The sequence below is a fragment of the Bacillus sp. FJAT-50079 genome (assembly GCF_018343515.1).
Classification (GTDB): domain Bacteria; phylum Bacillota; class Bacilli; order Bacillales; family Bacillaceae_C; genus Lederbergia.
Genome location: NZ_JAGYPD010000002.1, coordinates 684,716 through 800,058 on the forward strand (window position 1 = coordinate 684,716; position 115,343 = coordinate 800,058).

Genomic DNA, 115,343 nt, shown 5'->3' on the forward strand with positions numbered 1-115,343 from the left:
CTAATCCCTTTATATGGTTTATAATCTTGGAAGGCAATAATCAGACCATACATCGGAACATATTTATAAATAAAGAAATAAAGTAGACCTGGTGTGATCATTAAATACAGCAATTTGTTTTTCTTAATTCGACGCATTAGCTCTGCACGCATCGACGATTTTTCTACGACTTCTTGTACAGGCTCGATCGCTGTTTCAGTATTCATGGCTGACGTCCTTTCTTTACGAATATTTTATTATCGATTTATCTAGTAAACTACCTTGTAAAACTCTACAAACTCCCCTGTCATAAAACGCTTTCATTGATTGTGATAATATACGATTATTTACTTTTTAATAGAAGAAAGATCCCCCTTTTATTTCTGTTTCATAACTTTACTTTAATCGACAAATTGTATTTCGTATATAATCACTTATTCATATATGTCTTAATAAATATGATTAAATCAACGTTTCTGCAAGCATACTAAGAAAATGATTATAGCAAAACCAATCATGAGTATATATACGATGAACAAATTTTTAGAGGCAAAGTTACTTTAAGGTAAGATTGTGAGAAGACTTTTTCTATGAAAAAGGAAAGGCTATATTGAGAGCCTTTCCCTTCATTAATAAGTGAATTACTTAGCTTGGCTATAAGCTTCGTTAAATTCTTCGATGATTTTTTCCCCGCCGCCTTTTTTCCACTCTTCAACAACTTTGTCAAATCCGGATTTATCCAATTTACCAAGGATATAGTTATATGTTGCATCCGTAATCAATTGGCTTAAGATTTCACCTTTTTCGATGTGAGTAGGAGAATCAAGTGCATTTGTTGGATCATGAATCAAATATTGTTCGTTTTCGATAACAAGCTCATCCGCTTTTGCCTTTACTTCATAAGTTGCTAAACCTTCATATCTACCATTCGTTTGTGGTTCTCCAATTTCTAATGCTTGATATGGTTTTACTTCACGATCAGTCAAATCACTATCTTCTGATGGTAATGCTTGCCCATCTTGAACTGTATAGTGTTCGCCTTCAACACCCCAGTAAAGAGTGTTAGAAACTTCAGGAGTAACTAACTTATCAAAGAATGCTAGAATACCCTTCAATTGTGCCTCATCTTTAACAGCAGATTTCGGGAACATAACAACCGTTCCATATCCAGGAAGTGACCAAACTCGGTATTCTCCATCTGGACCAACAATTTTATTTTGTACATCCAATTGAATATCAGGGTTAATTTTTACTGCATCATTATATAAGCTTTGTACATCATGCATAGAACCTACATACATTCCAGCAGTTCCATTTTTCAAAAATGCTTGTTGATCTTCTTTACTTGTTACAGGGAAATCTTGGTTAATGTAACCGTTGTCACGCAAATCTTTAAAAAAGTCCATTGTATCTACATACTCATCAAACATAAACTCCGGTAATAATTGACCATCCTTTTCTCCCCAGCCATTTGGCGTATTATGCCAAGATGCAACTGTTTTAAAAGCACCATAAATTAAATCGCTACGGTCTGTAAGTCCGAATGTATCATTTTTACCGTTTCCATCTGGATCATCTTCAGTAAAGGCTCTCGCCATTTCACGAAATTCCTCAACGTTTGTTGGTTCAGGTAATCCAAGCTTCTCCGCCCAGTCTTTACGATAGATAAGACCTTGACGAGATAATGGTCTTCCTTGGTATAACGTATAAAGTTTCCCGTCCACCTTCGTATTATCTAAAACGGTTTCATTTAATTTTTTCAAATTCGGGAATTCATCCAAATAAGGTCCAATTTCCCAAAACTGTCCGTCGCGAATCGCTTCTTTAAATTGAAGGAATGTTGTAATGTTCTTCATAAATACTGCTTCTGGGAATGTTCCAGTTGCAAAAGAAGTACTTAGCTTTTCTTCATAGTTACTATCAGGTGTCCATTGAATTGTAATATCAGCACCCGTCTTTTCTTCTATTATCTTTTCAATCTTGTCGGACGGCACTTCTGGAGTATGCAAGTTTGCCATAATCGTAAACTTTGCCGGCTCAACAACCACTTCTTCCTTTTCTTTGCTATCATTGCTGCCTTTCGAGCCTTCGTTATTATTAGAAGCGCTTTCATTTGAACATGCAGCAAGACCTCCTAATCCTAACATCAATGCAAGTGATAATCCTAAAACTTTCTTTTTCGGTTTGACCAATACTTTCTACCCCCTATTTATTTTTCTTTTGCCTTGCACCTTAAAATCTACTGGCTTGTCTCCGTTATGTAAATAATCACTTTGTTAGTTCCATGTTAAAAAAAGCCTATGTAAGCGCTTTTCAATCGCTAATCTAATAAAATGATTATCATCTTTACTAATTGTTCAGAAAATAGCAGCAACATCCGCTTTAACAAAAGAAAAAAAGCTACATATGTGTAGCTTTCTAAATGATCATCTAATGATATAACGAACTCATTTCATTAAAATATTTTCATTGCTATATAAATAACAAATGTTAGCGTGATAGAGCTAAATAATGTAGATGTAATCACTGTCTGAGCCGCAAATTCGGGTTCATTATTATATTCTTGAGCAATAATCGCGCTATTCACTGATGTCGGCATTGCCGTTGAGATAAGCAATGCTTGAGCAACCAAGCCATCGATCGAAAATAATTTTAATAGAATAAATGCAAGTAATGGAGCGGCTAGTAATCTTGTCCCCATGCTTATATAAAGTGGAAGATGCGTAAATTTCAATTTTAAATCAGCAATTTGTGCACCCAACGTTAATAGGGCGATTGCAATAAGTGAATTGGAAACGTAATTAATAGGCGTTAATAAAAAATCAGGTACATTTACATGAAATAAATTTAAACAAATCCCGAAAAACATCGCGTAAAATAACGGCATCCGAAAATAAGCTAATAATGCTTTCATTTTTCCAGTGTTCATTGAATTTAATGCAAATACACCGTACGAGAATAATAATGTGTTTTGAAACGCCATAACAGCAATTTGAATTGACATTGCCAATGGATCTTGCCTAAATACTAAATCATTCACGGGTATTCCATAATTTCCAGAATTATAAAACATAATACTGTGATTAAAGGTCATCTGCTTCCCTTTATTAAGGCCCATAATCCTACTTAATAGAATACCAATGACATAGAGAATGATAACGAATATAGACGAAAACGCAATTACTCCGAAAAATAACTTTAAAGAAAACGTACTGTTATACAATTTACTAAATATTAATGCCGGGCTTAAATAATAGATATTTAATTTCGCCAGTGTATACAGATCAAGCTTAAACTTTTTTTGTAATAATACGCCAAGCGCAATTAATATAAAAACAGGCAAAATAATATCCATAAATATAAACGGTAAATGTGTCATTGCTATTCCTCTTTTCAGAATTACAACGTTGTTATTACAAAACAAACTAGCCTTATTTAAATAATCGCATCCTTTTATTATTTTTACAAGACTTTGTTGCAAGTTCCATTGGATTATTCTAGTAAAAACACGTTCAACAGGTGAAATTCGTATTTATATGAGCCTCTAGCCTAGACTTTTCATGGCTATGGACTATTTACTATGGCTTGCCAACTATATATCATGTCTTACGAGCCGTACACTTTGATTTACAAGCTAGATACCCTGATCTACAAGCCAGATACCATAATTTACGAGCCAGATACCCTGATTTACAAGCCAGGTACCATGATTTACGAGCCAGATACTCTGATTTACATGCCAGATACCATGATTTACGAGCCAGACTCTGATTTACAAGCCAGGTACCATGATTTACGAGCCAGATACTCTGATTTACATGCCAGGTACCATGATTTACGAGCCAGGTACCATGATTTACGAGCCAGATACCATGATTTACAAGCCAGGTACCATGATTTATGAGCCAGATACTCTGATCTACAAGCCAGCTACCATAATTTACGAGCCAGATACCCTGATTTACAAGCCAGGTACCATGATTTACGAGCCAGATACTCTGATTTACATGCCAGGTACCATGATTTATGAGCCAGGTACCATGATTTACGAGCCAGATACTCTGATTTACAAGCCAGGTACCATAATTTACGAGCCAGATACTCTGATTTACATGCCAGGCACCATGATTTACATGCCAGATACCCTGATCTACAAGCCTGGTACCATAATTTACGAGCCAGATACTCTGATTTACAAGCCAGGTACCATGATTTACGAGCCGTTTAATAATTCTACGGTTCAGTGTTTCCATAAATATAGATAAGACGCCCTCAAGGAAGACGTCTTATCTATCAATTGCGTTTAAACTTTTTGAGAGGTTCTTTAATAATTTGGACGTAGTCATCAGCCGTTTACACTCCTTCTGATTTGAAAGGAAACATGGCATTCATCCCTCCACTTATAAAAGCGGGAGACCTCTGATTCAAGTTATAATACTTTGCTTAAAAAAGCTTTCGTTCGTTCATGTTGTGGATTAGAAAAAATCTCGTTTGGATCATTCTCTTCAACGACATAACCGTTATCCATGAAAATGACACGATCGCCAACTTCACGGGCAAAGCCCATTTCATGTGTAACTACGACCATCGTCATTCCTTCTTTTGCTAGTTGCTTAATAACTTCAAGCACTTCACCAACCATTTCTGGATCGAGTGCTGATGTTGGTTCATCAAAGAGCATCACTTTCGGTTCCATTGCTAATGCACGTGCAATCGCAACACGCTGTTTTTGCCCGCCTGATAATGAATCAGGGTAAGCAGATGCTTTATCACTCAGCCCAACTTTTGCAAGTAATTCCATTGCTTTCTTCTTAGCTTCTTCTTTAGAAACCTTCTTTACTTTCATTGGAGCAAGTGTAATATTATCTAAAATTGTTTTATGCGGGAATAAGTTAAAATGTTGAAAAACCATGCCAACATTTTTACGTATTTCATTTACATCTGTTTTCTTATTCGTTAAATCTTTACCCGTTACAATCACTTGTCCACCAGTTACAGATTCGAGCAGATTTAAACAACGAATGAAAGTAGATTTTCCCGAACCAGAAGGTCCGATAACAACAACGACCTCCTGTGGCTTTATTTCCACAGAAATATCTTTTAGCACTTCATTCGTGCCGAAAGATTTTTTTAAGTTTTTTACTGAAATCATTCGGTTTTCAATCTCCTTTCAATATAATCCATCAATGCTGTCAGTGATAATGTTAACACGAGATAGATGAGAGCAACCATGATGTACGGTTCCCATACACGTAAATACTGACCACCAGCTGCTCGTCCCCAATACATCAATTCAGGTGCGGCAATAATCGCTGCAAGTGATGTTTCTTTAATTAATACGATGAACTCATTGCCGAGCGGCGGGATCATCCGTTTACTCGCTTGCGGTAAAATGACATACCTCATTGCTTGAACATGATTCATTCCTAATGAGCGGGCTGCTTCCATTTGGCCTTTATCAATCGATTGAATACCGGCACGAAAAATTTCCGCAATATAAGCAGCGGAATTTAATGATAAAGCAATAATAGCTGAAACAATTGGATTTGCCGGCTTCATAAATAATGGGACAACCCCAAAATGAATAAGAAGTATTTGCACGAGAAACGGTGTTCCTCTAAAGAAATTAATATACCAAACAAATGGCAAGCGAACGAGCCTGCGAGCAGACATTTTACCTAACCCGAGCAATAAGCCTAATAAGAGTCCGATCGAAACACCTGCCAACGATAATCCTAATGTTAATAATGTCCCTTTTAGGAAGAGCGGCAAATAATCAATAATAATATCAAAGCGTATATCCACGGTACACCAACCTTCCTTCCTTAACTAAAAAAGGGCTCCCCACCTATAAATATATAGTATTTGAAAAAAATTTCCTACTATATACTCTATCTGTTGGAGGAGCCATCTATATTATTTGCTTGCCGCGTCTTTTAAAGCGTCAATATTCGGTTCTTCACCAAACCATTTTTTATAAACTTCCGCATACTTGCCGTTCTCAAAGATTGCTGTTAACGCTTGGTCAAACTCATCGCGATACTCGCTGCCCTTCGGAAAAGCAATTCCATAATACTCTAATTCAAATTGATCCTCGTCAATCACTGTTTTAATCCCGCTATTTGGATTATTTTTCTCATATTCAAGCGCAACAGCCACATCTGTTACGACTGCATCGACGTTACCGCTTTGCAAAGCTTGGAACATAAGCGCCGCTGTTTCATATTTAGATATATCAGGTGAGTTTTCACCAACTACGGCTTCAGCAGAGTACATACCCGTCGTTCCATTTTGTACGCCTATTTTTAGACCTTTGATATCTTCTGCTTTTTGAATATCAACATTATCTTTAAAAGCAATCATACTAATTGATTCAAAATACGGTGCTGTAAAGTCATAAGAAGCCTTTCTTTCATCATCGATCGTAATGCCGGCCATTCCAATATCAAGCTGTTTGCTTTGAAGACCAGCAAACATCGCATCCCAGCCCGTATTCTCAATCTTCACTTCATAGCCAGCTTCTTCTGCAACCACATTAAGCAAGTCCACATCAAAGCCTGTAATAACACCTTTATCCATATATTCAAATGGTGCAAATGTTGCCTCTGTACCAACATGTAATACTTTTTTACTTTCATTTTCTCCAGACTGATTGTCTGAGTCTTCTTTCGTCGTTCCACATGCTGCTAATAATAATGCGCTTGTTGCAATTAGCGCGAACATTGATTTTTTAAATGAACGTTTCATGTTAATTATCCCCTTTGTTGTATTCTAATGTATAATAACTTATTTCGATATAATAAACAACCCCTTTTTGTATATTTATTTAATTAAATCTATTATTTTTGCATATTTATTCAAAAATTATATGGTTCAATCATTCTATTAAACATACAAAACAGCTACCCAAGACAAAGTCCTGAGTAGCTGTTTTCTAATCATGGCTTCTCATACGTTACATATGTTCCTGCGATAAGATCATGTATCGATCTTTTATCCTCGCGGACGCCAACCATAATTGCACTGACAATGGCGGCTATCCCTATCGTCACGCCATAAATAATCCCACCGACGACAATACGGAGCAACATGGCGCCAATGCCAAGCTTGCTGCCGTCGACTTTCACGATCCGAATCCCACAAATCCTTTTTCCCACTGTATATCCATACCAAAGAATCGGTATAAGTATGGAATATAGAAAGCTTAACGTATTTGTAAAAAAATCACCATCCGAATCACCAGTAATTAGAAAGCTTAAAATGCCTAATGGAATACCAATAATTATTCCGTCTAAAATCACCGCACCTAATCTAACCCAAAATCCTGCTGGTTTTTCTACCATTTTACCACTCCTTTTCAACAATTATTTAACTTGCTCAGAGTTTTAATAATTGCCTCATTGTTTGCATAATGAATCGCATACTAGTCGCATTCGCCAATTAAAGTTCGTCGAATTCCATCATCCACATTCTGGAAATATACATCATCTTTAACACGTTTCTTCTATGTATATGAATTAACTCGTAGGCAATGACAAATGATATTTCAACTACTCCATTTTCTTCGTATCATTCATAAATATCAGGCAGATGCGAAAACCCTATTTTCGCTGACATTTTATATTACTGTTGGAAATTGATTTCCGCTTAACTTCACTTCATTACATGCCTCCACCAATGAACAATAAAACAAGGTCAACTTTGATGCTGCGTCCAATATTAGAAAAAAATAAGATTAAATAAATGACTAAAAGCCAATGTGATTCCGTTATATCCATTCTCAATTCAATGGACTATTCCCCCTAACGGAACATGGAAAACTTTTCCATAGGCGAAAAGACATATTTGTCATGAAAAAATGTAGTTTTTATTTTCGTATGTAGGGAATAATTCATTATATAGATTTGTAAAGGAGGCATATGATGGTAAATCATAATCGCAAAAGTAAAAATAACTCTGTTGAACAAGATATGAAGGTTGAGATGGGAATGGACATCGAACCACAAAGGGCTACCAATGAAAAAGATCCGAAAAAAACAATGAAAAAAGGGCTTTAAGAAATGGCTGGTGCGCACAATTAACTCCTTGTGTGCCCAGTGTTTCTTCTATAAATGTTGCAAATTAAGAATTGGCTCTAAATGATGGAAGTTCGCGCTTTGAATCAATTCAATTCCGTTTATTCCGTCTCTTCAGGTGAACTAAGAAGATCTTGCTCTTTATATTCGATAAATCGGTCAAGAAATTCAAAAATTGATCGCAATGCTTTATTCAATCGAATTCAGCTCTTATCTTTTATACTTTTGTTAGGGTCAAAGTTCTAACATCATCGTCTAAAATTTCTCGCTTCGTACAAGAAAAAAAGACATCAGCCGCAATCTTGACTGCGGCCGATGTCTTCTTCTATTTTTTCGGCAAATATAGTTTAACATCGTCAAACATAGCCGTGCCCTCATAATAATTTATATGCGGATCCCCAAAAAAGAAGTAGTCAGGGTATGCCGACCCTTCTGGCCAAGTTTCATATGTTTTACCGTTAAAGGTTTTACTCTCGTTGTAAAATGGGGCTTTATATTCTTCCGGAGTTTGGTTGTAATGCCATGTTAATGGATCTTCCCGGAATTTTCGTGATGCTTTATACGTTGTTTTTCCTCCATAATAAAATTTACCTGTGACAGACATCGTATAGCTTTCCCCGTCCCTTTCGATAGCAAAAACATAGGTTTCGTTATCAAGATATTTATCTGCGAATACGGGGCCATCTTTCCATCCACCAGGTGTCCAAGAGGAAAATTCGTTTCCTGTCCAATTGCTTCCAAAATCATCTCCTTGTAACCAAATCATACTAATATAATGTGAACCGTCTACTTCAGCTCTTCCTGTTTTTGGATTCCAAACTTCTGACCAAGAATATCCTCCGTAATCATTATTATCCGTATCCATCACAACTTTGCGATGATGATGGATGAAAACATTATTATGCGGGGCCGGATTAGGATAATCAGTTATTGATAAAAAATAAACACCATTTTCATTTATCGCTGGGCCGGGTGTGCCGCTTGTATCTGAGAAGCTCCACGGATCCGCCATCTCCTCTCCATCGTAGCCATTATATTTGCCACCATGCTCCCAACTTCCATTTTTCTTCCCGCCAAAGTTAATGTCAGATATCGTCACCTCAACTCTATATTTCTCGGGGAGTTCATTTGTTGAGCGAATAATAGCTCCGTCATAATGACGGGTTGAAATGAGTTTTGCCTTTCCGCTTTCGTTTACGAATGTACCGCCAGTCTCAGGAATTCCGTCTTTGTCGGAATCCCTACCGTACAACTCGACAGTTAACCAGCCATCTTTGCCATACGTATATGACTTACGAAAGGATCTAAATTTGTTAAGATTATCGAGGAATTCCTCTCCTCCCGTTTCCACAAAAAATTCACCATCTTCATCAAACGGTCCAACATGATATGGGCTATCTTCCCCGTACAAATCCTCTATCCATTCTGCTGGCTCATTAAAGGGCTTATCAAATTTCTCATGGTATACAAGATCCCATTTAATACTTTTTTTAGGGTTTGTTTCTTTCTTAGACTTCTTTTCCTTTTTTTCTTTCTTTTCAGATTCATTCTTTTTGATTTTATGATCATTCATCTTCCCATCACCATTGCGTGCAAGAACTTTATTGTCAGGAAAACCTTGATTTACAAATTGAAAACTTGAACCCATCAGTATTATTAATGCGAATATTAACAACGCTTTATATATCCACTTTTTATTCAAAACAAGCACTTCCTTTTATGATTTATACTAAAACATAGCGTCATTCTTGTTTTGCCAATTTAGCGATAATCATAATGAGGCAAAGCTTTGAACCTATAAAAAATAAACAACATTTATCCGGCTTTAGTCGTTGACGAGTTAATCGTTCCTTTTCGAGAATGTATGAATCCATATATTAACAACGCAATTAAAGGAACAAAGAAAAGTATTTTAAGTCCTGCTTTTACAATTAGACTAACAATGGTTAATATTATAATTCCATCTGGTACGAGGAACGCAATACCGGTTACGCCATATGTCTCTAATCCAAATAAAGGATAAAATAAGGCCACCGGGATTGTTAACACCAAACCATAAATAAATCCTGATAGCATTGCACCACGTCGTCCCCCAAGCGCATTTCCGAATATTCCAGCAACTCCACCTGTAAAAAATCCTCCAATAATCGAGGGCAAGGGAATAACTGTGTTAAACGTACTAGATACAAACATACCTACTACCATCCCTACAATTGAAAAAAGAAAACCTATCATTAATGCTGTCGGTGCATAGGGAAAAACAATGGGGCAATCTAAAGCAGGTCTAGCGCCCGGTACGATCTTCAAAGCAATGCCACGAAAAGCCGGAACAATTTCCCCTAGGAACATTCTTACCCCTTGAAGCAAAATCAACACACCAGTTGCGAATCCTAATCCTTGTATTATTGTAAAAGTAAACCATCCTTGATCACCACTCAATGTCTGGACAAAGGATGGTCCTGCAGCAACCGCTGCCGCGAAATAAATGACTAGCATGACAAGCGATATCGATATAGCTGTATCCCTAAAGAAATCTAAACCTTTCGGAAGTTTCACATCTTCACTCGATTTTTTCGGGTTGCCTATTGTTTTTCCTATCCATGCGCCAAGCACTACACCAGTAGTTGTTAAATGTCCATATGCCAAGTCATCAGTTCCTGTAAGCCTCTTCATAATTGGTTGTGCTAGTGCAGGAAGCAGAGTTAATGTCATTCCTTGAATAATAGATCCGTACATAATTGTTTCCCACTCAGTCAAACCTAAATCATAAAATGCCCAGCACAATGCTCCTGCCATAATCCACATCATATGACCAGTTAAGAATATATACTTAAATGGGGTAAAACGTGCAAGAATTACGTTTATTAAAAATCCAGTTGCTAACACGATCGATGTTGTCCGAGCAATTACCGCTACATTTTCAGAGAGTGCCCCAATTACCGCTTCATCAAATGGCACAACCCCCGTTAATCCGAATCCGTTTGTAAACATTTCACTAAACGGGGTCAAGTAAGTGACGATCACACCAGCCCCAGCGGTCAAAATAAGCAGTCCAAGTATTGTTTTTATTGTACCTTTTACCGTATCCGCAAACGACTTTTTTTGGACTAATAATCCAGCTAAGGCTACAAGGCCCAATGTAATAGCAGGTGTAGTTAATAATTCAATAACAACATTTAACATCGTATCCACCCCTAGTTATTATTGTTTAAAAACGTAATTAACTTCTCTTTTATCTCCTGTTTACTCGTCATATTTTTAAGATAGATGATTTTATCTTCCGAAACAGATATTTGATTTTCCATATCATTAGAAGTTACAATTAAATCAAATTCCCTACCCATTACAGATCCAATATCTGATGCTTCAACATCCGCCTTAAATCCTACCTCCTTTAAAATGTCATCAATCGTCATTTTCACCATAAGACTAGTACCAAATCCCATGCCGCAAACTGTTAAAATTTTCATTTAGTTTCTCCTCCTCTGATTTATAAACACGTTATTCGCTTTTTATATGCTTTTATATGCTCACGGTTAACAGCATCACCTTCATCAAGATTGGAGCTTACCCATATTGGTGGGGCTATACCTTCATGTACTAATTTGTCCACAACTTCAACAACGAGTGCTTGAATGAGAGTAAAGCCAACAACAGAAGATACTGGTCCAAATTTTGGTCCGAGTGCGGGAAGTTCCATTACCGCATCTCCTTTTGGTGCTTTTCCATCAAGTATAACGTCCGCAACATCTTGTAACTTCTTACCACTTGGATGACGGGACTCCACTCCTTCTGAAAAAAAGCTAGACGTAAGAGCGATTACAAACATCCCCCTTTTTTTTGCTTCAAATGCCATTTCAATAGGGACAGCATTTCGTCCTGATGTGGAAGCAATGAGGACAACCTCTCCTGGGCGCGTCTCTTCATTATCCCAAATTAAAGAAGCGTATCCTTCTAGCCGTTCAAACCAAGTACTTTTTGGAGCTGAAGGGCGCAACGATAGACTAGGTTCTAGTATTGGATTGACAGGTACTAAACCGCCGGCTCGATAGAAGATTTCTTCCGCGTACATTTGTGAATGCCCACACCCAAAAACATGAAATACACCATCATCCTTGATTGCATTAGAAATCAGCTTTGCTCCTTCAGTTATCGCCTCACTTTGACTCTTGCACTGTTCAATTAATTGCTGTACTTTTTCAATATATCGAATAGCTAACATACAATAACCTCCTTAAGATGCTTTTATACTTTCCTTCAATACGGATAATACCTCTTGTACTGTTACGGCCATTTTTAATTGTTTAATAGCTGGCTCATCGTTTAGTAATGTCATCATTTGTGAGAGTGCCCGTAAATGTTGATTGTTATCAATAGCCCCAAAAGCGAACACTAGATTAACTGGATCTTTCTCTGGATTGCCAAATGAAACACCTTTAGGACACACAAGTAAACTCATGCAAACCTCCTTTACTCCATCCTCTGGTCTAGCGTGTACAAGGGCAATGCCTGGAGCAACTACACTATAAGGCCCATGCTCCTTGATCGCTTGCACCATCGCATCTATATAACTTTTCTTTACATAATCTTTTTCCAACAGCATAGATCCAGCCTCTTTTACTGCATTTTCCCATTCAATACGTTGATCTATAATTTTAATCGTTTGTTCAGTTAATAAATCATCCAACATAGGTCTCGTATCCTCCTCCAAACTCTTTTTATCTTCAAGCGACGTTGTAAATATATGTTGATACAAAATGTCACGAAGCCCCCGACGAAAATCGGATGTATTTACCAACCCATTACTTCTAGCCTCCGAAACGATCTGGTCAATCACCTCTTCCCAATACATTGAAGATGGTTCACCTTTTTTTAATGCAAGTCGTATTATCTCAAAATCCGATGTATTAAGAATGGGACGAATACATATTACCGGAATTGTCGGATGTTTTATATCAATAGTGGAGATGATTATATCCACATCTTCAGTAGTTAAATCTTGAACTTCATAAGCATGCTCATGGCCAATAATTGCGATCTCTGGAAATTCCCTTGTTAATTGAATCTGTATAAGATTTGAAGTTCCTACGCCATTTCCACAAACAAGAACAGCGCGTTTGCGATAAATCTTCTTTGATTGCTTCATACGTTCAATCACCGCACCGACATGCAACACAATGTAACCGATCTCATCATCAGGAACTAAAGATGGCAAATGAGCCTCGACAGACAATACGGCAAGCTTTGTTGCGGCATAAATATCCGGGTATCTATCCTTAACTTCTTTTAATAACTCATTTCGAATTGGAATTCCAAATTTTAACCGTTCAAACATCGGTACAAGATGAGCATATAATCCAGAAATAAACTGATGATCCTTCCTTAACTCTAATTGAGTAAAACCCTCCAACATTCTAACCAAATGCTCCACTACATTAACTAGATCTGTATGGGAGCCATCACCGAATAATCTAACTGGGTGAACAAAGCGTGAACCCGCTAGGTGCATCGCAATATATGAAACTTCTTCATCTGGAAAATGAATATTTGCCATGGTCTGTTGAAACGTCTGTAAAAATAATTTTGTTGTATTATACGAAGGTAATTGTTTAATATAATGACATTGATCTTGTTCAATTGTGATGAGCTTTCCCCTCTTCACCCTATGGATGACTATTGCTATGTGAATAAGCAATGAGACGGCTGCATCATCAGTAAGTTGATATTTCTCAACCTGTAATGTGTTTTTTAAAAGCTCTACAAGATCATGGAAATCATCTTCTGGAAGTAAGGTTTGTAATACGACAGATTGATCATAAAGGGTTTTTTTAGACAAATTTTTTTCGTATTGAAGTTGCACAAATAAGTTTTGAAGACTTAAGCGATTAACAACTAATAAGTGTTCCTTAATTAAATCGAACTTTGCCATGCGCCAATTGAGTTCAGGACCAGTAAGCTGGATTCCATAGTTTGGCTTTCTAATTAGAATAAGGCCGCGTTGCTCTAACCACGCTTGTAAATGATTGAGATCTCGCAATATCGTCGATTCACTAACTTGAAAATCAAGCTCCAATTCTTTGACAATGATTGGTTCATCACGCTTAAATAACTCCAACAAAATAAAATATCTGCGTTCTTCTGGACCATATACTTTTAGAACAGGATTTCGTGCATAAATAAATTGATGGATGGCATCCTTTTCCTCTTCGTTGACTTGCAACATAATCTCCGTTCCCATTGACTTTAAGAGGTTAGCATCCCATTTCATCCTTTTTATCCAGTCATGTAACTCAACGATATCCTGCTGTACACTACGGATATTTACGTCAAAAAGGGTGGCTAATTGATAGGTTGATACACTTGTTTTCTGCTGGAGAAGAAATTGCAATAATCGAACGACACGCCCCCTAATTATTATCATCACATCCTTTATAACCCCTTGTTAATATAAGTCTAATGTGCGGTAACACCATTAACAACCATTAATTACCGTTATTCCCTTCATCCACTGCTTACTTGCGATGAAGGGAATTAATTGGCCTATAAATGCTTGTCCCAGCAAACTACCAATAAAAATAAGGCCCCAGTAATGGATGCCCTATACTCAAACTAAAATCCATAAACATTTAAGCAGCGTCTCTATTACTAAATTTAAAAAATAGCCATACAGACACTAGAAAGATAAAATATCCGTAAATTGAATAAGTATGCTTCCATTTATCACTATGGTAAAAAAATCCCCATTGTTCCGAGAGTTTTTCGATTGTCGGCAATGTTAAACTGATAAAAAGACTGGTGATTAACACCTTTGCGGGCTTCATTCTTTTAACAAGAATAAGAAAGATCAATAATAAAAATGGAATCACGAATAATGTAAAGCCAATATGAATCGGAAAAATCGAAGAAAACGGTCGGTTCGGAAATTCATACACCCCTCTTCCTACAAAATAAAGGTCTAAATAAGTACCTAATAAACTGCCTAGTAAAATAGCTGGTGCGTAATTATGAGAAGATCGCTTTTTTGGCAATACCGACGAGTTCGAGGTTTTCGAGTGTTTCACAATAATCACCTACAATCTCTCCATTAATTGATTCATTATCTTCTATTAAATAGTGAACGATCGGCCAATCTGTATACCAGTCCCCTACTTCTGCTGCTGGGTGGGCAACATTTGCCCATGCATATTCAAGGCGTGGGCTATATATTTTCGGTGCGCCCTTTTTTAATTGGCAATCCTTCAATCTCCGTTTTAAACTTACCCCTGGCACCCCTTCATTGACATCATTGAATAGATTCTTCCAATAATCTTTACGGGATCCGGTGTGGGGATGGGTAATTGCCCAGCGCAAAATTCTCTCCTTTTGCTCGGGATCCTGAAAAAGCAAGCGGTACAATCTTTTTCCAAGCATAATTCGTTCATGAAGAGAACCGAAACGATGAAGTGTAAGTCCGATACATGTAATCTCCTCGTCTAATTGGAATGGAAATAGAATATGGTTAAGCGAAAGCAAGTCCTGAAGCATAAATTCTAGCGTATGAAACACTTGTTCTTTAAATACATGATGCTGAACGACTCTTTCCTCTAAATAGCTTTGTTCGTTAATGACAAGTGCAATCGCAAGCATATAGTGATCGCGCTTTACCAAAAAATGATTCCATATTACTTCCATAAACAGCGATACATTTAAATGAGGCAATAAGTAAAATAAGTTTTCATGACGGCGCATACTTTCCGCATACAATAGAAATTGTGGGTACACATCTTGAAAAATAAGCCAGTTTCCTCGCTCTAAAAATGAAAAGAAGGATTGCTTCGTCTGCTCATTCATTAACCTCGAAAGTAAATCCCCCTTTAAGTCCGTCATATTCCACCCGCCATTTCTTGATACCATATGACCGAGAAATGCCCAATGGATTTCTGGAAAGCATCTGTAAAAATCAAGATAAGCTTTTGTTCTTGTAACGTTATTTATGTTTAACATCCTTGTATTTACACGGATTTGTTCAAGTAAATGACGATCCTTCCTCGCAATATGTCCTGTTTGAATCGGCGTCACGCTTCTCTTTTGCAATTGAGATTTAATTTCAAGCAAATCAGATGTTAGCTTACTTCCTTGCTTCTTTTTAAAAAAGATGATCATTCACCTCTATTTCGTATTCTTTATTTCGCCTAAGAATATGAATATAGGAATAACCTGATTGAAAGTTGGTGTAATGATGTACGAGCAGATTCAGAATGAAATGAGTCGGATCATTCGAAAATTACAAGATTCACAAGCATATGACGGTTCATGGAACGATCCTTTTGAAACAGGTATTTCAACAGATGCCTATATGATCATCTTATTAAGAACATTAAAAATAAATGATGAAGAGTTAATTCGGAAATTATCAGAGCGGATCATCAGTAGGCAAGAGAAAAATGGAGCGTGGAAGCTTTTTTATGATGAAGGAAACGGAAATGTGTCAGTAACCGTTGAGGCATATTACGCTCTCCTTTATTCCGGCTTTTATAAAAAAGAAGATATACGCGTAAAGAAAGCAAAGTCGTTTATTTTAGCAAATGGCGGGATTGAAAACACGCATATGTTCACCGCTATTATGCTTGCATTAACAGGACAGCTTCCTTGGCCAGCCCATTTCCCGCTTCCCGCAGAAACCGTGTTGCTTCCTCTTTCCTTCCCGATCAATTTTTACGACTTTTCTGTTTTTGGGCGGGCAAACCTAGCACCATTAATGATTGTCGCGGCAAAAAAATATCGTAAGCGCAGAAAAAGCAGTCCAGATTTATCCGATTTATTCGTTTCAAAAGCAAATCGGGTTTATCCATGGCAACAGCAGCGAGAATTCGGAGAAATTTTTTCAATGATTGAACAAGGATTGAAGCAATTAATTGGCGTCCCCGCTGCGATTCATCAATTAGCAATTGAGCGCGCGAAAAATTATATGCTTGACCATATTGAGCCTGATGGTACCCTTTATAGCTATTTTAGTTCGACGTTTCTCATGATTTTTGCATTGCTTTCTCTCGGTTACCGAAAAAATGATCCAGTGATCAAAAAGGCGATCACTGGATTAAAAGCAATGAAATGTACGATTGATGGTCTTCCGCATATGCAATATACGACAGCAGCAATTTGGAATACTTCTTTAATTAGTTATGCATTGCAAAAAGCGGGTGTCCCTCCGAATGAACCGATGATTACAAAAGCAAATCAATTTTTACTAGCGCATCAGCATTATAAATATGGAGATTGGGCGATTCATAATAATGGAGTTTTGCCTGGAGGCTGGGGCTTTTCACGAAGCAATACGATCAATCCCGATGTTGATGATACAACCGCTTCTCTGCGAGCGATTGCTCCACTTATACAAATCGAACCCCAATTTCATCAGGCTTGGGATCGCGGGATACAATGGATTTTTTCGATGCAAAATAAAGATGGTGGCTGGCCAGCTTTTGAAAAAAATATTGATAAAGCAATTCTAAACATGTTGCCGATTGAGGGAGGTAAATTCCTCTTAAACGATGCGAGCAGTGCGGATTTAACAGGAAGAACACTTGAATTTTTCGGAAACTACACCCATTTACCGAAAAATAACGATACGATCAAACGTGCTGTAAATTGGCTTTTGCACCATCAAGAGAAGGATGGGTCATGGTATGGACGCTGGGGAATTTGTTATATTTATGGAACGTGGGCAGCTTTAACTGGTTTAAAAGCAGTTGGGACGGATTCACAGCATCAGGCGATTACAAAAGCAGTAAAATGGCTCCATAGCATTCAAAACAATGACGGTGGCTGGGGCGAATCATGTAGAAGTGATACGAATAACGCATATACCCCATTAGGAGCGAGCCACTTAACCCAAACAGCCTGGGCAGTTGACGCACTGATTGCCATTTCAGATAAACCAACATCTGAAATCAATGCGGGCATATCATATCTTTTAACCAATTTTGACCGAAGTGATTGGACGAAATCATACCCGGTTGGCCAAGGGATGGGCGGCGGCTTTTACATTCATTACCATAGCTATCAAATGATTTTTCCGCTTCTTGCCTTAGCCCATTATAATGAAAAATATCGTATAAAAGCATTAATTTAGATTATACCCTCCCTCTTTGTTATACTTAATTTGGTAAATAGCTGATCGTTCGAACATTAGGAAGGAGCAAATGTATCATATGCAAAATTTACAAGGGAAAACTGCTTTAGTTACTGGAGCTGGAAGAGGGATTGGACGTGCAACTGCAATCGCTTTTGCAAAAGAAGGAATCAATGTTGGACTTATTGGAAAAACCTTCGAAAATCTTGAACAAGTAGCAAAAGAACTCGAAGAATACAATGTGAAAGTGACAGTCGCTGTCGCTGATGTAAAGGATAGCGAATCGGTTTCCGCTGCCGTAGATCATGTAATTTCAGAACTAGGTCCAATTGATATCCTTATTAATAATGCGGGCATTGGGAAATTCGGTAAATTCCTAGAGCTATCTCCCGAAGAATTTAAAAATATTATCGATGTCAACCTAATGGGCGTCTATTATGTTACAAGAGCTGTTCTACCTGGGATGATCGAAAGAAATTCAGGTGACATTATCAATATCTCGTCTACTGCCGGACAAAAAGGCGGAGCGATCACGAGTGCATATAGCGCATCGAAGTTTGCGGTTCTTGGACTGACTGAATCACTTATGTATGAAGTAAGAAAGCATAATATCCGCGTCAGTGCATTGACACCGAGCACAGTTGCAACAGATCTAGCTTATGCTGAAAATCTTACAGACGGCAATCCCGAAAAGGTGATGCAGCCTGAGGATCTTGCCGAAGTAATGATTGCACAATTAAAACTAAACCGTCGTGTCTTTATTAAATCGGCAGGGCTATGGTCGACGAATCCTTAAAATCCTTGGCACCGGAGTTACTTCGGTGCCTTTAATATTCCTTAAATTAAAGCAATGGGCTACGCTTGCGCAATTCCTCTACAAATTGTTCCTTATGTTCAGGTGAAATAATTACACTACCTAATAACCCCGTTTTATATTGAATTTCCAACGCATCCTTCGATGATAAAATGCGGTAGCCGACAAAAATTCCATTCGTTTCAATTACACGTGTTATTTGCTTATACGGAATTTTACTGCGAAAAGGACCGCCACGAACAAATAAATAATCATTATGAAACGTATATTCAATATCAAACCATGCCCACAAAATAAAGCCGACAGATAATATAAAAAGCCCGATCATGATCCAAACGGCTATCCAATCCGTTTGTGCGGCATAACCTACTTCATAAACGACCGGCCATAATGTGGCGACAGCAATAACCAACAAAGATATCATAATAGAAACCGTGAAAAAACGATCTCTTTTTGTATTAAACGTCATACATATCACCCCTAACCTTCTCTACGACTAGACGAATAGAAAGGTTTCACTTAAACATATTTTATTAACATTCTATAATATGATAGAAAGAAGGAGTATCCATGAATGAAAATTTAATGCGGCAAATTTAAATGAAGTAAAATGATGAAGAGTGAATTTTGGAATTTAAAACGTTAAGGCTGGACAAATAAAAAGCGAAACTTAGTAAAGAAATTCTCCATCTCCAAATTATAATAACAGTTTCCTTTATTTTCTGGGAGGGTATGACGAAAATGTTTCATCCGCTCATGCTAATCTTGATTCGAATGCATCAGTAATTTATATTCTTCTTGCAAGCGCTCGAGAGGTTCCTTCAACATCTCTAAAACAAGTAAGTATGTTGGTCTAGAGCCGATTGTACGTAATAATTTCTCCGATAAATAAAGATTCTCACCAAATAATTTAAACTCCATACTATCCGTTATCCAATTCTGATTTGGGGCATCCGCAGTAAATCGACGATCTAAATGATTTGGCCCAATTGTAACCACAGTACCTTTATAAGATTTATATTTTTTCATGCGTGCTAAACATTTTAAACCAAGTTCTTTCATGATACGTTGAACCTTTTTTGTGTTTCACTTTTTGCCCACGATACGTTAATTCATCACGGATACGACGGTAGCCATAACGACCTTTATGTTCGTCATAATTTGCCTTGATTATATCCTTTAAATTGGCATTTGGATGTAGACGATTTATTTGTTTTACTAAGTGATAATACTTGCTTCCTGGAATCCTGCGAACTTCACTAATTCCTTTATCCGAAATTCATGCCTTAGTTCATAGATTGCTTGCGCTTTATCTTGTTTGGTAATTTTTCCTTGTTTTAAACTAAGGCATTCAACTGTTTTATATATATGCATTTTTCATGTACAGACGTTCTAATTCAACTTATAATGCTTCGACTGAGCCTTCTGGATGGATTTGTATCTTTTGTTTTCCTTTTTTGCTTTTAAAGCATCTATCCCTACTGTGTTAAACAATTTAATGGGACTGGGACATATGCTCTTGTTCAAAAAGAGCGTCTTGAAGGGTTAGTTGTGTAATCGTACCTAGGCCCGTCATGCGTAATCCAGTGTTTCAAAGGAGAGAAAACTTTATACAAAAAATTATCTATACTCCCTGCGAATTTCATCTCCTAATTTTCCCCTCATAATAGTTGCGATCTCTAATTCACTAGTGGCTTCACAAATACTATTTAAAGTGGTGTCGTCTTGAATAATATCTACTAACCTTTGTAACATGGTTAATTGCTGTTCAGGTTCCTTAATTGCAAGCATAAAGACTATATTTATTGCTATATCTTCATCAGAAACCATCTGTTGAAAAACAACTGGCTTGCTCAACACACCTACAATTATACTAGCCTGATTGACATACTCTGTATCTGTATGAGGAATAGCAACACCTATACTTTGTGTTTTTATTCCCGTCGGAAAATCCCGTTCCCTTTTTATAATCGCATTTATGAAGTCCCCGTTTACATATCCACGGTCAATTAATATGCCGCCAATCTTCATCAAAACATCTTCCCTATCTGTCGCACGTAAATCTAAGATTACTAAGTCTTCATCGAAGATAATTCCTCTGGGCGAATTACAACTCTGCATTCTGTACACCCCCGTGAATGTTCCATATGTGACTTACCCCTGCCTGTTCTCATCAATGCCATAAGATAAGTAAAAAACTTTCCCTCTTGCAAATGATAATGATAGTCGGGTAACATCAGGAATTTGACCTTTATTCCCTCCTTATCGGTTTCGTAAATTTTTCGTATTCCGGCTACTAAGAGAAAGCAAATACTGCCCTCTACTATTATCACTCCCCAAAAGGAGCCCTAACTATTAAACATTCTTTGCACACTATCGGTCCCCGTTAATTTTACTACCTCACTAACAAATTGATCATCTAACACTCTTTTATACAATATTGGCAAATCTTCAATAATCTGTTCTACATTTTCTTCCTTGATAGCTAACATCATCACTAGATACACTAGATTAGCATCCCAAAGCACACCTTCTGGGAGTAATAAAATAGATAGAGCGCTCTCTCTCACGTTATCCGACATGGCGTGAGGAAAACTCACCCCGGAAGCTAAATAAGTACTCCCAAGCGCTTCTCGATCATAGATATTAGTTTTGAAATCTTCGTACACATAATTCGCTACGTAAAGACTGTCCACTAAATACTCTATACACTCTTCCTTAGTTTTGAGACCTGCCTGAATATGGATATGCTCTGGATTAATTAATCCAGATATAAATCCCATACGATTGCGTTTGCTGTGATTAAAGCGGACGATTTCACTTTTTGAATACTTTAAATAGTGATAATAGACCTCCTTTAGTTCTTCGTCGGTTACAACAGGACTCACTTTAATATATGGCTTCCCTAAGTTCTCCAGAGAAATGGCAGATATGATAAAATCGGCGGATTCCACATTTTCTTGGCTAATTTTGTTCAGAGGAATCACATTCAATTCCACTGAAGCAGGCAGGTTCTTCCTAATCCTGCTTACTAATAGCTCAGATGTTAATAAACCTGTTTCACACACTATAACCACATACCCCCTAGAAGATGCCCTCTCTATGGCTACCTGTAAATGTATAGTGATAAAAGATATTTCGTCTTCCGAAAAAGTAATATCAAATGTCTTTGCAAAATCATTCAAATAAAACCATGTTAGGTTAAATAAGACCGGGTAGTTGCTCTTAACTTCATTTAATATAGGGTTTTCAATAATAATATTAGATTTGATTCTATAGATCATGGGGATCATATGACAAATCAAAGCGTCATATAGATTTTGATCTATGGATAGATCCAAGCCAACAGATTTGCCGATTCTACTGGTAAAGTCTGTGACATGATCGCAAAGCATATTTTCGAGGTACTTATTGTTAATGCTCAATTCTATCTTGTGCATAAAGAATTGATAACTAATATAATCGATTTCATTTTTAGTAAACTGAATCCCTAACTTTTCTCCGAACCGCTCGCCGATTTCAACCGCCAAGTAATAGTTGCTTAATAGTTCGATGCTTTCCCGTCCTGACATTTCATAATCCACAACGAATTCTTTACCACTTTGCTTTCTAGTGGCAATAGTGGCTAAAAAAATAAATAGTGAATTTAAATAATAATCCTCCAACGTTCTTTTGAAAATAGCCTGAAAAGAGTCTATTGTGTCCTTAACAACCGCAATCACTGTTCTCGGATAATAATTCGATAAAGTGCTGGCGAGCTTTTCATTTGAAAAATTGGGGTAACAGTCATACATATAGCTATTAAAGAAATCTCTCAATAGTTTTTGCTTTCCGTATTCTGTCCCTTTAATTCCTGTACCATTTGCACCGGAAGCTATTTGACAATGGTCGTTCTCAAAGTTTCTAAGGTTCGCCATATCTTTGGAAACAATCGATGTGCTTGTGCAAAGAATGAATGCCAATTTTTCATAGGTGACTATCTCTTCACATAAAACAACTATTCTCAGAATCTCTGCTTGTCTAGCATATCTTTCGTAGATAGAATTCACATCGATATTTTGATCAAAATCCATTATCAAACGGCTTAAGTCGGTTTCTTTACCCATCAATACAACACCGTAATTAGGCCGTTTTTGTAGAACTACATGGTATTTTTGGAAGACTTCATTTAGTTCCTTTAGATCGTTAGCTATTGTTCTAGTTGAAACGCTCAAATTTTGAGCATAATAGGACATGGGCTTATACTCTTTAGTAAGGCAAAGCATTTTGGTTAATTGGTATTGGCGTCTTTTTATTTTCAACTCAAAAACCCCTTACTTACCTAATATTTGCACCTTACAACTCCTTTTCCTTTTTCTGTTCTGGTCCCAGTCAATAAAATAGATATAGCCAACTAGACCAATCTGCAACTCTGATCTTTCTATAATAAAAGTCTCGCTTGTACCCAGTAAAGTACTGCGCAGATGAGCATCGGTATTTAACATTGTATAAGCTTCAGGACTTATTTTCCCCTTAAATTCCTCCAGCCCCACTCGAACATGCTCAGGACCTGGGTGATGATATTGCCCCTCTACTTCACATTTTGGTATTAGTTTATCCATCAATTCATTTAGGTCTTGCTGTAGGTACTCGTAACCACGAAAAGTTTTGTCATATGAGAGTTCCTCAAAGATAACGGAACAAGTTGTATGGGGCGATACTACTGTACATATTCCTTCTTCGACTCCAGATTCTGCTACGATTTTGCGAACCTCTTCGGTTATATTGTGGTAGGTCACTTGATGTCCTTCAGATTCGAATTTTAGCGTTCTAGTTACCACGATCATTTAACTTTTCCTCCTCGTCGCAGCTAACATCGCTTCGATCATTTCCATTAACAATGCCCCCCGGTTTTCGGCTTGTACGAAGGCGGAAGTAGCGCCCGTCCCATCGGAGCCTGCTTTAATAATCCGATAGACGTCATCATAGCAATTTACTCCGGCACCCTGCTCCACTAAAATATTAGGATTGATACTTTTAATGATTCTATTAGTCTCTTTTACATAAGATAAATCGCTGGTTCGACCAGTACCGATCAATTCATTAGGTTCACACAAGATAACAGTGGGGTTCAGCAAGGCCAATGCTTGGGCTTCCAATACCGAATCACAACAGACGATGGAGCTCATCTTTAAGCGGTTACATTCTTTGACAATCTCAATAATCTCCGAAAAATAAAGCCTATTTTCAGCATGATTCAAGACAGCCACGTCAACCCCAATTTCCTTTAGGGTTCTAGCGGAAACTTTCCCCATGCCTACTCCTTCCGGGACATAATCCACGTGTTGGGCGGCAATCAAGAGATTTTTTGTTCGTTTTTTCAAATTGGGCAATTCCGTAAATGGCCCAGTAAGGATCAGAGTAACGCCATATTTCTCCACTAAAGGATCCGCAATGGCCGCCATTTCGTATAATTCTTTTTGATTGAAATAATTTTTAGGATTGATCACCAAGAATGGGCTTGTAATCATTTTATTTTCCCCCTTGGAATATGCCATAATTTCTCTAGTCATTTCCACACTAGCCCTAAAATCATAGCTAGGGCCATCAATTTATCACCGAAGAGAATCCCACATCATCGCCTGCTTTACAACCTCCATTATTTGCCCATGATCTAGGTGCAACATTACGAGGACATTGGTTTGCTTTGCATAGTATTAATAGATGTGTAATGTTTCTTTAAGTCCCATGTAATCGATATGAACTTCTGCCAGAGTAACAATTAGTGCTTGCAAAGCATCAGCCGCGGCAACATATTTTTTATCATAAGGGATTAATAGCGTCCATTGCTGGAACGGCATATTTGTTTGCTTTAGCTTTGTTTAATTCAAGTTTTATATTTCCGATCATAACCTATCGCTTCGTTACCCATATTGTTAAGTTAAGTGCAATGATATACCGTACCATAGCTAAGCGGATCATAACCGAAATCCCCTTCTATATACCATCGTGTTTTGCAGTCTTGCTCTTTAATTTTTCATCTAATTTTCGTAATCTCAAAAAACAGATGGATTCCCCTAATGAATACGAGTTAAATATAGGATAATCAGATTTATTGCCCTGAATATCCCAATCTCAGGAATACAATAGTACTGATTATTGCCTTACAACCTAGCAATCTTGTCAAAATTGTATAGCCATCATTGCGGAGCACTGCTCCCAAATCGATAATACACTAACGGGTGGCTTCAACCGCAGCACGAACCACCCCGACGTCAGCCTGAAAATAACTCGCCTTTTCCCCCGGACGGTTCGGACCACCAGTTATCGTACGCCTTGCTGACAGGTGGACTGCATCAACACCAATATCAAAAAGCCGAGGTATATCGGTAATGCGCACACCCCCTCCTGCCATTATCTCTACTCGACCATTTGCACGCTTCACCAATTCCTGAAGACGGCGAATACCTTCTCTCGTCACCGGGGCAGCCCCCGATGTAAGGATTCTTACAACTCCCATTTCGATAAGCTCCTCTAATGCGGAAAATTGGTCAGTAAGAACATCAAAAGCACGATGAAAAACAACAGGCGTTTCCCCCGCCGCCTCCTTCATCCTTGACATAGTAACGTGGTCAATACTCCCATCATTGTGGAGTGCCCCAACAACTACCCCGTCAACCCCTGCTGCAACGGCCCGGCGAATATCACAGATGGCAGTCTCTACCTCATCCTTATCATAGACGAAATCCCCTTCTCTAGGTCTTATCAAAACATCAACAAACCCTTTGAGTCCATTTTCAGAAGCTAACTTCACAGCCCCTTCAATAAGACCTATGGAAGGGGTAAGTCCAGCGACCCCGAGAGCGGTACACAACTCAACGCGATCAGCCCCCCCTTGGATAGCTGCTTTAACACTAAATAAATCTTGCGCAGTTATCTCAACAACACGAGTGTTACTCATTAGTGATCCCCTCCAATGAACTAAATGATCGGCAGCGGCCACAATTGATGTGTTGAATCGTCACACTCTCATCATTTTCTAGATAAGATGTGTTCTAAAACGATTGCTATACCATCTTCTGCTGCATCAGGGGCGACTAAATTCGCAACCTGTATTAGATCTGCATGGGAGTTCCCCATCGCTACTCCAGTCCCGGCCCATTGCAACATCTCAATATCGTTAGGCATATCACCAAATGCAATGACCTCTGAGGCACCGAACCCTAAGCCATCAGAGTAGTCCGCCAACGTTTCTGCCTTCGAAAGTCCTAATGGACCAAACTCGATGTAGGCGCGTCCCGCGACAGATCTTGTAACTGCCACTATCTCACCAACAGCCTCTCGTGCTTTTTCCAGGAATTCTTCGGCATCTAGAATAAAGGTCTCTGCTACGATTTTGTACACATCTGGCTTTAGCATTTCATCCAAAGAGTTCAGAGATAAAATTGTCTTATATCGGTCTTCAGGTACAAGTCCTTCGGCTTGACGCACCCCCGGCGGAAGATCTTGATAACCCGGCCCAGCCCTAAGAACATCCACTGCTTCGGCAGCAAAAACTACATCTGGCACAATTTTCTTCATCTCTTTCACAACGGTAGAGGCAACATCTTTAGCTATCGCCACCATGTTCAAAACCGAAAAATCCTTGGTATGAACAGTTATTGCACCATTTCCGCAAATAGCTACCGTTGGGAAACCAAGCGCTTCAACTACCGGTCCTAACCAACGGGGCGGTCGCGCGGTCACCAACACTACCTCAATACCTTTATTGCGAGCATACACTAGCATCTTTCGTGTGTACTCACTTACGGTTCCGCCGTGAGGTACCAAGGTGCCATCTACATCCATAGCGATGAGCTTTGGAGAATGTATGGTATCCAAAAATTCCAAAGACTTATTACTTAAAAGTTTCATAAAAACACCTCTTTTTGTCGGCAAATATTCCGTTCTAGAAAACTAGTAAAGTTATACCGTTCATCTATTAATCTCAATAAGCTCGATAATAGCACCATCGGGCAGTTCAAAAAATGCCACAGTCTTTCCATCATGGACTTTGAATGGGCCGAGTATACACTTAAGGCCCGAGCACACTTCATCAATGGATTCAACCTCATATCCAATGTGTGGCATTTCTTTTATAATATCTGAAACAGGGCTATCCTCCTCATAACGCAACCATTCTATTCGAAACCTGTGATCATCTGCGTTCGTCACCCATACTTTAGTTTCCGCAACATACACCTCACCAGGACGTTTAGTATTAGTTGTGATACCTACGTGACTAAACTTCATCAAAGTCACCACTCGTCAAAGGCAAACTGATAGGCTCGCCGCCGGCAGCTGCACTTCTATCGGCAGCTTCGATAATCTCGAAAGTCTTCATTGCTTCATCAATATCAATAATGCAAGGGATATCATTTAAGATCGAATCAATAAATTGATCCACTAGTTGTGGGAACGGATGGGTGACAACATCTCCCGAGTCCGGTGTGGTTGTCGGTATGCGTATCCAATCCTCTTGTCCCGGAAAAGTATTGGTAGACCAAAGTTTATCATTAACGATTGTGCCCTTGTCCCCAAAAAGCTTCATATTGAAAATATAAGGTGAGACGTTGTCGTAAGATCCACATACTTTAGCTATTGATCCGTCTTCATATTCCACTAAAAACACGATGGTCGTATCTTGTTCGAAGTCATCCCGATACCTACCGGAAAGCGCAACAACTTTCTTCGCTTCCTTTTGCATAAACCAGCGGAGACCGTCCACCGCATGACATCCCCCAACTTGGAGGATCGAACCACCCGTCTCAGAACGTCGAGACCAATCATAACAGTTATAGGATGGTGTAATAGCATGCATATAGTCAAACTCGGCATAAAACGGATTGCCCACAGTCCCATTACGAACTAGCTCTTTTGCTGTATCAAATAGAGGGTTAAACCGAAGGACAAAGCCCACCACCGTCTTCACGCCATTTTTATGAACAGCTTCCTGCATTCGTCTCATGTCCAACCAATTGGTAGCCAATGGTTTTTCAATCACGATATGTTTCTTTGCATTGGCTGCTTTAATCGCCTGCTCAGCGTGGAGATAATTCGGGGTCAGAATTGCGACAATGTCGACTCCGCTTTTCGTAAGAAACGTATTATAATCATCGAAGGATTGTACATCACTCAATCCGTATTCATCTGCTTTTGCCTGTGCTTTGTCATGTGATGTACCGCAGATAGCTATGATTTTTGCGTTTGGATTTTGACCAAATGCCTTAATATACTCTCCAGATACCCATCCAGTTCCAACGATACCAACTTTTAATTTATCCATTTTAATCTCCTTTCCTATATACAAACAATACGAACGCAATTGTGTTTCAACAATAAGCCAATGCAGCATAAAGGACCTGCCACAAAGGCCGTTATAAGAAACGATAAGGGGTAGTATGATCAGCAGTGCTGCTTGTTTATTCGCTAAAACTAAATAGAACTCTGGCACCATTTATTACAGGTGAAGATCCAGTAGGAAGCCATTTGTGGCAAAATTCTAACAGCCTCCTGGGATCTGTTTTTTTACGTCCGCTCAAATAGGAGAATCTCTATAACCAAATTGCAAATATATCTTGTTATACACTCGATTTCTCAACATTTCGTATCGTTAAGACATGATTCCCACACTTCTTAAGCCCCTATATTAGTTCCAGTTCCCTGACGTTCTTTAAGATTGCGCCTAATTCCAATAGTGGTGGCAACTGCAAAGGCAATCACAAAGAGGATACCTAGAGAAATGGTTGCACCAAGCTCGCCGACCCAGTAAAGAATTAACGCAACTGGATTTCCTGCGGACAGACCCGTGATATACTGAGCACCCGCTGCCTCTGCTGGAAGAACATAGCCTGCCTCTGCAGCAAACAAAGTAATGGCGGGTGCAAATATGGAAGAAATCAATAAAACCATAGAAATAATGACAGTACCTGTAATCAAGCCGCGGAAAAGATTACCTCTCATAAGTGGCGCACACATAGGAATAAAGAACGCAGTCGCAGAAAGATCGGCAAAGGGTAAAGTTGTATTTCCAGGTAATGCGGCGGCCAGGATGAGCGTGATTGGGATTAAGAGCACCCCTAATAGAATAGTTCCTGGGTAACCCAATAGTAGGGCGGAATCAAGACCAACATACGCTTCGCGGCCTTTGAGCCTTTTATTGAAGAACTTATGGGCTCCCTCGGTAAGAGGAAGAAGTCCCTCCATAAGAATCGCCACCATCCTGGGAAAAAGGAACATTGCCCCAGCAAGAGACATTGCCAATTTTAGAATTCCTGCAACGTCCTGCTTAGCAAAAATCCCCATAATTACTCCAATTATTAACCCCAAAATGATTGGCTCACCAAACACCCCAATACGTTCTTGCATCTTTTTCATATCAATGTCGATCTTGTTGATGCCAGGGATTCTGTCGAAAAGCCAATTCATTCCCCAAATTATAGGAATAGATGTTGTCGCCCATCCGTGCGGTACCGAAACACCAGGTAGATCGAAAAATTCCTGGATTTTTGGTGCTGCTGCATCAGCAATAAGTAGGGAGAAGATTGCGTGAATCATCGCCGCGAGAACCCCTGCCCAAAAGTTATTTCCAGTAATGAAATATACCATCGAACCACTTAATGCGTAATGCCAGTAGTTCCAAATATCTACGTTAAGAGTCTTTGTCATTCGCGTAAGTAACATTATAATGTTGAGCAAAAACACAAATGGCACGATGCCTGCTCCCACTAACGTTCCCAAAGCTATGGCTGCTGCTGGGGCAAAGCCCAAATCAATCGTATTAAGCTGAAGGCCAAGACGCTCAGTCATTGCAAAAGCTGCTGGTCCTAACGAGTCAAGCAGAAGATTGACTACGAGTCCTATTGCAATAAATCCAACCCCTACTACGACACCCGATCGTAAAGCCCGTGTCCAGCGCATACCCAAAATCAAACCCAAAACCGTGACCACTATAGGCAAGGTAACAGTATTTCCAAGGGTATCTCGCAAAAAAATAATAATTGCTTGCATCAGTTGATTCCCTCCTTGATATCCTATTTGTTTTCGAGCGTTTTCACGATCTGGTTTAAAAGTTGATCCGCACCTATTCCAGTAAGAAAGGGTATACCATTAAATAATGGAACTTCATAGGTTTCCGCAACTTTACTCGTTGTGACGATTAAATCGATACCCGTGAGATTAACTGCTACATCTTGAATACGACATTGGGTTGTAGTCACACCTAAACCACGACGAGCGAGCTCTTCTCTTAAACGTGTAGCGACATGTGTTGATGTAGCTGCTCCTGTACCACATGCGACTAGGATCCGGTATTTCACTGTCTAACCTCCCTTCATTCGTTTGTCTTAACACCAATCCAACTGTTTTGTACGGTCTTTGACTGGTCGGTCTAGGTTGGTTAAAATAAAGTACTGCCGCAAATACGCAAATGGTATTCAACAGTTTTCTTAGTTTACAGCATAACAAAATTTATGTTTTATCACATTTTTATTTTATTCAGCATATTGTTGAAATTCAAAATTATCAAACATATGAACAACCCCCTCCCCATTGAATGTGTTGGATAAGGCGGGTAGGCGCTCGTGACTACATTTGCATTCTAGTAAAAATCAGCCTTAGATTTGAGGCTAGCTTTCATCATCAATTCATCCTAACGGCTAATGAAATTCTTAAACTATAACATCTCGCATAGAAAAGTACCAAGGCTGTCTGTATTGTACAGTTCTAACGAAAAGGGCAATGGGGAAAAATCAGTTTTGGCTTGCTGAGGCAGTCTTAGATCAGATAACGGACTGTATTGACTGAAAGGGAAGTCCCTTTTTCTAGTAAATCCTTGTTCTATTTAATTGACCTTATTAAAAAAATTCAATGTAAGTAATAAAACCCCTTTATATTTATCTCAGATTTCCGTATTAATTTTTCGCAACATTCCCGTAGTTCAGATCATAAGATTCAATTAAAAATATACGAAAGTTGGAGTAGAAGTTGTTTGTAAAGAAAGGTTTACTTGAACACTTATATGAACCATCATAAGTTGATGAAATGTGCTTTGTTGAGATTGTGCATCGAACTTCTTTTTATTTGAAAGAAGAGCAAATTAGAAAAATCATTATAGTGTTGGAGAGATTAACTAGAGGCTGGGACAAAAGTTATATGATGGGGAAATCGTGAGAATGCAGTATTACTTCAAAGGAGTATGATTATATACGAACATGAATGAGAAGGGAGAGGTTTTAGGTTAAAGATAATAGCAAAAAAATAGCGACGATATTAATTATCGCCGTCTTTGTATTCTTGATTTATAAACGATTTTACTTTTTCGTGGTGGGAAGCGCCAAACGTTTTTCCTTAATTTAACATATTTGATTATCTCGCGTCCAAGTCTACAAAGTGATTCACTCACTTTATATATATATCCATTCTACTGAATATCTCTTCTAAATTAAAACAGGGAAGCATTTACACTTGTATTTATTACAAAAAAGTAATGAAATCTAATAAGATACACTGCTAATCACTATGATCAATGATTCAGAATAAAACCTATTTCCCCTGTATCAGTTGAATATTCATTGCCTTCGCCATTCGTTTTGGTAAGTCTGTATTATCAATCAATCCTTTAAATAATTCTGAGCCAGGCCCAAACGCATATACCGGGATGTCTACACCTGTATGTTGGTTCGTTGTCCAGCCGACCAGCGCCCGTTTAGAAACAACTTCATTAATAGCCATGCTCGGAACACTTGCTGCTTTAATCTTTTTTACTTCTTCATCTGCTAAGTCGATAGCTGTATATTTTTTTACAACTTCCTTAATGTTGCTTTTATCCTCGTTTAATTGAGTAGCCATATAATTTCCAGTTGCCTTCACTTGACGAAGCAAATCAATTTTAGCCGCATATTCACCATAGCCACCGACTGACATCCCCCCGTTATCATGATCACCCGCAATAACGACCAACGTATGTTTATCCTTTTTGGCAAAATCGACTGCTTTTTCGACCGCTTGTTCGAATGCCTCAATGTCCTTCATTGCCCACGCGGGATCATTTGCATGACCAGCCCAATCAATTTGGCTCCCTTCAATCATGACAAAGAAACCCTTTTTATTTTGACTTAAAATATTCAAAGCCATTTCGGTCATTTCTACTAAGCTTGGCTCCTTCGTCCTCTTGCGATCTAATTCTGCCGCCATTCCCTCTTCGGAAAACAAGCCAAGTAGCTTTTTTGATTTCCTTGCGTACGTTAAACCTTTGCGCTCGAATACAATCCGATAGCCATCTTCCTTCGCTTGGTTTAGCAATTGATCCGGAAAATACTTTTTCCCGCCACCGAGAAGAACGTCCACATCATTTTCCAAATATTGTGGTGCAATCTCCGCTTCATTCGCACGAGAGGTTACATGTGACGCAAACACAGCTGGAGTTGCGTATGTAATCGTCGATGTTGCAACAAGTCCGGCTGATTTCCCGGCTGATTTTGAAGCTTGTAAAATCGTCCGTAATTTTTTCCCATCTGGAGACATGCTAATCATTCCATTATTTGTCTTCACGCCTGTCGCCATCGCTGTCCCAGCAGCAGCAGAGTCAGTAACAGCCGAATTGGCTGAGTTTGTCCGATGCATACCGACTAACATTGAATCCATGATACTTTCTTTCCCTTTATAAAGGCGATAATTGGTTGCATATGCGCTAGAAAAACCGTCTGGAATCATAAATATAACGTTTCTAACTTGCTGTTCACTTGCCTTCACAATGGAAGCTGTTCCATTCCCACCGATTGCAAAAACGACTAGCAAAACGGCAAGAATGACGGTGATTTTACGACTAATTCTTTTTTCCATTTCACTCACACTCCAGTAAAAGATGAAAAAACCTAAATAATCCATATGGATAGTTTAGGTTTGATTTTCTGGATTATTCAGCCTTTCCTTAAATATCGGAAAGCCCTATCGGTGAATGGACATAGGCATTTGATTTCATTTAATGCATCGTGCTTGTGCGCTGTAAGCATTAAGCCTAGTTTATGAATTCCAAACATAAAAAAACCCGCAAACTGCTTATCTAGGATTGGATCAATCATAGGGGAAATTGTTATTGTTGATGGCAGGCAAAGCTGCATAGTGAGTGGGGTAAGGGCAGGATTGTTTCCAAAATAGGAGCTAAGAAAAAAGAATAAACAAGCTGGAGTGATCAACATTCCGTTTAATCCAATAAACAGCTTTCTTCTTCCTTCACAATATCGTTGCGTTAAGTCCGGGATGACAAGCGGCCACCAAATATGAAAAGATAAAATCATTAGCACGGATATATAGCCTTGATGAACGAGCGGATTTGCAACTAATAGGCGTAACATTTCATCTAGATGATACATAAAAAAGAAGATTGCAAATAGGTAAAGCGATATTATTGGGGAAATAAAGAGTTTTCTAAAGTGGAATCGATTTCTTATATGAATGAATAATGAGTCCGGAATCCCGAGTAAAAAAAGCGGCGGGATGATGAAAAAAAGTAAACTCATTTGAATCATATGCGTACTGTATGAAAGATGAACGAGCGTTGCTAACGGACTTCCAACAGCAAAATAAAATAAAAGCATGCTTACATAAAAAAAAAGTGATTTTTTCAGTGTTGCTTTCGTGATTGGTCTTATAAGCAATGCATATAAGATTGAAAGCGCGACGAGCACGGTGAACAGTGGGACATTCCAGACCATTTGACTTGCGAGAAATATTTTATAATCCATCTCCCTCCCCCTCCGTAGCTACTATCATATGATTTTTTTCTGTCTTACATGACAAAGGAGAAGGGATATTTACTTCCCTCCTCCTTTAAACATGTTAACTAATATCAGAAATGTTTACCCATGAATAAATTTCTTTTAATAAAACACGATTTGCTTTTACTTGCTGGATCGTATATGTTTTGTTCTTTACATAGGAAGGAATGTTTTCACCTGTTGCATATTTTTGTGCTGAAGATTTAAGCTTTACTTTTTGCCCAGTCTTGAATGATTGTGGTGCAGTTGTGGATTCCGTATTTTTCAATCTATTTAATAATTGAAGATTTTGAGCGGCCGTTCCAGAGTATGGAGTAATTCCATATTGTTCAGCTAACTTTTTCCGATTCGCAAAGCTGGAATCCATCCCATTGCTATTCATATAGTCGACAATACTCCCTGATGAAGTCGTTGATGTCGAAGTGCTTGGTGTACTTCCAGCTCGTAGCTTTGCCATTAACTCGATATTTTGCACTGCGGTCCCTGTGTAGTTTTGGATTCCATACGCTTTGGCCAGTCTCGCGCGGTTGCTGAAGCTCGAATCCATCTGATTGGCATTCATCCAATCGACAATGCTAAGATTTGCTCCCGTCTGCTGTACAGGAGTGCTCGGTGCAGAATCCTGTTTCTTTACTTCCCCTTGATTCGTATTTTGGACGAGCTGAATAAACTGAGCCCATGTCACACCTTTCGTACCACTACGTAAAAAATGCGGACAATCTTTCCCGCTCCAATGATTATGCTGGACAACATTGCCAATCGCAATTTGATGTTTCTCCATTAAATATCGAACGAGTTTGGCTGTATTTTCAATTGCTAACCTAAAATCGCTATCCGAATTGACACAAATTTCAATGCCAATCGATTCACCATTCCCTTTACCTTGCCCATCCCCCGCATGCCAACAACGAACCTCATCTGGAAAAGACTGTATCATTTCTTTATCATCTACTTGATAATGCCAGGACGCTGTATAACCATTCGATTGCAAATTAGCATGCATTTGCGCCCCTGCACCTACTCGTTGATTGGCTGTTTCATGTATTGTTATGAAATTGCAAGGATTGCCAGCACCGAAAGTTTTTGACCGACTTGAAACTAGTTGCTGTTTAATTTCCATAAAATACATCTCCTTGTTTATATTAAATGCACTTCATATGAAATTGGTACAGACATCTCCCCTAGTTCAAGAGTTTGTTTTTAATTTAACGACCAACAGTCATATATCTTTATTAATTAAAAATACTGGTTGACAGTTTTTCTGTTTCGTAGTATATTATTAATTGTCCACATCATACATATTGTGATTCCGTAGCTCAGCTGGGAGAGCGCTACCTTGACAGGGTAGAGGTCGCTGGTTCAAGCCCAGTCGGAATCATACCATGGCGTCAGACGTTGTTATTACAGCGTTTGGCGCCTTTTTCTATTCAGTGACATAGGCGAAGACTTAGGATCAGGGTAACAGCTCCATCCCAAACAAGGTTGCGGTGGCTGTCGTTGACGGACAATCGTACAGGCAAGCGCGTCAACACAACTCGGAGAAGCGCGCGAAGATCAATTCCTTTGATTACACGACCAAATTTCTGATTTGTTAGGTCTAGTTTTTTACCCAAAATCATCACCCCTATTGCCATATCTCGATTTTTTTGATCTTTTATTTTTTTCTGTATTCTAATACTGACTTACGATGCCCCACATTGATCACCTTTCTAACTCAAGTTAATAAACCATTTTTTCGCCTTGTCCGCTCATTACCAGCTCGTTTCATCACATTTCGAATAAACTGAATCAACCTTTCGAAAGGTGGTGAAGTTAATGGGATTCTGCGGCGGCTATGGCGGTGGCTATGAAGGCGGCGGTTATGGTAGGGGTAACTCTTTCGCTTTAATAGTTGTACTGTTCATACTGTTGATTATTGTTGGCGCCTCATTTATGCGCTATTAGTATCTTAGTCTTACCGTAAACAAAACCGATCCAATCATTATCTCACCTCATGAAGAGCGCTTTGCCAGGCGCTCTTTTAATATTCCTCCGTCAGCCTAGCGTGACTGACTTCATTTTTACTGATGTAAGCCTGTTCGATCTGTTCCCAAGTGAAGCCTAACTTTTCGCCCAACACTATAAATCCGTTAATCATGAATCCAGAAGTTTCTTGAGTGTCCTCTTTTGGGTCGCCACACATAATAGATTCTTGCACTATTGCCGCTGTGTGGGAATTGTAATTGAACTGCTTTGTGATAGAGCCTGCATTATGTTTAAAAACTCCAAACCAATCGACAAGATAAAGTACAGACAGTCTAGGTATTCTTCAAGGAGTGGGTTTCTGTCGTATTTGGCTATACTCGAAAAACCATTGCTTGTTTTTATGAGGGTTGATATTGGGCCTGTCCAATCTTGGATACGCCCCATTCTTGTCGTGGTATCTCCTTGAAATACTTATTCTAGCTCGCAAAGAAGAGCGTATGGCCTTTAAAAAAGAAGAGTTATTGGTTTAATCCAGATAGTATGAACAATTGGTGGAAAAAGTTTATTAAAAGACACAAATTAAGATACATTAACATACATGGTTTGCGCCACACAATGGTGAATCTCTTGATCGAGTTGAATATTCCTCTACCCAGCAATATCAAAACGAGCTGATCATTCGGGAATTGGGATCACTTACGATACTTATGGACATAGGATTCAATCGGCAGATGAATTGGCTACGAACACGATAGATGAGGTGCTCTCAAGCGTAAAATAGCCGCCGACATCTCGCCGATAAATCTAATATATTTCATTGTTTAGGGTTGTTTCATACTGTGTTAGGTGTGTTGTCAAATCAACGTTTATATGGCTCCCCCTCCCCTAATATCCCTTGCATTTCCATCTTGACAGGGTAGAGGTCGCTGGTTCAAACCCAGTCGGAATCATACCAAAAAGCACCTCCTTCAAAATTTGAAAGGGTTTCTCTTTACGGATATATTGTACATATACAGAATTTATTGATTTTTTGTCACTCCATCAGGATCCAAGTAGGATCTTTTCTAGTAGTTGTCTAAATATTCATAGTCAATATTACAATCTATGGAGGATTCAAAAATATGCCGCCAAACAAAAAAACAGATGAAAAAAAGATGTTATCTGACCCTGAACAGGTTGCAGAATTCATGAATAACATTGAACATCTTCTTAAAAAGAAATTGAAGAAGTTAGAAAAACCATTTTAGAGCGAACAGTAAAATTACTGAAAAAATCAAATGGAATGCGCCTAGTTTCTCCGTTGAAAATGAAGACAGGATAATGTTTAATCTTAATGGAAAAGGATTTTTTAGACTTATTTTTCATTGCGGGGCAAAGGTAAAAGATCATTTAAGCAAAGAACCATTGTTTGTGGATGCTAGCAACTTAGTAGAGTGGGTAACCATTGACAGAGGTATAGTGAAATTTACCGATATGGATGATGTGAAAGCCAAGGAAATTGCCCTTAAAGATGTGGTAAACAAATGGATTATCGTAACGATTTAATAAAATATAAATAAGCCAAGTTCAACTCGGGCTTTTTTTCAATATGAGCATAAGTTACCAGTTTTCCTTTACATTAAGAAAAGAACCATCTTTTAATATGAAGACGAAAGCCAGCGAAAACAAAAAACATCTCTAATTGAGATGTATGTTTTCAAATATTATTTAGCTTTCATACGATATAAAAATGAGCCATTAAAAGGAGAAAGATTACACTTGCCCTGATAGGCATACCGTCACCATCCTCATATATTATCTTATGCATTTATTTTAGCTCTAGCTTGTTAAAGTAAGGTGAATTAAATGTAAAGTTTAGGTTTAGGCAAGGTATTATTAATAGCACTGAAAAAAGTACGATATTTAGCATTTAACGGTTCCTCATAGTAACGATCGGAATATAAAATCCTATTCCGATCTTTTTTTATTAAAATACAAAAATCGACTACGTGTTTTCGCAATCGATCATTTTTAATATTATTTATTGGGCTATGGCATACGGATTCTTGATCGAGCGAGCCTTCCTAATGATGATATTAAATCCTTAAATGCCAACAGGTATCGTATATAAGCCTGTTTTTTCATCTTCTTTTATGAGCACATCAACACCGTACACTTCTTTCATTAATTTATCCGTGATGATCTGCTCTGGTTTACCTTTTGTTACAATTTTTCCGTCTTTCATCGCAATAATGGTATCACTATAACGAATCGCCTGATTAATATCATGCAGAACCATAACGATTGTCAAACCAAGCTCCACATTTAGTCGTTTAATCAGTTCCAAAATTTCATATTGATAGTAAATATCTAAATATGTAGTCGGTTCATCTAAGAACAGATATGGTGTGCTCTGCGCTAACGTCATCGCAATCCAAACTCGTTGTCTTTCCCCACCAGATAATGCCTCAATCATTACGTTGCGTTTCGAACCTAAATTAGTTTGATTTAATGCCCACTCAATAGCTTCTGTATCCTTCGAGGAAGTCGATGAAAACATTGATTTATAAGGTAATCTTCCATAGCTTATTAATCTCTCAACCGTCATATCCGCCGGTGCACTATTTTGTTGGTGAACAACAGCAACTTTTTTAGCCAGTTCTTTTGATTTATATTTGGCCAGTTTTTTCCCTTGTAAAATCACTTGTCCTTGATGCGGAATATAATTGTTTGATATGACACCTAGTAACGTTGATTTTCCACAACCATTTGGACCGATAATCGTCGTTATTTTACCAAGTTCAATTTCCGCATTCACTCCATCTAAATGGTTTTTCTTATGATCATATGAATACGTAACATTGTTAATTTCCATAAACTCGATCACTCTTTCTTAGTAAAAATATGAGGAATGGTCCACCGATTAACGCCATGATTATGGAAGCTGGAATTTCATTTGGCGCAATAATCGTTCTTCCTAGCGTATCAGATAACAAAATGATTAAGGCGCCCAACACTCCCGAAAAAGGGAGTAAGACTTTATGATCTGTACCGACAAGGATTCGGCCGATATGCGGAACGAGCAATCCGACAAACACGAACATCCCCGCTGTTGCTGTTGCAACAGACGCTAATAAGATAGCAATTGCCGAAATTACAAACCGGGCTACATTCACATTCAAGCCTAGATTTTTCGCTGTTTTATCTTCAAGCGCTAAATAATTGCACCATGAAAAGACGAATAGCGCTAAAATTAATCCGATCGATCCGTAGATGACCATGATTTCAACGTCGCTCCATTTTTTCATTGATAGAGTCGATGTTGTTACTTCAGTTACGATGCTTGATGTGTAGCTGCCTCGATACTGGAATGTTTGACTTAAGCTCGTGAAAATCGCATTAATCGCTACACCAATTAAAATCATTCGTAACGGATTTAAGCCTGATTTCCATGAAAAGGAATAGACAAGGAAAAAGGCTAAAGCACCGCCTAAAAAAGAAAAGAATGGCATGTAAAAGAACAATGTTGGAAAAATAGATACCATTAATAATGACATAAAACCTGCACCTGATGAAACACCGATAATTCCAGGTTCAGCTAATGGATTTCTCATAACAGCTTGAAGAAGCACACCCGAGACGGATAGAGCCGCTCCTGCAAAAACCGCAATAATAATTCTCGGAAAACGTAAATCTTTAATAACAGTTACGTCATGATTCGTTCCCGAAACTAACCCTTTCACGAGTTCGATTATTGATACCTCAATACTTCCCGTCGTTGCAGAGTAAATAACTGCCAGTATTAGTAAACTAATGACTGCTATAAAGCTAATGATTTTTTTTCTCATCTGTGACATCCTTTTCTAAACAAATGAATCCTATTTATTCTTCTGGATAAAGCATCTTAAATAATTCATCCAATGCTTTACTGGCCGCTAAGTTACCTGTTGTTCCGAACAACGTTTCTTCTAAATCATATACACGATTATTTTTAACCGCATCAAAATGCTTCCAAATATCATTTTCTTTAAATTCTTGGTCAAACATTTCTACAACTTCGTCCGGCATTCCATGTGCTGCTCTTAATATAATATCTGGATTAGATTGTTGTAAATACTCTGTATTAGAGGCGAGATATTCTACTTTTTCTCCAGAAAAGACATTGACTCCTCCACTTTTTGTTACTAAATCACCTATATAAGAGCGATCAGTCGCAACTAAATAGCTACCTGGTACTCCCATTAATATAAGTACTTTTGGAGCGTCTTTTCCTTTTGTCTTATCGTCGATTTCCGCTAGTTTATTTGTAAATTCTTGAACAATTTTTTCTGCTTGTTCTTCTCGTCCATATTGTTCTCCTAAGCTGACAATTTCGCGATGCATATCATCAATGCTCTCTAGATTGACATATCTTGTTTGGATTCCCGCATCTTCAAATACAGATTCCAAATCATATTGTAACGTTGTAACAGACATGACTTCTTTCGGTTGCAACGACATAATCAATTCCATATCAGGGCTCATTGGATTCCCAACTTCTGTAATGCCATCATATCTTTTCGGTAACACTTTATAACTTGTCGGAACGCCAATTAAATCGATTTCAAGCGCATCCATAATTTCAGTCACTGCTACGGTTGTAGCCACAATTCGATTTCCTTCTGGGTCATTGTTTTTCTTTGGTTTAACGGTCGCATTTTGATTCGCCGAGCAGCCAAACATGAAACAAATGATGCTTAACATAACGAATAAAACTGACTTATTTTTCAATTAAACTACCTCCCCTAAAAGGTAGGAAGCCTTGCCGCTAGCAAAGCTAGACGACAAGACTTAATCCACACTTTTACGCCCTTAATTCGATACAAACTTCTTACGCATTCTCATCGCTAACGGGATCAATGATCCGACTAACAATAAAGTGAATAAGAAAATCTTTCCTGTATCTGCTGTTTTTGGATTTGTATTACCTTTATTTTCTGAGTTCTTGTTATTTTGATCTGTTGTAACATTCCCATCTTTATTTCGATCAAAGTTTGGCAGTTGATCATCATCGTTGTTGTTTCCACCATTTTGACCATTGTTATTTCCATTTTCTGATTTGCCGTTATTATTTTCTCCTTTGCTGCCATCGGATAATGGAAGCGCGCTCGTGTCAAACTTAAAGCGAATGTCATATTTATTGTCGTACGTAAAGCCTGGTATGCCTGTAACAATCACATGAATTTTCGCTTGTAAAATTTCATCAAGATCTTGCACTGTAAATCGAACGACACTCGTATCAGTCGCTGCGTCCTTACTTACTTCTGTTACATCGATGAAACCTTCACCAGATGCTACTTTAAAATATTGCCACCAAGAGCTATTTTTTAATGTTGTTTCAATCGTATAAACTCCATTTTCAATAATTAACTTCGCTGGTTTTTCTAGGTATGAATCGGCTACGGAAACTTCATCTTTATCTGCTTGCCAAACGACAAATGGTAATTCATACACTCCAGCTTTATACTTAGCAAGTTCTTTTTCTTCTTCTTTACCCTGTGGATCTTCTGTTCCTGGTTTTTCCTCTTCAAGCTCAGTCGGATCTTCTGTACCCGGTGTTTCCTCTTTTGGATCTGTTGGGTCTTCTGTTCCTGGTGTTTCTTCTGTTGGATCTTCTGCAGTTAACGGAAGCCCACTTGTATCAAACTTAAGGCGAATGTCGTATTTATTATCATACGTAAAGCCAGGTATGCCTGTAACGATCACGTGAATTTTTGCTTGTAAAATTTGATCTAGCTCGTTCACTTTAAATTGAACGACACTTGTATCAGTCGCACCGTCTCTACTTACTTCTGTTACATCGATGAAGTCTTCACCAGATGCAACTTTAAAATATTGCCACCATGAAGCATTTTTCAATGTTGCTTCGACCGTGTATTCACCGTTTTCAATAACTAGCTTCGCTGGACTTACTAAATAATCAGCCGCTACTGATTTATCATCTTTATCGGCTTGCCAAACGGCAAATGGTAATTCATATTCCCCGTCTTTGTATTTACCAAGCGTTTTTTCGTCTTCATCCTGTGGATCTTCGTTTCCTGGAGTTTCCTCTGCTGGATCCGTTTCTTTCATCGTTTCTACGTCAAACGAAAGATTAAATTCATACTCATTTGTATCATTACTTAATAGATTAAATGCTAATAAACTAAATAATTGTGGTGCTGCATTGTTGGCAATACGAAGTTTCACTTTCACATTGGAAGTTAATTTATCTACTGTTAATGAAACTGTTCTTGTATTTAATTCTTCGTTCGTATCAACAACTTTTGCTTCTACAAATTCACCGTCTACTTCATATTGGATTGACTCAATTTTATCTTGATTTTCTAGCGTTAATGTTACATTTCTTACTCCATCTTTTAATGATACGAGTACATCTTTATTGAGGTGGTTTTCAATGATTTCTCTTGTTTCTTCATCGATCCCCTCAATTTTTAGATTTACCGAGTAAAGTTTGCCTTCTTCTAGTTCTGGCTCTTCTTGTGGCTCTTCCTTAACAACTTCTGTTAAGCTTCCTTCATTAAATGAAAGACGTAATGGTTGATCTCCTGCATGGGCCCCTACTGTATATTGAACTCTCGCATTGATGATCGAAGCCAGTTCATCTAACTCAAATTCAATCTCTCTCGTATTCGTTTCTTCATTGATCACTTCTTTTATTGGCTGTATTAATTCACCATTGTTTTCAACTTGGAAACCAGTTATTGTTGCCTGTTTGTTCAATGTAAGCGTCAGGAATGTTTTGCCTTCTTTTACTGATAGGAAGGCTGATTCTTTTAAGTAACTTGCCATCCCTGAAGGTTTATCCTCTGTCGCATGTAAAGCTGAAAGTTCAATTGTATAATCACCATTAGCTAGTTCTATAACTGGGATTACTTTCGTTAAGCTTGCCTCATCAAATGAAAGACGTAATGGTTGATCTCCCACATGGGCCCCTACTGTATATTGAACTCTCGCATTGATGATCGAAGCCAGTTCATCTAACTCAAATTCAATCTCTCTCGTATTCGTTTCTTCATTGATCACTTCTTTTATTGGCTGTATTAATTCACCATTGTTTTCAACTTGGAAACCAGTTATTGTTGCCTGTTTGTTCAATGTAAGCGTCAGGAATGTTTTGCCTTCTTTTACTGATAGGAAGGCTGATTCTTTTAAGTAACTTGCCATCCCTGAAGGTTTATCCTCTGTCGCATGTAAAGCTGAAAGTTCAATTGTATAATCACCATCTGCAATGTCTAATACTGGGATTTCAGGATCTGTTGGGTCTTCAGTTCCTGGAGTTTCCTCTTCTGGCTCTTCCTTAACTACTTCTGTTAAGCTTTCATCATTAAAGGAAAGACGTAATGGCTGATCTCCTGAATGGGCACCTGCTGTGTATTGAACTCTTGCATTGACGATAGAAGCTAGTTCTTCTAAATCAAATATGATCTCTCTCGTATTGGCTGCTTCATCGATAATTTGATCAATTGGTTCAACAAGTTCACCGTTGTTCTCTACTTGGAAACCAGTTACCGTTTTATGATCTTTTACGGTAAGTGTCAGTAATGTTTTGCCTTCTTTTACTGATAGCTGAGCTACTTTTTCTAAATATCTTGCCATCGCTGAAGCTTTGTCTTCTGTTGCATGTAAAGCATCAAATTCAATTGTATAATCACCATCGGTTATGTCTAATACCGGGATTTCTGGATCTTCTGGATCTTCGGTTCCAGGAGTTTCCTCTTCTGATGCAAACGGAATTCCGCTTGGATCAAATTTAAAGCGAATATCGTATTTATTGTCATACGTAAAGCCTGGAATGCCCGTTACAATGACATGAATTTTTGCATCTAGTACGCTCGTTAAGTCTTCCACATTAAAACGAACAACGCTCGTATCTTTCTCTGCATCTGTGCTTACTTTCTCTACATCTACAAAATCGTCACCTGATGCGACTTTAAAATATTGCCACCATGAGTCATTTTTCAGCGTTGCTTCTACTGTATATACTCCGTTTTTAACGATGAGTTTTCCAGGCTGCTCTAAATATGAATTGGCAACAGAAACAACATCTTGATCTGCTTTCAAAACATCAAACGGGAGCTCATATTCTCCGTCTTTATATTTGGCAATTTCTTCATCATCTTTATCTTGTGGATCTTCTGAACCCGGATTTTCTTCAGCTGGATCTGTCGGTTCTTCGGTTCCAGGAGTTTCTCCTTCTGGTTCTTCTTCCGATGCAAACGGAATTTCACTCGGATCAAACTTAAAGCGAATATCGTATTTATTGTCATACGTAAAGCCTGGAATGCCCGTTACGATGACATGAATTTTTGCATCTAATACGCTTGTTAAGTCTTCCACATTAAAACGAACAACGCTCGTATCTTTCCCTGCATCTGTGCTTACTTTCTCTACATCTACAAAATCGTCACCTGATGCGACTTTAAAATATTGCCACCATGAGTCATTTTTCAGCGTCGCTTCGACTGTATATACTCCGTTTTCAACGATTAGCTTCGCTGGTTTTTCTAAATATCCATCGGCAACAGAGGCACCATCTTGATCTGCCTTCCAAACGACAAATGGTAATACATATTCCCCGTCTGCATATTTAGCAGCCGTCTCGTCTTGAGGTTCTTCTGTTGCTGGCTGTTCTGAATCAACAGGATCTTCTGTTTCTGTCGGTTCTTCATTGGGATTTCCAGGTTCTTCTACTGGTCCCGCTGGATCATCTTCCGTTCCCCCTGGTTCAGTCGGAGTTGCCGGTTCTTGTTCAGGCTCGGTCGGCTCCTCAGGAGTCGGTTCTGGAGCGAACGGAATTCCACTCGGATCAAATTTAAAGCGAATATCGTATTTATTGTCATACGTAAAGCCTGGAATGCCTGTTACAATCACATGGATTTTCGCATCTAAAATCGTCGTAAGATCTTCCACATTAAAGCGAACAACACTCGTATCTGCCTCTTCATTCGTGCTTACTTTCTGTACATCTACAAAATCGGATCCTGATGCGACTTTAAAATATTGCCACCAAGAGTCATTTTTCAACGTTGCTTCGACCGTGTAAACACCATTTTCAACGATCAGCTTCGCTGGAGTTACTAAATAATCAGCGGCTACTGATTTACTATCCTGATCTGCTTTCCAAACTTCAAATGGTAAAGTATATTCCCCATCTGCATATACTGGATCATCGACTGATTCAGCTGATGCAAAGGGCACACTTGAAAAAATCGATGTAAATGTTAATAGGAATATTAACATTATTGAAAAAAATCTTTTCATTCTCTTTCCTCCCCCGATAAGGCTCTAACGACTTATTCTGTTCTCATTCTACGAACTAAAAAGACGGTTGCACCGATTAGCATCAATGATAGTAATAAAATCTGTGCTTGATCCCCTGTTTGTGGATTTTCTTCAACTTTTTTACTATCGCTTGCCTTTTCACCGCTCGCGCTTTCTTCATTTGTTGATGTTTGCTTATCTCCCGTGTTGGTGTTAGCTAAAGCTAAGCCGGATGGATCAAACTTAAAGCGAACATCATATTTATTGTCATAATTAATATCTGGAACAATTACATGAATTTTCGCTGCAACAATTTGCTCTAAATCTTTCACTTCAAATTGTACGACACGCGTATCATTGCTATCGCTTAACACGGAGATTGAACTAGATGGAATCGAAAAATCTTCCCACCATGAACTATTTTTCAACGTGACTTGAACGAGATTTTTTCCATCTTTTACAACTAACTTAGCAGGTGACACTAAGTAGTCATTTGTCATTGATCGTTCATCGCTATCCCCTTTTAAGACAGTAAACGGAAGGCTATGTTCCCCGTCAGCATATTTAGATGCTGCATTAACAAATTGCGACTGAGTAAGATTGAAAAAAACGACAATTATGAATAATAGTGAAGCCACATTCCTTAGCAAACTTTTCATCTAACATTCTCCTCATATATTTTTCTATTTACTTGATCTTTTTACTTGAGCAAAAATAAATACACCTAACGCAAGTAATAAAACGACAACCATTGTAATCGAGATCCCGCTTGATTTCTCTGATTGTTTATTTTCATCCTGCGTGGCTAGATTTTCAGTTTGGTTCTCTGTTTGGTCCTCAGTTTTCTCGGCTGCAACAGACTCAACTCTTACTTGCTCGCTTCTAAGCTCAGCATTTTCCAACCGTTCGATACTTGTCGGATCAAAATCGAATCGAACAGTATAACGGTGATCATATACAGGTTCCATTGATTCGATTAACACATGCATTTTAAATTCAAGTGGTTCGGATAAATCACGGTCAAGCTCAAATTCAACGACTCGAGTATTCGCCTCTTTATCTTCACTAATCACGACAACATCTACAAAAGTGTCACCGAATGGCGATTGAAGCTCTTTTGTCCACTCACTATGATTAAGTGGAAATTGAATATACCTCTTTCCATCTTCTACATATAATGTGGCAGGCTTTTCGAAATAATCATTAGCAATTGATACAGATTCCGTCTGAGCGTGTAAAATTACATAGTCAATTGAATAGGCTCCCTCTTCTAAGCTATCCAAGTCTGACTGTGCCAACACTTTCCCTTGCGGCATAAAAAACAGGGTAAACATATACAAACATATAATCGCAATTCTCATTGCTCGGATATTTTTCTGCTGCACTCACTTCCCTCCTAACAGCTATATAGTTGACATTGAAATTCATTCTCAGTAAGGTGCAAAAAAAATAAGCTATTCCCCCCGATCTATACTCAAACCCCTTTGTTTGTCTACTTCTATGTAATTTCCTCGTGATTGGCTTTCACCTCCAAACAACCACTGCTATATTTCAACACAAGTAATAATGAGAATCATTATCAGTGGTGTTTAACTACTATATTATCTTAAAAAAACGGCTTGTCAACTTTAATTTCGCTACTTTTTTCTTATAGACTTCTATCTTATTTATTTAAACTCTCTTTCATTGACATTGATAATGATTTTCATTATCATAATAATAATTGAGATAAATTCTCAATTATATATTTCAGGAGGATTAAATGATGAAACGAGTTGTCTTTCTATTATTAGTTATTTCAATGTTCGGAATGGTTGGTTGTAGTCAACCTTCTAACGAAATGAATGCTGAAAATTCATTAGATGAGAATGCTATTTCAATTACTGATTTCTCAGATCGTACGATTATTTTCAAACAAATACCGAAGAAAATCGTTACGCTCGGAAATGGTGAAACAGATATTATTTATGCCTTAGGTCGAGAAGTTGTCGGCCGCCCTACTGGAGATACGCTGATAAAAGAAGTGGAAGGGGCATTAGAAGTCGGTTCAACACATCAAGTCGACCTCGAAAAAATTACGTCACTTGAACCAGATGTTGTATTAGGCAATCATCCAATGAACGCAAATGATGTACGAGCGATCGAAAGCATCGGATCGGAAATGGTACTAACGAGTGCTAATTCTGTCGATGATATAAAAAAACAAATTGCCCTTTTCGGTGAGTTACTAAACGAAGATAAAAAAGCCGAAGAACTGATACATACAATCGATGAGAAAATTGCTAACATTCAATCTGAACAACAAATGCAAAAAACACGAGTATTGTTAGTTTACGGTGCACCAGGGACAAATATGGCAGCCCTCCCTAATTCACTAAGTGGAAATTTATTAGAAATGGCTGGTGGGGAAAATATTGCGAGTGATTATCCAGGATTAGAAATGTATCCTCAATATGCCCAATTAAATACGGAAAGAATCATTGAAGCAAATCCGCAATTGATTTTATTAATGAGTCACGGAAATCCAGAAGAAGTAAAAAATAGTTTTATAAAGGATATGTCCAAAACAGCAGGATGGAAAGAGCTTGATGCCGTAAAAAATAATCGTTTTATTATTTTACCATCGAATTTATTCGGTACGAATCCAGGGACAAAAGTCGTAGACGCAATTGATTATCTTCATGAATTGCTTCAAGATGTGAAGGAATAAATATGACGACCAAAACTAGAAGCTTACGACGAAAATATCTTTCAATAATTGTACCTTTTTTACTTCTAATCGTTACATTTTACGGATTAACATATGGACCGATCTCTATTTCACTATCCGAAATATGGGATGTTATTTTTCAAAAAGGAACAACCGTTCATCAAAAAATTATTATTGATGTCCGACTCCCACGAGTGATGATTGGACTTTTAGTCGGGGGATGTTTAGCAGCATCTGGAGCACTTTTACAAGGGGTAATGAAAAACCCGTTAGCTGACCCGGGAATCATCGGTGTTTCTTCTGGGGCAGGGCTAGCTGCCATTATTACAATGGTCATGTTGCCACAATATAGTTACTTATTACCGATTGCAGCTTTTTTAGGAGCACTGCTTACATCACTAGCGATTTATTTACTCGCTTGGGATAAAGGTACATCACCTGTTAAAATCATTTTAGCTGGTGTCGCGATTAACGCTTTGCTAGGCGCCGTTATGAATGGAATTATGGTCGTTTATAGTGAGCGTGTTCAAGCTGTTTTACCTTGGCTTGCTGGGGGACTAACTGGAAAAGGCTGGTATCATCTTGAATTTATGGCGCCTTATGCTATCGTAAGTCTTTTGCTCTCCTTTCTGGCGATTAGACCGGCAAATGTTCTGTTGTTAGGAGATGATTCAGCTAAACTATTAGGTCAAAAAGTTGAATTCCAGCGATTTATGCTTATTATTCTCGCTTCATTATTAGCAGGTGTGGCCGTTAGTGTCGCTGGTCTTGTTGGGTTCGTCGGATTAGTTGTACCTCATTTCATTCGATTACTCATTGGGGAAGACTATACATTTTTACTACCTCTTAGTATTTTAGGAGGGGCAACATTGGTCGTACTCGCTGACACCATTGCCCGATCTTGGTTTGATCCGATTGAATTGCCAGTAGGGATACTACTCGCTTGTATAGGTGCACCATTCTTTTTAATTTTATTAAGACGAAGGAGAATATTATAATGACAGCGATTCAGACGGAACGCATTTCATTAAAGGTAGCGACGTTTCAATTAGATCAGATTTCCCTTTCCATTCCGAATGAGAAAATCACTTCTATTGTCGGTCCGAATGGCTCAGGAAAATCAACTTTATTAAAAGTGATAAGTCGATTAATCGCTGCAGACGACGGCACTGTTTACGTTCATGGCAAGCACACTAGAGATTACAAAACAAAAGAATTTGCTAAATCGCTGGCCATGCTGCCTCAGTCAAAAGGAATGTTGCCGAATTTATCAGTTAGAGAGCTTATTTCGTTTGGAAGATCTCCCCATAAACATTTTTTATCAAATCGGTTAAATGAAGAAGATGAAAAGATTATTGATGAAGTCATGAAAATGACGAATACAGAAAAACATGTAGACCGTCTATTTTATAGTCTTTCAGGGGGCGAGCAACAAAAGGTTCGGATCGCAATGGCTTTAGCACAAAAGACAAATATCCTACTTTTAGATGAACCAACCACTTATTTAGACATCGCTCATCAATACGAGCTAATGGAATTGCTTCTCCAAATAAATGAACAATATAAAATGACGATTATTATGGTATTGCATGATTTACAGCAGGCTGCTTCATATAGCGATTATATGATTGCAATGAAACGAGGTAAAGTTGTCGATCATGGGCTCCCAGAGCAATTGTTAACAGAGAATTTCTTGCATAAAGTATATGAAATCAATGCACAAATTTTATTTAAAGAGGGGTTTCCAATCATTATCCCACAAACAACAAGGAAAAAAGCAAGAAACAATGTGCCATCAACACTCTAGACATGCACGGAAATGGAATACAATGTCCTTATTGCCTCCCTCTAATGGTATACACAAAAAATGAACCTCCCTTGCATCTAAGGGAGGTTCATCTTTATGTTATAATTCTTCTTTATCGAAAGAGAGAATGAGCAGCAGTTTATTCACTAACCTTATATCCAAACTGCCTTTTAAATTTAAATTGGAAATAACCTATCGTTAATCCGATAAACACTATTAAATAAGCACTTAAAATACTAATATTTTTCCACATATAACTAAAGTCACCACTTGAAATCACCGCTTTATACGCCTGCACAGAGTAAGTCATCGGCAACATCGCATTAAATGGCTGCAAGCCAGCTGGAATGAGTTCAAGCGGGAAAGTTCCTGCGCTTGTCGTTAATTGCAAGATTAATATAATAATCGCAATAAAACGTCCCGGATCTGCAAACAATGTAACTAGAAATTGAATAAGCGCAATGAACGATAAACTCGTTGCAATGGTTGTAATAATAAATAGTGGAATACTCTCAACTTCCATCTGGAGTCCAAATAGCATAATTGCAACGGACAATAATGATTGGATAATGCCTACAATCGCAATTACACCAAACTTCCCAAAAAACCAGGCAAATCCATTTTTCGGTTGACTTGCAGGCTCACGGAGCGGAAATACGATTGTAATTAAAAGCGCCCCAACAAATAATCCGAGTGAGAGAAAATAAGGTGCAAATCCGGTTCCATAGTTTGGTACATGATTAATTCCTTTATTCTCAACCTTTACTGGTTCACCAATCATATCATACGTCTGCTCATCGGCATGAACGGAACTTGATTGGTTCGCTGCCTCACTCAGTTTTTCATCTATTTCATTTGTGCCATCTACCAGCTTCTTCGTTCCTTTTGCTAGCTCACTTGATCCATCTGCAAGCTGGCGGCTACCGTCACTCAATTGATTTGAGCCATCCGCAAGCGTATCAATGCCTCCTGCAAGTTGTGATGCGCCAGTTGTAAGCTTTCCTGCGCCAGCATTGGCTTCACGCAATTTTTGATCGAAGACTAATATCCCTTCTGTTAGCTGTGATTGACCATCCTCAAGCTTTGAAACGCCAGCGACTAATTCATTGGAGCCAACGGTTAATTGACTTAATCCAGATGTTAGCTGCTTTTGCCCGGCATTTACTTCCGCAAGCTTATTTGCAATCGTACCCGCTCCGGCTTGAAGCTCACCAGCAGATGCTTCAAGTTGTTTTGTACCATCAGCAACACTTGCACTTCCAGCGGCCAATTTTTCAATACCTGCTTCAAGCTCCGCCTTCAATTGATTTCCTAGCGCGAGTTTCATTTCATCTGGAATAGGCAATGCTGAAAGCTTCTCATCGATCCCCGCAAGCTGTGATTTCATTTGTAAGATGCCATCATGCAAAGCATTTGCCCCTTCGGCTACCTGCCCTGCTCCACTTTGGAACTCGCCTAATTTGCTCGTTAATTGATCAGCGCCAGCTTTGATTTGTCCCGTTCCCGTAACTAGTTTCTCCGTTGAACCTTCCGTTTGCTGCAATCCTTCGGCTAAACTTTTGGCCCCACTTGTTAATTGCGTGGCTCCATCATTAGCTGCTTGCGCGCCTTGAACAATTTGCTCATGCCCGTTAACAAGCTGCCCTAAACCGTTCGCAAGCTCATTCGTTCCTTTTGCTAGCTCCTCTATCCCAGCTTGCACCTGTGACATGCCTTGATTAAATTCAAGTGACTTCGAGGCAAGTTGATTTAGATTTTCATATAAACGGTCAGAACCCGATGATAGCTCCAGAGCGCCTTCATTTAACGCATGAGCACCATCGCTTGCCTGTTCAAATCCATCTGCCATTTCTTTTACTTTATCAAACATCGTCTCTGCGTATGTCGCGGATACTTCCTTCGCTACCGCTGATTTAATTTTCTCAACTGCTGTTTCACCTATTTGCGCTGAAAGAAAATTAAAGCTCTCATTCGGAATATAGTTTAATTCAAGCTTTTGAGGTTTTTCATCTAATAATGTTGTCGCATTTTTAGAAAATTGATTCGGTATTTCAATTAATAAATAATACTTTTGTTTCTCCAAATCTCGATAACCTTGCTTCTCATCAACAATATCGAACGTAAATTGATCATTCTCCAATAATTTGTCAACTAAATCATCGCCAAGCTGTAACTGTTCACCTTCGAATTCCGCTCCTTCATCCATATTTATCACCGCAACTGGTAAATCAGCGAGCCGATCATATGGATCCCAAAATGCCCATAAAAACATTCCACTATATAAAACAGGAATGAACATAATAGCGATAAGTGGGATAAGTAGTTTTTTATTTTTGAATATCGCCTTCCACTCGGCTGAAAATAACGTATTTTTCATCTTCGTCCCTTTCCTTCCTTAATTACACCGTGTGACCACTTTGTTCAATTGGTCATTTTTGTTAAAAAATAATGGATCATCATTTTGATAATCCCCTAAACAAATAAAATTCAAATAGAGAAGTGATTTCTTCTTTCGATAATGGTTGGTGATTTTTTTCCCAGTCATTAACGAAAGTAATATACAGTTTTAGCATAATAAAGGCTGTCATTTCAGGATCACAATCTTTAATTTCATCTTTATCAATCGCTTCCTGCACTTTTTCTTTAATATAATGAATGATCGCATTTTCCACCTTTGCCATCACTTCGATTACTTCTGGTGTTCCAATTTCCTTTTCTTCATGGAATAACTTAATTGTAAGCTGATGCTCATTTTTAAAGGCTAATAATCGATAGATCGCCCGATTCACATTGGTATAAAAAGATTGGTCATCTCGAATCGTTTCTTCGGCTGCTGCTTTCATTTCTTTAATTAAAGAAGTTACAATCTCATCAAGCAGTTCCACTTTATTACTAAAAAATGTGTATATCGTTCCCTTTCCAACATTCGCTAATTTAGCCACTTGATCCATCGTCGTTGCTTTATAACCAAATAATGAAAAAGATTTTGTTGCCGCATCAATAATAAGCTGTCTTCGATCAACAGACATGTTTTTATCCCCCCAATCAAGCGAATGACCAAAATACTAATTCAGTCACTTTATTTACATTCGTATATTAACATAATTAAAATAAATTAACAAGAAGTTCTTCGAGGAGATTCACATTTATAGTTTTTTTCTTTATAGCTGTTGATCATCTATGCGCTTTGCTTTAGAGTAGTTTTATGCTTAACGTATCAATTGATTACTAAACAAGGAGTTTACTATATGAAAAAACAGCCAAATGACCTTAAACCTTTTATCACTCTTATTTTATCAGCAAAAATTCCAAAGCTAAGCTTAACGATTGGCTTGATCGCTAGTCTCATTACAACACTTGCTGGTTTAGTTGTTCCTATTCTTACAAAAAACTTAGTAGATGGCTTTTCTTTATCAACATTAAGTATTCCACTCATCATCGCTATTGGTGTTGCCTTTATCATCCAAGCGATCATTAGCGGACTGGCCCTTTACTTACTAACCGTAGTCGGACAAAAGATTGTTGCTCGACTGCGTGAGCGTATGTGGTTAAAGCTCGTTCGATTACCTGTTAATTATTATGATCAAACATCGAGTGGCGAAACCGTTAGTCGTGTCGTGAATGATACAAGTATTGTAAGAGAATTAATTTCTCAACATTTTCCTCAGTTCATCACAGGGATCATTTCTATTATAGGAGCGATTGTCATTTTATTTATTATGGATTGGAAAATGACTTTATTAATGTTAATTGCCGTACCATTAACATTGCTCGTTATGTTTCCGCTTGGCCGTCAAATGGCGAAAATATCACGTGGACTACAAGATGAAACAGCTGTGTTTACAGGAAATATCCAACAAACTCTAGGTGAAATCCGTTTAATGAAAGCATCAACTGCCGAAGAAACGGAAGAAAAAAGAGGATTATCTGGGATTAATAAACTACTCACTTTCGGTCTAAAGGAAGCGAGAATCTTCGCCTTAATCGCACCAATTATGCAACTGGTTATTATGCTTGTCATCGTATTAATCATTGGCTATGGAGGGATGCGTGTAGCAAGCGGAGCGATGTCGACCGGTTCACTCATTGCCTTTCTCCTTTATCTTTTCCAAATTATTATGCCGATTACATCTTTTGCCATGTTTTTTACCCAATTACAAAAAGCAAAAGGCGCAACAGAGCGAATCATTGACATTCTGGAACTGCAATTGGAAGAAGGGCAAGACGGACTTAGCCTTGACATCGCAAATAAATCGATACATGTTTCTAATGTATCATTCGCTTATAGTGAGGAAGAGCCTGTATTAGGGCAGATTTCTTTCACCGCCCAATCTGGAGAAATGATCGCATTTGCCGGACCAAGCGGTGGAGGTAAAACGACGTTATTCGGATTGTTGGAACGATTTTACGAACCAACTGCTGGTGAAATTTTGATCGGCGACACTCCGATCCGCCAATTATCAGTCAAAGCTTGGCGCAATCAAATTGGTTATGTTTCCCAAGATAGTGCAATGATGGCCGGAACAATTCGTGAAAATTTATGTTACGGGTTGGAAAATGAAAATGACATCGACGACGAACGTTTATGGGAAGTAGCAAAAATGGCCTATGCCGATCAATTTATCAAAACATTTCCTCATGGACTGGATACAGAAGTAGGAGAACGTGGCGTTAAATTATCTGGTGGACAAAGACAAAGAATCGCCATTGCCCGTGCCTTTTTACGTAATCCGAAAATATTGATGATGGATGAAGCAACAGCAAGTCTTGACAGCCAATCAGAAAGTGTCGTTCAACAAGCATTATCGAGGCTGATGGAAGGGCGGACAACGTTTGTAATTGCCCATCGATTATCAACGATCGTTGACGCAAATAAAATTATTTTCATCGAAAATGGCCAAGTGACTGGAAGTGGCACCCATCAAGAATTAATCGCTACACATCCATTATATCGCCAATTTGCTGAGCAGCAGTTGACATAAGCATTCTAGATTAAGACAGCCTTTACGAATATAGTAAAGGCTGTTTATTTACCATGCAATCTTTCCCATAACAACCTTTTTAGTCGCACCAGTAGCTGCTGGTAAATTATTTTGTTGCTTTTTATAACATTGGTAACCGAGCAGGGCAAATGCAATTGCTTCCTTTGCATCCGCGTTAATGCCAGATTGTTCCACACCCCTCACTTCTATCTCCGTACCTAATAAATGATGGGACATTCTTTGCATCAATGTTTGATTATTTCTGCCCCCTCCACTGACTAACACTTCTTTTAAATGAACGATTCTTGCCTGCTTTCTTATTTCCATCACAACACTTTTCGCCGTCAATTCCGTAACGGTAGCTATTTTATCAGCATCCTTTATTCCTAAGTTTTCCGCTTGTTGCCACAAATCCTTGGCATAATCAAGACCAAACAATTCCCTCCCAGTGCTTTTCGGTGCCGAGAGATCATAATATGGATGCTTTAATAACTGCTCAAGCCAATTTTTATGTATCGATCCGCTCGCTGCTATTGCCCCATCTCGGTCATATGACTGCTTGCCATCCGTTGCCCACTTTGTAAAAGCATCAATAATCATATTTCCTGGCCCAGTGTCATAGGCCACTACATCAGCTTCCCTACTGCCTTTCGGTAAAACAGTGATATTGGAAATTCCACCAATATTCACAAGCACTCTACCTATCTCTTGATCGGCAAACAATACAAAATCAGTATATGGAACTAATGGAGCGCCTTGTCCACCTACGGCCATATCACGTGTGCGAAAATCACCGATGGTCATAATACCCGTTTTTTCAGCAATAACGCTAATGTCACCGATTTGAAGTGTGGATATGATGGGACGACCATCGATTTCAATCGGATCAGGTTGGTGAAAAATGGTCTGACCATGGGAACAAATACATAAAATATCATTCCGTTCAAGACCCGACGCTTTAATTACTTCGATTGCTGCCTCTGCAAACAACTCACCTAAAAACATATTCATCAAAGAAATATCATTCACACGTACCCGATTTGGATCGCATAACTTCATTAATTCTTCTTTAAGCGCTTCAGAATATGGCAAAGATAAAAAATGAACTTGTTTTATGTCTATCTGATCATTTTCATCGATTATTTCAACTACCACTGCATCAATTCCATCCAATGACGTACCTGACATTAACCCAACGACATACTCTTGCTGCATTCCAACCTCTCCCCCCAAGCTTAAAAATAGGAACGGATCAAATTATGTAATCTTGGTCTAAGCCTCATAATATAATTAGGTTCCCTACCAAAATGCACTCGATTCGTTAATAAAATCATATGTAACTGTATCGTCGGATCAAACCAAATGCTTGTACCGGTAAAACCCGTATGTCCATAGGATTGATCGGAAAATATATCTCCGCAAGAAGATAAGGTTGGGCTTTTTAAAATCCACCCCAAACCGCGATGTTCTTGATCAAATCTGCTATAATTTCTTTTAGACAACTCGGTCACTGCTTCTGATAGAACCCGTTTCCCTTTAAATATACCGTTGTTTTCTATCATTGTTGCATAGTTTTGTAAATCACGTATTGTCGAAAATAATCCTGCATGTCCACTTATCCCGCCCATCAATTCCGTATTATCGTCATGAACAGTCCCTTGCTTATAACTTGCTAACTTTTCGCTATATTCAGTCGCGGCATATCGTTCCTTTGGAAAAGATGGGTTAAACCCTGTTTCAAACATTTCTAGTGGTGTAAAAAGCTCTGATTGAACAAATTGCTCAAATTTTTGTTTGGTCACCACTTCGATTACTTTATATAACGTAATGAAGCCTAAATCACTGTAAACGACTTTACTTCCAGTTTCGTACAATAGTGGCTGATTATAAATTCTTTGCATGACTTCATCTGTTGACAAGTCTTCTAAATAGTATTGAATATGCGCAGGCAGCCCAGATGTATGTGTCAAAAGATCACGTAACCGTACTGCTTCTTTGCCTTGTTGGGCAAACTCAGGTATAAAATAAGAAACGGGATCATCGAGCCAAATGTCTCCATGATCAATTAGTTTTAATAGCATCGGTAAAGTGGCAACGACTTTTGTCAATGAAGCTAGATCAAATATCGTATCCATTTTCATTGCCGATTTTTTCGGATAAACAGCAGAATGTCCAATTGCTTCTTCTAAGATGATTTTCCCTTGATAACTAACAGTAATAACCGCTCCTGGAATATGGTTTAAATCAATCTCCTTTTGAATAATAGAAAGCACTTTGTTCCGCAATCTCTACTCCCCTTTACACTCGACATGTTTTTGATACGAATCATAACGTTTACATACTTGGTAGCCTAATTTATTATAAAATGAAACCAGCCCCGTCCAATCGATAATAATCCGTTGTATATTACGTTTTCTTAAATAGGCAACCGCTGCTTGTACAATAAAAAGGCCATATCCATATTGCCGTTCATTTGCATCGATCCCGAGTGGACCAATGCCGCCAACGGCTTCTTCATATAACGGAGCCCAATAAGTATTCTGCGCAATAACAGGTGAATAAGAGTCGTTTATTCGGCAAAAACCAATGATTCTCCCCTTCTTTTTGAGGATGACAAACTCCCTCCCATCTCCACCATGCTCAAAATATTTTATCGCTTCATACTCCCATCTTCCCGGAAAACTTCGGTTTAAAAATGTTATAAACAGTTGTTTTTCATTCCTATCTAACAAGGAAACTTCTACTCCTTCTTTTGCAGGAATTACAACTTGACGGTCGATTTCATAAAAGCAATCCAAATCGTATTCCTCGCCACTTTTCACATACCCCCTTTTTTCAAACCATTTTGCAGCATAAGTAAATTCTGATGGAATACCCGGAAAATAATGGGATGTGTCTTTGCCAAGCAAAATGCGATTGACACCGCTTTCAATTAAACTCGCTTCAGCATGCTCCAATAATGTTGTTCCAATTCCTCGATTACGATATTTCTGATCAACAAGCATGGCTTGAATCCACCCTGTCTTTTTTCCAATCCCAACATCAATCGCATCTTGCCATTTTTTTACGATTACAAATCCAATGACTTCATTACGATCTGGGTCGACTACCATTTGCGAACATTGATGACAAATGTTCGTATCTTGAAAACTATTCTGTTCGAATAATTCTTTCCTCATTGGGAAGGAAGCTCCTAATTCCCGATTCCATAAATCAACTAACTCTTTCAATCTATTATAGTTCCATTTTAAATATCGCATCAATTACTCCTTTATACACGACTCTTCGCTATTCAGTTCCAATCTTTAATTCTATTCACCCCTTTATATGCATCCTAAATAACGAAAATCCGTAATTTAACTTTATATAGGTTTACTGTAACGTAATCAACCTTAATTGTAAAATGATATTTTATCAAAAACTAAATTTATTCGTTAAAATATTTTATTGAAATAATAATTTATTTATTCAAAATATTATTGAAATAAAAATTCATCAATGGTACACTTTATTTGAAATCGTGGCACACTACTTCGGAATCAATCTAGCAAATTAAAATATCTTCGTTGTAGATAGTAAGGAGGGAAGTCTTTCTGTTTGCCACAGATTTGATAGAAATGAAAAAGGAGTCGGATGAATGTGTCTAAGCTGTTCCAAATACTACTCGTCTTAATTTTTATTTTTGGTAGCGCTTTCCAAACTACTCACTTATCGATGGCTGCTGAAAACGATTCTGAGGCACGAATTGATGTTACGACAATTGATGAAGGGGGAAATTCTGTAAAAGGAAGCCCGATCATTACCGCTGTCCCACCTGCGGACAAACCAGTTAATAAAATTACGTTTTTGGCAAAAGCAGTGAACGAACCTGATGAGAATTATTATCCTTACGCACCAATATCAAAAGAACCTTTTTCATGGACTTGGGGAACCGGTGATCCTTGGGTACCTGACGGAGAATATACATTACGGATGGATATTGAATATAGTTCAAAAGAGGTAGAAACGATTACACGTAATGTATTCGTTGCAAATTATTCCGCTCCTACTTACCCAGAATCACCTAAAATGCTTTCAGTTGTTTCAAAAACCGACGAACAAGTGGAATTAGCATGGAATCCATCTAGCTCAACAAAGACGTTTAATTATGAAATTTTCCAAGATGGCGAGAAAATAGCCGAAACAACAGAAACCTCATATACAGTGAACGGCTTATTAGCAGACTCACAATATTTGTTTAGGGTAAAAACAAAGGATATTTATAATAATGTTTCCATTGATGATAATACGATCAACGTATTAACCGCTGGCGAGCAAACGCCAACGACTTTCCCAAAGATAAGTGAAATTCAAGCTCCTGAACCAAATGGGGTTAGCCCAAGAAGCCAAGGTTATTCTGGGACGATTCAACTATCAGTAGTTGCTGAAGATCCGAGCGTTGAAGATGTTATGTTTGCCGTCAAAACATATGCTGCACCAGAATCTGATTATTGGCAGTTTACACAAGTGAGCAAAGATGGGGATACATATACCATTTCATATGATACAACTTCGGCTCCCGAGGGCAATGTAATTATCAAGGCTACGGCTGTTGATCAATATGGGCAAACAGCAACAGTGACAAAGGTCTTACTCATTGATAATGTCATTGAAGGTGTGATACCGCCAACATGGGAAGATGCCGATACACCACCGGCAAATTATGTGATCGCTTATCTTGCTGGTTGGTCCACTTTAAGCGGATACGACTTAATGCATGATATAGACGCTTCAAGATTAACACATATTAATTACGCCTTTGGGTTAATCGGAAGTGATTTAAAAATAAAAATGAGTGATCCTGTAAATGATCCGATAAATTTTGCAGAGTTAGCTAAGTTAAAGGAAAAATACCCTCACTTAAAAACAACGATTGCAATAGGCGGCTGGGGTGGATCTGCGAATTTCTCTGAAGCATCGGCGAATGAAGAAGCAAGAACCACTTTTGCAGACAGTGTTGTCGAATTTATTGTCACTCACGGTTTTAATGGTGTTGATCTAGATTGGGAATACCCTGTTACTGGCGGTGGTCCGGGCACATATCCGAATCCGGATGACTATGATCATTTTCCATTATTGCTAAAAACATTGCGTGAAAAGTTAGATGAACAAGGCGAAAAAGATGGAGTCCGTTATTCCCTTTCAATCGCTGGAGCTGCAAATACCGGCTATGTAGCGAATACCCAACTTGGTCTTACTGAAAAATATTTGGATTACATTCAAGTGATGACGTATGACATACACGGTCCTTGGGAAGAATTAGCTGATTTGAACGCACCTTTATATGATGATAACGGAAAAACATGGAGCGTTGATAAAGCTGTTCAAGCTTATTTGGATGCCGGCGTGCCTAAAGAGAAACTCATCATGGGCGTACCTTTCTATGGCTACACATATGACGTACAATCTAACGAGAACAATGGATTACGTCAAAAATATATTGGCAGTGGTTCTGTTACTTATAACCGGATCATCTTAAATGATTATTTAAACAATGGCTATGTTCGGTATTGGGATGAAGGAACAAAGACACCATATTTATTTAACCCAGATATATCCAAATTCATTAGCTATGATGATGAAAAGTCAATTGCCATTAAAGCACAATACATTCGGGAAAAAGGGCTCGGCGGGGCAATGATTTGGGAGATTAGTCAAGATCATGGAAATGATTTACTAGATTCATTGTATACGATTCTAAAAGATCCAATTGTTCGTACGGATGAGCCTAATACGGATGGTGATTCGGATAATGATCCCGATGGTGACCAAGACGAATCCGAAGAACCTGTTACAGATGATAATAACAATGACTCAGATTCGGACGATGATTCTGAGAAGCCTTCCGAAGGTTTAGAAGACGATAAAGACAATCAATCAGGTCAAGGAAATGATCCATCTAAAAATACAAATGAGGAAACAACTCATTCAGATCATACTAAACAGGAACAAGGGAAAAAATTACCGAATACAGCGAGCTCCATCTATAATTGGATGCTGATCGGCTTCCTGACATTGCTTATTGCATCTGCAATAGCTATTTGGAATTATAGACGTATGAAACGAGCTTAAAATATGCATTAAATATCACAATTTAAAAATATAAAAAGATTTCCAGTCATTATTTATACAAAATCGGGTGTCAAAGGAGTCTGAATAATCGACTTTTTGACACCTTTCTTCTATCGGTAGTTTCAAGCTTTAAAATTTTGTTTAATCTGGCTAATCCCAATTCCTTCCTCTATAAGTCCCGCCACAACTGCTCCGATAACTGGTTCCACTTTAGGAATAATCAGCTCTGCTTGAATATGATTCTTTTGGAAAACCTCTCTCATCGTATGTTGCAATAGATCAAGTCTATTAAAGAGACCACCCGTTAATACTACTTGTATCTGCTCCTCGTTCCATTTGTCCGTAAATAACTTTTTAATTAGACATGAAATGGACTCACCAAGATACAGCGCATTTTGCCGAATAATCGCCAAGGAAACAGGATCTCCCTGATCAGCTGCTGCTACTACAAGCTTACTTATTGATGCAATGATTTCCTTTTGATTCTTCGCTTGATAAACGGGCTGAATAATATTAGGCAAGGCTCGAACTTGGAAATGATCGATAATCTGATTCACTAGCATCGTTTCCTCACCAAGCTTGTCATAAGCTGAAAAAGCGGCATCTAATCCTTGGCTTCCAAGGGCATACCCACTTCCTTTTTCGCCTAGCAAATATCCCCAACCACCGACTCGATCTAGCTCTCCTTTTTTATTGATCCCATACGTAATCGATCCAGTTCCGGCAATTTGAACGATTCCTGGTTCTCCGAATGTTCCGGAATACAATGCAGTAATCGCATCATTGTTTACCGTAATCGGAATCCTGTCGGCGATGATTGAAGAGAGTAATATTTGCATTTCTTTTCTCGCTGTTGGATGTTCCACACCAGACATACCCGCAAATACCCGGCTAATCTGAAAAATCGACATATTGCTCTGTTCTTTCAGCTTACTGAATAGTGTCGTTAACTCATTCCGCAAATCATCTTTTCCAACACTGTTGGGATTGCTGGCACCTACCGTTACTTCTGCAATAATGTCACCATTCTCATTTGCGATCACACCTTTTGTTTTTGTTCCGCCACCATCAATTGCTAACACATACATAAATAATCCCCCCAATTGCCCCATAGGAAAGAAGCCAACTCTAAAAATGAGTTAGCCCAATCGTGAATATTTATTTTCCGCCATTGCCCGTTAAAAATTGTACTGCTTCCTTTGTCGCATTCAAGTGCTTAACCGTTTCATCATATTGTCGTGATGCTACACTCATAAATAAAATATCAATTACTTGTAACTGAGCAATTCTTGATGATGTAGCACCACTTCGAAACGTCGGTTCCTTTGTTGCCGATGTGTATAATTTAATATCCGCCTGATCAGCAATACGGTGTTTCCCATACTTCGTAAGGCTAATTGTCTTTACATTTCGTTGTTTCGCTAATTCCAATACATTGGCAACCTCAATCGTTTCCCCTGAAAAAGAAATGCCGATTACAACATCATCAGGTTCAGCATTTGCAACCTGTGTCGCTGCGAGATGCATATCAGCAAATGCAAATGCAGTCTTATTAATGCGCAGAAACTTTTGCTGTGCATCTTGAGCAATAATGCTTGAAGCACCGACACCAACTAAATGGATTCTTCTCGCATGGCGAATAGTCTCCACCGCTTTTTCCAATTCTTCAATATCCAGTAGCTCCGCTGTTTCACGAATCGTTTGAATACTATTATTCGTCATTTTATCAATGACCGCCAATAATGATTCATTCGGCTCAATATCGCGAAAGCCATCATTGGTCGTCTTTTGAAGATCCCCAGCAATTCGTAACTTCAAATCTTGAAAGCCCTTTAGTTTTAATGATTTACATAAGCGAATAACTGCTGCACCACTTGTAGAACTTCTTTTCCCCAACTCCATTGCCGTAAGCAATATTGCCTCATTCGGATGTTCAATAATATACGTAGCTATTTTTTTTTCAGAAGGGGGTAACTGTGGCAGCATCTCCGTTAATATGACTAATCCCCCGTTTGTTGACATAAATCGCATCACTCATTTCTTTTTATTCAATTCCTTTTTCATAACATGGAATGATCGCGTTATTTCAAACCCTGTTTTTTTATACAAATAGCCTGCCGATGTTTTTTCTCCGGTCCAAAGGAACCATGCACCATGTAAGCTTTCCGCTTTCATTTGTTGTAAACATAAATTTAATAAAATTTTACCTAGCCCTTTACCTTGCTGGTTCGGATCAACACCAAATGGCCCAAATCGATCTGGCACACCTTCATATCCACCGTATATACAAAACCCAACTACGTTCTCTTTCTCCCTTGCCACTAAAATCCGTTCTAGCGGCAAACCTTGGAGCACCCCCTCACGAATCGCCCTCCCCCAGTCTGGATTAAATGTATGATTAGCAAATTGAATGACATCATATAAGTCTTTATCTTCGGCTAATGTAAATGAATATCCTTCTATTTCCCTTTGTTTTATTAAATCTTTAATCTCATCAGCAAGTTTAAAAGTTACTAAGTTTCGATCCATTGCTATTGGTGAATAAAGTTTATCAAAACCTTGACTTAATAGAAATTGATATGCTTCTGGGTAGGCTTCCTCATCGATTCCCGGCATAATGTAATTGGGGGCATAGGAAGCGAAAAACACATATTTCCTCCCATTTATTTTCAGAAAATCAATTGCTTCCTGCAAAAGCTTGCCGCCAATTCCATCTCCTTGATATGTTTCATCGACGAAAAAGAATGGTATCCAGCCATTGTCAGGCTCTAAATCTGCTCCCATCATCGGCAATAGCCTGCGGACAGCATAGAAACAACCAACTAAGCGTTCTTCACTAAATGCTAGCCGCAATCCTTTCGGATCAAAATTAGCATCTAATAATACTAAATTACGGAATCGCTTTGACGTAATTGGGTCTTTCCATAAGGAACGATTCCACAAATCGACAATTTGCTGTTCATCTCCCGATTGATAATATCTATATGTAATCATATCTACCATTCTCCTTTAACGGCTATTTCGATTGCTTTTCGTACGAACCCATTAGCTTGATGAATGGCCGCTTTAGCTTCCTGTAAAGAGATTCCTGTCTCGATAATTACGATTGCGGGTTTTACTTCATAATTCGTTTGTTCCAATACCTCTTGTGCCCGGTTATACGGTACATTCGTAATCGTGGAAAGAATGTTCTTTGCACGTTCCTTTAATTTATGATTACTTACCTTTAAATCAACCATTAAATTTTCATATACTTTTCCGATTTTTATCATTGATGCCGTTGTGATCATATTTAAGATTAATTTATGAGCCGTTGCCGCCTTCATCCTTGTTGATCCCGTTAATATTTCAGGCCCAGTATCTACTTCTATCTTAATATCTGCAAACTTACTAATGATAGAATTATCATTACTTGATAAGCTAATGGTTTTGGCTCCAATTGATTGAGCATATTTTAGTGCGCCGACAACATATGGTGTCCTCCCGCTTGCCGCAATTCCAATTACAACATCAAGCTCTGTTAATTGACGCTCAGTCAAATCCTCTTTACCAAGGTTTTCATCATCCTCAGCACCTTCAACTGCCTTCATAATTGCCTTTGGGCCACCTGCCATTAATGCTTGCACAAGTTCCGGTGAAGTACTGAACGTTGGTGGGCATTCTACTGCATCCATGATGCCAATCCGACCACTTGTCCCAGCACCAACATAGAAAAGTCTACCGCCAAGTTTAAATGCTTTATATACAATCTCCACCGTTTTTTCGATTTCTGGTAAAACTTTTTGCACACTGTGAGCTACGGTCATATCTTCATTGTTAATCGTCGTTAAAATCTCAATTGTTGACATATTGTCGATCGAATATGTGTTTTTATTTCTCTTTTCTGTCGTTAAAGTTAATAAATTATTCATCGTTTATCCATCCTATTTGTATAAAAGATATGGTTTTTTTTGTTGATTAAAGTATTCCAATTGTTCCGAACATGAAAGCAAGAATTCATTAGATGTCTTCGCAAAAATATGCTCTTTTAATGTTTTCGTTCCAGCTAAAAGATCAAAGAAATACTTATTCGCATCATTCGCTATAAATTGAAAATCATTCGGATACATCTCAGCAATTGTTTCTAACAACTTAACTCCAACTTCAAAAGAATGTAAATGATCACGATTAACTACATGCAGTTGCAGACCACTACAAATCTCATCCTTATATTTTTGATACGTAGGAATAAAGGACGTAGGATGAGCGATTACACCGGGTATCTGTTTCTGATTGAACACCCTCGTCAATTCGTAGCCATTAATAAATGGTGCTCCTACAACTTCAAATGGTCTAGTCGTTCCTCTGCCTTCCGATAAATTCGTTCCTTCTATTAAGCATGTACCAGTATATAAAATATTCATCGTAATCGTCGTTGTGTTCGGAGAAGGTGGTACCCAGAATAATCCCGTCTCATCAAAATACATTGCCCTCTTCCAGCCTTGCATCGGCACAACAGTCAATTCACATTGATAACCAAATTCATGCTTGTACATTAATGCTAGCTCTGCCACGGTCATCCCGTGTCGGTTCGGGATCGGCAATAAGCCAACAAATGATCGTACATCCTCCTCAACGAGATTCCCTTCCATTTTCTCCCCTGAAACTGGATTGGGGCGATCTAATACGATAAAATGCTTCCCATATTCAGCACATGCTTCCATCACATAAGCCATTGTATAAATAAATGTATAATACCTAGACCCGATATCTTGCAAATCGAAAACTATTGCATCAACATCATCCAACATCTCTTTACTCGGTTTTCTTGTTTCACCGTATAAGCTATACACAGGTAATCCCGTATATGGATCTGTTGTCGATTCAACTTTTTCCCCTTCCTTAGCATCACCACGAATCCCATGCTCCGGTGCGTATAAAGCGGTGAGCATAATTTCTTTATGCTCATAAAATAAATCAATCGAAGGAACCAGCTTACCATTTACCCCGGTTAAATTTGTTACAAGCCCGATTCGCTTTCCTTTAAATTGCTTATATTCTTCTTCAATGAAAAGATCAAGACCAAGCTTCAATCGACTTCACCTACTTTCACATCGTATCTCGCAAATGCTTTCATGGCGATCCACATTAAAAGCAAGCTTGCTAGACTTCCACTAATAAAAATGAATAACACTGGAACCATGCTTATTACGATATAAACAATATAACTCCCGACAACCATCATAATCGAATGCAATGGTTTCCCTAACACAATAATGATCGAACGCTTTATATATTCCATTGTTCTGCATTTAAAGTGGACATAAATCGGGAAAATGTACAATACAACTGCAAAATATATAATAAAAGCAAAAATGATAAAGAAGTTTAATAAGGATAAGATAATATGTTCAGACGATTGAAAAAAACGTAAGTCAACATATAAAACAAGGCCGAGCAACAATAATAAAGAGCCAAGAATATTACTTTGTAAAAAGCTTGATCTATACGTATTCCAAAACGTTTTAAATATAGGTATATCCGTATCCCCTAAAATCCATTTTCTCGTTACGGCGAACATGGCAGAAGTTGCTGGAAAAAATCCGAAAATAACGATACCGAGCAGTGAAAATAGGAGCCATAAACTATTTAATAATATGAGTTTCATCAGCCAGTTTGATATTTCGTATAATTTCCAAACAATTCCTTCCAATGACATCTTTATCGCCTCTTATTCGTAAACTAGTATTTCACCATTTGTAAAAGAACAGCCCAGAATATCCAGGCTGTTATGTACTTACAATTTACTGTGCTTCAGCCCAACGATCGTATGCTGCTTGATGAATCTCTACTAACTCTTCGATGCCTAATCCTTTTAATGTATTAACATATTCATCCCAAGAAGCATCAATCGGTTGAGCGCCTGTAATAAACTTCGCTTCCATTTGTTCAAAATACGTATCAATATCTGGTTTCAACGCACTTACTCTTTTCTGCTCATCTTCTGTAAAGTAAACTAAAGGATATGGTGACTTTGCATACGGAACTAACTCCTCAGAAATCCACTCATAGATTTTAAGAATGGTCGGGTTTCCGCCCTCTTTTGCAAAAAACTCCTCGGTAAGTACCATAGGTACATTTGTTCCAACTCCTGGCGCATGTTTGGCATTCGTTTCTGTCGTGCTTAGCCCCTCTTCTTGCAACAATTCCCATTGATTGGCGTCATTCCATTTAAATGTTTTTCCTTCAATTCCAAGACGAGATAAAATCGTTCCTTCTTCCGAATATGCGTGGTCAATCCAACGCATTGTCGCTTCAGGATATTTATTATCTTTCGTAATCGCTGCTCTTCCTCTGCGGATATCGCTCATTAAAATCGTTAATTTTTCATTATTCGTTACACTCGTCATTGGAGGCAATACTGGATAGTTCAATGCTTCAGTAACATCTTCAAACCCTACTTGAACAATTGGCCATGTTGAGAAGATTCCAACGCGGTCACCTTTAGCAACAAACTGTTCCCAAGTATGCGAGAACATTTCATTATCAAGTAATTGTTCTTCATAAAGACGATTTAAATATTTCAGGTATTCTTTAAACTCATCTTGAACCCACGCGTATTCAACTTTTCCATTGTCTTCATAAATCCCATCATCTTGTACAATTCCGAAGTTAGGTAATAAGCCAACTCTTAAATCGGCCGGACTATTGGCTGTAATCGGAATTACATTGCCAACATTGCCTGGATCTTCTTCTTTAAATCGTTTTAACAATGTATAAAACTCATCCATTGTTTGTGGCTTATCCACTCCAAGCTTCTCAAGCCATTTTCCATTCAGCCACATAATGGGTGTTTTTGATGTTTGTGAACTATCGATTCCTGGCAATGCATAAATATGTCCGTCTGGTGTAGTAATCGAAGGTGCGATATCTGGATTTTCTTCCATTAACTTTTTAAAATTTGGTGCGTATTTATCAATTAAATCTTCTAAAGGAATCAAAAGACCTTGTGAACCATAATCTGATTCTTCACTAGGTGTTAGTTCGGCCCCATAGAGTAAATCTGGCAAGTCTAAACTCGCAAAAGCAAGTTGTTTATTTTGAGTATAATCATCTGCTGCCGCCGTGCGGAAATCGAACTTAATATTCGTTTTATCCTCCATCACTTGGAAAAAGCCCATCTCTTTCCATTCAGGTTGAATCGGAGAGCTTTTCCCCATCATTTGCAAAGTAATCGATTCATTTACAATCGGATAGTCAGTTTCGTTAAAATTATCCGATGTTTTTTCTGATGTATCCACTTTCTCTTTATCTTTGGAACATCCGACAAACAGTACAGCTGAGATTAATAGGACAAACATAGCGAATAACTTTTTTTTCACGTTAACTACTCCCCTTTTTTTATTTGATTGATGAAAAAACGCCATTGTGTTTCGATTTTAATGACCACCTCCTTTGATCATCAATATCTCACTCTTTTAGTGATCCAATCATCACTCCTTTAAGGAAGAAGCGTTGTAAGAATGGATAGACAATTAAGAGCGGTGCGGCTGATACAATCATGACTGCGTATTTAATAATGTCGGCGATTCGTGCATGTTGACTAAGTGCCTCAGCTGTTCCGCTTTGCTGCATTAATTCAGCTGTGATTTGTTGCTGTACAAGAATCTCCCTGAGGAATAATTGCAACGGAAACAGCTCTCTATCTTGCAAATAAATCAGCGCTCCGAAATATTGGTTCCAATGCCCAACTCCATAAAATAACGCCATTACTGCAATGATCGGTGCGGACAGTGGCAACACAATTTGGAAAAAGGTTCGTATTTGTGATGCACCATCAATCTCCGCTGCTTCTTCCAAACCTCTCGGAATCGTCACCCTAAAAAATGACATTGTCACTATAATATTCCACATAGCAGCAGCACTTGGAATCACCATTGACCAAATCGTGTTAATCATTCCTAGGTCACGTATTAATAAATAGGTAGGAATTAAACCGCCATCGAAAAACATTGTAAAAACTAGCATCGCCATAATTACTTTTTTTCCGATTAAATCTTGCCTCGATAATGCGTATGCACACGGTAATGTTACGGCTAAATTGATCAATGTCCCTAATAGCGTATAAAAAATTGTGTTTCGATATCCGAGCCATATTTCACTACTTTGTAAAACACGCCCAAACCCTTCAAATGTTATGCCTTTTGGAAATAACCACATTTGCCCCGAGTTCACGTAATGCGGATCACTAATCGATGCACTTAAAATATAAACAAGGGGATAGGAGATAATTAGGATAAAAAACCAAACTAGGATTTTATTGCAGATGTCAAATATTTTGTCAGACTTCGTTTCTTGTATACTCATATTGAATACTCCTTTACCATAAGCTTGTACCCGTTCTTCTAGCCACTCGGTTAAAGAATATTAGAATGATGAAATTAATAACTGAGTTAAATAGACCAACTGCCGTTGAATAACTATATTGTCCATGTAATAAACCCGCATCGTACACATATGTTTGGATGACTCTAGAAGAATCCAAATTCAATGGGTTTTGCATTAATAAGATCTTTTCAAAACCAATCGACATCATGCTTCCCATGTTTAAAATAAGAAGGATGATAATCGTCGGCAAAATACTTGGCAAATTAACATGGAAGATCCGTTGTAACCGCGTTGCCCCATCTACTTTCGCCGCTTCATGTAATTGCGGATCTACGCCAGCTAATGCAGCTAAATAAATGATGGCTCCCCAACCGAGATTTTGCCATTCATTCGACCAAACGAAGATCGATTTAAACCAAGCTGGTTCGGTCATAAAGCTAATTGGTTTAAATCCTATGGTTTGAATAAAGTTATTAATAATTCCTGTTGCAGGGTCTAAAAAGGCAATAATCATCCCGACAAAAACGACAACAGAAATGAAGTGAGGTGCATATGTAATCGTTTGAGCGATCTTCTTAAATTTCCCATCCCTTAATTCATTAAGTGAAAGGGCAACAATAATCGAAATTGGGAACAATGCTAGTGCATATAAATTTATTCCCAATGTATTTTTGATTAACTCCCAGAAGTAATGCGATTTAAAAAATCGGACAAAATGTTCAAAACCAACCCATTCACTTCCTAAAATACCATCTATCGCCCGAAAATCTTTAAAAGCAATTTGAACTCCATACATTGGGTAGTACTTAAACACGAGAAAGTAAATGATCGCCGGAGTTAATAGTAAGTAGAGCTGCCAATTGATTTTCATTCTTCTCCAGTTAAAGCGTTTTTTCCTAGCTAAACTGCGGGGTGTTGCTTTATCTGCCATTTGTGTAACAGTCCTTTCAGCCATCTGTGTGACAACTCCTTTCTATACAAAGGTTTTTGCATAACTTGCTCTGAATGAATAGGACTAGCCCTTACTCAGTTTCTCGTTTTACCGTAATTGGCAGCTTCCCGCTCACCTTCTCTTTACCAAAAATTGCAGATGCAGCAACTTTTAATGCAGGATAAGTAAATTCATACGTATTTATATAAGCTGGAACTTCAGGTAAGTATTTAAAGTCATACGGACCCCGCATTGCTATCACAACAAAGTCTATATTATGATTTGACAACTTATTAACTAAATCAATTTGTTTACTTCCTGGTGTAACTGACAGTGTACCTACGATTACAAAATCATAGCTGAGTGCTTTATCGATCATTGTGTCGATTTCTTGATCTGTTAAAAGATTCGGAAATTGGTATACATCGACATTTAAATGATGTAAACGAACCGCATCACCTAAAGATAAATGCGCATATCGTTTATCCTCAACTTGCATCGTTGTACCGTTATCAGGATGGATCACTAATATTCGGTTATGCTCTTTAACAGGCAATGGCAATATTCCATTGTTTTGAACAATTGTTACACTTTCTTTATAGACGTCATACGCTAATTTTTCATGTTTTTCACTACCAACAAAAGCCGGTACAACAAGTTCTTCCTTAAAAATGATGTCTTCCCAACTTGTATACTTTTCTTTTAATCTCTTAATTCGTTCAACCGCTTTGTCTATGATCCCTTCACCGATTTCCCCATTGGCAATCGATTTTGAGATTTCCATGATAGCGCCAACTTGTTTTTCATATGTGTGCGAGATCATTACAAAATCTACCCCGGCTTTAATTGCTGCTACGCTACCTTTTTCCGTACCAATCCCATTTGCAATCGCATTCATTTCCATACAATCGGTAGTCACCACTCCAGTAAAACCTAATTCTTCTCGAAGCAATCCAGTTATGATTTTCGAAGAGAGTGTAGCCGGTACATTCGTTTCTGTTTCAATTGCAGGAAAATATACATGCGCGGTCATAACTGTATCCGCACTGGCAGCAATTGCCGTTTGAAAAGGATATAGCTCAATTTTTTCTAATCGGGTTTTATCATGTGGAATGACTGGTAAATCTAAATGTGAGTCAACATTCGTATCGCCATGACCCGGAAAATGCTTTAACGTCGTAACGACCCCGGCAGCCTGCATTCCTTGCATTGCCGCTTTACCAAATTGGGCAACACTTTCTGCTGATTCTCCAAATGAGCGAACACCGATAACTGGGTTATCCGGGTTATTATTCACATCTAATACTGGGGCTAGATTCCAATTGATTCCTAACGCTTTTAATTCTTTGCCGGAAGCTTGTCCGATTACATAGGCATAATCTGGATTATGCGTTGCCCCTAATGCCATTGCCCCTGGAAAAATTGTTGTTCCTTCTCCTAAGCGACGTACAATACCATTTTCTTGATCGACGCAAATAAGTAATGGATGTTCGTAGCCAGCATTCTTTGCCTCATATTGAAGATCTGTCGTTAATTTCAATAATTCCCTAGGTGTACCGATATTACGACCAAATAATATAATTCCTCCAACATGATAGTTATGAATTAAGTCTTTTACTTGTTTTGTCACTTTTTTACCTGAAAATCCGATAACAAGTAGTTGTCCTACTTTTTTTGCCAGATTACTAGTTTCCATCTATTTTTCCTCCATCGGAACTTAGTTAAATTTCATATCCCGGGATAAATCCACCTTTTCTAACGTTTCCACCCGTAGGGTATTTTAATGTTTGAGCGTATTTTGAGCGATTCAGACATCCTCTTACCGTTCCAAGTGCTTTGTAATAATCATAGTAACGGAAGGAAGTTGAGTTCATAATAAACCAATAATTAGATAGTGCTTCCAAATATGTATCAAATTCGTCGGAGACATCAATATAAATATCCGGCTCGTACCCTTCCATATCCTCCCAATTTTCACTATGGTAAAACGGATAGTAATGTGGAGCTAGTCCCTCCAAATCAAATCCTGGTAAACCAGCTTTCATTTGTGCGGCTTGTAATAGTCTAGGACAAAGCGCATGATCCGGATGAATACTATTTTCCCAATGTGTAATAACAACCGTCGGTCTCAACTTACGCATCCATGTAGCAATATGTGTAATAATCTCGTCATTAATTGTTAATTCGGCATCTTTATAATCTAATGTAATGCTTTTTCCACCTAATATTTTAGCTACTTTTTCAGCTTCTTTCATTTTTTGCTTTTTATATTTTTCTTCAGAAATATGTGGAGGGTTTCCTTTTTCTCCTGGAGTTAAATGTAAAAAGGTCACTTCCCAGCCTGCTTTTGCATATTTATGTGCAATCGCTCCCGCTTGAATTTCTGCATCTCCACAATGCGCGCCAACAACGACTAAATGTTTTTTATTTGACATCTCTTACACCTCTATTTTGTTTTTAATTGATACCGCTTACACTCAAAAACTAATTTTTCAAAAACCTTTTTCTTGCTTCCAATATACCATAAAAAAAATAAAAGTGAAATAAAAATTTAATAAATATTAAAAATTATTGTATTATAGTTTCAGTTATTAATAATTATCTTATCAATTGTGCGCGGTGTAATTGAATCAGCAGAGACTTTAACTCCTTCTGATTGCCAATACAGCATTCACTCTATCACTTATAGGAGCTGAGAATTTCCGATGATTCGAATTAAATTAGGCTGCCTGCCGTTACAATACGATGATAAAGATTTCTCCCAATCGTTCCTTTTGGCATTACGTACGGACCTTCAAAATATAATCGTTTTTCCTCCAATTCTTCAATTTTATCGATCAATCCATCTATCCATTGACTTAATCGATGTTGAGTCGTTTCAATTCTCGCCAATATGCCACCATAGCGAATATCGATCACTTCCCAACCAAACGGCTTATTCATCATAAACCATAATTTCCGATGCGATACGCGCAACTTACTTACACTTTTCTTTACCTCCGCTAGTTCACTCCATAAAATCTGCATTTTTTCCTTATCTTTCGCCTCATATGCTTTTTGTAAATGTATTCCCATTTCTGCTTTCAGACTAAGCACATCAGCAAGTTGTTTATAAAAATCAAACATACATTGTAATTCAACTTGTTCATATTTCGTTATGGCTAATTCATAACTAAGTTGTTTATAATGTTCTTGCATATTTAAGCCGCGAATATTTTTGTCATATAAGCCAATTAAAGGATCTTGCCAAAGTAATAATTTTGATGGATTCGATTCATGTAAATTATTTTTTTCCACACCAGGCGTCTCATCAAATTGATTTAACATCATAAAATCAGTGAAATTCCCCCCAGTGCAAAAACGAAAGCGTTGCTCCAAATGGTCCGGGCTCACTTGTTCATAGTAGGAATGTTCAGCGTAAAGCTGTAAAATCGGCAATGATGTCATTAATGGTGTTTCCGCTCCATTGTCTCCCCACATCGTGGCAAATATTTCTTTAATCCCTGTTTTTTTACAAGCATTCAATGCTGCTTCAGTTGTTACCATTGCCTTTCCGTAATTTGGTGAAATCCCATTCCAGGTCCAAGCACCTCCCGCGAATATAGGATCGGATCCAAGTTCTTTATGCTTTTGAATAAAGGTATGATAAAAATCCTCTTCAGTATGATAATAATCCCAGTAAACGAGCTGAACATTTGGGATCGAATCTACTACTTCTGCTGGTATTTCCACATTAAGGTCGTAATAATCACGCTCTTTAGATCCCAGTCGAAAATACATATCACTCCAAATCATTGGCTTAAGACTCAATTTTTCTGTGATCTCAATGACGGAATTAAGATGCCTATTCATCAATTGAAATCGTTCTACATATCCATTTTTATCTAGATACTTACCTAAACCTAGCTGATGAGCCTCGTCCATCCCAATATGAATCCGTCTTGTTTGAAAGGGCCTTGATGCTGCTTCTATGATTTTTTCTAGAAAACGGTATGTTTCGGGTTCGTCTACTAGTAAAATATCTGCTGTATCACGAATGGGCGCGGCATAATTCCATTTTAAAGCCTCGGTTAAATGTGCCAATGTTTGGATACACGGAATCATTTCAATTCCTAATGCGGCGGCATAAAGATCACATATTTTTAGCTCACTTTCCGTATATTTTCCACGCATATATCCAAAATATGGGTATTCCTTCACTTCGTATGTATCTTCTGTGTAAACCATTAAAACATTTAACCCCATTACTGCCATTTTGCGCAGAAGGCCTTGAATATTCTCTACGGTTAACACAGCATTTCTTGAAGCATCAAGCATTGCTCCATTCGTATGAAATTGTGGTTTTTCAATTCGTTCAAAATCACCATGTCGAATGTAGTTTTCAATCCATAAACCTAATCCGCGAAAAAAATGAATTTTTTCCTGAAAGTATATTTCACCTTTTCCATTTTCATTTTTCACACGGATTGGACCTTCTCTTTCAATGAGTTGAATGATGTAACCATCCTCACTTTGCTCAAAATGAAGCTCTTTTGCTAGAATGGATAATCCGTCCGAAATGTTTGCCGTATGCCCTGTAAAATTAATTCGCAAATATAGCCCTCCTTAACAGCTTAAAATTGATTGCGCTTACAAAACAATATAACACAGAATGGATTAATCCGAAATAATAAATCAATATTTATTAGTTTATAATAAAATTTATTTTCAATCAAAAGTTTTTAGAGGTGCAACTTATTTATTGATCTCTCACTAAAATGACAAAAAACACTCCCCCATCCACTATAAGAAAATAGATTAACGGAGAGTGCTGTTATTTTTTAGGGGAAAGTTAGTATACTTTCCCCATCTCTTTATTCATTTGTTATGATGATGAAAAATTAGCTTCTAAACAGGAATCGTTATTACAAAAGTCGTTCCCTTTCCTTTTTCACTCTCTACTTCAATTTCTCCCTTCATTTCATTAATCGTGCCATAAACCATCAGCATACCTAAGCCTGTTCCCTCTATTTTATTTGAAAAATATGGTTTTCCTAAATATGCCACCTCTTTACTTGTCATGCCAATCCCAGTATCTGTAATTTTAAAGAATATTTTCTTATTTTCGTCCCAAATATCGATGTTGAGCGTACCGCCACTTTCTTTCATTGCCTCAATTCCATTTTTAAATAAATTAATGAAACATTGACGGATCTGATATTTATCGTAATTTTTATTTAATGAATTTTGGAAACGTGATTGAATATTGACTTGATTCATATTTGCATAAGGAATGAGTATATTCTTTGCGTATTCTATTTCATCTTTAAAATTTGAATAAATCATATTTGCTGATTGAGGCTTCGCGAAAGCTAGATAATCGCTTACAATTTTTTCTGCTCGTTCTAATTCTTTTAATGAGAAGTCAATATACATTCTCTCCTCACTAGTGATTGTGCTTGATTCGTTTAGCAGTTGTAGAAATCCGTTGGTGACAGTAAGTGGATTCCGGATTTCATGAGCAACACTTGCCGATAATTCCCCAATTACATTCAAACGTTCTGAATGTAAAAAACGCTCCCGGCTTTTCACATTAGAAATGATCCTTTCAATTAAGATCATAATCATAAAAATAACAATTGCATGAGTAGTTAAAGTATAGAATGATAATAGCCAATATTCTGTCGTTAATTCATGAAAAAATGAGCTTAGTGTAGACAGATAAAATATCGAGGTGCAAATTGAAACGAGTACCGCACATGAAATTCTCTTTTGTGTATTCAGTTGAAGAAATTTTCTACTAATTAAAGGGACAATCATAAAAATAACTGTGGAGAATACAAACGATTCAATAGTCCCTGCGCCACCGATAAAAAAACGCCATATATTTAAAATGATATAAAGCGGAAATACCATTTTATAGCCACCAAACAGAGCAATAAGAATGAAAGGGATGTACCTTAAATCAACAATAAATCCGCTTTCTAATTTAATAGGAAAAGTCATGCACAGTACCATCGAAATCGATGAAAAGATAATAGGAATTACTTTATTATCATGATATATTCCATTTTCGAAAAAAACGACATATAGTAAAACAGGAAATAGTAAGAATAAGAAATTTAATAGTAAGGCTTCAATCAAGGAGGAACCCTCTTTCTTGACAATCTTATACAAGTACAATTGTATTAGTTATATCTTACCGAAAATGATTATTTTTGTACAATGGATTTACAATTTACTAGTTTTTAAAAACGGGGAAAAATTAAGAGAAAAAAAGCGTCCACGCTCTTATATATCAAGAGTTTGAACGCTTGTGCAGAATAGTTTCTTCACTAATTACTAAAAGCAAATGGAAGATTATGGGCCTTCGCGACTTCTTTAAATGCAATTTCTCCGTTAATAACGTTTAGCCCTTTATAAAGGGATGGATTATCATTTAAAGCTTTCGTATAGCCTTTATTCGCAATTTGTAAAATATACGGGACCGTTGTATTCGTAAGTGCAAGCGTTGAAGTTCGAGGAACGGCTCCAGGCATATTACCAACGGCATAATGAACGACCCCATGTTTTACATACGTTGGATTTGCATGGGTTGTTACCTGAGTTGCCGTTTCGAAAATGCCCCCTTGATCGATGGCTACATCAACGATCACTGAACCGTTTTCCATATAACTAACCATTTCCTCGGTTACAAGCTTTGGTGCTTTGGCGCCAGGGATTAATACCGCTCCAATAACGAGATCGGCCTCAGCGACCGCTTGGCTAATATTAAAGGAATTTGACATTAATGTGCTAATCGAATGTCCAAATAAATCATCCAATTCACGAAGACGTGCTGGATTTACATCAATTATCGATACTTGAGCCCCAAGGCCTACGGCGATTTTAGCGGCATTTGTGCCAACGACTCCGCCGCCGATAATCGTCACTTTTCCTCTTTTAACCCCCGGTACCCCTCCGAGTAATATTCCTTTTCCTCCCCTTGTTTTTTCCAGAAAAGACGCACCGATTTGCGTCGCCATTCTTCCGGCAACTTCACTCATTGGTGTAAGCAGTGGTAAGGATTTATCGGGTAATTGTACCGTTTCATAGGCAATTGCCACTACATTTTTTTCCATTAATGCTTCCGTTAATGGTTGATCGGCGGCTAAATGCAAATAGGCGAATAAAATTAAACCATCATAGAAATATTGATACTCCTCTTGGATCGGCTCTTTCACTTTTATGACCATTTCACATGCCCATGCATCGGCAGCTGTTTCGACAACCGTCGCACCTGCTGCTGTATATTGTTCATCAAGAAAGCCTGATTTCGCTCCTGCTCCCTTTTCAATAAACACTTGATGATTATGAGCGACTAGCTCCATGACACCCGAAGGCGTTAGAGCTACTCGATTTTCATTGTTTTTCACTTCTTTTGGAACACCAATTTTCATGGTTTATCAGCCCTTCTTCCATGAATTTATTTTGGCATGTCTTCATGAATTAATTATATACTCAGTATTACCTCGATTACTGTTTTTATGATAAAATCTAAATCCTCTTCTTCGATCGATAAAGGTGGGGCTAATGTTAAAACATTATTAAATCCGGCAACGGTTGCTCCATTTTTGCCAATGATCAATCCTTTTTGTTTACAGTCTGCAATGATTTGATTGACTACATTTGCTTCAAGCGGCACCTTTGTTGCTTTATCTTTCACAAGCTCAATCCCTATAAGCAAACCCTTTCCTCTTACATCTCCAACAAACGGATGATCTTCAAGCGATGTAGCCAAGCTTTGCTTTACATATTCACCTAACTGTTTTGATCTTGCGAATAAGTTCTCGTTTTCCAAAATCTCAATATTTTTTAACGCAAGGGCACATGCGGCTGGGTTTCCTCCAAATGTATTAATATGCCGGAAATAATCATATTCGCCGGCTCCTTTAAAAACCTCATATATTTCTTTTTTAACGGCTGTTGCTGATAGGGGCAAATAAGCACTCGTAATCCCTTTTGCCATTGTAATAATATCTGGTTTCACCCCATAATTCATGAATCCGAACGGCTCTCCCGTCCGTCCAAACCCACAAATTACTTCATCAGCAATGAGCAAGGCACCATGTTTTTCACAAACTTCCTTTACTCCCTTCATGTATTCATCGTGAGGGACGATCACCCCACCACCGGTAATTATTGGTTCCATAATAACGCCGGCGATCGTTTCACTTAACTCCCAGGTCATTACCCGATCCATTTCTTTAACGGATTCCAATTCGGTTGCAGCACAATCGACTTTATCAGTAGAGCGATAGACATCAGGTGGGGCGACATGAATAAATCCAGGTGCCAATGGCTCGAATTTATACTTTCGCTGCGCCTGCCCAGTTGCAGCTAGAGCTCCCATTGAATTTCCGTGATATGCTCGATATCTAGAAATAAATTTATAACGGCTATGCTCGCCTTTTTGCTGATGGTATTGTCTTACTAATTTAAATGCCGTTTCATTTGCTTCTGAACCGCTATTTGAAAAAAAGATCACATATTCATCACCGAGCATTTCATTTAACTTTTCTCCGAGCTTAATCGCCGGTGTATGGCTTTGAGTTAATGGAAAATATGCCATTTCTTTTAATTGTTCAAAGGCTGCTTCAGCTAACTCTGTTCTTCCATAGCCAACATTGACACACCATAGCCCTGACATTGCATCTAAATATCGCTTGCCCTGATGATCAGTAATCCATGATCCTTGTGCTTTTTCTGCAATCATCGTAGAATCAGGGCTGTAAGGTTTCATTGAATGCCAAACGTATTCTTCGTCCTTCGTTAATAAATCTTCACTTTGTTGAATATTAGTCATCCCTTTCACCTCATTTATGATTAATAGTCAAAACGGGATGTGATCATTTTTTTGCGAGTAAAAAAATTTACCCCATCTTTTCCATTCACATGAAGATCTCCATAGAAAGAATCTTTCCAACCGGAGAATGGGAAAAAGGCCATCGTAGCTGGTACTCCGACATTGATTCCTAACATGCCTGCATCAGCCTCTTCTCTAAATTGCCTAACTGCCTTGGCATCTTTCGTATAAATCGTTGCCCCATTTCCGAAGCGTGATTGGCGAATATAATCAAGTCCCTCATCTAAATCATCCGCTCGCAGCAAGCTGAGAACGGGAGCAAAAATTTCGTCCTTCGCAATCGTCATACTTGGTGTTACATGATCAAAGATCGTCGGTCCAAGAAATGTGCCTTCTTCAAATTCATCGATTTCTTTTCGTCCGTCCCTAATTAATGACGCACCTTCTTCAAGTCCGAGCTGAATATAATCCAATACTTTTTTACGATGTGACTCTCTAATAACCGGAGTTAATAATACATCTTCATCCAACCCATTTCCGATTGTCAGCTCATTTGCTTTTTGCCTCAACGCCTGAACGAATGCATCACCTTCTCCGACAACGACAACTGCACTACACGCCATACAACGCTGACCCGCGCTGCCAAATGCGGAACTAATAATTTGCGTAACCGCCGTTTCAACGTCAGCGTCTGGCATGACGATATGATGATTTTTTGCACCTGATAATGCTTGAACTCTCTTTCCTTGTGCTGCAGCACGTTCATATACATATTTTGCAACCGGCTGGGAACCGACAAATGAGATTGCCTTAATATCTTGATGTTCCAGTAATCCATTTACAACGTCATGTGCGCCATGAACGATGTTTAAAACTCCTTTTGGCGCTCCAGCTTCAGTAAAAAGCTTTACTAATTCATTTGCGAGAATGGGCGTCCGTTCAGACGGCTTTAGTACAAACGTATTCCCACATGCGATCGCTAATGGAAACATCCATAACGGAACCATCATTGGAAAATTAAATGGTGTAATCCCTCCGACAACTCCTAATGGATAGCGAAACATTTCTGAATCAATATTATCGGCAATATTAGATAATGTCTCCCCCATCATTAATGTTGGTGCACCTGCGGCAAATTCTACGCACTCAATGCCTCTTTGTACTTCTCCATATGCTTCTTTATACGCTTTACCATTCTCCTGTACGATCAATTTTGCTAGCTTTTCATGATTTTCTGTTAATAAGTAATGATATTTATATAAAATTCTTGCTCTTTTTGGGACGGGGGTGTTTTTCCATGTTTTGAATGCTTCCTTCGCTGCCTGAACGGCGAGGTTTACATCCTCCTTTGAAGAAATCGGTACATTAGCTAATGTTTCTCCTGTCGCAGGATTGGGCACATCTACTGTTTCTGTCCCGAGCGCATTTACCCATTCCCCGTTAATATAATTTTTTAATAATGCTGTTTCTTCTTTAATGACTGTCATGATTCCGCTCCTCCTCCTTTGTTTGCTTATATATAAATTATCACTTATCGAGAAAAGGCTTTCATTAGACATTTTGTAAAATACCAACTTCATTTTCCGCTACAATATGCAAACATCAGGCTTTTAATCGGTACTTATGTCTAATATGCTTCACGATTTGCATTTTTTTCCTGCTTTAATGCTGATAAAAATTCATTGGATAAAATCATCATCTCAATTGCTACTCTTTTCTCCTGATCCATAAAATCATTTCCAAGTAATTTTTCCAATCTTTCTAAACGGTGATACAGTGTTTGTCTTACAATAAATAATTGCTTCGCTGTTTCTTGTTTTGAGCCATTACAAGCCAAATAGGCTTTTAATGTTTCCATTAATTTCCCATTATTTTTTTGATCATACGTAATCACAGGCTCTAAATATTCAAGTACCGTTTCTCGTAAATCAGAATGACGATGTAACAAATGAATAAAGCGAAAAATATGAAGATCATCATAAAAATGCTGTTCTGAGTGGTCCGGTCGTCTCTCCTGAATGCGAATCGTTTCCAATGCTGTTTCATAGCTTTTATGTATTCTCGTTAACTCCACTTCATATTTTCCAACGCCGATCATTTGCTTCAACTTTATTTGCGCTTGCGACTTCTTTAAACGACGAATTCCTTCCTTCATTCTTTTTTTCCACGTCGCACTGCTTCTTTCATTGATCATGATGCATACAAGCGTATTTCTTTCTTCAATCGAAAAAAAAGAAAAACCTTGCTGCTCAAAAATCGTTCTGAAATAAAGCTTAAAATAGGTTAAATCGATTTTCGAATAATAATCGAGTGCCTCAAGCTTACAAATACAAACTAACGCTCCTTTCGATTTGACTGCTGGCATATGATAAGCTAGATAATCATAAATTGATTCCTCACTTTCATCTCCCTTTAGCCACCTTTTTAACCATTCTGTCTCTTCTACTCTCCGTTTTTCTTCTACATAAAGTTCACGTAAAAAAAATTGAGCAAGCGCCGTTGCTGTTCGATCTAAAATCAATTGATCATATTCACTTAATGATCTTTCATTGGACGTAATCATAAGCTCAGCAAAATGATCTCCCATTAAATGGATTGGTGTTCTAATCGTTGAAAACGATCCTATCCCTTCTTTATTTTCAACCATCTCAAGAAGAGCCCGCCGTTTTAATTCAATCACCTCAGGTATAAACTGGATCTCTTTATTGCTAAATTCAAGAATGACTTGAACATGTAAATATTTCTGAATAAATTTTAAAATTTCCGAGTAGTGCTCGATTGTTAGAAGCTTTTTATTTAAAACTTGTGAATACTTCTCTAAATCCGCTGTCATTTGATATTGACGATTAATGAGAAGTGAATGAATATCTTGGGTAATTTCTACAAATGGAACTTCTTTCTGAAATATAATAAGAGGAAAATGGAATCGATTGGCTATGTCGATAATTTCCTGGGGAATCAAGGATGTATATGTCACCATTTCTAAACAAAGTCCCGCTGCTTCTATTTCAATTAATTGCTCGATTAATGAAATGAATTGCTCACGATCCCCTTTCCAAACGATTCCAGTTGAAAGGATCAATTCGTTGCCATTCAATAGATTGCGAATGTTCGTCACCTCAACGACATGGACCCATTTTACAATTCGATTAAGTCCTTCACTACCAGCAATCACATCAATATTTTCAAAATGCTTCCTTTGGAGAATATCTTCAACCGTAATATAAGATTTCAATTTGAAGCACCCTTTTTATAAGATTTTTAAAAGAACAAAAGCGAAAGCGCCCGTTTAGCGACGTACAAACTGCGCCAACAGGATGTTGGTGCGTCGACGTTCCCACAGGACGTGGCGGTCTAAGTCGACGATCCTTAAAGGAAACACAGCCGATGTTGACTTATCATACAGCTAGTCGCTGGCCGCCTGGAGCTAGACATAGATTGCTCCAAGATAAGCTGTCCACAAGCAAGCATTCTATACTTTCCTAGACAATGAGAAGAAACTGGTAAACAATTAACTTGTTCACCAGCTTCCAACAATTTCATCCCGTTTTTCTTTGTTGCTCAAGTAAAACGACAGAAAAATATTTCCGGCCATTTGCCGTTAAAATATGCAATGTTTCATTTTCAACTTGGGATTCCGTATATTTTTCAAAATCAACGAAAGCGCCACTTAAATTTTCCGTAATGCTCTTTATCTTATACCCTTGCGCTACTAAATAATCAATTTGATCTCTCTCCTGTAAAAATTCCTGATATTCTGTCATATAATAAATTCACTCCTTAGAGAAGTAGATTTTCTATACGTTTCTAGTTACCGTATCGTGGACAACGATCTCCTCCCTGATAGGAATTTCCCAATCACGGCCGACCGTAATTCCTAAATATTTTTCATCATTTGGATCTTCAATTTCCGCTTGCTTATATTTTTTAAACCACCAATACTTTGCAAGGAAATAATAAACGATTCCTCCGACAGCAAAGCCAATGATAAACGAATATGCCTGCAAAAAGTATGATGCGATGCCACCGACTGCCCAAGCAATCATACCAGCCATATTAAATCCGTTCATAAAGGCAAACTGCCCATCACCTTCATATAAATCACGTACATTTACCCGACGTTTTCGAAGAAGATAATAGTCAGTAAATAATATCCCAACAATTGCTGATAAAATCCCGCCAATAATAAGCAGTGCCGGGATAATAACATCGAATAAACTCCATGGTTGAACGACGATGCCGATTATACCGGCGATCATGACGGCCACCCAAAACGGTACTTTCGGGCCTCCTACATTCGAGAAGATCGTTGCCGCTGGAATGACATTAGCCGATGTATTCGTGGACCATTGCGCAAATACAATCATTAACAATAAAATTCCTAGAACAAAGCCGTTTGCCGCTTCACTTAGTGCTGCTATCGGGTCAAATGTAGTGACCGCAATGTAGGCGACTGCTCCGATAATGATCATAAATGTATTGACAATTGGCATCACGATAATGCTTCCTACAATTTGTGATTTATTTCGCTTAAACCAGTTTCTTTCATTTCTTGGGGCTTTAAAAAATCTTGATAACGAGGGCATATCAGCAGCCAACGTGGCCCAAAAACCCATATTGCTCATAACAATTACCATAAATGCTGTAATCGCTGCTCCACCCGTCACCGGACTTTCCACCCAGCTCCAAACGGCTCTACCTTGTGAGGCTGCTTGATCAGAGAGTGATGTGTACATCCAGGCTGATATGAGAATGATCGTCGGTGCCGCCAAATCTGCAAATCTTTCAATTGCCTTTATTCCTAGCGCGGTATTAACGAGTTGAAGCACCGCAAATATTAAAAAGCAAACGAACCAATTATCAAATCCAACAAGTAAAGCTAAAATCCCATTCATTGCGGTAGCACCGAAATACGTATTTAACCCAAACCAACAAGAAGCAGTAATACCCCGTACCAATGATGGTAAATGTGTACCAATCGTTCCGAATGGCGCCCGCATATACACAGGGAATGATAGACCATGTTCGATGCCAATATCACCAATAATCGTCATAAAAATCCCAATCGCTACCGATCCAATTAATGTGGCAACAATCACCCATCCGAGTGATAAGCTCTGTACTCCGGCCCCACCAATCGCAAATGCAGCTAAAACGACCGCCATACCTACCCAAATAACCGCGAAACCTTTCGTGCCGATGTTTCGATCATGGTGGGCAATGGGAAGTAAGTCAGCTGATTTCAAATAATCTCCACTCTGCTTCATGAGTGCACCTCTCTTTGACTCGTCATCATGCCATTGTGATTTGCAGTGAAATTCACTTAAGCAATATCTTCGTCATCTAACCCCACTTCGTATATATCCACGTCTTCTGGAACCTCACCGCCTGGAAGAACAAGATTTAATAGCACACCAACGATTGCAGCTAAAGCCATCGCATGGATCTCAAAATTTTCAGCAAACTTTAATGTCGCACCACCTATTCCGATGACGAGAATGACAGATGAAATAATGAGGTTTCGCTTATCTCCAAAATCAACTTTTGTATCAACAAGCATACGTAAACCAGAAGCAGCAATGATCCCAAATAAAAGAATCGAAATACCTCCCATGACTGGTGTTGGGATCGAACTGATAAGCGCGGTGATTTTACCGATAAATCCAAAGCAAATCGCCAACACTGCCGCGCCACCAATAACGAAAACACTAAAAACACGTGTAATCGCTAATACTCCAATGTTTTCTCCATATGTTGTATTTGGTGGACCACCAATAAGGGCAGCAAGCATGGTCGCCACACCATCCCCCATAATGGAACGATGCAATCCAGGTCTTAGGAGTAAATCCTTTTGCACTACTTTACTTAATACCATCTGATGCCCGATATGTTCAGATAGTGTAACGATTGAAACTGGAACCATTAAAGAAACGATCGTCCATGAGAAACTTGGTGTGTACGTCACATACGGGATAAGAAACGCTGGAGCTTCAAAAAAACTCGCTGCTTTTACTCCAGATAGATCAACAATTCCAGCAGCTGCCGCGTAGGCATATCCACCGATAATTCCAATTAAAACAGGAATTAAATTAAGGAATCCTTTTAAAAAGATAGAGCTTAACACAACAATTAAAAGCGTGACTAATGCGACGGAAAAATAAAGCAAACTATAATCACCATCAGGGTTATTCATTGCCATATCAACCGCGACGGGAGCCAAACTTAAACCTATGACAACAATTACAGGCCCGACAACGACAGGAGGTAATATTTTAACGATCCATTTATGGCCAGCCGCTTTAATTAACAGCGCAACGATCCCGTAGACAAGGCCCGCTAAAAAGCTTCCGATCATTGCTGCACCAGGTCCTCCAACTGCTGTTGCCGCAATGATCGGTACGATAAAAGCAAAGGAAGAACCAACATATGCAGGAACTTGCCCTTTCGTAATCAGAAGAAAAGCAATTGTGCCTAAACCACTTGAAATAAGCGCAACCCCTGGACTTAAATCCACTAAGTATGGTACAAGAATCGTTGCCCCAAACATCGCAAATAGATGTTGTAAACTTAGTACGATAAATTGTGCAGGTGGTGGAGATTCTTGAATCCCAACGACAATTTTTGAGTTTTCATTTGTCATTTCAATTCATCCTCACGAATTTTATTTTTCAATTACCCCTTGGCAAAATGCGTCCAGATTTTTTTCGAGATTGCTTGATAGCCTTCTCTAATAATCTGTAACATCCGCCAAAGGCTTAACTTGAATCAGCAGCGAGTTTGAATCTAATTTGAAAGACAATACGGTGTTCATCGCACCATTTAAAGGAGTGAGGGGCTTCTGCTGATTCGGGTTAATTCTTCTGAATTGAATAGATGCAAAGAGAGCGCAAGCGCCCGTTTAACGACAGGCAAACTAGTTAAAAGAATGATTATCGACGAAGGGTTATTTTTAATAGATAAAGAAACACGATGTAAACAGTAGTTTGCTTGTCGCTGGGCGTCTGAAGTTAGACACTTAATACCCTATTTTAATTCTTACTGCTAAGAAACTTCCTTAAGCTCGGTTCATTTTTGGCTTTAACGATTAAATACTTTATTCTTTTCAACTTGCTTCATCTCACCATACTTTGCCCGTTTCAAATATTGGCCAGCACCGACCTTTCCAACAAATTGTTTATCGCGAATGACAAACTTTCCTCGTGATAGTACCGAGATTGGTTCGCCTGTTACTTTCATTCCTTCAAACGCGTTGTAATCCACCGCCATATGATGAGTTCCCGCAGAAATGGTTCTCTCAATCGTCGGATCAAAAATGACAATATCTGCATCAACACCCACAGCGATCGTTCCTTTTTTAGGATATAATCCGAATAACTTTGCACTTCTCGTTGAAATGATATCAACAAATTGATTCAATGAAATTTTTCCTTTCTTCACACCTTCTGAGAAAAGAATGCTAAAACGATCTTCAATCATCGGCCCGCCATTTGGAATTTTTGAAAAATCGCCCTTCCCAAGCTCTTTTTGTCCTTTGAAATCAAATGAACATTGATCAGAACCGATCGTTTGTAACTCGCCATTTCTTAATGCCGTCCATAATGCATCCTGATTCCATTTTTCACGCAGCGGCGGTGACCATACATATTTAGCACCTTCAAAATTCGGCTTTTCTAGATAAGTTTGATCAAGGACTAAATATTGAGGACATGTTTCACCCCATATATCAATCCCATTTTTTCTTGCTTCAGCAATTTTATTTACAGCATCCGCACAAGTTACGTGAACGACGTAAAGCTGCGAATTTGCCAATCCTGCAAAGGCTGCTGCCCTCCCAGTCGCCTCACCCTCCATCTCCGGTGGTCTCGTTAAAGCATGATAAATCGGATCAGTCTTTCCTTGTTGTAATGCCTTTTTGGTTAAATGGTCAATGACATCACCGTTTTCTGCGTGTACCATCACAAGTGCTCCAAGTTCTTTCGCAGCAATGAGTGTTTTAAACAATGTTTCATCATCCGCTTGAAGGACATTTTTATACGCCATAAATACTTTAAACGATGTAATTCCATCATCTTTAATGACGGTTGGAAGTTCTTGTAAAACTGCATCATTCACTTCGCCGATCATTAAGTGAAAGCCGTAATCAATGACTGCTTTATTTTCAGACTTTGCATGCCATGTGGCAATCGCCTCTTTAAGTGGCTCCCCTTTATTCGTCAAACAAAAATCAATAATTGTCGTCGTTCCTCCAAAGGCAGCAGCCATCGTCCCCGTTTCAAAATCATCCTTCGTTACCGTTCCACCAAAAGGCATTTCAAGATGTGTATGGGGGTCGACTCCACCTGGAAACAAATAACAATTTTGCGCATCAATTACTTCCGCATCTTCTGTTGGTATATTGTCTCCAATTGCACTAATGACTTCATTTTCAATGAGTACATCCGCTTTATAAATATCCGCAGCCGTTACGATCGTTCCATTTTTAATTACTTTTCTCATACTTCCTCCCTAAATGATTTTGACGTATATAAGTTGAAATAAATAACATACAATGCGAAAGCTACACACCGTTGATTTTCGCTTTCCGGGGGCGTTGAGCCCCCTGAACAATTGAAGAAGCTTCCCCGAACGTACACCGCACGAAGGAAATGCGTAGTATTTTCGAGGAGTCGCCACCTTTCACTCATATCAACTAGGTATGCATTTATTGTTCAAAAACATTTAAATGGAAAATTTTATTTTTAGCTTATACAGATTATTTATTTACGACATCAACACCACACCCCACAGCACCAAGAGCGGTTTGACGTTCGTTCCATGTTAATGGAGGAAGCCCATTTGTGATTTCAACCATATCAATCGCTCCATCTACTGGACAGACAATCGAACATAAGTTACAGCCGACACAATCTTCTTCTCTCACTTTCAATATATTGTATCCGTTTTCATCTTGAAGCATATCGATGCATTGATGTGCTGTATCCTCACAAGCGATATGACATTTATTACAGTTGATACAAATATCATTATTAATTCTTGCAACAATTTGATAATTAAGATCAAGATTGCCCCAGTCAGAATATTTGTGGACTGCCCTGCCAACAATATCCTGAATACTTTCGATCCCTTTCTCATCTAAATAATAATTTAGACCTTCAATCATATCTTCAACAATTCGAAAACCGTGATGCATTGCCGCTGTACATACTTGGACACCAGTCGCGCCCATTAGCATAAATTCAACTGCATCTTGCCAATTTGACACGCCACCAATTCCTGAGATTGGGAGATTGATCCTTGAGCTTCTTGCACATTCAGCAACCATATTCAGGGCAATTGGCTTCACAGCTGGACCGCAATAACCACCATGTGCTCCCTTTCCTGCTACATTCGGAATTGTATTCCATGTATCAATATCAACACCGGCCAAACTGTTGATTGTATTAATCATACTGATTGCATCAGCACCGCCATTTGTTGCAGCTTCGGCCGTTACCGTAATATCTGTAATATTCGGTGTCAGCTTAACAATGACAGGGGTTTGGGCTACTTCCTTCACCCAATATGTTTGTTTTCTTACTAACTCAGGCACTTGACCAGATGCTGATCCCATTCCCCTTTCAGCCATTCCATGTGGACAGCCAAAATTAAGTTCAAGCCCATCAACACCAACATCTTCTACTCTTTTTACAATTTCATGCCATTTTTCCTGCTTTGGCTCAACCATTAATGAAGCGATAATCGCATGGTTAGGAAATCGCTTTTTTGTTTCATAAATTTCCTTTAAGTTGACTTCTAACGGTCTGTCCGTAATTAATTCAATATTATTAAAGCCTGCGACTTTTTTACCGTTAAAACTAACCGCAGCAAATCGTGATGACGTATTTATAATTGGCTCCCCTAATGTTTTCCAAACAGCTCCTCCCCATCCCGCTTCAAACGCACGTTGGACTTGATAACCTGAGTTTGTCGGAGGTGCAGAAGCTAACCAAAATGGGTTAGGCGATTCAATTCCCGCTAAATTTATTCGTAAATCAGCCATCTTAATCCCTCCCTAAAAATACGACTCTTATTTAATTAAGCAATTTCTGTTAACGTGCCAAACATCTGTTTATGGAGCGAATAAGCGGTCTCTTTCCCTTGTTGCGCTGCCGTCACAACCATAGCCTCGCCTTGCCCTTTTCCGAAAATAACGTCACCGCACGCAAACACCTTTTTGTTGGATGTTTGGAATGTATTCGGGTCAATCGTAACAACACCGCCATTATGCACTAAGCCAAACTGTTCAATCAGATCAATAAATCGTGATTGCCCAATCGCTTTAATGACTGCATCTACTTTTAATGTAAATTCAGATCCTTCAATTGGAACGGGACGGCGACGCCCATCCGCACCTGGCTCACCGAGCTTCATTTTGATGCATTCGATTCCAACTACTTGACCTTGCTCATTCCCAATAATTTTTTTCGGAGCGGTAAGCCATCTAAATTCGACACCATCTTGCTTAGCAAATTCGTATTCGAAATCATATGCGGTCATTTCTTCAAGTGTTCGTCTATATAATATTTTTACATTTTCCGCGCCTAGACGGACGGAACATGTAGCACCATCAATGGCCGTATTTCCAGCACCAATGACAACGACATGCTTACCGAGCATTCGATCTGTAATTGGATTTGTTTTTGTCTCTTTCACAAATTCAATCGCATCGTATACACCGTCAAGGTCTTCGCCACTAATTCCAAGATTCGGTACGCTTGACATACCGATGGCTAACACGACTGCGTCATAATTTTGCAAAATATCTTCGGCTAATATATCTTTACCAACTCGTGTGCTTGTTCGGATTTCAACATCCAAACTTTCGACCTGGCTCACTTCCCAATACGAAATCGCTTGAGGAAGTCTAAATGAAACGATTCCATATGTGTTTAGTCCGCCAGCCTTTTCCTCGGCTTCAAAAACAGTTACGTTATAGCCTAATAAACCTAGTTCTCTCGCGGCTGATAATCCCGCTGGGCCAGCACCGATAATTGCTACCTTTTTACCATTTTTCTTTCCAGGCTTGAATAATGTCTGCTCATTTTTAATCGCCCAATCTGTCGCATATCTCTGTAAGTGACCGATCATAATCGGTTTTGTAGAATGATTAAGGACACAGGCACCTTCACATAGTTCCTCTGTTGGACATACTCGGGCACAGCTTGCCCCAATCGGGTTAGCGCTCATGATCGTTTTACTTGAACCTTTCAAATTTCCTGATGCGATTTTTTTAATAAATGTGGGGATATCAATTCCTGTTGGACATGCTGTAATACAAGGAGCATCATAGCAATAAAGACAACGATTTGATTCTTCGATTGCTTCCTGATCTGTTAAACCGGGGTGAACTTCTTGAAAATTTTTCGTCAATTCTTCGTATGAGATTCTCATTTGATTATTCACGTAGACAACCTCCTTATAGGGAAGATACGTAATTACCATCTTTCATATGACACAATACCCAATTTTCACAAAAGTTTGAAGTTTACATCCATTCTACTTACTAGATTTTCTGTTTGCACTATACACAATGTTAAAAGCTGTCCATCTTTTGTCTTTCATTATGTAACATTGACGTTATTGCTTCCTCCTCTCCTTCATTTTTTAAAAATTTGTCAATATGTCCTTTGAAATAGTTTGTCTTTTGATGTTTTTTCTACATTATCACATAAACATTAAGAAAAATGTTGAAATTTCTGATAATAGTAAAACTATATACGTTGAAATAAATAACATACATAAAATGCTGAAAGTAAACACCGTTGATTTCCATTCAGATGGGCGCTTCGCGTCCTGCGGGGTCTCCTCACCTGTCCCGCTAATCCCCTAGGAGACGTTGCCTTTCACTCCAATCAACTAGGTATGCTTCTGTTTAAAACCATTTAAATGAACATCTTAACTTCAACTTATATAGTAAAAATCGTTTAGATGATTATAAAAGCTGCTTCATGTTAAAATAATGATCATGAACGATTCATCGAGGAGGAGTTACCATATGTCAGTTTCTCAAGGGACGATAAACGAAAGGTCATTTTATAGCAAGGAGCTTGATGAAACATTATCATTGCTCATTTATGTACCAGCGGCTTTTTCACCTTTATTTAAATATTCTTTATTAATCGCAAATGATGGTAAAGATTATTTTCAAATGGGAAAACTGGCAAGATTTGCTGATGATTTGCTTGATCAGCACGAAATTGACAACATGATCATCGTTGGCGTCCATTATAAAAGCATCGACGATCGCCGCAATAAATATCATCCTGATGGGACGGAACATCGGGCATACATCCGATTTTTAGCCCATGAACTAGTTCCTTGGTTGGATCAGGAATATCCGACAAACGCAATGGGGAAAAACCGTACATTAATGGGAGACAGCTTAGCCGGAACGGTCTCATTGCTCGCGGCAATGAAATATCCAAATGTTTTTGGACAAGTCATTTTACATTCTCCTTATGTAAATCAAACCGTGTTAGATGCCGTAACAAATCAGCCAAATCCTGAATTAGTAGAAGTTTATCAAGTCATTGGCAAAGAAGAGTACGATGTCAAAGTTTCCGATTTAAAAGACTTTTTAACACCGAATAGAAAACTCCATCAATTATTTAGAGAGAAAGGCTTCGATCATTTTTATGATGAATTTGCTGGCGGACATTCATGGAAGTATTGGCAAACGGACGTAAGGCGTGCATTGCAAATGATGCTGTCATAGATTTGTCCCATTCCGTAGGACTTTCATATATTTGTTATCGTTAGCGTAAGTGATATAATAAGGAAAAGATTAGAAAGATAACAGGGAGGCTATGTAAATGAAATATGGAATCGTCATTTTCCCATCAAAAAAATTGCAAGATTTGGCAAACTCCTATCGGAAGCGGTATGATCCACATTATGCCTTAATTCCTCCACATTTAACGTTAAAATCAGCGTTTGATACAGAGGAAGAACCTGAGACATTTACTGAAATTCTTGAAAAAATCGCAGAAAGATTTGAACCGTTTACGTTAACGATTCGGAAAGTCAGTTCATTTGCGCCGATTAATAATACGATTCATTTTAAGGCGGCGAAAACGGATGAACTCCAAGGTCTTTACGATGAATTTTATCAACAACTCCCTGGAGTAGAGCCTGAACATCCATTTGTTCCACATGTGACGATCGCTCAGAAATTATCTGATGATGAACATTCTGATGTGTATGGCTCATTAAAAATGCTGGGGATTGCCCACGAAGAAGTCGTAGATCGTTTTCATTTTGTTTATCAATTGGAAAACGGTTCATGGACTGTCTATGAAACATATCGACTTGGAAAGGATCCTGAATAATGGAAGTAAAGAAAGTAACAACAAAAGAAGAACTTCAAGATGCATTTAAGATTCGAATGATTGTGTTTGTCGAGGAGCAAAAAGTTCCAGCTGACATAGAAATTGATGAGCATGAGGATGAAGCTGTTCATTTTGTTTTATACGATGGTGCTCAACCAGCGGGGACAGGTAGATTTCGTGTCCTTGATGAACAAGGTAAGGTAGAACGAATTTGTGTGCTTCCGCAATATAGGCGGTCCGGAGCAGGCTTGAAAATTATGAATGCGATCGAAGATTACGCCAAAGGTCTTGCTATCGATACGTTAAAATTGAACGCTCAAACATCGGCGATCCCTTTTTATGAAAAGCTTGGGTATGAAACAAAATCTGATGTGTTTATGGATGCCGGTATTCCACATAAATCAATGATCAAAAAATTGGAACTTCATATAAAAAGCTAAAATAAGCCCCGACACTCTTTAAGGTTAGGGGCTTATTCTTTTTCATACATATTCATGAAAATTTTGTCCCTTGCCAGTTAGTTCAGCTAAAAGAGATAAAGGAATTTCACGTTGTTGGGATTCGATTGATTTCGACTTTTTTCGTGGTCTTGTATTGAGCTCAACCATTCTATCCTCTAAGTTTCTCTCTAGCTTTGAATGTAGATCTAATTTTCGCGTACTCATTACGGGGACGGGATGCCTCCTCTTCGCGTAAGTCGTGCCTCTTAATTTATATTGTTCATATTCGTATTGCGGAACCATCGAAATATATCCCAATTTTCTCACCTCCGCTTTTCATTATATATTACACTTTTTCTCCTAATATCCTTCTTTCAAACATGAAAATATATAATAAAGAAAGACTTGCTCAATGCAAGTCGTGTGTAACAATCATTTTTTATTCATCATTTTTGTAATTGCATTCATATCAAGCTTATTTCCATCATTTATAATCGATTTGACCATTTTATCTTCCATCTCTTTCGAAACCGGCTTATTCGCGATTTGCGAAACCCTTTTAATAATTCCACGTACTGTTTTTTCATCTTTGAAGTTTGCATTTTGTAATGAATTTGCCAATTCGAATACATCGTTCATGTTTACACCTGTTTTTTTCTCGATGTTCTTAAAAAAATTATTTTCCATTATGTGCAATCCTCCCTTTCATCTTTATATCGTATGAGGATTGCTAAAAATAGTGAAAGAAAAAAGATGGAATAGCCGTAATTAGCTTTTCCATCTCCGTATTTTAGCAGAAGCTTGCACCAACGATGATCAATAATATGAAGAGAACAACGATTAATACAAAAGTACTTCCGCCGCCGTAACCGCCACCGTATCCACCATAGCCACAGCCGCCATATCCAAACATATACACTATCACCTCACTTGTACTTTACTAATAAAATATGTGAAATGAATGGATTCTGTATGGGCTGACTGCACAATTCATATAAAAACTTCATTATCCTTTTGGTTTAAACAATAAAGCACCGATAAAACCAAAGACAATCGCAGCTGAAATTCCCGACGATGTCACCTCAAACATTCCTGTCATAACACCAACTAATCCGTGTTTTTCAGCTTCCAGTAATGCCCCTTGCACAAGGGAATTTCCGAAGCTTACAATTGGAATCGTTGCACCGGCACCGGCAAAATCAATGAGGGGATCATATAGTTCAAATCCTGCCAATACAGCGCCAATTGAAACTAATGTACATAAAGTATGCGCTGGTGTTAACTTAGCGACATCGAGCATTAATTGGCCAATTACGCAAATTAGACCACCAATAATAAAAGCCCAAAAAAACATGGCGAGCATTATATTTTCTCCCTTCTATACATATTCAATTGCCACAGCATGTGCAATACAAGGGATCGTTTCTTTTTGCTGAAAAGATAATGGTGATAGCAATGCCCCCGTTGCAACGAGTAGTATTCGTTTATACACTCCAGCTTCCATTTGCTTCATTAAATGCCCATAAAACACCACAGCGGAGCAACCGGGCCCACTGGCCCCGGCAAATACTTCCTGCTCGTCCTTATAAATCCAAAGTCCACAGTCATGGAATTTGTTTTCGCTCATTGGTATCCTCTTATCCGCAAAAAGGGCTAATGATGCATTTCTACCTACCTCAGCTAAATCACCTGTTATTATTAAATCATAATGATCCGCAGCAATATTTAAATCCGATAAATGCCGCAGTATTGTATCAACTGCCGCCGGCGCCATCGCTGCCCCCATATTAAAGGGGTCACTTACTCCCATATCGACTACCTTACCGATCGTCGCGGAAGTAATTCTTGGATACGATCCATTAACAATTGCCCCTTGTCCTAATAAACCTACTCCTGCCCCAGTAACCGTCCATTGCGCAGTCGGCGGTTTCTGTCCGCCATATTCTGTCGGATAACGAAACTGCTTCTCTGCCGATGCATTATGACTTGCCGCTCCCGTTATAATATAATTGGCTCCCCCTTGATTTAAAATCATTGCAGCAAGAGCAAGCCCTTCAGCTGATACGGCGCAAGCGCTAAACAATCCGACATGCGGAATTTGATTCGTCCTTGCCGCAAATGTTGTTGGAGTAAGCTGATTAATTAAATCCCCTGAAAGAAAAAATTGAACATCCTCTTCTTTGAATGCTTTCTTTGTTAACGCAATTTGAATCGCATCTTCTAGAAGGATCCTTTGCGCTTTTTCATAAGAGTCTTGCCCCATCCATAGATCATCGTGAAATTTATCAAAATCTAACGCTAGACGACAATCTTTTTCAAATGGCCCGCCTACAACACCTGTCGACAAAATAACTGGAGGATTGTTAAACACCCATGTTTGAGCACCTTGCAGCATTAAAATCCCCCCCATTGAATAATGATTGTTTTGATTAAGGCAACAACAAATGCAGAAAACACACCGAACATAATAACGGACCCAGCTAGTTTAAACATATTTCCACCTACACCGAGCACATACCCTTCCGTACGATGCTCAATCGCGGCAGAAATCATCGCATTACCAAAGCCCGTAACTGGGACAGCACTTCCAGCGCCAGCAAATTGTCCAATTCGATCATAAACACCAAATCCGGTAAGCAGCATCGCGATGAAAACCATCGTTGAGACGGTTGGATTCCCTGCTGTTTGCTCAGTAAAATCGAAAAAGTAAATGTATAAATATGTGATTGCTTGACCAATTAAGCAAATAAAGCCACCTACAAAAAAAGCTCTAATGCAATTTTTAAAAACGGGCCTTTTTAGTTCATGCTTTTTTTGCAATTGGTCGTATTGAAGCTGCTCTGGGGTTTTTGTTTTATTTTTTTTAGACATATTACGTCATTTCCTTCTTCAATTTAATGATTTCATTAAAGCGTTTTTCCGCATCTGCTTGGGAAATTTTATGATGATCAAGCTTCTCCCCAAGTCTAATCACTTCTAGAAAGATTTTATAATCGCTTGAAACGTAAATTTTTTCCTTTGGATACTTTTTCTTTAATGTTTTCTTTATGTTTTTCTCGATTTTTTTCATCTGAAAACGATATAAATGTTTTACTTTATAAGCGACGAGAATTCCTTTCTTCCCTTCAATAATTGCGGCATCGTAAATTTCATCGATTTCATTCACATCTTCCCGAACTTGATCGCCAATCGAAGGGGCTGCTGCACGGCTGTTTATTTCAATAGGAGCCGGATTCACCATTGTAAAAAGCGCATAGCTGCTTCTTCGTTGTTCAGATTGATTCGAGCATCCAACGACCACTATCAATAAAAGGATGACGAGAAAAGGCATGATTTTTTTACACATAAAGTCCTCCCGAAACGATACGTAATGTAAGTATATTTTTTACTAAAGTCATGAAATTATGAATAAAAAAGAGTTTCATTTCAAAAAAAAAGAATAGGCGAACAATCGCCTATCTTTTTTTTATCCATTTATTATCTTTTTTTCTTTGGTTTTCCACATCCACATCCACTTTTTGGTTTTCGTATTCCAGTTGGATTTGGTCTTCTTGGAGGTCTATTCATCATTTTTCACTTCCCAATTTTTAAATGATGTTCTCTACTTTTAGTTTATGAATGAGAATGTAAAAATGTTTTCCCAATTCCTTGCTTATTCTTTGATCATTGCTTGAATGGCCGTTTCGATCACTGCTGCAAGTCCAGCCACAGCTAAAATAATGGTGATTGGTTGAGCAATTTGTGGATATATAAGATGAAGCGAGATAAGTCCAATTGCTGCCCATACACCTGTACACCAATAACAACTTAATAATGCGCCGATCCATCCACGCAATCCACTTTCCCTGGGCAATTGATAAATGACCATATCTCCATGCTCATCCATTTCTTCATAGTCAATCATAAATGGAGCCCTTATAAAAGCTGTAATTTGATCGTATACGATTAATCTTGTTAATCGAAAAACCGCAATACTGAATAAGGTAAATTGAAACCAGTCCATATTCATTATTTTTTCCTCCAAAACTGCCTATTTTCCCAAAATGAGGCATATGTCTGTAACTCATTTGTCCCCCATTTAATATGTTATTAGTGTAAATAGATGATAAAAAGAAAAGGAGGAATCTTGTATGGGGTTTGAAGATATCGATACATGCGATCATCACAAAGAATCTAGTCATAACAATACAGGCTGCGGCTGCAATCTAAGCTGTGTTTGTAATGTAGTCAGAGCAATTAAAGATATTCAAGATGAAGCCGTCAACGAAGAATGCCTACCATGCACATCCAATTGCTTCACTGAACCACTTGGGGAACTTACTAGCCCTTCCCGTGAAAGAGCGGATACACGCGTTTTCACTTTAACAAATAAAAATGGAGATTTATTTAAAGCCTTATTTAAAGGACATGGCGGTAAGTGTGTATCTGTGTTTTTCCGAGTTGAAGATGTGTTTGATAATTGCTGTGCAACATTACGCGTGCTAATACCTTTAGATAAAGATCATCATGTAGTTAAATTATTCGATCATGGGAAACTTGATTTCGAAGAGCTTTGTTCCGTCAGACGCTGGGCTCGCAGCAATAGCTGTATTACCGTTGATTTACATTGCTTCTGCGCAATTCAATGTATCGCGGACGTAGATTTAGAAATTTGTGATTAAGCGGACATGATGGGAAATAGGATTATCCTATTTCCCTTTTACTTGTTTACAGTAAACTTAGCGAATAATTCGGATGACTTGAATATCGATGACTGGAACAACAACTTCCTCACCAGACAATGTTTTAATGCTGACAATTTCCTTTTCATATTTCAACACACTGCCTTGGTAGCGCTGTTCTTTTGTAATGAATTCACAGTAATAAGGTGGTTGGGTAATCGAAAAACCTGATAAATACTGAAGCTTTTCGTCGAGAGACATTTCACGAAAGGCCTTTACTTTGCGTAATCCTCCCGTCCACCTTGGCTGAGCCTTATCATTCACCGTCTCTTCGTATCCTTCTTCATCTTGAAGCTGTTCTTCAAGCTCGACTTGAACTAACTTCTCTTTCTCCTCTTCCATAGCAGTAGTTTCATTTTCAATTTCTTCTTCTTCATCATCCTCATGCGAAAGATGAACATCTTGCATCGTTAAATCAGGTTTCGTAAGTTCCGGCTGAACGATATATAATAAAGGCTCCCCTTTCTTTTCCACTTTTTCATCCTCCATGAAGGAGCACCCCCGTTCTTTCATCTTCTTTACTATTCATATGCATGAACAGCCGTTATTTTACCAAAAAAATACTCGCTACGAAGATAAGGAGTGTAACAAGCATAGTAAATGGCAAGGAGCTATTATAGAATATTGTTAATTTCCGCTCCAGGCGGATACTTTCTTCTCTTTATATAAGTTGATATAAATCATTCAGATTTCCGTTCCAAGCGACGCGCTCCTGTATGGCTTTAGCTCACGTTATTTCCAATCGAGTCGCCATAAAAACACTAAACTGTATGAGTTGAAGTTATGATTTCACGCTCTCCAGTGATTGGTGAGACTTCTAATTCCCATATCTGCGTTGAACCTGGATGTTGATTCGCTTCAGTCACTCCTCTTTCCACAGAGCGAGTATTCGTACCTTCCACTTCATTCAAAGGAACTTGATAGGAAAATGAAAAAAAGACGACTTTTATATTCCATTTTCAGAATATAAATCGTCGTCTTATCTCGGCCCTACTATTTAGTTGCCCATAATATGATAACCAGAGTCTACATGAATGTTTTCGCCTGTAATTCCACGTGCAAGGTCACTGAAGAGGAATAGAGCTGCATCGCCCACTTCTTCTGGAGTTGTTGTTCTGCGAAGTGGTGCTTTTTCTTCTATTTCTTTTAAGATGCTGTTAAATCCGCTAATTCCTTTTGCAGATAATGTACGGATTGGTCCCGCGGAAATCGAATTAACACGAATGCCCTCTTTTCCTAGATCACTTGCTAAGTACATAACGCTTGCATCCAGTGAAGCTTTGGCAACACCCATGACGTTGTAATTCGATACAACACGTTCACCGCCAAGATATGTCAACGTTACAATGCTTCCACCTTCAGGCATGCTATTTAGATCACGAACTGTTTTTGCAACAGCCGTTAATGAATAAGCACTAATGTTTTGTGCAAGCAAAAATCCATCTCGCGTTACATTTAAATAATCGCCTTCAAGCTCTTCTCTTTTTGCAAAAGCGATGCAGTGAGCAATCCCGTGAATGGCGCCTGCTTTTTCTTTAATTTCCGTAAAGCATTTTTCAATATCTTCATCCACAGTAACATCACATGGAAGAACGAGTGATTCTTGCCCTTCTAAGCTACTCGCGAGCTCGCGAACACTTTTCTCCAGACGCTCTCCCGCATATGTAAAAACGAGCTTTGCTCCCGCTTGATGAAGCGATCTTGCAATCCCCCATGCAATACTTCTTTTATTGGCAACTCCCATGACAACAAATGTCTTACCTTCTAAGGATAGGTTCATTATATAATCCTCCAATATTATTAACTGTTATTAGTACCTAGTCTTAATCATAACGAGATCATGCAATATTGTAAAGTGTAGAGAGTTGAAAATTTCTCTTTAATACCATCTTTCTAACTCCGCGGTTAATTCATCTACATATTCTTTTGTTCCAGTTACAATTAAACGATCATCCATTTGCAGCTCTGTGTCCCCATGAGGAACGATTGAGTCCGTTCCCCGGAAAATTCGAACAAAAATAATATCACCCGTAAACGGAAATTCTCGCAATGTCATATGATGATAATAGACGTTTAACATATGGATCTCATATAAAGCCGTTTCTTGGTTCGTCATAATATCGGCAATCGCTGGTGATTCTATGAGCGCTGTCATCAATGACGTCGTAGATAATATCGTTGAAAAGACTTCCACTCCATGCTCTTTCACACTTTCCGCTAATTTGGCACTTTCAATTCGGGCAATAACCCTTTCCACACCACGGTTTTTCCCTTCAATCGCAAGCTTGACGTTTTCGTTTTCGTCACCCGTTGATAAAAATAATATATCTGTATCAAATACATTTGCCTCAATCAATGCTGACTCTTGGTACCCCTCAAGTTCAATAATTTCAAATGCAGAATCTACAATTTGGGAATCAGCCTTCTCTAGCTTCTTATGATAGATTTTTGATTCAAAGGCACTCGGGTTTAATTCTTTTGAAACGAGCAGTGTTAGTTGATTTGCCCCAATAAACGCCACCCTTTGCTTTTGTTCATACACATTCTCTTTTGGAAACCATTTTTTAAAGAGAATCGGTGTAATGATACAAGAAATGACTGCGACGAGAATAAAAGTACCACTCATTTCAGGAGTAATGACCCCGATTCGCTCAGCAATTTTTGCAGCGGCAATGACTAATGATAATGTCGATGTAAGCAAAAATGCAGAAGCGATGACCGTTTTCGTATCAAACCAACGCTTTAAGAAAACCATTGGCAGTGCTTTTGATAATAGGAGCGCTAGTAATAAGAGCGGGATTAATAGTAATAGCTTTTTATCGCTCAGAAGCGACCATAAATCAAGATCAACACCAACCATAACGAAGAAAATCGGAATAAGAAATCCGTATCCGAATGAATCTAGTTGTCGAACCATCTCTTGATTTGGTTTTAATAATGAAACGAGCGTTCCAGCTAAAAATGCTCCTAAAATATTTTCCGCACCAACCGATTCTGATAAAACAACAAGCACAATAATAAGCGTAAAAATTGCTCTTGTTCCTATTTGCACCGTTCCAGTCGAAAGCTTTTCAAAAAACGAGCCACCTTTGAAACGCCTCGCTATAAAATAAAGCAACACACCGGCAACAAATAGAACGAGTAACAACCATGAATTACCTCCATCTTCGCTAGAAACCGAGACGAACACAGCAAGTAAAATCATCGTAACGAGATCAGCAATGACTGCGATAAGCAAAATAATTTGCCCGATGGACGTCTTCATAATATTTGCTTCTTTAAGTGTTGGTACAACGACGCCTAAAGAAATCGTTGATATGATCAGCGTCATTAAAAATACATTATCAATAAGACCCATTTTTACAAAAATAAATGAAAGCAAGATAGATAATGCAAATATGCCTATAAAAATAATTGTCGAAACGGCTAAACGATTTGGTTCATTTTTTCCGTTCGGCATTAAGCTTTTCTTTTTTGACCCTCTAAATGCGGAAAAATCAATTTCCACACCGCTTAAAAACATAAGAAAAATGAATCCAAGCGTAGACAGTGTATTTAACCACATACCTGGCTCAATAATATTCAATCCGCTTTTCCCAATAATAAGCCCCATAATAATTTCCGCTATAACGACGGGTAAAAACGCAAGGCGAAAGCGGTGAAGAATGAGCGGTGTAAGAAACGCCGCTAATAGTACGATGACTAGGGATAATAACGAAGAATCAGATTCCATAACTTCCTCCCCTTAATGCACGAGATAACTCATAAACATTGTCGCAAGACCAAAATAAATCAAGATTGAAGTGATGTCATTCATTGTCGTAATAAATGGACCCGAAGCTACAGCTGGATCAATTTTTAATTTATGCATAACTAAAGGTACGAGTGAGCCTGCCATCGTCGCAACGAATAGCGAGGCTAAAATTGAGACCCCGACTAAAAAGCCGAGAAAAAACTCACCTTTCCATATGTAAACAATGACCCAAACTAATAGACCACAAATCGTTCCGGTAATTAGCCCTGTTCCAGCTTCACGAATAATTAATTTTAATTTACTCGCTTCCTCCAACTCGCCTGTTGCAATTCCACGGACAGCAACCGCTAATGATTGTGTTCCCGTATTCCCCGCCATCCCAGCTATGAGTGGAATAAACACAGCTAATATCGACACTTGTTCCAATGTTGCTTCGAATCTGCCAATTAAACTGGCAGTGAACATTCCGAGAAAAAGCAAGATCACTAACCATGGAAGTCGCTTTTTTGCCGCCGTAAAAGGATTTCGATCCATCGTATCCATGTCGGAAACACCGGCTAATTTGGAATAATCATCAGATGCTTCTTCATCGATAACATCGATAATATCATCAACGGTAATAATTCCGAGCAAATGATTTTGAAAATCGACAACCGGTAACGCTAGTAAATCATAATCCCGCATTTGCCGAGCTGCTTCCTCCTGATCGGCCCCAACAGATATGGAAACGATCCGATCATACATAATATCAGAAATCATCGTATCATCATTGGTTATAATTAAGTCTCTTAGCGAAATGACGCCAACGAGTCGGCTCTCATCATCGACAACATACACATAATAAATCGTCTCTGCCTTTGGTGCTTCATTTTTTAAAATATACATCGCTGATCGGACAGTTTGATTTGCTGAAATGGCCACAAACTCCGTCGTCATAATACTTCCCGCTGTATACTCCTCATAATGCAATAGCCCTTTAATTTCGTGTGCGGCTTCTTTATCCATGATCGTTAAATAACTTGCCGCTTGATCTTTTTCTAACGTATTAAGAACATCGACTGCGTTATCCGTAAACATACTGGCAAGTGTATCAGCCGCATATCTCGGCTCCATTTCGGCCAACGTATCTTTAAAATTGAATTCTTCAATATTAATTACTTCAAGAAATTCAGCAAGCTCCGCAGGCGATAAATAATGATAAATTTTTATCCGATTTTCCGGCTCCAGTTTAAAAAAGAATTGGGCCTGATCGTATGGATGGAGCTTTAAAAATGCTTTTCGGAACGAGTGCAAATCGTCATTAAGTATAAATTCTATCATTTCTTCATCAGTAAATTGTTCTATTTCTTCGGCGCTAGTTTCCATCAGTAGCCCCTCCTTCCATTCGTCTTCATCATCCTATCAAATCTATTCTCGTTTGTCTTTACTTAGCTGAATTTTTGTCCCAATAATTTTAATGAATTCGGGTTACAATTGAAATAGCAGTTATCGTGGAAAGCAGGTTTTATTAAATGAAAATCGATATCATTGGCGATGTTCATGGCTGTTTGCCAGAATTTAAACAGTTAACAATTAAATTAGGTTATTCGTGGGATAGCGGGATTCCTTTAAGAGATGATCGAGTGCTCGGTTTTGTTGGCGATATAACGGACCGCGGACCAAATTCATTAGAAATGATCGAGATCGTTTGGAAACTTTGGAAAAAGGGTCGTAGCTATTATGTTCCCGGTAACCATTGTAATAAACTATACCGGTATTTTCTCGGCAGAAACGTGCGAATAGCTCACGGTCTTGAAACAACGGTTGCCGAGCTTAACGCTTTATCCGGAAAAAAAGTCAATTATTATAAGCGTATATTTATTGAGCTTTATGAAGGGGTACCTTTGTATGCGCGACTCGATCTAGATCAATTGATCATTGCCCATGCTGGGATTCGTGCGGATTATATCGGGCGGTTCGATAAAAGCGTGAAAACCTTTGTTTTATACGGTGACATTACAGGCGAGTTTGCCGAAAATGGTATGCCGATCCGCCTTGATTGGGCACAAAAATATACGGGTGATTCCCTTATTGTTTATGGTCATACACCTGTACATGAACCACGCCGAATTGGAAATACAATAAATATTGATACAGGGGCAGTTTTTGGCGGCGAATTAACGGCATTTAAATACCCGGAATTGGAAACGGTCTCCGTTCAATCTTCAATGCCATATATAGAGGAAAAGTTTAGAGTGTTCGATCAATAATAAACTTAAGTTCTTTCCTTAATTGAAATTAGCATGGTCGTAAGGAAGTAGGCCTATTGTTCATCGAATATATGGGAATTATTTTGAATGAGCATTGGGCTGTTAGAGGATATTGTTCGAGATTTTATATGGAAGCCAGATGTTGGGAAACTGCCTATTGGACAAGTTTCTCGATCTTATATAGGTAACGGGCGATTAGACGCGGGCTATTGGACAAGTTTCTCGATTTTTTTTAGGGGACGGGCGATTAGACAAGGCCTATTAGACAAGTTTCTCGATTTTATTTAGGTAACGGGCGATTAGACAAGGCCTATTGGACAAGTTTCTCGATCTTATATAGGTAACGGGCGATTAGACGCGGACTATTGGACAAGTTTCTCGATTTTATTTAGGTAACGGGTGATTAGACAAGGTCTATTGGACAAGTTTCTCGATTTTATTTAGGTAACGGGTGATTAGACAAGGTCTATTGGACAAGTTTCTCGATTTTATTTAGGTAACGGGCGATTAGACGCGGCTTATTAGACAAGTTTCTCGATTTTATTTAGGTAACGGGTGATTAGACGTGGCCTATTGGACAAGTTTCTCGATCTTATATAGGTAACGGGCGATTAGACGTGACCTATCGGACAAGTTTCTCGATTTTATTTAGGTAACGGGCGATTAGACGTGGACTATTGGACAAGTTTTTCAATTTTATACGTGAAGCTGTCCATTAGGACACATCTCATGGACAGTGTTTACTATTTTGAACAAGAAATGGACAATTAGAAAAGATCTCTTCGTCAAAGCTTGCTTTTTATAAGCAAGAAACGGGCTAACAGTAATAAGCTTGAAATTTTCCCCCTAAGAGAAAGGTAAGTGCCATTGATTTATTCTTTAATCTAGCCGCACTCCTAGTACAATATCACTGACTAAGACATACATTTAAAAAATCGACCATATGAGGTCGATTTTTTAATTAAGTAATAACTGCATATCTTCCGAAAGTGGTGCTATAAATGTTAGTTTTGTTTTTATGATCGGATGCTCAAAGCTTAATTCCCGACAATGCAATGCTTGCCTTTGCATAAGGGTTGTATCCCCTCCATAAAGATCGTCTCCTATTAATGGATGGTTTTTATAAGCCATATGTACGCGAATTTGGTGTGTTCTTCCTGTTTCTAGATTTAGTTTTATATGTGAAAAATCGTTATATTGCTGCAAAAGGGAATAATGAGTCACAGCCCTTTTTCCATCAATGCGAACCTCACGCTCAATGATGCTGTCACACTTTCTGCCGATCGGCACATCAATCGTACCGTACTTTTCTCGCCATTTTCCCGTAACAAACGCCTCATATGAGCGATCGATGCGAAATTGTTGTTGCATGATACTGAGCAAATGATGGGCATGCCGATGTTTCGCAATGAGAACGAGACCAGATGTATCACGGTCCAATCTTGTGACGATATGAACAGCGGCGTAAATTTGATTTTGCTTATAGTAATATACAAGCGCATTCGCGAGATTTCCATTCGGATGCTCTCTTGATGGAATCGTACTCATCCCAGCTTGTTTATTAATGACTAATAGGTCACGATCTTCATACATAATCTCCAATGGAAGGTCTTCAGCGCGTAAGCTTTCGTTCGTCTGCTCAAGTGGAAACATCACTTCAAGTATTTCATCTTCATTCAGCAAATAGCGAACATTTTGTTCCATTCCATTTACAGTTATTTTCCCACCAGCAAATTTAATGTCCGTTAACGCTCTTTGGGAAATCCCTTCATCAGCTAGAAACTGTTTTATGGACAGTCCGGCTTTATTCCGATCGATTGTCCATTTTAGTGAATAGCGCTTATCCTTCATCGGAAATAAATGAATCATGCACTCGTTTCCAGAATGGGAATGGACGGAATCTCGCAAAGCGAACCTTTTCCTCTGCTACGCGAAATTGGATCGACTTCACATCACGGTGCATAACGGTTAAATGATCGATCGTTACATGAAAGTCAAATGTTTTCACTGGTTTTAAAACGAGTGTGTGATGGTCAGGCAATATAAGCGGCGATCCAACGGTTCTGAATACACGATTATTAATCGAAGCCATTTCAGCGAGCTGAATCGAATGAAGCGCCGGGTGAATAATCGCTCCACCTAACGCTTTATTGTACGCTGTACTGCCCGACGGTGTGGAAACACATAGTCCATCCCCACGGAAACGTTCAAAATGATCGCCACGTATTTCAACATCCATTACGAGTGTCCCAACAAGGCTTTTCACCGTCGATTCGTTTAGACCTAAATATCTCGTCTCTTTTCCCCCATGTCTATATCGGATCATTACTTCAAGCAACGGATATTCAATTACCTGATAAGGGGTTTTAGCAATCGCAATCACAAGTTTTTCAATTTCATTTGGCAGCCAATCTGCATAAAATCCTAAATGTCCTGTATGTACGCCGACGAAGGCAGTTTTATCTAATCTAGAGCTATACCGGTGGAACGCATATAGCAGCGTACCATCTCCCCCAACTGAAATGACGATGTCGGGCCGATTTTCATCGTAAACAAGTTCAAAATCTTGCAAATAAGTTCTCATTTTTTGCATAAGCGCATTGGATGTCGCATCGCCTTTTGACGTTATTGCAAACCTCAACCTTCTCACCCTTTCATGCTACTAAAAATCCTTTTTCTTCTCCATTTTCTTAACTGCTTCCTTATTTTTAGAAAAATAAGCTTGCGCTTCCTGAATCTCTTCCTTAATTTGTGACATTTCTTCATCGAGACGAAATGCCGCCTCTGCCGCTCCTTGAAGTCTTTTATTAATTTCTTCTGGAAATTGGCCTTTATATTTGTAATTCAATGAATGCTCGATTGTCGCCCAAAAATTCATTGCCAGCGTACGAATTTGAATTTCAGCAAGAATTTTTTTCTCGCCATGTATCGTTTGAACTGGATACTCTATGACAACATGATAGGAACGATAACCACTCGGTTTTTTATGAAATATATAATTTCTTTCTTCTACAACTCGAAAGTCATTTCTTTTTCGTAATAAATTGATGACCGTTTCAATATCATCAACAAATTGGCACATCATTCGTAGGCCTGCGATATCTTGCATTTCCGTCGCAAGATTTTCTAGTGAAATATTTTTTAGCCGTGCTTTATCAAGAATGCTTGCGACTGGCTTCACTCGTCCAGTAACGAATTCAATTGGTGAGTGAACATGCTCTTGTTCAAATTGACCCCTCATGCCTTTTAACTTCACTTTTAATTCATCAATTGCTTGTCTGTATGGTGTTAAAAATTGATCCCAGTTATTCACTTGTCCGGTCACCTCTTACTCTGTTTACTGAGGATACGATTTCATAATCACCTTCATTTTAGCATAATGAATTCGTTCATCCAGTTTATTCTCCTGAAATCGACTGTTTTTTTATCTTTAATTGAAAAACTAAAGCTTGATCTTTATATAAAAACAATCATTCAAAAATTCTGATGGAAAATTGAGTTTTTGGAAGTCTGTATTCAACATTTACCCGAAGCGAAAAACGAGAACGTATCATTCACGCGCTAAAGGCCCTTTATAAAAAGGATAAATTTCACCGGAAAATCGATAAACTTAATTTTTTCCAGCTTGCACTCTCATCATTGACAGGTAATAATATAGATAGCATGTTGAGGGGGACAGATTTACTTGACTAGACAGATTGAAATTGAATTTAAAAATAGTGTTTCGAAGGACGATTTTCAGCGCTGTTTACACTATTTCCATATAAAGGATACGGATTTTTTCACACAAATCAATCATTATTTTGATACAGAGAACTTTTCTTTAAAACAACAAGCTGTTGCGTTGCGCATAAGGGAAGTGGAAGACAGGTATGAACTAACATTAAAAAAACCACGGACGATCGGTCTTCTTGAAATCAATCAATCGTTACAGATTGAGGAAATGAATGCTATGAAAAAACGTCTGCACTTTCCACTTGGAGAAATAAAAGATGAACTTGAACAGATGAGAATTGACATAAATCAGCTTCGCCATTTCGGTTCACTAACGACGAAGCGGGCGGAAATCTCTTACGAAGATGGGCTGCTCGTGTTTGACCATAGTTATTACCTTGGACATGAAGATTTTGAAATTGAATATGAGGTCATCGACGCAGATGAAGGTCAAAAGGATTTCAACGATTTACTCGTAAAGTTAAACATACCTATTCAAAAAGCCGAAAATAAAGTAAAACGATTTTATCAGATGAAAATGAAACAAAATCAAAAGGACGGATTGCAATGAATTCGATAGGACAATTAAAAAAGTTACTTGATATTCAGGCTATTCAAGGCTTCTCACCTAGTAAAGAAAATCAACAATCTGACTTGTTTGCACAATTGCTTCAACAAACTTTAACTGAATTGCCAATTGACTCAACAAAGCAATTGCTTGATATGAATTCGCTTGGAGCGATCCAATCATTCGCTGATTCATACATTTCCCAAGCGGCTCAGCTCGAAAGCACGATGACTGATGTTGAAGCAAAATCTTCATTGCCAATCGTCGATATTGTTCGCAAAGCAGCTGAAAAATATGATTTGCCTGAAAAACTCATTACCTCAGTCATTAAACATGAGTCAAACTTTAACCCAAACGCAGTAAGTCATGCAGGTGCTTCTGGTTTAATGCAACTCATGCCTGCCACAGCGCAGAGCTTGGGTGTTAGTAATATTTTTGACCCTGAGGATAATATTATGGCTGGAAGTAAATATTTACGGCAGATGTTAAATAAATATAACGGAAATGTTCAGCTTGCTTTAGCTGCGTATAATGCAGGACCTGGAAACGTCGATAAATATGGCGGGATCCCTCCTTTCAAAGAGACACAAGCATATGTAAGGAAAGTTTCCACGACCTATTACAGTTAGCCCTTTCGAACAGGGCTTTTTTCTTTTAAATAGCCCTATTTTCCCATAAACAAATTTCTACAATTTCATATTTAGGTCAATTTGTTTGAGTTATCCGTTTTCGCTTGCTACAATGAATTTACTAATTTTGTTAAAGGAGCGATTCATATGGTTGAGAAACGTGCTACGCCGTATGACGCAATTGGGGCAGAAAAACTTTCCGCACTCGTTGATGCATTTTATGCACGGGTCGGAAGTCATCCTGATTTAATACCCATTTTCCCTAAAGATTTATCAGAAGTCGCTCGAAAGCAAAAGCAATTTTTAACCCAATATTTAGGTGGTCCGCCACTTTATACAGAAGAACACGGACATCCGATGATGAGAGCTCGTCACTTACCCCATGAGATTACACCCGAACGTGCAAAAGCGTGGCTCTCATGCATGAGTGAGGCGATGGATGAAATAAAGCTTGATGGGATCATTAGGGAACAATTCTTTGCGCGACTTGCTTTAACTGCCAGACATATGGTAAATACATTTGATAATGCACAAGGTGAGTCAAATTGATGAATGAATGGTCAGCAAATATAGAAAATTCATATAAAATAAATAGTAAGCCACTGGAGATTTACTTTTTTATCGACCCTTTTTGTTCAGATTGCTGGTCACTTTCACCTTTATTAAAAAAGCTCCAGCTTGAATATGGGGATTATTTTACAATAAAGTACGTTTTATGCGGACAACTTTCTGCATTAAATTGCAAAAGCAAGCCTGATATTCCGCACTTTTTGCAAAATAAAAAATGCCAAGAATGGAAAGGTATTTCACTGCAATTTTCATTTACGGATGAGGATGCATTCACCCCCCATTTGGCCGCAATCAGCATAAAAGCCGCGGAACTTCAAGGAAAAAATGCGGGGATTCGATTTATTCAACGGCTTCAGGAATTATTTTTTATTGAAAACGCAAATATTACGGACATTAATATTTTGCGGCAATGTGCTAAATATGTAGGGTTAGACTTAGAAGAATTTACAAAAGATATTTATTCAACGAGTGCTGCGAGAGCTTTCCAATGTGATCTAAAAATTTCAGCCGAAATGGAAGTTACCGAAATGCCAGCGATGGTTTTTTTCAATGAAAACATTGAGGATGAAGGTTTAAAAATAACTGGCATTTATTCTTATAGCATTTATGTTCAAATTTTAACGGAAATTCTTGAAGAATATCCAAAACCGGCAGAAATTCCACCTTTGGAAATGTTTTTAAAAGAAAATCCGATTAACGAAACAAATGACCTTGCTCTCATCTACGATAAACCAGTAAAGCATATAGAACGGCAAATGAAAAAACTTCAGCTGCAGCAGAAAGCAAAAAAAATTCCAGCACAGAGCGGAAACTTCTGGCAGTACGATCCTAGCTAAAAAACAGGCATTTATCACACACACATTCCATTTCATTGGAGTGTGTGTTTATTTTTATATTTTAACCATGGTTATAGGCGATTCCCTTTTTACATATTAACCGTATTGCCAACATATACGTATGTAGAAGACGAATAAGGGAGAGATCACTTTGCATAAATTGCTTGCTTTTTTATTAGGAGGGGGAATCTTTATTTCCTTTTTCTTAAACATCCTTGGACTAATGAATTTAATTCCCATTTATTTTTCCTCACCACTTTTATTCCTATCCCTTCTTATTTTTTTTACATATTTAAACCGGAGGAAAAGATTTCGTGGATTTCATTAAAAACCTTGCTAGTGAGAAATAACCTCTTATTGAATTTTGTGGAAGTGCGTACTCTAAAGATAGGTCCGTGAGCTTTACAGGATGTTGGTAACGAAGCCGGTGACACACGCCGTGCCCGAGGTCACCTTTCCCCGTAAAACGTTGAATATGCTTCACGGAACCTGTGTCTTAAATAATAAATATCTTATCCAACATAATCTTTGTTCAGTCCATAACAATAAACAAGCGGACCAATCGCTATGCGAATTAGTCCGCTTAATTAATTCTCAACCCTATGAACCAGCGAGATATTTCTATAAGCTAATTTAATTTGATTGAATGATTCGACTGCTAATTAGACCCGAAAGTAAACATGAAGACCCCAGCGAGAGATGCTAGCAGGTAAGTCCCTCGGGATCATTCGTTTTTTAAAGTTACTTCGCAAGCAGTTCTTCCATTTCATTTAGCTTTTCTTCAAACACTTTACACGCAGCTTCAATTGGATCTGCTGTTGTCATATCAACGCCAGCTTTTTTCAATACTTCAATCGGATAATCGGAGCTACCCGCTTTTAGGAAGTCGATATATCGATTGACTGCTGGTTGCCCTTCTTCTAAGATCTGCTTGGATAAAGCAGCCGCTGCGCTAAAGCCTGTCGCATATTGATACACATAATAATTATAGTAAAAATGGGGAATTCTTGACCATTCTAGTCCAATTTCCTCATCAACATGAATATCCTCTTCACCATAATATTTTTTGTTTAATGCATAATATTCTTTCGTAAGCAATTCCGCAGTTAACGCTTCGCCATTTTGAGCCTTTTCATGAATTAAATGCTCAAATTCTGCGAACATCGTTTGTCTGAATACAGTTCCCCTAAAACCTTCTAAATAATTATTAATTAAATATAGCTGCTCCTGTTTATCGTCGGTTTGTTGCAGCATATAATCACCTAATAACGCCTCATTGCATGTTGAAGCAACCTCTGCAACAAAAATGGAATAGTCTCCATACGGATAGGCTTGAGTTTTTCTCGTATAATAACTATGGACGCTATGTCCAAACTCATGGGCAAGTGTAAATAGATTATTCACATTATCTTGCCAATTCATTAATATATAAGGATTTGTTCCATATGCTCCTGAAGAATAAGCTCCACTGCGCTTCCCTTTATTTTCTACAACATCCACCCAGCGATTTTCAAATCCTTCCGTTAGTGTCTGAATATAGTCCTCCCCTAGTGGAGCAAGACCTTTCAGTATTATATCTTTCGCCTCAGAATAAGCGATTTCCATTTTCACATCTTTTACGAGCGGGGTATATAAGTCGTACATATGCAGCTCATCGACTCCAAGTACCTTCTTACGAAGCTTGATGTAGCGATGTAATAAATGCAAGTTCTTATTAACGGTTTTTACGAGATTGTCATACACATCTTCTGGAATATTATTCGCCGCCAATGCCGCTTGGCGTGCTGATTCATAATTCCTTATCTTTGCATAAAAATTATCCTTTTTAACAGCGCCACTTAATGTGCTAGCGAACGTGTTCGTAAACTTTCCATATGTTTCATAAACTTTTTTAAATGCTTCTTCCCGAACTCGGCGATCTTGACTTTCTAAAAAGCGAATGAAATTACCATGAGATATTTGTACACTTTCACCATTTTCATCATTGATTACTGGGAATTCCATATCAGCATTATTTAACATTCCAAATGTTGTACTCGATGAACCTAATACGTCGGAAGCTTCAGCAAGCAATGCTTCTTCTTCTGCTGATAAGATGTGACCACGTTGTAAGTTAATCTCAGCTAATGCTTGTTGATACAATTGAAGCCCACCATTTTTCTCGACATAATCAGAAATTTTCTTTTCATCCATTGCTAAAATTTCAGGTACGACAAATGAAAAGGCACTCGCTACTTGGGCATATAAACTTTCTGCACGCGCATTAAATCCTTGATAAAATGAATTGCCTGTATCTTCGTCATAACGCATATGCGCATATGTATAAAGCTTGCCCATTTTTTCAGAAACACCCGCTTGGTATTGGAGCACTTCTAACATTTTTTCCGGACTTTTACTTAATTGCCCTTTTAATTCGCTCGTATGAGCTAAGCTTGCTTTAATTTCCTCATATTCCTTTTCCCAAAGCTCGTCCGATGCAAAAATATCTTCCAGCCTCCATGTCAATTCCTCACTTATTTCAGAGCGATTCGGAAGCGTTTTTACTGTTGCTTTGTTTGTCATAATCATCCTCCATTCGTAAATGACACGTTCTTTAATATAAATACACCATTAGAACATATTCTTCATTTTAACAATAATTCCTGCTTTGAAAAGAAAATACACTCGTTTACTATACGCTCTGGTTGAAAAGGCATTTGCCATTGCTCATAAAAAGCATATTCTTGTTTTATCGCTTCCTCATATGACGAGGCGGTTTGAATATGTTTCAGCTTTTGAAATAAGTCTTCGCCAATTCGCGAAAAATATTCGAGCTTTACTAGCTGTAAAAAATACTGTATTACTGCCTCCTCCCAACTGTTATACTGTTGCAACGGAAATGTGCGAACGAATAAAAAGCCATTCCTTATTCTCATTTTCATTTTTTGAAACACATATTTTAATGATATTTTCTGTCCTATTATTAAGTTTTTAAGACAATCTTGATAAATATAATATTGCCATTCCAAAGGATGAGAATGAAAGCATTCCATCATGTAACATGGGAGTCCACATATGATTGGCAGCATATACGGATTGTCATTAGCTGTGTACACAGATTTAATAAATGATTCTCGCGCAAGATTGCTAGAACGGACCTTTGCTGAAAGCCATTTATTTTTCTCTTGTTTCCATTTAATTGGATTTAGCTTTCTTGGAATAATCGATATTTGCTGCGGAATAGTTGAAGTGAAAAGTCGGTGAGAATATAAAGTAGCATGCACTTTTCTCGTTGTGAGAGGAATAATCCCATGAAGTAGATAAATCCTTTTCGTTTTAGGGGAGTAGCTCAAAATACTTAAATTTTTTTGGGCACGCTGCTTGGCAAGCGCAAAATGAAATTCGGATAACTGAAATGTATGACTGTTCAATTGCTTTTGATATGGCACCCCTCCGTAAATCCATAGTGGAGTAATCCTTTCATTTTCATACCCCAATGATCGCCTCGCTAATTGTTCACTCGGTATCGAAGAGCATTGGTACTCGATGGCGAAACGTCTCCCTTCATGCTTAACGTATAAATCCGGGCGCTGCTTTCGATTTGTTAAATAATATTCCAAATAGACTTCGATCCCTTGAGTGTGAAAGAATTGATATAAATCTTGTTTTCCCTCCAAATGAAGTTCACTTTCACCTTCAAACATTGAAACACAGTTTGTGTTTCTTTTATGCGAAAAATGCATTATTCTGACGGTACCGGCTTTAATGGTCAGTTGCTCCTTACACTCGGGACAATAAAATGTATGGTTGCACCGCCAGTCTTGAAGCTCTGCCTCAGATAGCTTACGTACAAGCGACACGAACTTCCCTTTTTCATTTATAGCAGTTAACAATCAATCCACTCCTTTTTTTATTAAAAATATTGCTTCTAGCCTAAACATTACACATCCGTTATATAAAATCCTTCTTAAACAGAAAAAAACCCGCCTTCAAATTGAATTCGGGTTAGTTAATTAAAATGCTGTGCCAATGTGGCCAAAACATCTTCATTTATTAATTTCTTTCCATATTCATCAAGACGATGGATCGTATAGCCACTTTCAAATCCATATTCAAGTAAAAGGCTTAATACGTCCGCAATGTAATCTCCATCAAACACGTCTTCTGGAAATTTAACATATAGGAAATACGTCTCTTCGTATACGTACAGCTTCGTTTCAACACCTTCTAATTTTTCCCTTGCAGCAAGTGTTATAAGATCTTCAAAGTCTTTAAAAGCGAGAACAATTTCTTCTATATCGTCTGCACTGCGATCATAATGATGTCTAATTTGAAATTGCTGCTCAAGAAACTCTTCCATCTTATCATCGATCGGCAGATCCTTATATTTTTCTTCAGGAATTGGCAGTTCTAACTTATTTCCATCTTTGGAAAGCTGTGCTTTCGTAACGAGTACTTCTAGTCCTTTATCAAGGGCTTGAATTTGAATCCATAATGGACCTTCATGGTCGAAGTCATCTTCATTGTGAACCTCTTCCATCATTTCCCAAAATAGCTCCTCGCCTCTTTCCCGGTTATACCATATCTCTTCCCGGTCAAAGCCTCTTTCCTCTATATCTATATAAGAGATATAAAACTTAACAGTATTTTCGTTAATTCTTTCGATTTCCATATCGCAACTCTCCCTTCTATATTGGGTGGTGAAGGGATCATCATCCCGTACAAAGTAAGTGTAATATTATGAAAATCCACCTTGTACTTTTATTTTATGATAAGCATCTCCAAAATGGAAACAAAACATATTCCCATTTTCATAATTCCTCTTTTGCCTATATCAAGATCCAACTTTTGATTATTTTATCTAATCTTTATAGGAAAATCAAGAGAATCTTCTCACAATTCCTCAAGGTTATTTACGATTATTTAAAAAACCTTCATACATTTCATCAAGTATGAAGGCTTTATCCATTAATTCACCATTTTTTGTGCTTCGCGAAGCTGATACGTTCTTACTTTACGAGGCAGAAAACGTCTAATCTCATCTTCGTTGTAGCCGACTTGAAGACGCTTTTCATCCATAATAATCGGTCTTCTAAGCAAACCTGGATTTTTTTGTATTAAATTAAATAGCTGTTGAAGAGGAAGAGATTCTAAATCAATATTTAATTTTTGGAAAATTTTAGATCGAGTGGAAATGATCTCATCCGTTCCATCTTCAGTCATTCGCAAAATATCTTTGATTTCTTCCAAACTTAACGGTTCCGAAAAAATATTTCTTTCTTCATATGGAATTTCCTGCTCTTCAAGCCAGGTTCTTGCTTTTCTACATGACGTGCAACTAGGTGAAGTGTACAATGTTACCATAATGATATCCACACTCCTCAATTTATTTAGATTGATTAGTTGATTGTTTTAATTTTCATTGAAATCACCAACAGTAAATCGCATCCATTATTCCCTTAAAGGGCTTATTTAAAACAAATATAATGAAACAATCTATATTATGTATTATACACTACATAAGGCAGAATGAATAGGTTTTTTTCGGATTTTCACAAACTGTTCCTATTTTATTTTCAACCTGTTATAGTTGATATATATTTTTTTTACCACTTCTTAACATCTTTTAAACCTCCATTAATCATTTTATAATAATTTGTCCTATTTTAGCGATTTCATTCAAAAAAAAAGAAAAAGTCTTCTCCATATAATATGTACAAATTTTTCAAAGGAGTGAAACAAATGTCCTCTTTAATCGTAATG

At 38.2% G+C, this 115,343-nt stretch carries 103 protein-coding genes, 1 tRNA gene and 2 pseudogenes; 22 read left to right on the forward strand and 84 right to left on the reverse strand.

Features of this window, described 5'->3' with window-relative positions:
- The 3 genes and pseudogenes from KHA95_RS07255 to KHA95_RS07265 form a co-directional block, all read right to left on the reverse strand.
- A pseudogene (locus KHA95_RS07255) lies at window positions 1-206 on the reverse strand (sugar ABC transporter permease); the annotation flags it as partial.
- 414 nt (window positions 207-620) lie between these two features.
- Complete coding sequence (locus KHA95_RS07260; RefSeq protein WP_213136939.1) at window positions 621-2,126, reverse strand: extracellular solute-binding protein; 1,506 nt, start codon at window positions 2,124-2,126, stop codon at window positions 621-623.
- Between the two features lie 308 nt (window positions 2,127-2,434).
- Window positions 2,435-3,358: an AEC family transporter gene (locus KHA95_RS07265; RefSeq protein ID WP_213136806.1), complete on the reverse strand. Its 924-nt coding sequence runs from the start codon at window positions 3,356-3,358 to the stop codon at window positions 2,435-2,437.
- A 472-nt stretch (window positions 3,359-3,830) separates the two neighbouring features.
- Here KHA95_RS07265 and KHA95_RS07270 point away from each other — a divergent pair, with 472 nt between their 5' ends.
- Entirely contained in the window at window positions 3,831-4,244 is a 414-nt protein-coding gene (locus KHA95_RS07270) for a hypothetical protein (protein ID WP_213136807.1), read from the forward strand.
- A gap of 164 nt (window positions 4,245-4,408) precedes the next feature.
- Here KHA95_RS07270 and KHA95_RS07275 read toward each other — a convergent pair whose 3' ends face one another.
- The 5 genes from KHA95_RS07275 to KHA95_RS23105 all read right to left on the reverse strand — a co-directional run bounded on the left by KHA95_RS07275 (window position 4,409) and on the right by KHA95_RS23105 (window position 7,763).
- On the reverse strand, window positions 4,409-5,131 hold the full coding sequence (locus tag KHA95_RS07275) for an amino acid ABC transporter ATP-binding protein (protein ID WP_213136808.1): 723 nt from the start codon (window positions 5,129-5,131) through the stop codon (window positions 4,409-4,411).
- The gene (locus KHA95_RS07280) at window positions 5,128-5,784 is read right to left on the reverse strand and encodes an amino acid ABC transporter permease (RefSeq protein ID WP_213136809.1); all 657 of its coding nucleotides are present in this window, start codon (window positions 5,782-5,784) and stop codon (window positions 5,128-5,130) included. The genes KHA95_RS07275 and KHA95_RS07280 overlap by 4 nt, the downstream gene beginning before the upstream one ends.
- 111 nt (window positions 5,785-5,895) lie before the next feature.
- Complete coding sequence (locus KHA95_RS07285) at window positions 5,896-6,726, reverse strand: basic amino acid ABC transporter substrate-binding protein (RefSeq protein WP_213136810.1); 831 nt, start codon at window positions 6,724-6,726, stop codon at window positions 5,896-5,898.
- A gap of 191 nt (window positions 6,727-6,917) precedes the next feature.
- The gene (locus tag KHA95_RS07290; RefSeq protein WP_213136811.1) at window positions 6,918-7,322 is read right to left on the reverse strand and encodes an RDD family protein; all 405 of its coding nucleotides are present in this window, start codon (window positions 7,320-7,322) and stop codon (window positions 6,918-6,920) included.
- Window positions 7,323-7,640: 318 nt separating this feature from the next.
- Window positions 7,641-7,763, reverse strand: a complete 123-nt coding sequence (locus KHA95_RS23105) for a hypothetical protein (protein WP_283248131.1) — start codon at window positions 7,761-7,763, stop codon at window positions 7,641-7,643.
- A gap of 138 nt (window positions 7,764-7,901) precedes the next feature.
- Between KHA95_RS23105 and KHA95_RS07295 the strand changes: the two genes are divergently transcribed.
- Complete coding sequence (locus KHA95_RS07295) at window positions 7,902-8,036, forward strand: 3-methyladenine DNA glycosylase (RefSeq protein ID WP_213136812.1); 135 nt, start codon at window positions 7,902-7,904, stop codon at window positions 8,034-8,036.
- Between the two features lie 343 nt (window positions 8,037-8,379).
- On the opposite strand, the gene KHA95_RS07300 is transcribed toward KHA95_RS07295, so the two are convergent.
- The 7 genes from KHA95_RS07300 to KHA95_RS07330 all read right to left on the reverse strand — a co-directional run bounded on the left by KHA95_RS07300 (window position 8,380) and on the right by KHA95_RS07330 (window position 16,196).
- Window positions 8,380-9,756: a hypothetical protein gene (locus KHA95_RS07300; RefSeq protein ID WP_213136813.1), complete on the reverse strand. Its 1,377-nt coding sequence runs from the start codon at window positions 9,754-9,756 to the stop codon at window positions 8,380-8,382.
- A 113-nt stretch (window positions 9,757-9,869) separates the two neighbouring features.
- Window positions 9,870-11,237: a PTS ascorbate transporter subunit IIC gene (locus tag KHA95_RS07305; RefSeq protein WP_213136814.1), complete on the reverse strand. Its 1,368-nt coding sequence runs from the start codon at window positions 11,235-11,237 to the stop codon at window positions 9,870-9,872.
- A gap of 11 nt (window positions 11,238-11,248) precedes the next feature.
- Entirely contained in the window at window positions 11,249-11,524 is a 276-nt protein-coding gene (locus tag KHA95_RS07310) for a PTS sugar transporter subunit IIB (RefSeq protein ID WP_213136815.1), read from the reverse strand.
- Window positions 11,525-11,544: 20 nt separating this feature from the next.
- Window positions 11,545-12,276 carry a sugar isomerase domain-containing protein gene (locus tag KHA95_RS07315; RefSeq protein WP_213136816.1) on the reverse strand — a complete coding sequence of 244 codons (732 nt, stop codon included), beginning with the start codon at window positions 12,274-12,276 and terminating at the stop codon, window positions 11,545-11,547.
- 12 nt (window positions 12,277-12,288) lie between these two features.
- On the reverse strand, window positions 12,289-14,475 hold the full coding sequence (locus KHA95_RS07320) for a BglG family transcription antiterminator (protein ID WP_249316705.1): 2,187 nt from the start codon (window positions 14,473-14,475) through the stop codon (window positions 12,289-12,291).
- A gap of 205 nt (window positions 14,476-14,680) precedes the next feature.
- Window positions 14,681-15,115 carry a CBO0543 family protein gene (locus KHA95_RS07325; protein ID WP_349305442.1) on the reverse strand — a complete coding sequence of 145 codons (435 nt, stop codon included), beginning with the start codon at window positions 15,113-15,115 and terminating at the stop codon, window positions 14,681-14,683.
- Window positions 15,057-16,196 (reverse strand): DUF2515 family protein, encoded by a 1,140-nt coding sequence (locus tag KHA95_RS07330; RefSeq protein ID WP_213136818.1) that lies wholly within the window; start codon window positions 16,194-16,196, stop codon window positions 15,057-15,059. The genes KHA95_RS07325 and KHA95_RS07330 overlap by 59 nt, the downstream gene beginning before the upstream one ends.
- 76 nt (window positions 16,197-16,272) lie before the next feature.
- On the opposite strand from KHA95_RS07330, the gene shc reads away from it, so the two are divergent.
- Entirely contained in the window at window positions 16,273-18,165 is a 1,893-nt protein-coding gene (gene shc / locus KHA95_RS07335) for a squalene--hopene cyclase (RefSeq protein WP_213136941.1), read from the forward strand.
- Between the two features lie 79 nt (window positions 18,166-18,244).
- Window positions 18,245-18,961, forward strand: coding sequence for a 3-ketoacyl-ACP reductase (locus KHA95_RS07340; RefSeq protein ID WP_213136942.1), 717 nt, complete (start codon window positions 18,245-18,247; stop codon window positions 18,959-18,961).
- Between the two features lie 46 nt (window positions 18,962-19,007).
- Here the strand turns inward: KHA95_RS07340 and KHA95_RS07345 are convergent, their stop codons facing one another.
- From KHA95_RS07345 to KHA95_RS07420, 15 genes and pseudogenes are all read right to left on the reverse strand, one after another.
- Window positions 19,008-19,448 (reverse strand): PH domain-containing protein, encoded by a 441-nt coding sequence (locus KHA95_RS07345; RefSeq protein ID WP_213136819.1) that lies wholly within the window; start codon window positions 19,446-19,448, stop codon window positions 19,008-19,010.
- A gap of 179 nt (window positions 19,449-19,627) precedes the next feature.
- Window positions 19,628-20,476 (reverse strand): annotated as a pseudogene (locus KHA95_RS22900) (IS3 family transposase); the annotation flags it as partial.
- Window positions 20,477-20,599: 123 nt separating this feature from the next.
- Window positions 20,600-21,100: a PTS sugar transporter subunit IIA gene (locus KHA95_RS07360; RefSeq protein ID WP_213136821.1), complete on the reverse strand. Its 501-nt coding sequence runs from the start codon at window positions 21,098-21,100 to the stop codon at window positions 20,600-20,602.
- A gap of 227 nt (window positions 21,101-21,327) precedes the next feature.
- Window positions 21,328-23,280: a BglG family transcription antiterminator gene (locus tag KHA95_RS07365; protein ID WP_213136822.1), complete on the reverse strand. Its 1,953-nt coding sequence runs from the start codon at window positions 23,278-23,280 to the stop codon at window positions 21,328-21,330.
- Window positions 23,281-23,292: 12 nt separating this feature from the next.
- Complete coding sequence (locus tag KHA95_RS07370) at window positions 23,293-23,805, reverse strand: YjbQ family protein (RefSeq protein WP_213136823.1); 513 nt, start codon at window positions 23,803-23,805, stop codon at window positions 23,293-23,295.
- The gene (locus KHA95_RS07375) at window positions 23,806-24,489 is read right to left on the reverse strand and encodes a triose-phosphate isomerase (protein WP_213136824.1); all 684 of its coding nucleotides are present in this window, start codon (window positions 24,487-24,489) and stop codon (window positions 23,806-23,808) included. It lies immediately after the preceding gene.
- A gap of 704 nt (window positions 24,490-25,193) precedes the next feature.
- A complete protein-coding gene (locus tag KHA95_RS07380; protein ID WP_213136825.1) occupies window positions 25,194-25,919 on the reverse strand; it encodes a copper homeostasis protein CutC in 726 nt (241 codons plus the stop codon).
- 71 nt (window positions 25,920-25,990) lie between these two features.
- Entirely contained in the window at window positions 25,991-26,872 is an 882-nt protein-coding gene (locus KHA95_RS07385; protein ID WP_213136826.1) for an HAD family hydrolase, read from the reverse strand.
- Window positions 26,873-26,932: 60 nt separating this feature from the next.
- A complete protein-coding gene (locus tag KHA95_RS07390; RefSeq protein WP_213136827.1) occupies window positions 26,933-27,250 on the reverse strand; it encodes a VOC family protein in 318 nt (105 codons plus the stop codon).
- A complete protein-coding gene (locus KHA95_RS07395; protein WP_213136828.1) occupies window positions 27,240-28,283 on the reverse strand; it encodes a Gfo/Idh/MocA family protein in 1,044 nt (347 codons plus the stop codon). The genes KHA95_RS07390 and KHA95_RS07395 overlap by 11 nt, the downstream gene beginning before the upstream one ends.
- 350 nt (window positions 28,284-28,633) lie before the next feature.
- On the reverse strand, window positions 28,634-30,007 hold the full coding sequence (locus tag KHA95_RS07400; RefSeq protein WP_213136829.1) for a PTS galactitol transporter subunit IIC: 1,374 nt from the start codon (window positions 30,005-30,007) through the stop codon (window positions 28,634-28,636).
- A gap of 23 nt (window positions 30,008-30,030) precedes the next feature.
- A complete protein-coding gene (locus KHA95_RS07405; protein WP_213136830.1) occupies window positions 30,031-30,315 on the reverse strand; it encodes a PTS sugar transporter subunit IIB in 285 nt (94 codons plus the stop codon).
- Window positions 30,316-31,540: 1,225 nt separating this feature from the next.
- Window positions 31,541-32,839 (reverse strand): alkaline phosphatase, encoded by a 1,299-nt coding sequence (locus tag KHA95_RS07410; RefSeq protein ID WP_213136831.1) that lies wholly within the window; start codon window positions 32,837-32,839, stop codon window positions 31,541-31,543.
- Between the two features lie 77 nt (window positions 32,840-32,916).
- The gene (locus KHA95_RS07415) at window positions 32,917-33,741 is read right to left on the reverse strand and encodes a cytochrome c oxidase assembly protein (protein WP_213136832.1); all 825 of its coding nucleotides are present in this window, start codon (window positions 33,739-33,741) and stop codon (window positions 32,917-32,919) included.
- A 94-nt stretch (window positions 33,742-33,835) separates the two neighbouring features.
- On the reverse strand, window positions 33,836-34,894 hold the full coding sequence (locus KHA95_RS07420) for an N-acetylmuramoyl-L-alanine amidase (protein WP_213136833.1): 1,059 nt from the start codon (window positions 34,892-34,894) through the stop codon (window positions 33,836-33,838).
- Window positions 34,895-35,079: 185 nt separating this feature from the next.
- On the opposite strand from KHA95_RS07420, the gene KHA95_RS07425 reads away from it, so the two are divergent.
- Together KHA95_RS07425 and KHA95_RS07430 are read left to right on the forward strand one after the other, a co-directional pair.
- Window positions 35,080-35,152, forward strand: a tRNA-Val gene (locus KHA95_RS07425).
- Window positions 35,153-35,589: 437 nt separating this feature from the next.
- Window positions 35,590-35,718 (forward strand): YjcZ family sporulation protein, encoded by a 129-nt coding sequence (locus KHA95_RS07430; RefSeq protein ID WP_213136834.1) that lies wholly within the window; start codon window positions 35,590-35,592, stop codon window positions 35,716-35,718.
- Between the two features lie 76 nt (window positions 35,719-35,794).
- Here KHA95_RS07430 and KHA95_RS23110 read toward each other — a convergent pair whose 3' ends face one another.
- Window positions 35,795-35,956, reverse strand: coding sequence for a dUTP diphosphatase (locus KHA95_RS23110; protein ID WP_213136944.1), 162 nt, complete (start codon window positions 35,954-35,956; stop codon window positions 35,795-35,797).
- Between the two features lie 904 nt (window positions 35,957-36,860).
- On the opposite strand from KHA95_RS23110, the gene KHA95_RS23115 reads away from it, so the two are divergent.
- Together KHA95_RS23115 and KHA95_RS22910 are read left to right on the forward strand one after the other, a co-directional pair.
- Window positions 36,861-36,986 (forward strand): hypothetical protein, encoded by a 126-nt coding sequence (locus tag KHA95_RS23115; RefSeq protein WP_283248133.1) that lies wholly within the window; start codon window positions 36,861-36,863, stop codon window positions 36,984-36,986.
- A gap of 25 nt (window positions 36,987-37,011) precedes the next feature.
- Window positions 37,012-37,284, forward strand: a complete 273-nt coding sequence (locus KHA95_RS22910) for a DUF1801 domain-containing protein (protein WP_349305448.1) — start codon at window positions 37,012-37,014, stop codon at window positions 37,282-37,284.
- Window positions 37,285-37,822: 538 nt separating this feature from the next.
- On the opposite strand, the gene KHA95_RS07445 is transcribed toward KHA95_RS22910, so the two are convergent.
- From KHA95_RS07445 to isdC (KHA95_RS07470), 6 genes are all read right to left on the reverse strand, one after another.
- A complete protein-coding gene (locus tag KHA95_RS07445; RefSeq protein WP_213136835.1) occupies window positions 37,823-38,593 on the reverse strand; it encodes an ABC transporter ATP-binding protein in 771 nt (256 codons plus the stop codon).
- Window positions 38,583-39,566, reverse strand: a complete 984-nt coding sequence (locus KHA95_RS07450; protein ID WP_213136836.1) for a FecCD family ABC transporter permease — start codon at window positions 39,564-39,566, stop codon at window positions 38,583-38,585. The genes KHA95_RS07445 and KHA95_RS07450 overlap by 11 nt, the downstream gene beginning before the upstream one ends.
- Window positions 39,567-39,600: 34 nt before the next feature.
- Window positions 39,601-40,488 (reverse strand): heme ABC transporter substrate-binding protein IsdE, encoded by an 888-nt coding sequence (gene isdE / locus KHA95_RS07455; RefSeq protein WP_213136837.1) that lies wholly within the window; start codon window positions 40,486-40,488, stop codon window positions 39,601-39,603.
- A gap of 81 nt (window positions 40,489-40,569) precedes the next feature.
- Entirely contained in the window at window positions 40,570-45,021 is a 4,452-nt protein-coding gene (locus KHA95_RS07460) for an NEAT domain-containing protein (protein ID WP_213136838.1), read from the reverse strand.
- Between the two features lie 32 nt (window positions 45,022-45,053).
- On the reverse strand, window positions 45,054-45,680 hold the full coding sequence (gene isdC, locus KHA95_RS07465; RefSeq protein WP_213136839.1) for a heme uptake protein IsdC: 627 nt from the start codon (window positions 45,678-45,680) through the stop codon (window positions 45,054-45,056).
- Window positions 45,681-45,704: 24 nt separating this feature from the next.
- Window positions 45,705-46,406 (reverse strand): heme uptake protein IsdC, encoded by a 702-nt coding sequence (gene isdC / locus KHA95_RS07470; protein WP_213136840.1) that lies wholly within the window; start codon window positions 46,404-46,406, stop codon window positions 45,705-45,707.
- Between the two features lie 380 nt (window positions 46,407-46,786).
- On the opposite strand from isdC (KHA95_RS07470), the gene KHA95_RS07475 reads away from it, so the two are divergent.
- The 3 genes from KHA95_RS07475 to KHA95_RS07485 are packed head-to-tail and all read left to right on the forward strand — an operon-like array spanning window position 46,787 to window position 49,538.
- The gene (locus KHA95_RS07475) at window positions 46,787-47,731 is read left to right on the forward strand and encodes an ABC transporter substrate-binding protein (protein WP_213136841.1); all 945 of its coding nucleotides are present in this window, start codon (window positions 46,787-46,789) and stop codon (window positions 47,729-47,731) included.
- Window positions 47,732-47,733: 2 nt separating this feature from the next.
- Entirely contained in the window at window positions 47,734-48,729 is a 996-nt protein-coding gene (locus KHA95_RS07480) for a FecCD family ABC transporter permease (protein WP_213136842.1), read from the forward strand.
- On the forward strand, window positions 48,729-49,538 hold the full coding sequence (locus KHA95_RS07485) for an ABC transporter ATP-binding protein (protein WP_213136843.1): 810 nt from the start codon (window positions 48,729-48,731) through the stop codon (window positions 49,536-49,538). Before KHA95_RS07480 ends, KHA95_RS07485 begins: the two co-directional genes overlap by 1 nt.
- Window positions 49,539-49,677: 139 nt before the next feature.
- On the opposite strand, the gene KHA95_RS07490 is transcribed toward KHA95_RS07485, so the two are convergent.
- A complete protein-coding gene (locus KHA95_RS07490; RefSeq protein ID WP_213136844.1) occupies window positions 49,678-51,915 on the reverse strand; it encodes a YhgE/Pip domain-containing protein in 2,238 nt (745 codons plus the stop codon).
- A gap of 79 nt (window positions 51,916-51,994) precedes the next feature.
- Entirely contained in the window at window positions 51,995-52,567 is a 573-nt protein-coding gene (locus KHA95_RS07495; RefSeq protein ID WP_213136845.1) for a TetR/AcrR family transcriptional regulator, read from the reverse strand.
- A 219-nt stretch (window positions 52,568-52,786) separates the two neighbouring features.
- Between KHA95_RS07495 and KHA95_RS07500 the strand changes: the two genes are divergently transcribed.
- Window positions 52,787-54,520 (forward strand): ABC transporter ATP-binding protein, encoded by a 1,734-nt coding sequence (locus KHA95_RS07500; protein ID WP_213136846.1) that lies wholly within the window; start codon window positions 52,787-52,789, stop codon window positions 54,518-54,520.
- 48 nt (window positions 54,521-54,568) lie between these two features.
- Here the strand turns inward: KHA95_RS07500 and KHA95_RS07505 are convergent, their stop codons facing one another.
- Genes KHA95_RS07505 through KHA95_RS07515 form a run of 3 tightly spaced genes read right to left on the reverse strand, consistent with a single transcriptional unit; the run spans window position 54,569 to window position 57,780 of the window.
- The gene (locus tag KHA95_RS07505) at window positions 54,569-55,735 is read right to left on the reverse strand and encodes an anhydro-N-acetylmuramic acid kinase (protein WP_213136847.1); all 1,167 of its coding nucleotides are present in this window, start codon (window positions 55,733-55,735) and stop codon (window positions 54,569-54,571) included.
- Window positions 55,736-55,755: 20 nt separating this feature from the next.
- Window positions 55,756-56,805: a serine hydrolase domain-containing protein gene (locus tag KHA95_RS07510; RefSeq protein WP_213136848.1), complete on the reverse strand. Its 1,050-nt coding sequence runs from the start codon at window positions 56,803-56,805 to the stop codon at window positions 55,756-55,758.
- Window positions 56,806-56,808: 3 nt separating this feature from the next.
- Window positions 56,809-57,780 (reverse strand): GNAT family N-acetyltransferase, encoded by a 972-nt coding sequence (locus KHA95_RS07515; RefSeq protein ID WP_213136849.1) that lies wholly within the window; start codon window positions 57,778-57,780, stop codon window positions 56,809-56,811.
- A 379-nt stretch (window positions 57,781-58,159) separates the two neighbouring features.
- Here KHA95_RS07515 and KHA95_RS07520 point away from each other — a divergent pair, with 379 nt between their 5' ends.
- Complete coding sequence (locus KHA95_RS07520) at window positions 58,160-60,631, forward strand: glycosyl hydrolase family 18 protein (RefSeq protein WP_213136850.1); 2,472 nt, start codon at window positions 58,160-58,162, stop codon at window positions 60,629-60,631.
- A 122-nt stretch (window positions 60,632-60,753) separates the two neighbouring features.
- On the opposite strand, the gene KHA95_RS07525 is transcribed toward KHA95_RS07520, so the two are convergent.
- The 23 genes from KHA95_RS07525 to KHA95_RS07635 form a co-directional block, all read right to left on the reverse strand.
- Window positions 60,754-61,719, reverse strand: coding sequence for an N-acetylglucosamine kinase (locus KHA95_RS07525; protein WP_213136851.1), 966 nt, complete (start codon window positions 61,717-61,719; stop codon window positions 60,754-60,756).
- Window positions 61,720-61,789: 70 nt separating this feature from the next.
- On the reverse strand, window positions 61,790-62,653 hold the full coding sequence (locus KHA95_RS07530; RefSeq protein WP_213136852.1) for a MurR/RpiR family transcriptional regulator: 864 nt from the start codon (window positions 62,651-62,653) through the stop codon (window positions 61,790-61,792).
- Window positions 62,654-62,665: 12 nt separating this feature from the next.
- On the reverse strand, window positions 62,666-63,625 hold the full coding sequence (locus tag KHA95_RS07535) for a GNAT family N-acetyltransferase (RefSeq protein ID WP_213136853.1): 960 nt from the start codon (window positions 63,623-63,625) through the stop codon (window positions 62,666-62,668).
- Window positions 63,626-63,627: 2 nt separating this feature from the next.
- On the reverse strand, window positions 63,628-64,542 hold the full coding sequence (murQ, locus tag KHA95_RS07540) for an N-acetylmuramic acid 6-phosphate etherase (protein ID WP_213136854.1): 915 nt from the start codon (window positions 64,540-64,542) through the stop codon (window positions 63,628-63,630).
- A gap of 12 nt (window positions 64,543-64,554) precedes the next feature.
- Window positions 64,555-65,703, reverse strand: coding sequence for an exo-beta-N-acetylmuramidase NamZ family protein (locus KHA95_RS07545; RefSeq protein ID WP_213136855.1), 1,149 nt, complete (start codon window positions 65,701-65,703; stop codon window positions 64,555-64,557).
- Window positions 65,700-66,329 (reverse strand): YesL family protein, encoded by a 630-nt coding sequence (locus tag KHA95_RS07550; protein WP_213136856.1) that lies wholly within the window; start codon window positions 66,327-66,329, stop codon window positions 65,700-65,702. Before KHA95_RS07550 ends, KHA95_RS07545 begins: the two co-directional genes overlap by 4 nt.
- 85 nt (window positions 66,330-66,414) lie before the next feature.
- Window positions 66,415-67,992, reverse strand: coding sequence for an extracellular solute-binding protein (locus KHA95_RS07555; protein WP_213136857.1), 1,578 nt, complete (start codon window positions 67,990-67,992; stop codon window positions 66,415-66,417).
- A gap of 88 nt (window positions 67,993-68,080) precedes the next feature.
- The gene (locus KHA95_RS07560) at window positions 68,081-68,977 is read right to left on the reverse strand and encodes a carbohydrate ABC transporter permease (RefSeq protein WP_213136858.1); all 897 of its coding nucleotides are present in this window, start codon (window positions 68,975-68,977) and stop codon (window positions 68,081-68,083) included.
- Between the two features lie 13 nt (window positions 68,978-68,990).
- On the reverse strand, window positions 68,991-69,953 hold the full coding sequence (locus tag KHA95_RS07565) for an ABC transporter permease (protein ID WP_249316627.1): 963 nt from the start codon (window positions 69,951-69,953) through the stop codon (window positions 68,991-68,993).
- A gap of 67 nt (window positions 69,954-70,020) precedes the next feature.
- Window positions 70,021-71,625 carry a beta-N-acetylhexosaminidase gene (gene nagZ / locus KHA95_RS07570; protein WP_213136859.1) on the reverse strand — a complete coding sequence of 535 codons (1,605 nt, stop codon included), beginning with the start codon at window positions 71,623-71,625 and terminating at the stop codon, window positions 70,021-70,023.
- 25 nt (window positions 71,626-71,650) lie between these two features.
- On the reverse strand, window positions 71,651-72,364 hold the full coding sequence (locus tag KHA95_RS07575; RefSeq protein WP_213136860.1) for a PIG-L deacetylase family protein: 714 nt from the start codon (window positions 72,362-72,364) through the stop codon (window positions 71,651-71,653).
- A 280-nt stretch (window positions 72,365-72,644) separates the two neighbouring features.
- The gene (locus KHA95_RS07580; RefSeq protein WP_213136861.1) at window positions 72,645-74,522 is read right to left on the reverse strand and encodes a beta-N-acetylhexosaminidase; all 1,878 of its coding nucleotides are present in this window, start codon (window positions 74,520-74,522) and stop codon (window positions 72,645-72,647) included.
- A 294-nt stretch (window positions 74,523-74,816) separates the two neighbouring features.
- Window positions 74,817-76,052, reverse strand: a complete 1,236-nt coding sequence (locus tag KHA95_RS07585; RefSeq protein WP_213136862.1) for an ATP-binding protein — start codon at window positions 76,050-76,052, stop codon at window positions 74,817-74,819.
- A gap of 191 nt (window positions 76,053-76,243) precedes the next feature.
- Window positions 76,244-77,347 carry an alanine dehydrogenase gene (ald, locus tag KHA95_RS07590; protein WP_213136863.1) on the reverse strand — a complete coding sequence of 368 codons (1,104 nt, stop codon included), beginning with the start codon at window positions 77,345-77,347 and terminating at the stop codon, window positions 76,244-76,246.
- A 53-nt stretch (window positions 77,348-77,400) separates the two neighbouring features.
- On the reverse strand, window positions 77,401-78,753 hold the full coding sequence (locus KHA95_RS07595) for an aspartate aminotransferase family protein (protein ID WP_213136864.1): 1,353 nt from the start codon (window positions 78,751-78,753) through the stop codon (window positions 77,401-77,403).
- A gap of 20 nt (window positions 78,754-78,773) precedes the next feature.
- On the reverse strand, window positions 78,774-80,240 hold the full coding sequence (locus KHA95_RS07600) for a CoA-acylating methylmalonate-semialdehyde dehydrogenase (RefSeq protein ID WP_213136865.1): 1,467 nt from the start codon (window positions 80,238-80,240) through the stop codon (window positions 78,774-78,776).
- 140 nt (window positions 80,241-80,380) lie between these two features.
- On the reverse strand, window positions 80,381-81,988 hold the full coding sequence (locus KHA95_RS07605; protein ID WP_213136866.1) for a PucR family transcriptional regulator: 1,608 nt from the start codon (window positions 81,986-81,988) through the stop codon (window positions 80,381-80,383).
- Window positions 81,989-82,292: 304 nt separating this feature from the next.
- Window positions 82,293-82,517, reverse strand: coding sequence for a hypothetical protein (locus KHA95_RS07610; protein ID WP_213136867.1), 225 nt, complete (start codon window positions 82,515-82,517; stop codon window positions 82,293-82,295).
- A gap of 33 nt (window positions 82,518-82,550) precedes the next feature.
- Window positions 82,551-84,020: an NCS1 family transporter gene (locus KHA95_RS07615; protein ID WP_213136868.1), complete on the reverse strand. Its 1,470-nt coding sequence runs from the start codon at window positions 84,018-84,020 to the stop codon at window positions 82,551-82,553.
- Between the two features lie 56 nt (window positions 84,021-84,076).
- Window positions 84,077-85,393: a solute carrier family 23 protein gene (locus KHA95_RS07620; protein ID WP_213136869.1), complete on the reverse strand. Its 1,317-nt coding sequence runs from the start codon at window positions 85,391-85,393 to the stop codon at window positions 84,077-84,079.
- Between the two features lie 437 nt (window positions 85,394-85,830).
- Window positions 85,831-87,249, reverse strand: coding sequence for a dihydropyrimidinase (hydA, locus tag KHA95_RS07625; RefSeq protein WP_213136870.1), 1,419 nt, complete (start codon window positions 87,247-87,249; stop codon window positions 85,831-85,833).
- Window positions 87,250-87,505: 256 nt separating this feature from the next.
- A complete protein-coding gene (preA, locus tag KHA95_RS07630; RefSeq protein ID WP_213136871.1) occupies window positions 87,506-88,792 on the reverse strand; it encodes an NAD-dependent dihydropyrimidine dehydrogenase subunit PreA in 1,287 nt (428 codons plus the stop codon).
- 35 nt (window positions 88,793-88,827) lie between these two features.
- On the reverse strand, window positions 88,828-90,183 hold the full coding sequence (locus tag KHA95_RS07635) for an NAD(P)-dependent oxidoreductase (RefSeq protein ID WP_213136946.1): 1,356 nt from the start codon (window positions 90,181-90,183) through the stop codon (window positions 88,828-88,830).
- A gap of 604 nt (window positions 90,184-90,787) precedes the next feature.
- Between KHA95_RS07635 and KHA95_RS07640 the strand changes: the two genes are divergently transcribed.
- The 3 genes from KHA95_RS07640 (at window position 90,788) to KHA95_RS07650 (ending at window position 92,560) form a co-directional block, all read left to right on the forward strand.
- A complete protein-coding gene (locus KHA95_RS07640) occupies window positions 90,788-91,507 on the forward strand; it encodes an alpha/beta hydrolase (RefSeq protein WP_213136872.1) in 720 nt (239 codons plus the stop codon).
- Window positions 91,508-91,604: 97 nt separating this feature from the next.
- The gene (locus tag KHA95_RS07645) at window positions 91,605-92,120 is read left to right on the forward strand and encodes a 2'-5' RNA ligase family protein (RefSeq protein ID WP_213136873.1); all 516 of its coding nucleotides are present in this window, start codon (window positions 91,605-91,607) and stop codon (window positions 92,118-92,120) included.
- On the forward strand, window positions 92,120-92,560 hold the full coding sequence (locus KHA95_RS07650; protein WP_213136874.1) for a GNAT family N-acetyltransferase: 441 nt from the start codon (window positions 92,120-92,122) through the stop codon (window positions 92,558-92,560). Before KHA95_RS07645 ends, KHA95_RS07650 begins: the two co-directional genes overlap by 1 nt.
- Before the next feature lie 42 nt (window positions 92,561-92,602).
- Here KHA95_RS07650 and KHA95_RS07655 read toward each other — a convergent pair whose 3' ends face one another.
- The 8 genes from KHA95_RS07655 to KHA95_RS07690 all read right to left on the reverse strand — a co-directional run bounded on the left by KHA95_RS07655 (window position 92,603) and on the right by KHA95_RS07690 (window position 96,569).
- Entirely contained in the window at window positions 92,603-92,878 is a 276-nt protein-coding gene (locus KHA95_RS07655; RefSeq protein WP_213136875.1) for a hypothetical protein, read from the reverse strand.
- Between the two features lie 114 nt (window positions 92,879-92,992).
- A complete protein-coding gene (gene spoVIF / locus KHA95_RS07660) occupies window positions 92,993-93,247 on the reverse strand; it encodes a sporulation-specific transcription regulator SpoVIF (RefSeq protein WP_213136876.1) in 255 nt (84 codons plus the stop codon).
- Window positions 93,248-93,350: 103 nt separating this feature from the next.
- Window positions 93,351-93,473: a YjcZ family sporulation protein gene (locus KHA95_RS07665; RefSeq protein WP_213136877.1), complete on the reverse strand. Its 123-nt coding sequence runs from the start codon at window positions 93,471-93,473 to the stop codon at window positions 93,351-93,353.
- Between the two features lie 93 nt (window positions 93,474-93,566).
- Window positions 93,567-93,923: a stage V sporulation protein AE gene (gene spoVAE, locus KHA95_RS07670; protein ID WP_213136878.1), complete on the reverse strand. Its 357-nt coding sequence runs from the start codon at window positions 93,921-93,923 to the stop codon at window positions 93,567-93,569.
- 15 nt (window positions 93,924-93,938) lie between these two features.
- Window positions 93,939-94,955: a stage V sporulation protein AD gene (gene spoVAD / locus KHA95_RS07675; RefSeq protein WP_213136879.1), complete on the reverse strand. Its 1,017-nt coding sequence runs from the start codon at window positions 94,953-94,955 to the stop codon at window positions 93,939-93,941.
- The gene (gene spoVAC / locus KHA95_RS07680; protein ID WP_213136880.1) at window positions 94,955-95,431 is read right to left on the reverse strand and encodes a stage V sporulation protein AC; all 477 of its coding nucleotides are present in this window, start codon (window positions 95,429-95,431) and stop codon (window positions 94,955-94,957) included. The genes spoVAD and spoVAC overlap by 1 nt, the downstream gene beginning before the upstream one ends.
- 1 nt (window position 95,432) lies before the next feature.
- Window positions 95,433-95,906 carry a YhcN/YlaJ family sporulation lipoprotein gene (locus KHA95_RS07685; protein WP_213136881.1) on the reverse strand — a complete coding sequence of 158 codons (474 nt, stop codon included), beginning with the start codon at window positions 95,904-95,906 and terminating at the stop codon, window positions 95,433-95,435.
- Between the two features lie 306 nt (window positions 95,907-96,212).
- Entirely contained in the window at window positions 96,213-96,569 is a 357-nt protein-coding gene (locus KHA95_RS07690; protein ID WP_213136882.1) for a DUF1360 domain-containing protein, read from the reverse strand.
- A gap of 121 nt (window positions 96,570-96,690) precedes the next feature.
- Here KHA95_RS07690 and KHA95_RS07695 point away from each other — a divergent pair, with 121 nt between their 5' ends.
- Window positions 96,691-97,221, forward strand: a complete 531-nt coding sequence (locus tag KHA95_RS07695) for a CotY/CotZ family spore coat protein (RefSeq protein ID WP_213136883.1) — start codon at window positions 96,691-96,693, stop codon at window positions 97,219-97,221.
- 57 nt (window positions 97,222-97,278) lie between these two features.
- On the opposite strand, the gene KHA95_RS07700 is transcribed toward KHA95_RS07695, so the two are convergent.
- From KHA95_RS07700 to mgtE, 4 genes are all read right to left on the reverse strand, one after another.
- Complete coding sequence (locus tag KHA95_RS07700; protein ID WP_213136884.1) at window positions 97,279-97,770, reverse strand: CotO family spore coat protein; 492 nt, start codon at window positions 97,768-97,770, stop codon at window positions 97,279-97,281.
- A 508-nt stretch (window positions 97,771-98,278) separates the two neighbouring features.
- Window positions 98,279-99,061, reverse strand: a complete 783-nt coding sequence (gene fabI / locus KHA95_RS07705; protein WP_213136885.1) for an enoyl-ACP reductase FabI — start codon at window positions 99,059-99,061, stop codon at window positions 98,279-98,281.
- 99 nt (window positions 99,062-99,160) lie between these two features.
- The gene (locus KHA95_RS07710; protein ID WP_213136886.1) at window positions 99,161-101,014 is read right to left on the reverse strand and encodes a monovalent cation:proton antiporter family protein; all 1,854 of its coding nucleotides are present in this window, start codon (window positions 101,012-101,014) and stop codon (window positions 99,161-99,163) included.
- 12 nt (window positions 101,015-101,026) lie between these two features.
- A complete protein-coding gene (gene mgtE / locus KHA95_RS07715) occupies window positions 101,027-102,355 on the reverse strand; it encodes a magnesium transporter (RefSeq protein ID WP_249316713.1) in 1,329 nt (442 codons plus the stop codon).
- A 191-nt stretch (window positions 102,356-102,546) separates the two neighbouring features.
- Between mgtE and prpE the strand changes: the two genes are divergently transcribed.
- Window positions 102,547-103,284 carry a bis(5'-nucleosyl)-tetraphosphatase PrpE gene (prpE, locus tag KHA95_RS07720; RefSeq protein WP_213136888.1) on the forward strand — a complete coding sequence of 246 codons (738 nt, stop codon included), beginning with the start codon at window positions 102,547-102,549 and terminating at the stop codon, window positions 103,282-103,284.
- A 957-nt stretch (window positions 103,285-104,241) separates the two neighbouring features.
- Here prpE and KHA95_RS07725 read toward each other — a convergent pair.
- Genes KHA95_RS07725 through yjbM form a run of 3 tightly spaced genes read right to left on the reverse strand, consistent with a single transcriptional unit; the run spans window position 104,242 to window position 106,597 of the window.
- On the reverse strand, window positions 104,242-105,153 hold the full coding sequence (locus tag KHA95_RS07725; protein ID WP_249316630.1) for an RluA family pseudouridine synthase: 912 nt from the start codon (window positions 105,151-105,153) through the stop codon (window positions 104,242-104,244).
- The gene (locus KHA95_RS07730) at window positions 105,125-105,925 is read right to left on the reverse strand and encodes an NAD kinase (protein WP_213136889.1); all 801 of its coding nucleotides are present in this window, start codon (window positions 105,923-105,925) and stop codon (window positions 105,125-105,127) included. Before KHA95_RS07730 ends, KHA95_RS07725 begins: the two co-directional genes overlap by 29 nt.
- A gap of 21 nt (window positions 105,926-105,946) precedes the next feature.
- Window positions 105,947-106,597, reverse strand: a complete 651-nt coding sequence (yjbM, locus tag KHA95_RS07735; protein WP_213136890.1) for a GTP diphosphokinase — start codon at window positions 106,595-106,597, stop codon at window positions 105,947-105,949.
- A gap of 372 nt (window positions 106,598-106,969) precedes the next feature.
- Between yjbM and KHA95_RS07740 the strand changes: the two genes are divergently transcribed.
- The 4 genes from KHA95_RS07740 (at window position 106,970) to KHA95_RS07755 (ending at window position 109,601) form a co-directional block, all read left to right on the forward strand.
- Window positions 106,970-107,569 (forward strand): CYTH domain-containing protein, encoded by a 600-nt coding sequence (locus KHA95_RS07740; protein ID WP_213136891.1) that lies wholly within the window; start codon window positions 106,970-106,972, stop codon window positions 107,567-107,569.
- The gene (locus KHA95_RS07745) at window positions 107,566-108,195 is read left to right on the forward strand and encodes a lytic transglycosylase domain-containing protein (RefSeq protein WP_213136892.1); all 630 of its coding nucleotides are present in this window, start codon (window positions 107,566-107,568) and stop codon (window positions 108,193-108,195) included. The genes KHA95_RS07740 and KHA95_RS07745 overlap by 4 nt, the downstream gene beginning before the upstream one ends.
- 147 nt (window positions 108,196-108,342) lie before the next feature.
- The gene (locus KHA95_RS07750) at window positions 108,343-108,744 is read left to right on the forward strand and encodes a globin domain-containing protein (protein ID WP_213136893.1); all 402 of its coding nucleotides are present in this window, start codon (window positions 108,343-108,345) and stop codon (window positions 108,742-108,744) included.
- A complete protein-coding gene (locus KHA95_RS07755; RefSeq protein ID WP_213136894.1) occupies window positions 108,744-109,601 on the forward strand; it encodes a ClpXP adapter SpxH family protein in 858 nt (285 codons plus the stop codon). Before KHA95_RS07750 ends, KHA95_RS07755 begins: the two co-directional genes overlap by 1 nt.
- A 741-nt stretch (window positions 109,602-110,342) precedes the next feature.
- Here the strand turns inward: KHA95_RS07755 and pepF are convergent.
- The 4 genes from pepF to spxA all read right to left on the reverse strand — a co-directional run bounded on the left by pepF (window position 110,343) and on the right by spxA (window position 114,944).
- A complete protein-coding gene (pepF, locus tag KHA95_RS07760) occupies window positions 110,343-112,163 on the reverse strand; it encodes an oligoendopeptidase F (RefSeq protein WP_213136895.1) in 1,821 nt (606 codons plus the stop codon).
- Window positions 112,164-112,225: 62 nt separating this feature from the next.
- Window positions 112,226-113,473, reverse strand: coding sequence for a competence protein CoiA (locus KHA95_RS07765; RefSeq protein WP_213136896.1), 1,248 nt, complete (start codon window positions 113,471-113,473; stop codon window positions 112,226-112,228).
- 116 nt (window positions 113,474-113,589) lie between these two features.
- Entirely contained in the window at window positions 113,590-114,252 is a 663-nt protein-coding gene (gene mecA / locus KHA95_RS07770; RefSeq protein WP_213136897.1) for an adaptor protein MecA, read from the reverse strand.
- A gap of 296 nt (window positions 114,253-114,548) precedes the next feature.
- Entirely contained in the window at window positions 114,549-114,944 is a 396-nt protein-coding gene (spxA, locus tag KHA95_RS07775) for a transcriptional regulator SpxA (RefSeq protein ID WP_213136948.1), read from the reverse strand.
- Window positions 114,945-115,343: the final 399 nt, after the last annotated feature.

Coding starts and splice junctions, on each gene's coding strand:
- KHA95_RS07295 (WP_213136812.1), top strand. CDS start 7,902: ATGGTAAATCATAATCGCAAAAGTAAAAATAACTCTGTTGAACAAGAT.
- KHA95_RS07525 (WP_213136851.1), bottom strand. CDS start 61,719: ATGTATGTGTTAGCAATTGATGGTGGCGGAACAAAAACAAAAGGTGTG.
- pepF (WP_213136895.1), bottom strand. CDS start 112,163: ATGACAAACAAAGCAACAGTAAAAACGCTTCCGAATCGCTCTGAAATA.
- spoVAC (WP_213136880.1), bottom strand. CDS start 95,431: ATGTCTAAAAAAAATAAAACAAAAACCCCAGAGCAGCTTCAATACGAC.
- hydA (WP_213136870.1), bottom strand. CDS start 87,249: ATGAGAAAAGTAATTAAAAATGGAACGATCGTAACGGCTGCGGATATT.
- KHA95_RS07560 (WP_213136858.1), bottom strand. CDS start 68,977: ATGAGTATACAAGAAACGAAGTCTGACAAAATATTTGACATCTGCAAT.
- fabI (WP_213136885.1), bottom strand. CDS start 99,061: ATGAACCTATCCTTAGAAGGTAAGACATTTGTTGTCATGGGAGTTGCC.
- prpE (WP_213136888.1), top strand. CDS start 102,547: ATGAAAATCGATATCATTGGCGATGTTCATGGCTGTTTGCCAGAATTT.
- spoVAD (WP_213136879.1), bottom strand. CDS start 94,955: ATGCTGCAAGGTGCTCAAACATGGGTGTTTAACAATCCTCCAGTTATT.
- KHA95_RS07530 (WP_213136852.1), bottom strand. CDS start 62,653: ATGTCAACAAACGGGGGATTAGTCATATTAACGGAGATGCTGCCACAG.
- KHA95_RS07725 (WP_249316630.1), bottom strand. CDS start 105,153: ATGATTCATTTATTTCCGATGAAGGATAAGCGCTATTCACTAAAATGG.
- ald (WP_213136863.1), bottom strand. CDS start 77,347: ATGAAAATTGGTGTTCCAAAAGAAGTGAAAAACAATGAAAATCGAGTA.
- KHA95_RS07490 (WP_213136844.1), bottom strand. CDS start 51,915: ATGAAAAATACGTTATTTTCAGCCGAGTGGAAGGCGATATTCAAAAAT.
- KHA95_RS07370 (WP_213136823.1), bottom strand. CDS start 23,805: ATGATCGTGGTAACTAGAACGCTAAAATTCGAATCTGAAGGACATCAA.
- KHA95_RS07430 (WP_213136834.1), top strand. CDS start 35,590: ATGGGATTCTGCGGCGGCTATGGCGGTGGCTATGAAGGCGGCGGTTAT.
- KHA95_RS07665 (WP_213136877.1), bottom strand. CDS start 93,473: ATGTTTGGATATGGCGGCTGTGGCTATGGTGGATACGGTGGCGGTTAC.
- murQ (WP_213136854.1), bottom strand. CDS start 64,542: ATGAATAATTTATTAACTTTAACGACAGAAAAGAGAAATAAAAACACA.
- KHA95_RS07360 (WP_213136821.1), bottom strand. CDS start 21,100: ATGCAGAGTTGTAATTCGCCCAGAGGAATTATCTTCGATGAAGACTTA.
- KHA95_RS07690 (WP_213136882.1), bottom strand. CDS start 96,569: ATGAATATGGACTGGTTTCAATTTACCTTATTCAGTATTGCGGTTTTT.
- KHA95_RS07265 (WP_213136806.1), bottom strand. CDS start 3,358: ATGACACATTTACCGTTTATATTTATGGATATTATTTTGCCTGTTTTT.
- KHA95_RS07285 (WP_213136810.1), bottom strand. CDS start 6,726: ATGAAACGTTCATTTAAAAAATCAATGTTCGCGCTAATTGCAACAAGC.
- nagZ (WP_213136859.1), bottom strand. CDS start 71,625: ATGGAAACTAGTAATCTGGCAAAAAAAGTAGGACAACTACTTGTTATC.
- KHA95_RS07485 (WP_213136843.1), top strand. CDS start 48,729: ATGACAGCGATTCAGACGGAACGCATTTCATTAAAGGTAGCGACGTTT.
- KHA95_RS07340 (WP_213136942.1), top strand. CDS start 18,245: ATGCAAAATTTACAAGGGAAAACTGCTTTAGTTACTGGAGCTGGAAGA.
- isdC (WP_213136839.1), bottom strand. CDS start 45,680: ATGAAAAGTTTGCTAAGGAATGTGGCTTCACTATTATTCATAATTGTC.
- KHA95_RS07620 (WP_213136869.1), bottom strand. CDS start 85,393: ATGACAAATGAAAACTCAAAAATTGTCGTTGGGATTCAAGAATCTCCA.
- KHA95_RS07480 (WP_213136842.1), top strand. CDS start 47,734: ATGACGACCAAAACTAGAAGCTTACGACGAAAATATCTTTCAATAATT.
- KHA95_RS07385 (WP_213136826.1), bottom strand. CDS start 26,872: ATGAAACTTTTAAGTAATAAGTCTTTGGAATTTTTGGATACCATACAT.
- KHA95_RS07650 (WP_213136874.1), top strand. CDS start 92,120: ATGGAAGTAAAGAAAGTAACAACAAAAGAAGAACTTCAAGATGCATTT.
- mecA (WP_213136897.1), bottom strand. CDS start 114,252: ATGGAAATCGAAAGAATTAACGAAAATACTGTTAAGTTTTATATCTCT.
- KHA95_RS07535 (WP_213136853.1), bottom strand. CDS start 63,625: ATGATTACATATAGATATTATCAATCGGGAGATGAACAGCAAATTGTC.
- spoVAE (WP_213136878.1), bottom strand. CDS start 93,923: ATGCTCGCCATGTTTTTTTGGGCTTTTATTATTGGTGGTCTAATTTGC.
- KHA95_RS07615 (WP_213136868.1), bottom strand. CDS start 84,020: ATGAAGCAGAGTGGAGATTATTTGAAATCAGCTGACTTACTTCCCATT.
- KHA95_RS07685 (WP_213136881.1), bottom strand. CDS start 95,906: ATGTGTAAAAAAATCATGCCTTTTCTCGTCATCCTTTTATTGATAGTG.
- KHA95_RS07275 (WP_213136808.1), bottom strand. CDS start 5,131: ATGATTTCAGTAAAAAACTTAAAAAAATCTTTCGGCACGAATGAAGTG.
- KHA95_RS07600 (WP_213136865.1), bottom strand. CDS start 80,240: ATGACAGTCATTAAAGAAGAAACAGCATTATTAAAAAATTATATTAAC.
- KHA95_RS07270 (WP_213136807.1), top strand. CDS start 3,831: ATGATTTACGAGCCAGATACCATGATTTACAAGCCAGGTACCATGATT.
- KHA95_RS07575 (WP_213136860.1), bottom strand. CDS start 72,364: ATGTCAAATAAAAAACATTTAGTCGTTGTTGGCGCGCATTGTGGAGAT.
- KHA95_RS07710 (WP_213136886.1), bottom strand. CDS start 101,014: ATGGAATCTGATTCTTCGTTATTATCCCTAGTCATCGTACTATTAGCG.
- KHA95_RS07450 (WP_213136836.1), bottom strand. CDS start 39,566: ATGAGAAAAAAAATCATTAGCTTTATAGCAGTCATTAGTTTACTAATA.
- KHA95_RS07495 (WP_213136845.1), bottom strand. CDS start 52,567: ATGTCTGTTGATCGAAGACAGCTTATTATTGATGCGGCAACAAAATCT.
- KHA95_RS07390 (WP_213136827.1), bottom strand. CDS start 27,250: ATGAAGTTTAGTCACGTAGGTATCACAACTAATACTAAACGTCCTGGT.
- KHA95_RS07610 (WP_213136867.1), bottom strand. CDS start 82,517: ATGACAGAATATCAGGAATTTTTACAGGAGAGAGATCAAATTGATTAT.
- KHA95_RS07645 (WP_213136873.1), top strand. CDS start 91,605: ATGAAATATGGAATCGTCATTTTCCCATCAAAAAAATTGCAAGATTTG.
- KHA95_RS07320 (WP_249316705.1), bottom strand. CDS start 14,475: ATGATAATAATTAGGGGGCGTGTCGTTCGATTATTGCAATTTCTTCTC.
- preA (WP_213136871.1), bottom strand. CDS start 88,792: ATGGCTGATTTACGAATAAATTTAGCGGGAATTGAATCGCCTAACCCA.
- KHA95_RS07415 (WP_213136832.1), bottom strand. CDS start 33,741: ATGGATTATAAAATATTTCTCGCAAGTCAAATGGTCTGGAATGTCCCA.
- KHA95_RS07475 (WP_213136841.1), top strand. CDS start 46,787: ATGAAACGAGTTGTCTTTCTATTATTAGTTATTTCAATGTTCGGAATG.
- KHA95_RS07750 (WP_213136893.1), top strand. CDS start 108,343: ATGGTTGAGAAACGTGCTACGCCGTATGACGCAATTGGGGCAGAAAAA.
- KHA95_RS07420 (WP_213136833.1), bottom strand. CDS start 34,894: ATGGAAATTAAACAGCAACTAGTTTCAAGTCGGTCAAAAACTTTCGGT.
- KHA95_RS07635 (WP_213136946.1), bottom strand. CDS start 90,183: ATGAGAATCTCATACGAAGAATTGACGAAAAATTTTCAAGAAGTTCAC.
- KHA95_RS07260 (WP_213136939.1), bottom strand. CDS start 2,126: ATGTTAGGATTAGGAGGTCTTGCTGCATGTTCAAATGAAAGCGCTTCT.
- KHA95_RS07290 (WP_213136811.1), bottom strand. CDS start 7,322: ATGGTAGAAAAACCAGCAGGATTTTGGGTTAGATTAGGTGCGGTGATT.
- spxA (WP_213136948.1), bottom strand. CDS start 114,944: ATGGTAACATTGTACACTTCACCTAGTTGCACGTCATGTAGAAAAGCA.
- KHA95_RS07410 (WP_213136831.1), bottom strand. CDS start 32,839: ATGGAAAAAAGAATTAGTCGTAAAATCACCGTCATTCTTGCCGTTTTG.
- KHA95_RS07315 (WP_213136816.1), bottom strand. CDS start 12,276: ATGTTAGCTATTCGATATATTGAAAAAGTACAGCAATTAATTGAACAG.
- KHA95_RS07395 (WP_213136828.1), bottom strand. CDS start 28,283: ATGGATAAATTAAAAGTTGGTATCGTTGGAACTGGATGGGTATCTGGA.
- KHA95_RS07445 (WP_213136835.1), bottom strand. CDS start 38,593: ATGGAAATTAACAATGTTACGTATTCATATGATCATAAGAAAAACCAT.
- KHA95_RS07400 (WP_213136829.1), bottom strand. CDS start 30,007: ATGCAAGCAATTATTATTTTTTTGCGAGATACCCTTGGAAATACTGTT.
- KHA95_RS07565 (WP_249316627.1), bottom strand. CDS start 69,953: ATGGCTGAAAGGACTGTTACACAAATGGCAGATAAAGCAACACCCCGC.
- KHA95_RS07345 (WP_213136819.1), bottom strand. CDS start 19,448: ATGACGTTTAATACAAAAAGAGATCGTTTTTTCACGGTTTCTATTATG.
- KHA95_RS07640 (WP_213136872.1), top strand. CDS start 90,788: ATGTCAGTTTCTCAAGGGACGATAAACGAAAGGTCATTTTATAGCAAG.
- KHA95_RS07330 (WP_213136818.1), bottom strand. CDS start 16,196: ATGATCATCTTTTTTAAAAAGAAGCAAGGAAGTAAGCTAACATCTGAT.
- KHA95_RS07500 (WP_213136846.1), top strand. CDS start 52,787: ATGAAAAAACAGCCAAATGACCTTAAACCTTTTATCACTCTTATTTTA.
- KHA95_RS07550 (WP_213136856.1), bottom strand. CDS start 66,329: ATGTCATTGGAAGGAATTGTTTGGAAATTATACGAAATATCAAACTGG.
- KHA95_RS07755 (WP_213136894.1), top strand. CDS start 108,744: ATGAATGAATGGTCAGCAAATATAGAAAATTCATATAAAATAAATAGT.
- spoVIF (WP_213136876.1), bottom strand. CDS start 93,247: ATGGAAAATAATTTTTTTAAGAACATCGAGAAAAAAACAGGTGTAAAC.
- KHA95_RS07700 (WP_213136884.1), bottom strand. CDS start 97,770: ATGGAGGATGAAAAAGTGGAAAAGAAAGGGGAGCCTTTATTATATATC.
- KHA95_RS07460 (WP_213136838.1), bottom strand. CDS start 45,021: ATGAAAAGATTTTTTTCAATAATGTTAATATTCCTATTAACATTTACA.
- KHA95_RS07505 (WP_213136847.1), bottom strand. CDS start 55,735: ATGCAGCAAGAGTATGTCGTTGGGTTAATGTCAGGTACGTCATTGGAT.
- KHA95_RS07310 (WP_213136815.1), bottom strand. CDS start 11,524: ATGAAAATTTTAACAGTTTGCGGCATGGGATTTGGTACTAGTCTTATG.
- mgtE (WP_249316713.1), bottom strand. CDS start 102,355: ATGATAGAATTTATACTTAATGACGATTTGCACTCGTTCCGAAAAGCA.
- KHA95_RS07595 (WP_213136864.1), bottom strand. CDS start 78,753: ATGACTAATATTCAACAAAGTGAAGATTTATTAACGAAGGACGAAGAA.
- KHA95_RS07305 (WP_213136814.1), bottom strand. CDS start 11,237: ATGTTAAATGTTGTTATTGAATTATTAACTACACCTGCTATTACATTG.
- KHA95_RS07380 (WP_213136825.1), bottom strand. CDS start 25,919: ATGAGTAACACTCGTGTTGTTGAGATAACTGCGCAAGATTTATTTAGT.
- KHA95_RS07745 (WP_213136892.1), top strand. CDS start 107,566: ATGAATTCGATAGGACAATTAAAAAAGTTACTTGATATTCAGGCTATT.
- shc (WP_213136941.1), top strand. CDS start 16,273: ATGTACGAGCAGATTCAGAATGAAATGAGTCGGATCATTCGAAAATTA.
- KHA95_RS23115 (WP_283248133.1), top strand. CDS start 36,861: ATGCCGCCAAACAAAAAAACAGATGAAAAAAAGATGTTATCTGACCCT.
- KHA95_RS23110 (WP_213136944.1), bottom strand. CDS start 35,956: ATGTGTGGCGACCCAAAAGAGGACACTCAAGAAACTTCTGGATTCATG.
- KHA95_RS07375 (WP_213136824.1), bottom strand. CDS start 24,489: ATGATTACAAGCCCATTCTTGGTGATCAATCCTAAAAATTATTTCAAT.
- KHA95_RS07515 (WP_213136849.1), bottom strand. CDS start 57,780: ATGCGATATTTAAAATGGAACTATAATAGATTGAAAGAGTTAGTTGAT.
- KHA95_RS07695 (WP_213136883.1), top strand. CDS start 96,691: ATGGGGTTTGAAGATATCGATACATGCGATCATCACAAAGAATCTAGT.